The following is a 115343-nucleotide window of genomic DNA, read 5'->3' as shown; positions in this document are numbered from 1 at the left end:
GAAAGCACTAGCGTAACCTTCCCGGTAGATAAAATTGCCAAAGGCGGTAGCTATACATTCTTCTGCAGTTTCCCTGGTCACATTGCCCTTATGAAAGGCACAGTTACTCGCGAATAATTTTGGCTTACACCTGAATTTCACTAAAAAAAATCCGGCCTAAAGCCGGATTTTTTATTTTACTAATCGTTAAATTTCCGGCTTTTTAGGAAACCACCGCTGAGCCAATTGGAAGACAACCACGAAAAATACCGGCACAAAGAATATTGCCAAAATAGTTGCCGATAACATGCCACCAAACACGCCAGTACCGATTGCATTTTGACTGCCTGAACCTGCGCCCGTGCTTATTACTAAAGGCGTCACCCCCAGCATAAAGGCGAGTGAGGTCATGATGATGGGACGCAAACGCATGCGCACGGCGTCCATAGTGGCATCAAACAAACTCATGCCTTGTTCATGTAAAGACTTGGCAAACTCTACAATTAAAATTGCGTTTTTGGACGCAAGACCAATAGTTGTTAGCAATCCAACCTGGAAGTAAACGTCATTGGAAAGACCTCTACCAATCGCAAACAGAACAGCACCGAGTACACCGAGCGGAACCACCAGCATTACAGCAAAAGGTACCGACCAACTTTCATAAAGTGCTGCAAGACAGAGGAAGACAACCAGAATTGATAGCGCATAAAGTAGCGGCGCCTGATTGCCTGATTGACGTTCTTGAAACGACATACCCGTCCATTGATAACCCACACCCGCCGGTAATTTTTTAACGATTTCTTCCACTGCGAGCATTGCGTCACCTGAGCTCACACCCGGCGCGCCTTGGCCGTTCACGTTAATGGATGAAACACCGTTGTATCGCTCCAGCCTGGGTGAACCAAAAATCCAGCGACCGGTAGTGAATGCCGAGAGCGGCACCATCTCACCTTTGTTGTTACGTGCGTACCAATTGCTTACGTCTTCTGGAAGCATGCGGAATTGTGCATCACCTTGCACAAATACTTTTTTCACACGCCCCCTATCAATAAAATCATTTACGTAAGAAGCAGCCCAAGCCGCATTGAACACACTATTTACATCACTTAGCGCTACGCCAAGGGCAGCTGCTTTTTCTTGATTTACATCCAACTTGAATTGCGGCGTGTCGTCCTGACCGTTAGGGCGAACGTTAACCAGACGCGAATCTTTTGATGCCATGCCAAGAAATTGGTTGCGCGCTTCAATCATTGCATCGTGCCCAATTCCGCCCAAATCTTGCAGCTGCAAATTAAAACCCGTTGATGTACCTAACTGAGTGATTGCAGGTGGAACGAAAGGGAAGATCATAGCCTCTTTGATTTTTGAAAAAGTACCCAGGGCGCGCTTAGCGATGCTTTGTACATCTTGGCCAGAACCGGTGCGCTCGCTCCAATCTTTTAAACTGACGAACGCGATCCCATTGTTTTGACCACGACCGCTAAAACTAAAACCAATCACTGAAAACACTGAGCGGATGTTATCTTTTTCCGTTTCAAGATAATGTTTTTCAATTTGGTTCATCACCGCAATTGAACGCTCTTTGGTCGCGCCTACAGGCAAAGACATTTGCGTATACATAAAGCCTTGGTCTTCGTCGGGCAAAAATGATGTTGGCAAACGTGTGAACAACAAACCCAGGACAACCACAATCGCAACATAAATCGCCATATAACGACCTGTGCGACCGAGCATGCCGCGCACGCTGGATTGGTAGCGAGTTGTCGCTTTATTGAAGTTGCGATTAAACCAACCGAAGAAACCTTTTTTCTCGTAGTGATTCTGATCCACTGGCTTCAATAGTGTTGCGCAAAGTGCTGGAGTGAGGGTTAATGCCACTACAACAGACAGCACCATAGCCGACACAATAGTGATAGAAAACTGGCGATAAATAACGCCTGTCGATCCACCAAAAAATGCCATGGGCACAAACACCGCAGCCAGCACCAATGCGATACCAATTAGAGCGCTGGTAATTTGCCCCATGGATTTTCGCGTAGCTTCGCGCGGCGATAACCCCTCTTCTGCCATCACCCGCTCTACGTTTTCTACCACCACAATGGCATCGTCCACCAATAAACCAATGGCGAGCACCATGGCAAACATGGTGAGCGTGTTAATTGAAAATCCACAAACAGAAAGCACACCAAAAGTACCCAGCAACACTATAGGCACTGCAATAGTAGGAATTAAAGTTGCGCGGAAATTTTGCAGGAATAAATACATCACCAAAAACACGAGGATGATTGCTTCAACCAGGGTTTCAACTACAGCTTTGATGGAGAGGCGAACGAAAGGTGTGGTATCCATGGGATAAACCACTTCCATTCCCTGCGGAAAAAATGCCGAGAGATCTTTAATGCGCGCGCGCACTGCATCGGCTGTATCCAACGCATTTGCCCCTGCCGCCAGGGTAATTGCCATACCTGTTGCGGCGCGATTGTTGTACTCGGTTTCAAATTGATAATTTTCACCACCGAGTTCAACTCGCGCTACATCTCCTAAACGAATTTGCGAGCCGTCGTTATTTACACGCAACAAAATATTTTTAAATTGTTCGGGTGTAGAAAGGCGCGTTTGCACCACGATACTCGCGTTGATTTGCTGGCCCGGCAATGCAGGTGTGCCGCCCAATTCACCCGCTGCAATTTGCGCGTTTTGCGCTTTGATCGCTGCAGTAACATCGGTTGTAGTTAAATTAAAGGTAGCGAGCTTGTTTGCATCCAACCACACACGCATGGCGTATTGCGAACCAAACAATGTGATTTGCCCAACACCGTTTACGCGGCTGAGTTGATCTTGCACGTTGGCGGCAACGTAGTCGGCAATATCGTATTTATCCATACGGCCATCGGCAGACACGAAACCAATAATCAACAAAAAGCCTGCGGAAGATTTGGTCACGCGAATGCCTTGCTGCTGAACTTCTTGCGGCAACAAGGGCATAACGGTTTGCAATTTATTTTGCACTTGAACTTGTGCGATATCCGGATTGGTGCCTGCAAGGAAGGTCAGGGTTACACCACCCGATCCGGTCGACTCACTGGTGGATGACATGTATTGCACATTATCGATACCCGTTAAGCCCTGCTCGATAATTTGGATCACAGTATCTTGAACAGTTTGTGCAGAAGCACCCGGGTAGTTAGCGCTAATACTCACCGACGGCGGTGCAACTTCCGGGTACTGGGCGATGGGCAAACGAAAAATCGAAAGCGCACCGGCCAGCATAATTAAAATCGCGATTACCCAGGCGAATACCGGGCGATCAATAAAGAACTTCGCCATGCTAATTACTCCCCGGTTTTAGTCGCGATTTTTGCAGGCACTGCCTTCACAGTCGCACCCGGTTTTGCTTTCTGCAATCCTTCTACGATCACCTGCTCGCCAACGGCCAAACCTTCCTCCACTAGCCATTTATCGCCAAGTGTTGTGCTGGTTTTAATCGGGCGAAGCTCAACTTTGCTTTCTTTATTGACCACCAAGGTTGTTGCACCACCGGAACGATCACGCGTTACACCTTGCTGCGGAATCAGGATTGCTTTGGCGTGAACGCCATCTTGCAGCTCTGCACGCACAAACATGCCTGGCAGCAATAATTTATCGGGGTTGGGGAAAAGCGCGCGCAACACCACCGTACCTGTAGTTTCACTTACGCCAACTTCGGAGAATTGCAAACGCCCTTCTTGTACATAAGGCGAGCTATCACTTAAGAGTAATTTCACTTTAGCTTCGCCGGGCGCAGACAGCTTGCCATTTTTAATTTGGCGACGAAGCTTGAGCATTTCATCGACCGATTGGGAGACATCAACATAGATCGGATCAAGCTGCTGGATGGTTGCCAAGACTTGCGCTTGCCCGGCGCTGACCAAGGCACCCTCAGTGACGCTGGATTTGCCGATAACACCGCTTATGGGCGCCAGGACTTTCGTATATTTAAGGTTGATGCGCGCATTCTCTGCGGAGGCTTTGGCAATCTCCACACCCGACTGGGCTTGCGCTAGTGCAGCAACTGAATCGTCCAGATCTTGCTGGCTAATGACTTTGCTAGCACCAAGGCTTTGCACACGATTGTGGCGCGCCTTGGCGGTGGTGAAATTGGCTTGTGCGCGGCTCAGGTCGGCTTCCGCACTGGAAAGCGCCGCCTCATAACTGGCGGGGTCGATTTGGTACAGCTGGGTACCGGCTTTGACTTCAGCGCCTTCGGTAAACAGACGCTTCTGGATGATGCCGCTCACTTGCGGGCGCACTTCAGCTTTGCGATAGGCAGAGGTTCGTCCCGGCAACTCCGAGGTAATAGTGGCGGAAGATTCGCCGACAACCACCACGCCCACTTCTGCAGGCGGAGCATCACCCGCACCTGCGGGCGCCTTGGGGCCACAAGCCGACAAAAGCCCAATAGATCCTGCAACCAATAAGGTTAAATATTTGCTACGCGACATGGTACACCTCTTCCAAAAACGCAATCCCTATAAGTGTGCCGGCATGGCACTAACTATCGAGACTAGAATTTATACATACACTTGTGAATGTATTTGTATTACAGCGAAATACTGCACTGGTTTCAACTTAAACCGCCGACAAAATCACAACATTAACAATCTTTGCACATATTAACCCTGTTTATTCCTTTTCAATGGCAAAGCTTGCAAAACGGCATTGACGAATGAATATGCTATGAATATAAAATACATACACTCGTGAATGTTTATATCCAAATTATCTCCAATCGACATCAGGAAAATCCGTGGCACGCAAAACCAAAGAAGATGCTATTGAAACCCGCAACCAATTACTGGATGCGGCAGAGAAAGTATTTTTTGAAAAAGGCTTTGGCCAAACCAGCTTGATGGATATCGCCGAAGCTGCAGGCCTCTCACGCGGTGCCATTTATTGGCATTTCAAAAACAAAAGCGACTTGTTAGAAGCCATGGCAGACCGCGTACGCTTGCCCCTGGAAAACCTTACCGATGCCTGTGCGGACCAAAACGAACCCAATCCACTGGGTAAATTGCGCGACTTTTGGATACAAGTGCTCAGGGACACCACCCGCAACCCGCGCCGTAAACGCGTACTCAGCATTTTGTTGTTCAAGTGTGAACTCAATAGTGAAGCCAAACAACTGGAGATTCGCCGCCAAACTGCCAGCCTCGAGTATTTGCAAGACATTGAACAATGTTTAAAAAACGCTATCGATAAAGGCCAACTTCCCACCAATTTAAATGTGCATCAGGCAGCCATTGCTAATCACGCACTTATTACCGGCTTGATCAGCAACTGGTTATTCCTGCCCGGTAGTTTTGATTTAGATAACTACGCAGAAGTTATGATCGACAGCTATTTGTTTATGCTGAAAAACAATCCTGAATTGCGGGTAAAAGAGTAAGTGTTTTACCAAGCTAAAAGTCACTCCTTATCGAGAAGGACTATTTTTGATATACAAAAATATAAAACTCGAGCGCAGTACTACAAAGCAATTGGAATTGGATCTTGAGGATTATATAGTTGGTGCAGTTTAAGTTAGCCCCCACATACCTAGGATCTATAAATGACAAACTTAACTAAATATGTTATTGCTCTCATTGCATTTATTTTTTTATCGTTTTCTTGTGCAGCCGATACTACCCCTGAAGATAAAATTAATTCTATTGAAGGAGTTTATAAACGTAGATTTGAGAACATGCTTTATGATGGGTCAGGTGAGAAATTTACCTCAGAGGATGTTGTAGAGATAGTTCGATATTCATCTGACGCTGTTTATTTTAGAGCTGCACTAAAATTTGCAAATGGTCATGCATGTTCTATATGGGGCATAGCTAAATACGACAATGGTTCATATATCTATAAAAGTAACGAAAAACCTATAGTCAGCGAAATGCAACCTTGTACATTGAAAATCTCTTCCGACAATGAATATTTAACATTAACTGACACGTTAACCGAAGATTCCTCTGGAACCTGCCGGCAGCATTGCGGAGCAAGAGGCAGCTTATCAAATTATAAAATAGCTATATCCCAAAAACGTAAAATACGATACATGCCTATTATATTAAAATCAGTTCAATATTCTGAATCTGTAAGCGCTTATAACGAAGCCAGCACATTAAAATGAGCACTTAATTAACTGTGAGATTTTCGTTTTTATAAGAGGTAATCCTAGACTTATCCACGGGATTCAATATGCAATTCACACCAACTCATATGGTGTCAGGGCATTTTAATAAAAGCTATTTTACAAAGTAGATTAGAGAGCGCGGCTTATTTTTTGGTGCATGATTAATAATTCATTTGATCCACTCCCATTACTTAAGCCTTTAACTTACTCGCTCCTAAAGAAGCAAACGTGTCGTCAATATAAGTTTGAAAATTAGGAAATCTAAAATGCTTTTGTGGTTGATTGTTGGATGCGAAATAGGGTTTTGGATTATTCTATTTTTGGGTTTATTTATTCGATACGCTTTGAAATTTCCAAAAACAAGTAAAGCTGTTTTGCTTTGTGTTCCCCTGCTGGATCTTATCCTATTAGTTGCAACAGCAATTGATCTTCACCATGGTGCTACCGCTGAATTCGCCCACGGGCTTGCCGCTGTGTATCTCGGATTCACAGTCGTTTATGGTGGCCCACTAATAAAGTGGCTAGATCAATACGCGGCCTATAAATTTCAATCGGGTGAAAAAATTGAAGCAGAACAAAAATATGGTTGGAGCCATACCCTGGATGAATGGAAACAATGGCTAAAAGGCGTTGCAGCGGGAGCCATAGCAGCAGCTTTGCTATTTCTCGCTATCAGCTACGTAAACCAACCTGAAAAAACCAAATTACTTTACGACTGGTTTCAGTATATTTTTTGGGTTCTGCTCATATGGCTTGTGTGCTGGCCAGTTTGGTATAGCTTATTTCCAAAAAAAGCTACTTCGTAAAACCATCTCAAGCGCAAACTAAAACAAGTGTCCAGACTCGCTTGCTGGTGAAATTTAAGTATAAGTTGTCACTGTCATAAATCTAACATCAAATTCTTGTCAAATAGCGCTATTCAGGCGCAGGTGTTACGCCATGCGCCACCATTTGGCAAGAGTGTTCGCATGGGCTCGCTAAAAGTTATTCATTTTGTGACGGGCGGATTTTCCGGCTCCACGTCCGTGGCAATCGAATTGGTAAAAGCCAGTTTGGGTAATCCACAATTTGAAAGCTTATTAGTGTTGCGTCGCAAAAAAGCCAAACACGACAAAAAAATACAGCAATTGCGCGATCAGGAAATCCCGGTTGAGTGCGTAACCAGTTGGTCAAGCATTGCCACCATTTTTGCGTTGGTAAAAATTTGCCGACAATTCAAACCCGACATTATTGTGTGCCACGGTTTTAGTGAACATTTGTGGGGTCGATACGCAGGGCTAATTGCTGGCGTTCCGCATTTGATTCACGTTGAACATAATTCCCGCGAGCGCTACACACCCTGGCGCTTGTTTCAAGCACGATGGTTAGCACGGTACACCGATAAAATTGTGGGCTGTTCCGAGGGTGTGCGGCAAGAATTGTTACGATTGAAATTTCCCGCCGAAAAAACTATTACCATCAATAACGGCATTAATTTATTGCCCTACGATCCAAGCACATCTATTCCACTTAGAGAGCGCGAAAATGGCATTGTGATGGCGGCGCGTTTTGCAAAACAAAAAGATCACCTTACGTTGATTAAAGCGGTCGCGCTCTTACGTGAAAAAAATATGTTTCCTCCACTATATTTGGCTGGCGCAGGCAGCAAGAAACATATAAAGCGAGCCAAAAAACTGGTGAAGGAACTACAGCTTAAGGATCAGGTTAAGTTTTTAGGATTTAGTAAAAATGTACCCGAGTTATTAGCCAAAAATAAAGTTTGCGTATTGGCCACCCATTACGAGGGAATGCCTTTGTCTGTGTGCGAAGGCATGGCGTCCGGGTGCGTAGTTGTAGGCTCAGACGTGGTGGGTGTAGGCGAGCTTATCCAGCAAAGTGTTGACGGATTATTAGCAACACCAAACTCTCCCGAATCACTCGCCAACAGTTTACACATAGCTCTCGTCAATAGTTACTTTACCGATCAGCTCGCCAAAAACGCGCAGGCGCGTGCGATGCAATATTTTAGTCTGGACCGCATGGTGAGCAATTATGAAAACCTATTTTTATCGCTAATTCGCCAACCAGAAGCTGTATTTCGCGAATCGCTGTTTTACTAAATAAGAAGTATGAAAGCTAAATATTGGTTGAGCATTCTTATTCCGGTTTACAACGTTGAAGACTATTTACGCGAGTGCCTTGCTTCGGTCTTATCGCAAGTGGATAGCCGCATTGAAATTATCCTCCTTGATGATTGCTCCACCGATAATTCGCTTAAGGTGCTGACCGGGTTTATCGCACAAGTCTCCATTCCCATAAAAATAATGCAACACAACAAAAACAGCGGTTTGAGCGCAGCGCGCAATTCCATGTTGGAAGCAGCACAAGGCACTTACCTGTGGTTTTTGGATTCCGATGATCTTATGGAAGCAGGCGCAATCCAACAATTAAAAACTATTGTGGACGACCACTCGCCGGATTTGGTGATGTGTGATTTCCGCGTATTGCGCGAGCGCCAGCGTCTAAAACATAAATTACGCGGCGAAGATCACCGTGTGTCTTTCGTGGGTGAACCCAACACACTCTTGCGAGATCCCGTCGCCCTATTTTACGGTTTATATAAAAAAGGAGAATTGCACGCGTGGTCGAAAATTTCAAAACGTAGTCTCTGGGGCGAGGATTTACGCTTTCCACCCGGGCGTTACATGGAAGATATGGTTACCACACCGCGCTTGGCTTTGCGCGTAAGCAGCTATTTTTATTGCCCGCAAGTTTGGGTAGCTTACCGACAGCGACAAGGCAGCATACTTGCTACCACTAGCGAAAAAAAGATTGAAGATGCTGCACTAGGTTGCGCTGGAATTTTAGATTTATGGCTGCAAAAACATCCGCAACTTTCCAGCAAGATTCGCCTTGCATTCAGCCATTATTGCGCGCGTACGCACTATGTTGTCATGCGTGATTTACGGCGATTGAAACCGAACCTCTATGCGCAACAGAAAGAAAACTATCGCCAACAATTATTTAATAATATTCACTGGAACAAATTAGAACTCTGCTGGCAGTACAGCAAACGCGGTTTATTTTCACGGCTGTTAAGATTCCTGCTTAAGCATTAATAAACTTTAATTAGCCTTGAGGATATGAGGCCTTGATGAATTCGCAAAAAATTATTATTTGTATGAAATGGGGAAAAAAATTTGGCCCCGAATATGTAAACAGGCTTTACGCTATGGCGAAGCGTAATATTACCGGTGAGTTTCGCTTGGTATGTTTCACCGATAATCCTCTCGGCCTGCGGCCGGAAGTTGAAACGCGTCAGCTACCTGAGTTGGGTTGCGAACATCCTGAGCGCACTATTGGAAAATGGCCAAAGGTTGCACTCTGGGGCGCAGAGTTGGGTGGGCTTTCTGGCCCGGTGTTATTTGTAGATTTGGACTCGGTGATTATTAATAATATCGACGATTATTTTAGTTACGGTTCTCCAGATGATGTGATTCTAGCTCGCAATTGGGCCAAACCTTTTTCTGGCATGGGGCAAACATCAATCTTTAGATTTCCCGTTGGAAAAAATAGCCACATATTGAAAAATTTCCGCGCATCAGCCCAAAGCATTGCGGATAAATATAAATTTGAACAGCATTACATTACATCATCAGTGACGGGAGGAATTAAATTTTGGCCGGAGAATTGGACACGCCATTTTCGTTTGCACTGCTTGCCGATTTTTCCGCTGCGCTATTTTGTAAGGGCGAAATTTCCGAAGGCTGCAAAAGTAGTTACTTTTCCCGGCGGCCCTAATCCCAGCGATATTATTTTGGGGCGCTGGGATGAGGATTTCCACCCATTCCAAAGTGGAAAACAACATATTGCCAACGCGCTTGCGAATTCATTTTCGCCCAAAGAGCGTTGGCGCTACATTAAACGTTATGTATTGCCTTGCGATTGGATTAGGGAACATTGGCGGGAGTAACCCGCCTTGCCTGAAGGCCCAGCGATTGACATTACTGCAAACGTCTGTAGACTGGCCGGAGCTTGAAAGCACGCTTAATATTTATGCATCACTTCGAAGTTCCAATCTAGTACTCGTCCTGTAACATAAGTAATTCCCGAATTTTCAGCACAACGCCCTTCCGGGTAAAATCACTTTTGTATATAGGTAATATCATGTCTAAGACTACTACTGGCACCGTAAAATGGTTCAACGAAGCTAAAGGTTTCGGTTTCATTCAACAAGAATCTGGTGCAGACGTTTTTGCTCACTTCAGCGCTATTGCGGGTACAGGTTTCAAAACCTTGACTGAAGGCCAGAAAGTTAGCTTCACCGTAACTCAAGGCCAAAAAGGCCCACAAGCTGAAAATATTCAAGCTATCTAATTAGGTAGTTTATTGGCGATTCAGGTCGCTATATGACAGCTAAAAAGGCGAAATCTTCGGATTTCGCCTTTTTTATTGCCTAAATATGCTTGAGCTAAATTGTTTTGGCGAAAATTAATCCACCCCAGACCACATTCCGGTCACCATCCCCGTGCTTGATTTCCGAGGATTGCGCGCGTAACACATAGCTCACGCGATAACCTTGCCGAAAGGCATAGGTGTAGCCTGCCCATGCCTCAGCTATAACAGGGCGCAAACCAGAATAGGAGTAAGAAAAATCTGAATCGCGGAATTGTCCTTGTAAAAAAGCATTGTAGAACCGCGCTTTTAAGGCAAAACCCGCCCAGAAATAATGCTCATTGGTACTTGAGGTGTTATTGCTGTAAGTCGATTTTTCACCATAGCTGATTAAATCAGGGTTGAAACTCGCCCAGGGGCTAACAATTTTTCCCGCGCGAAGACTTAACCCCCAACTGGTTTCAGTCAAATAGCCAACTGACGCTTGCAACGTGCTTTTCAATTCAAGCGAATCTGACGAGATGTCCAGATAATCCTGTCGCGCAATCACATAGCGCCCGGTCAGCTCGCCACCATCGCTGATTTGATGGTTCCAGCCGCGCGCATCTTTGCTTTCGGTACTTTGGTGAGCTGCATTTTGTAAATCGCCCACAAAGCTAAGCCCTAATAACCCTATGGTTAAGGTCGTATTCCAGGCCACATTGTTGGCTGTGTCTATCTGCTCGTGGGAGCTGGAAAAATACACGAGGCTCGCGTAGGGGCGATCAGTCTCGTTAATGGTCGTACGCTCAAGTTCTTTTGGCGTAAATCCATATAACCCCACCTCAACACTGTAATTATTCACCGAGCCCAAATGATCAACCTTTAACAACCGATCAATAGCAGCCAGTGGAGTTTTGAGGGAGATGTCCGCATGGGCTGCACTTTCCCCTGAGTAAGTCAGGTTGGTGCCATAGGTATAATCGCGATCGCGATGGCCAGGTGCCAACAGGTCGTTGTCAAAGGCTAGCGCCCAACTGGTCTTGCTTTTTTTCGCATCAGCCGTGATTAGCGGACGCTTTTCATCATCCACCAAAGAAGCCAATTGCAGCCACTCTGTTTGCGGGCTCTTCACCAAATAATCGCTATTGTCTGCATGCGCAAAATGGCTAACAGCAATCAATAAAATAACCGCAAAGATTTGCAGCAACAAAGCACGAACGTAAAGTAAGTTTTGCAAGAACACCGTAGTTTGGGTGTGGGTGCATTGAGCCGAAGCGGGCGCTGCACTGTTAAAAGGTTGAATAACAGACGGGCCAAATTCAGGAAGCGACTGGGTATTTGCAACTGAAAATCCAGCGGGTGCGAGTGCATATTCCTTGGAATCGATCAAACCATTCATAAATTTCACCACTTAAATGACCAGTCGTCTTCTTTTTGATCCAGCGTTTATGCGGCTTTTGGCCACCGTTGATGGAGCATTAATAGGGCGAGGATATAGGTCGTTAGCAGATAATTAAGTGCGCTTAATTACCTAAGAATCAATTTGTAAGATGTTAATTGCCTAAAAGACTAGGCAGGGTCAATAAAAAAGCATCGAGAGGTTCGCGACACTTGGTTGCTTTCATACGCATCAAGGTGCCTTCCCAGGCATTAAACAAGAATTCAGCGAGCGCGCTTGCGGAAACAGAGCTTTTCAGGCTCCCATCCAGTCTCGCTTCTTCCAACAAGTCCTCCACCATTTGGGTCTTGTTGCGCATCATTTGCCGCACCTTGATCCGAATAGCTTCGTTAGAATCCGACATTTCCTGGCACATATTGCCAATAAAACAGCCGCCGTTGAGATTGGAATCACAGCCCGGCACACTGCTTTCAAAGAAATTCTTTAAGCGTTCAAGCGGCGGAACCTTGCGGTCGCCCACCAGACGCTTGCTGGCCTGAATGCGCTCTTCTGCAACCATTTCAATGGCAGCAAGGGCAAAGTCTTCCTTACTTTTAAAGTAAGTGTAGAAAGACCCTTTGGGCACATTGGCAGCGTCGACTATGTCTTGAATGCTGGTACCGTTATAGCCACGGGTAGCCATGACCTTGATTCCAGCCTCAAGTAAATAATCTTTTTTAAGTTCGCGTTTGCTCATGGGGGCAATAATATGACCAGTCGTCTTTTTTTTCAAGTAATGGCTTAGAATCTTTTTATTTAATTTCGACGACACAGCCTAAGGATCAGTTCTTGCGTCATGCTTTCACTTTCCTCCACACCCAACATGGCACCTCCCACTTTGGGTTTTTCCTTAAAGTAGGTGGTTCCCTACCCCCTCCAAATTGATACTCGTCCCTACCTGCTGTCAGCCAAGTGCCACTGAATCCAACAGCGAGGAAGAATAACAATAAGTCATCAAGACCTTCAGGCCCAAATGCTTACAGAGGCGATCCAACAGCCGACACCTCTAATCCTCCCGATTTCGGGTGTTGAAACTCCACAACAATAAAGATTTGAGAAACTCGATATGAATAGAATCCTTTCACAGTGGATGCGCTCGGCCGGGCGTTTATCTCACACCAAAACCCTAATCAGTGCAGCTTGCGGTATAGCCTTGGCTATGAGCGCCAACGCCGCAGTTGAACCTATCACGACCCAGGGCAACCAAGTGCTATTTGGCGGTAAGCCGGGAAGTGTTTCCGGGATGAGCCTGTTTTGGGACATTTGGGGCTTTGAAAAATATTACAACGGCAGCACCGTAGGCTGGCTTGCGACAGACTGGAACGCAAAATTAATTCGCGCAGCCATTGCGGTAGAAGAAGGCGGTGCGGATAGCGTTCTGGCCAACCCGGCCATGCACAAAGCTCGTGTTAAAGCCGTGGTTGATGCAGCAGTTGCCAACGATATGTACGTTATTATCGATTGGCACACTCACCATGTGGGCGGAAATATCACCAGTGCCGCTATCAGCTTTTTTACCGAAATGGCACAAACCTACAAAAACACTCCTAACGTAATTTTTGAGATTTTTAACGAGCCCTGGAGCGATGTTTATTGGGATTCGCAAATCAAGCCCTACGCCTTGCAAGTGATTCCAGCCATTCGCAATACGGGTGCAAAAAACCTAATCATTGTAGGCACCCGCTCATGGTCACAGCGCGTGGATGAAGCTGCAGCCAACCGAATTACCGGCTACGAAAACATTGCCTATACCCTTCACTTTTATGCCGGAACCCACGGCCAATGGCTGCGTGATACCGCGCAAGGCGCCTTAAATGCAGGCATTCCGCTATTCGTTACCGAATGGGGCTCTGTAAACGCTGACGGTAACGGCGGCGTGAACAGCGGTGAAACCTGGGCATGGGTGGACTTCATGAAGAAGAACAACATCAGCAATGCCAACTGGGCGGTAAGTGATAAAGCAGAAGGTGCATCTGCACTGACTCCAAACACTGGTGCCTCAGGTTGGGCGAACAATCAGCTCACTGCGTCTGGTGCTTTAGCGAAAGATATTATTTCCCATTGGCCACAAGCAGGTGGCGGTGGTGGTGGTGGATCTGGTTGCGCTGAAGTTGCACTGCCCGGCACTGTCCAGGCGGAAGCCTATTGCGATATGAGCGGCGTTAAAACCGAAACCACCAGCGATACTGGCGGTGGCTCAAACCTGGGTTACATAGATACGGGCGATTGGATGAAGTACGACGTGGACATTCCCACCGCCGGTACTTATACAGTTTCGTACCGTGTGGCTGCTGCCGCAGCGGGTGGCGTGATCCAGCTGGAAAAAGCGGGTGGAACTCCGGTCTATGGTACGGTCAATGTTCCTGCTACCGGTGGTTGGCAAACCTGGACTACTGTTTCCCACTCGGTGCAATTGCCTGCCGGCAAGCAAAGCCTTGGTATCGCAGCTAAAACTGGCGGCTTCAATCTTAACTGGATTAAGGTAGAAGGCTCCGGCTCAAGCTCCAGCGGTTCTTCCAGCTCATCCGGCTCTACACCACTCGCTACCATTCAGGCAGAAAGCTTCTCGCAAATGAGCGGCGTTCAAACTGAAGGCACCAGCGATGTCGGCGGAGGCTTGAACGTGGGCTACATAGATGCAGGCGATTGGCTGTCATACGCAACCACGGGTGTGAATATTCCCGAAACTGGCACTTATACGGTGGAATTCCGCGTGGCGAGCGCAACGGGCGGCGGTTCACTATCCTTTGAAGAAGCTGGCGGCGTACCTTCCTACACGACTTTGTATCTGCCTAACACCGGCGGCTGGCAAACCTGGACCACTGTGAAAAGCACCATCACGCTCACTGCAGGTGTTCATAAGTTTGGTATTAAAGCCAACAACGGTGGTTGGAATCTCAACTGGTTCAGCATTACCAAGGGCGTGAAATAAACGCACTCCCCGCACAACAATTTCACATCCTGCTTAGGCGCCCTCACAAGGCGCCTTTTTATTTTAGTGCTGATCACCACGCTGGCGTGCACGATACTGTGAAGGTGTCATACCTACAATGCGCTTAAAAAAACGATGGAATGCCGACTGACTGTTGAAGCCGGATTTATAAATAATATCCAGAATCGTATCTTCTTTACTTTCATCTGCAACCAACAAACGTTTGGCTTCCTCGATACGATAAGCATTCACAAATTCAAAAAAATTGGAGCCATAGTGGGCGTTAATAATCGTAGACACATCACGCGCACGCAGGCCAATTTGTTCAGAAAAACGTTCAAGGTTTAACTGGCTCTCCAGATACAATTTTTGTTCTTGCATCGCCCGGTCAATAAGAATAATTTTTTCGTCCAGGTGTGGAAGTTCAGCAACCTTAACGGGCACCTCTACCGCCACCTCGTGCAACAATTGGCGCGTGTTGACCAGACCAAACACAAAGAGCACATTGACTAAAACAACAGTGAAATAATTATTGAGCGTGCCTACCAAATCATTCATGTCACCACTGAGATAGCCACCGGCAAAATAGCCAACGAAAGACCATAACCAGTGAATAAAAAATCCTCCCAGTACAATCTCCGCCCAGCGCAATTCATTGCTGGCAATCATCGAATAGATTTGTTTTTGGCGTTGGCGCAAACGGTATTCAGCGTAAAAACACGCAAGCACGTAAACCAGTGGCAAACAACGCACTATCGCCCAAATAAATTTAATGACAGCGCGATCAATTGCTGCCAGGTTTGGCCAATTCCACGGAAGCCATGCAATAACATTGACCCTGAAAACAATAATTAATACAGATACCACCATTGCTGGAACAAGGTGAAGCAGATTGCGCCACTGAAAAATATCCAAAGGTTCAGATAAGGAGCGCAAATAAAAATATAAAGTCGGCCCCTGCAGCAATAAACAACAGGATAAAACCAGGGGAACTAAACTCCAGGTCGCTATCTCCACCGTCTGCATATAGCTATTCCACGTCACTGTAGTGGCAACAAGCGTACCGGCAACAAGGAAAAAGAATAGTGATAGTAAATTGCGCGACTGAACCTGCTTGCTGGGCATGAGCTTAAACAACGCACAAAGCAACAAGGTTTCTGCAAAGGTGAGAATTAAAATAACTTCGTGCAAATTCAGAAAAGTATTTTTCATTATTATTGCTCGTACTGCTGGAGAGGCCCTGCGAACTGAAACGAAAATTCCAGTCACATATACTTATATTTTAGCTAATCATAGCAGCTGCCCCAGTCCTCCGCCTGTCTTCGATAAGAACACCTTATAGATGAAACCGTTTACCTCAAATTAAATTTGGGCGTTTGGTTATATTCTTGAATAGTGTCGAAATGACATTAAGTATTTACTAATAGGTTTTCAAAATGATTTTCATCCACGCACTGGAATGCTTTTTGAATAATCATTTAAAAATGCAGTGCTTTGCGTAATCTTTAGCTTCATTTGCCGTCCAATCGCCTTTGGATTTCTTTTCCATTTTTTCACACCATTCAGGGCTCCCTACTTTAGGTGCACAAGCGTTAAGAATTAAACAGGCGAATACCGCTAACAGAATATTTTTCATATAAACAATCTCTTTATCGTTAATAAAATTATTGAGCTTTTTGGTCGTTGATTAGCGCAATTAAATGCTCAGCCAAATGATCATAGACTGCACGTATGCGCGGATTGCTACGTAACTCCAGCGGAGCGGTTAACCAAACCGGCGAATCGCCAATCCAATTCTCCGGCAGTACGCGCACGAGTTGTGGATGGCGCGCAGCCAATAATACAAAACCAAATCCTATCCCCATTCCATCCAGCATCGCCTGCCAACAAACAAGTTGATTATCGCAGCGCACAGCGAAAGATTCGCGTGTCAATTCAACGCCCAGGGCGCGAGTGTGTTTGATGATGGCCGGGTTTTTGTCGTAACCAATCCAGTCAAACTCGCCCATAGTGTCGGGCGAAAACGGAATATTTTTTTGCTCTAAATAAGCTTTGCTCGCGTAACCGCCCATTTTTAAATTACCCAGGTGACGTGCAACAAGCGTATCTTGTTCAGGCTTGGTCATGCGAATGGCGATATCAGCCTCACGCTCCAGCAAATTATCCAGCGAATTATTGGCCACAATTTCGAGTTGAATGTCGGGATACTTATGACGCAAGCTCGCCAGAATCGGTGGTAGCAAAAAAGTACTGGTCAATTCACTCGCCGTAATCCGCACCGTACCCTTAAGCGATTGGCTTTGGCCGGAGGCCGCGAGCTGTAGCGAATGGGCCGCCTGCTGCATTTGTTTTGCAGGGTATACCAGCGCTTCGCCCGCCGCCGTCAGCACACTGCCGCGCGCACCGCGCGTAAATAAAGCCGCACCAATCTCTGCCTCCAATGCTGCAATTTGCCGGCTCAGGGTTGGCTGGGTTGCACCTATAGCCTCGGCTGCACGCGCCACCGCGCCGTGCTCAACCACGGCCAAAAACGCCTGCACCAAGCTCCAATCAAAATTTAACCGATTCGAGTTATCCAATTCTGTATAGCTCCTATACCGCTATCGATATTGTTGCGGATACCAAATCCGCCCAAAATGAATCCAACAAGACAAACAATTTTTTGCAACACCGCATCAATCGCAAGGCACCCAAGGAGTATTCCATGAAAGCACTTTATCGTTATTTTTTACATTCACCCAAAACACTCACGCTGGTTTTGCTCACAGTAGCCTCATTAGTATTTAACCTCTGGGCATCGCGGATTTTGACCGAAAGCTATGTTGCATCCAAGTTTCCTGTTCCCTACTTTGTAGCGCAATTGTCGTTTAATCCAGAACAATTAAAAACCTGGTACGCATTTTTGATCGAGCATGGCACGCTCAACAAATACCTGCAAACCCAACATATAGATTCGCTATTTATTTTATCCACACTTTTGTTGCACAGTTTTGCGCTGGTTCTTATCTCGCGTTTATTCGTAGCAGAAAGTAAAGGGCGAAAAGTTATGGTGATATGTGCATTAATTTCCGCGATTGCACCTATTAGCGACCAATTGGAAAATCTGGTTTCCTATATTATGCTCGCCGACCCGCAAGGTTTCTTTAACGGCTTAGCCTACATCTACTCCAGCTTTGCGGCGACTAAATTTGCATTCTTTGTGTTCGCCTACCTGGCCGCACCACTGGGCATATTGGCAGCTGCAATCAGCTTCCTGTTAAGCCGTATTGCCTTAAATCGCCGCGCTGATGGCTATGCGAAATAACTGAATTTAGCTTTATCAATACATACACAAATCAATAAGGATACATCATGAACAAACCTAAACTGTTTATTGCTAGCGCCTCACTTATGGCTTTACTTGTCAGCACTAACCTTTCTGCTGCCGAACTGATAGTAGAGGTAGAAAATATTCAAGATATAAAAGGCACGCTGTATTTTTCGCTCTACAAGGACGAAAAAGGTTTTAACGCAAATGAAAATTTTGTCGCACGCCAAAGAGTGAGCGTAGATAAAAAAACCGTACAAGTAAATTTTGGTGATGTTCCCGCAGGCGAATACGCCGTAAAAGCTTATCAGGATGTAAATGACAACGGAAAAATGGATTTCAACGGCGCCATGCCAGCAGAACCTTATGGCACCAGCAGCAAGAGCAAAGAAATAGCACCACCAAGCTTCACAAGCGCTAAATTTACCTTGGATAAAAATCAGAAAGTTCAGGTTAATTTATTAAAGTGAGTTAAAAAAAAGAGCCACTTTTGTGGCTCTTTTTAGGTTACTCGTTAGTTTTTGCATACTCACTTTACTTGCTGCGTTGACGTACAGCCTCAAACAGCACCACACCTGTAGCAACAGAAACGTTCAAGCTACTTACGGTTCCCGCCATAGGAATATTAATCAGGTGATCACAGGTTTCTTGCGTTAAACGACGCAAGCCATCGCCTTCTGCCCCCATGAGTACGCCTATGTTGCCGGTTAAATTTGCCTGGTAAACCGAGCCATCTGCTTCACCGGCGGCGCCAAATAACCAGATACCTTTTTCCTGCAATTTTTTTAATGTACGCGCAAGATTGGTAACGGGCACGAGCGGCAATACCTCTGCAGCACCGCAAGCGACTTTACGTGCAACGGGTGTTAAACCTACCGATTTGTCTTTGGGGACAACAACTACATGCACACCTGCTGCTTCAGCAGTACGCATACAAGCACCGAGATTATGCGGATCTGTCACGCCATCTAAAATCAATACAAACGCGGGCTCGTTTAAATTATCGATAAGTTCGAACAGGAATTTTTCATCATGGACTTCACCGGGCGTGCATATAGCTACCACGCCCTGATGATTTTCATCGCCTACTAATTCATCCAGTTTTTTACGCTCAACAATTTTGCAGCTGATATCGTTGCTTTGTGCAAGATTTAAAATTTTTGTCAGGCGTTGGTCGTTACGACCTTGTACCATAAATACTTCAAGTACCCGCTGGGGTGCACTTTTTAATAAGGCTTGCACAGAATGCAGGCCAAAAATATGTTCGTTTTTCAAATGCTGTTATCCAAATAGTTTTTTAACGGTCAAACAAATCATCTTGGGTTTTAATGTCAGTATCCAGCTTAAGCCAGCGACTGAGTCTAGTCGTCAGATTTACCCAGCGCTTTTTTAACAATAGCTTTCGTCTTAGCAACGAATGACGAAGCTTTTGAGGACGCAGGTTGCTGGACTGTTGATGCCGCCTTCTTGCGCGAAGTTTTTTGAGTTTGCTCGCCATTAGTAGCCTCGCTGGATTTTTTTGCTTTCGTCGTTAACGACTTTGCAGCCACTGTTTCGCCACCTGCCGACTTGCTTTCAACCTTTTTTGCCGCAGCTGATTTTGCAACCGGAGCAATTAACTCAGCAGATTTCTTTGCTGCTGAAATTTTTTCAGCTTTGGTTTGTGCAGGTGTTTTTGCTGTCGGCTTTTTTGTCGCTGCTTTTTTTGTGACTAATGATTTGCCAGACGGCGTTTTAGTTGAAGGGCTTTTTCCAGCAGACTTTTTATTCGCCTTGGCAGTTTTGCCAGCTTTTGATGATTGGGCTGAAGCTGCTGATTTTTTACCGGATGATTTACCACTGGCAGCTTTTGTGCTTTCAGTCGTACGCGCCTTTTTCTTTTCAGCTTTTTTTACAACAATCGGAACTATAGATTTTTTGGGGCGGCGAATCGCATTATCTGATTCCAATTCAAAATCGATTTTACGGTTTTCCAAATCCACACGAACAACACGCACTACAAGCTCATCGCCCAAACCGAATACACGACGAGTACGATCACCCACCAAACGATGTTGTGCCGCTTCAAAACGATAGTAGTCGTGGGGCAATGCTGTGATGTGCACCAAGCCATCCACATACAAATCTTTTAATTCAACAAATAAACCAAAACCGGTAACTGCACTTACGTGACCAGCAAACACAGCGCCAACTTGATCGCGCAAATATTCGCATTTAAGCCAACTGACTACGTCGCGGGTAGCTTCATCTGCACGACGTTCAGTAAGTGAACATTGCTCACCAAAAACCACCATATCATTAGCGTCATAAGGATATATTTGACGAATAGGAATTGGTTTTGCACCCTCAGCACGACGCACATGTGTCGTCGGTAATTCACTGCGGACCACTGAGCGAATAGCACGATGTACGAGCAAATCCGGATAGCGACGAATCGGGGATGTGAAGTGCGTATAGGCATCGTAACCCAAACCAAAGTGACCGCGATTTTCAACCTGATACATCGCCTGACGCAAACTGCGCAGCATAACGGTTTGAATCATATTGGAATCGCTACGACCCTGGATTTGTTGCATGAGTTGCTGGTAATCGCCTGAGGTTGGCTCTGCACCGCCAGCTAAACCTAAACCAAGTTCCGAGAGGAATTCACGCAGATTAGTAAGCTTTTGCTCAGTTGGCCCTTCATGAACGCGATACAAACCAACAAAATTGTGTTTCTCTAAAAATTTTGCTGAACATACGTTGGCACACAACATACATTCTTCAATGAGTTTATGTGCATCGTTGCGTTTAACCGGAACTATACGTTCAATTTTTCGATCTTCGTTAAATTGAATTCGCGTTTCAACCGTATCAAAATCAATTGCACCGCGTTCGTCGCGCGCAACACGCAAGCATTTGTACAGGTTGTGCAACAATTCCAACTGCGGCAAAACATGCTTGTATTCTTCGCGCAAAGCTGCAGCTTCATCATCCGACTCGGTGAGAATTTTTCCAACTTTGGTGTAAGTTAAACGCGCATGCGAATGCATTACACCTTCGTAAAATTCGTAGCCGGTAATTTTGCCTGCGTCGGTAATGGTCATTTCGCAGACCATACACAAACGATCTACATGCGGGTTCAACGAACATAAACCGTTTGATAAAGCTTCCGGCAGCATGGGCACAACATAATCAGGGAAATACACAGAGTTGCCGCGACTACGCGCTTCCATATCCAGCGCGTTATTCACTTTCACATAGTGCGATACATCTGCAATCGCAACATATAAACGCCAACCTCCACGACGACGCTCACACAGAACCGCATCGTCAAAATCGCGCGCGTCTTCACCATCGATAGTTACAAAAGGCAAATGACGAACATCAATGCGATTTAATTTATCGGCCTCCGCAACTTCTGCGGGTAAAACAGCAGCCTCCGCAACAACATCTTGCGGCCACACATGGGGAATACCGTGCGCCTGAATTGCCAATTCAATTTCCATTCCTGGCGCCATATGATCGCCAAGCACCTGGATAACACGTCCCATAGGCAAACGGTTTTTATCCGGCTGCTGTGTAATTTCTGCAACCACAATTTGGCCGTGGGCAGCTCCACCGTAAGCGCCAAATGGAATCATAATATCTTGCGTGATACGCGCATTTTCCGGGCGCACAAATTGCACGCCATCCTCGTTAAAAAAACGTCCGGCTAACTGCGTGGTGTTGCGTGAAAGAACTTCGACAATTGCGCCTTCTTCCTTACCGCGATATTGCTCACCAGACATGCGCACCAAAACTTCGTCGCCATCGAACACACGGCGCATTTGACGATTGTGCAAATAAATATCTTCACCACCATTAGCCGGAATAACAAATCCGTAACCATCTTTATGGCCCTGCACACGGCCGCGAATGACGTCAATTTTATCGAGGCGAAGGTAAGCGTCTTTGCGGTTGCTGATGAGCTGGCCATCGCGCGCCATGGCGATTAGACGACGGCGCAAAGCTTCTACCTGGTCTTCATCAGTAAGATTGAGAATTTCGCACATTTGCGGGTGAGTGATAGGCTCGGCGGCGCTATCAAGCAGGTCCAAAATATACTCGCGGCTGGGAATGGGATTTTCGTATTTTTCGGCTTCGCGAGCAGCAAAAGCGTCCTGATGCGGGGTTTTACGTTTGGTCAAAGGATATATCCTGTAATGGAATACAGCAGCCAATTGGCTGCCTTTGTTGTATCTGACAAGTGAAACTCACTTTCGATCAATTATAAGGCAGACATTATGACAAACCTACAAATAGTTGAGTTTGCGCGTTGACAAGCTTTAGGCCGCTATTTATAGTTCGCGGCCTTGGCCTATGCCGAGTTGCCCAGGTGGTGAAATTGGTAGACACGCCAGCTTCAGGTGTTGGTGGCGCAAGCTGTGCCGGTTCGAGTCCGGCTCTGGGCACCAAACAATCAAAGCTCCTTGCGAGGAGCTTAATAAAAAGCCCCGATGCGAAAGCATCGGGGCTTTTTTGTGCTTGCGACGCCACTATCCTATTTGCGCTACATCCATGTGAAGAAATGCCATGAACCGTAAGAAAAAAATGAACGACGCCTACAATAAAAAGCTGAAAAAACGTAACGATAAATTACGCATCATTAATAAACCCAAGTACATTTCAAAAGCTGACCGTGAAAAAATTGCTTTAGAAGAACAGCAAACCCAGGATTAATGGGTCGCATAATTGAAGTGTAAAAATAATTATCGCGCCACCTTGTTCGCTACATAAACCTTCACTCTGGAGATGTAGCGGACCTACCCCAAAACAAAAAGCCCCAATGTTTTCACATCGAGGCTTCTTCTTTACGGCTTACAGCACCGGCTTAGTTAAAACTCTTTACGGGCATTCTCTGCTTTTTTTGCCTTTTTCAAATCGTGCTTTTCTTTTGCCGTTCTAGCGGCAGGCTTTTTGCCTTCTTTTTTGCTATCTTGGGCCTTGCTCATGATATTTCTCCTAGGTAAGAAATTGAGTACAGCAATAAAAGACTACTACCTAATTCAATAGAAAGATAGGACTCAGTTGGGTTTATTTGATACGGCTACACAAGCGTGGAAATGAACTTCCTGTGTTAAAACTCGTCCCAATATTAATTATGTATTAGCTTAAAATACCATTTACCAAATGGGCCTAAATCCCAAAAAGTACGGCAACCGAGGTGACTTATGACTCAATTCCGAACCGAGCACGACACCATGGGTGAAGTACAAGTACCCTCCTCTGCGTTCTACGGTGCGCAAACCCAACGCGCTATAGATAATTTTTCATTGAGCGATTTGCGTTTGCCGTTACATTTTATTTATGCCGTTGCACACATTAAAAAAGCTGCTGCGCAAACCAACCAGCAATTGGGATTATTAAACGCAGAAATTGCCCGCGGAATTATCAACGTAAGTGAAGCGATTATTGCTGGCGAACATGCAGATCAATTTCCCATAGATGTTTTCCAAACAGGTTCTGGCACCAGCACTAACATGAATGTTAACGAGGTGATTGCCCATATAGCGCACAAGGCAACAGGGGAAAAAGTACATGCAAACGATCATGTAAATATGGGCCAGAGCAGTAACGACACAATTCCCAGCGCAATTCATATAAGCGCGGCTATAGCATTTGAGCAAAAGCTTTTACCCGCATTGGAAAACTTGCACACGCATTTATTGGGCAAAGCTGAACAATTACAAGATGTTGTGAAAACTGGCCGCACCCATTTAATGGATGCAATGCCCCTCACCTTCGGCCAGGAAATTAGCGGTTGGGCAAGCCAGATCGAAAGCAATTATGTGCGTTTACAAAGCATATTTCCGCAGTTATTACAGCTCGCCCAAGGCGGAACTGCAGTGGGAACAGGTATTAATGCCCATCCACAATTTGCTCAGGCTTTTGCACAACATTTGAGTGAAAACACAGGGTTGCCTTTTACGCCGGCGAATAATTTTTTTGCATTGATGAGCGCACAAGATACTGCGGTAGCAGTTTCCGGCCAGCTGAAAACTCTCGCTGTAAGCTTAATGAAAATTGCCAATGATTTGCGCTGGATGAATTCAGGGCCCTTGGCTGGCCTTGCGGAAATAAATTTACACGCCTTGCAACCGGGTTCATCCATAATGCCAGGCAAAGTAAATCCGGTGATCCCGGAAGCCGTATGCATGGTATGCGCGCAGGTTATTGGTAATGACGCAAGCATTAGCCTTGCAGGACAATCGGGAAACTTTCAATTAAATGTAATGCTTCCGCTAATTGCCTACAATCTTTTGCAATCCATTGATTTGCTCAGCAATGCGTGCAATCAATTAGCGGAGAAAGCAATTGCAAATTTCACCGTCAACCATAAAAATATCGAGAATGCCTTAGCGCGCAATCCAATTTTAATTACGGCATTAAATTCTGTTATTGGCTATGAAAAAGCTGCTGCTATTGCTAAAAAAGCTTACAAGGAAGGAAGAGCTATTATTGATGTTGCTCAAGCAGAAACGGATATTGACCGAGCTGAACTTGAACGTTTACTAAACCCCAAATCTTTAACGGGTGAATAAACGCTTAAGTTAACTGCAGCAATGCATACACATAAATACTGATTAACAGTAAACAAAAAACGCCAAGAGCCATACCAGACACTTTATATACCGTCATTTTTGTTTCCTCTCGTTTCTATATCCGCATTTTCTCGCAGCAAAAACTAACCCGTCACTTTGTATTGGGAAGTGACGGGTTAATTGTTTAAGGATTGGGATAATTGATGATAATGCTTACACGACGGTTTTGCTGACGCCCGGTCTCGGTAGAGTTATATGCATAACGACGAGACAAACCAAAGCCTTCCGCCGTTAAGCGCGAGCGGTCAACACCTGCCTTTTCAACCAAATAATCCACTACTTTTTGCGCACGCAATTGCGAAACTTTCACGGCGGTGGCAGGCGATGTGTTGTCAGTATGACCTTCTACGGTTGCCGTAACATCAGGATTATCATTCAGGAATTTACCAACTCGATTTAATTCGCCGTAATATTCTTCGGCCACATCTGCATTATTTCGCGCATATTCCATTTTTAAAGCCATGGTCACGCGCGCTGTTAGCGGTTGCAAACCTGCAATATCATTAGCGCAGGAAATAACTGCTTTAATGCGACGATTATGACGCTTGCCATCTTCAGTTGCGTTATCTGCAATGGGTTGGCTTTCGCCGTAGCCCGTTGCTGTTAAACGATTTCTAGCGATATTGTAATTAGCTGCTAAATAATCAACCACGCTTTCAGCCCTGCGTTGTGATAGGCCCAAGTTCCTGTCGGTATCACCAACATCGTCAGTATGACCTTCGATTACCGCAGTAGTTGCAGGGTACTTGTTCAAAAAGTTTGCAACCACTGCCAGCTTTTCTTTTTCAGCCCGTTGGATGGCGGCGTTATCAATCTCAAACTCAATATCCAACGTGGTGCAATATTCCTGTTGTCTCACTACAGGAGCAGGAGCCGGTGCGGGAGCAACTACAGGTGCAGCTTTACGGCCGAATTTGTAAACCAACCCAAGGCTTAAAAAATTCGCATAACCTTTTTTGTCAATTGCATCGTTTAGACGGTAACGCTCTACCTCCAGGCGAGCAGCCCATGAAGGTGTGAATGCATATTCCAAACCCAAGCCAATTTTAGGGTTAAAGTTTTTGTCGTCCCGGTTTGGATTGGCTACAAAAATTGCTTCACTCGGTGCGAAGCTGTCATTACGCTTTGCATAGGTAACACCAATCAAACCAAAACCTGATAATTTTTCTGTAAACGGAACTCTGCCGATTAAATCCAAATTAATCCCTTTGAATTCGCTTTGCCCATATAAAGAGCCTGTGGGTGTTACTAGCGCGGTGAAATCGGTTTTGCCTAAATCAAAATAGCCGCCCTCCAAACTCACATGGGAATTAAATTGATAACCGGCAAATAATTTGTAGCCCTTGTCATTGGTATCACTTTCAATGGAATTAACGGTGAATTGATCAGTGGCAATTTCTTCTGCGATATTGCGATTATCCAAATCGTATTTCGTTTTTCCTAATGCACCACCTATGTACCAACCGCGATTTTCATCTGCACGGACAATACCTGCATTTAAAATACAGAGTATAAATAACAGCATTAACAGATAAGGTTTGAGGGTAGCGAAAGAGATGGTGAACTTTGTGTGGTTTAGTCTCATGGTCTTCTCCTTAGGTTTACTTCCTTGATAGCACTAGCACTGTCAAGGTACATAGCGATCTTAAAACTCTAACTAGGATAGAATTTTACGCGCCGCACCCGTTTATTCAGTGCGCTAACTAACCATGCCTAAGCTATATAAGTAAAAATCCCTGGCAAAAACACTGGCGCAATAAGACAAAATCCCTCACTGCCGAACAATGAGGGGTTTGCTTGATTCCAATTTCCAATGAAATCCTGTTCGTTATTTCACGTGCATGTCGTTAGTGACAGATTTAACTCCCTTCACTTCCTTGGCGAGTTTTACTGCTTGATATTGTGCTTCCACAGAACTAACAAAACCGCTCAGTTGCACGACACCCTTATAGGTTTCCACATTTACTTCAGTTGCCCGTAAAAGATCATCGCTGGCGATGGCCGCTTTAACACGAGTAGTAATAACAGTGTCATCTATGTATTCACCTGTGCTTTCCTGCTTTGGTGTTGAGGTACAGGCGACCATAAATATTAAACAGATGGTAATTAAAAAAAGTGGAATATTTTTTAATAGCGCTTTTGCAATGATTTGCCCTAAAGATAATTCGACAGGTGATGGATAAATGGATGATAAATCCAAATCATCTTCATGCGTTCGATCTGAATGGCTATGGATGTCAGTATTCATAGATAGACTCCTATCCTACTTATCCTCGCAAAAAACAATTAAAAGTTCGCAAGTTAATTAATTGCGCCAGATTAAATAAATTGAGCGGCGACATGCGCCGCTCACCTAACTACAATCGACCTGTTAACAAAAGTACTAACAGAATTATGATCACCAACCCCAAGCCCCCGCTTGGCCCATAACCCCAACTACGGCTGTGTGGCCAGCTTGGAATAGCGCCTATAAGAGCCAGAATTAAAATCACTAATAAAATTGTTCCTAAAGTCATAGGTTTTCCCTCGGTTATTGAACAGCAGATTTAGTGTTGGCAATGATCACCTCTACACGGCGATTCATTTGACGGCCAGATGATGTTTCATTGCTAGCAACCGGGAAGTTTTCACCCTTGCCCGTAGCACTTAAACGATTTGGCGCTATACCTTGTGAAACTAAAAATTGCTGTACAGCATTAGCACGACGTTGTGACAATCCGAGGTTGTAATCTTCGCTACCCACGCTATCAGTGTGGCCTTCAATGGTGACAGTGCGATCCGGGTATTGAGTCAAGAACGCAGACAGTTTGGATATATTTACAATTGACCCCTCTTTTAAATCTGACTTTCCTGTTTCAAACAATACATCGCCCAAGGTAACAACCAAACCGCGCTCGGTAGTTTTTGCATTCAACTCGGCGATTTGACGTTGCAACTCTTCTGCTTGTCTGCGCGCTTGCTCGGCGTCGGCGCGTGCTGCGTCAGCTTCCTGGGTGCGCGAGTCCAAACGTGCTTTTTCACGCGCTTCCGCCAATTCCTTACGCTGGTCTTCCAAATAGCGTGTTTGCGCTTGCGCGGCAGCTATATCAATTTTGTGATCAGCCACCCAGACCAAGTGATCCAGCAAAGCATCATCTTTAGGTACCTTTTCAGCAGCTTGCACAGCAGTTTCTGCTTCTTTGAAGGCTACTGGTGCACGGTTTGCTAATTGAGGGTCAGATTGTAAAGTGCTTAACTTACTGCGCACAGCCGCGACTTCCGGTGGAATTTTTGGTGTGCTTGAGCAAGATGAAAACAGAACCAAACTTAGTGCTACAGCACTAATAAATTTACCTGCATAAATTAATCTGTTCATTATTGAGCTCCTTGATTACGTTGCAATTCTTGTTTTATCACGCTATTGCCTTTTTGCAATTCATCATTCACTTCTTTTGCTTTTGCTGTGGCGGCTTGCGCCATAGCCAGATCGGCATTCAAGTGCGCCTTCTGCGCGAGACGCGCTGCAGTTGTCATATTTTTATCGGCAACTTCAGCTTTTGCAGCGGCAAGATGTTTACGCGCTTCTACCAATTCTGGTGACGAATAATCTGCTACTTGAGCTTGTTCAGCATGAGCAATAGCTGTCTCTGCTGCGGTAATTTGGCTATTCGGTGGCGGTGTTGATGCGCACGCGGCCAAAACAATTGCGGCAATTACTGCTGAACCGACTGTACGAATTTTGGAAAGAAATAAATGGTTAAATTCTCTCGCATGTAAATATTTGATATTCCGAATCATGGTGGTATTCCTCGCTTAATCTAGTTTTTACTGAATACTTCTGAATGCAACCAAACATAAGGTTCAGAAATTTTTGGGTTGAGGCAAGTTTATAGTGGCGCAACAATAGGAGTTTATCGGTGCGTTATCGCACCATTTTAAATGCATCGTTTAACGCCTGTTACAGCAGTTCAGCAACATCAAAATTCAATAAAAATGACGGCAAAATTTTTGTATTTTTTACTATCTTATTTTTGAAAAGAGCACAGATAATCTTGTGTGCGTTGACGTACAGATGCTTGGCGGTTTTACGCGGATTATTTAACGAACTCGGCAGCAGGGATTTAGTTTCACTGCCAGAGCCGTGGACATTAACTTTCAAAATCAGGAACCTATTATGAACAGCGATATTCAACCCGTGGAAAGTTTTGAACCAAAAGAAAAACCCGGTAGCATTTCGGTAGAATTCCAACGTTTTCTAACTGATATTGAAGATCTGGTCGCTCAAGCAACCTCCCTCACCGGCGAAGATCTGGCTAAATTAAAAAATACAATGAATGAACGCATTGTGGTTGCTAAAGCTTCATTGAATGAGCTGAGCAATAATCTTGTTCAGAAAGCGCGTAATGGTGCAGCAGCTACCAACAATTATGTCCATGAACAACCCTGGACGGCAGTAGGTGCAGGCGCAGCTATTGGCTTGCTGGTTGGATTATTAGTTTCTCGTCGCGACTAGTGCTATGTGGAAAATCATTCTGGAAATTGCCAAAAGTATGACGGCCGGTAAGGACACCGACTCCGTAAATCCCCTGCAACTAATTAACTTATTTAGTTCAGCTGGGAGCGCCTTATCTGCGCAAGCATCCTTACATGCGCAACTCGCTCAAGTTGAGTGGGAAGAGGAGAAACAGCGCCTATGCCAAATGGCAATTTTCAGCGTGATTGCTTTTGCGTTTTTCCTGTGTTTTTTATTAGTCCTTAGCGCCTTCGCAATTGCACTAAGTTGGGATACGCCCTATCGCATTCCAGTATTTATTGTTTTAATTCTGGCACATTTATGTGTAGTAATTTGGGCCGGTTTACGTGTTAAAGCGCTAGCTGCTTTAAGCAGTAATAGTTTTGCTGCAACTCGTGCCGAAATCGCAGCAGATATAGCCTTACTTAAGAGCGTACTATGAGCGAGTTAACTGGCACAAACGAATCATTCGAAGAGAATGTAACAGACACCACTGCAGTAAGCGAACCCAGAACACTGGCACAGCAGCGCATGGATTTATGTTTGCTTTTACAACACAATCGCCAGGTCATCGCCAATAAATTAACAGGACCTGAGCGTCAAAATATATTCCCGCGTAGCGCCGCCATGCGTTTTATATCTAACCACAGCACGCACGAATTAATTCACAAAGCTGCTAATGCAGCACTTGGTCTGCAAACATTCCGCGCTATACGCTGGGGCTTGTCTGCATTGAAATTCGCGCGTAACACCTTCAAGAAAGCTTGATACATCAATTTAAAGCCACCCTGATTTTTTAAACCGATAATACAAATAACCGCAGGTTGCACTCACCACTAGAATTGCGGCCGGATAACCAAATCTCCATTTTAGCTCTGGCATCACATCAAAATTCATTCCCCAAATGCCAAAAAAAGCGGTGGCCACACCGAAAATTGCAGCCCAGGCTGCGAGCCTTTTATTCACTTCACCTTCATCAATTGCCACCATCGACAAATTCACCTGGATCGCCGTACCTATGGTTTCACGAATCGAATCTACTGAAATATTTATTCGGTACAGATGATCGTGGATATCGCGAAAATAATCTTTGGTATCGGCAACAATCGGAGGTACGCGACCACCATCCAATTTTCCAACTGCCTCTAACAAAGGCGCAACTGCATGTTTAAGAATGGTTACTTTGCGTTTTAATTGATAGAGTTTTTGAATATTCGCGCGCTGCGAGCCCTTGATAAATATTTGCTCCTCCACTTTTTCCAATTCAGATTCAATTGCATCCATAACGGGAAAATAGCGATCGACTACAGCATCCATTAATGCGTACAAAACAAATGCTGACCCTTGCTGAAGATGATGGGGTTCACGTTCACAGCGAGCACGCACCCCCAAAAAACCTTGCTGACTGCGGTTGCGTGTAGATAGCACATAATTATTGCCGACAAACACGTCCACCTCACCAACGCATAGCTGGTCATCATGTATTTCAAGCGCGTGCATGACCGCAAATAATGAATCGCCGTACTCTTCAATTTTAGGGCGCTGGTGGCCCAACATTGCATCTTCAACAGCCAGCTCATGCAGACCAAATTCTTCCTGCATTTTTGTTAACTCAGCTGGTTCAGCATCTTTCAACGCAACCCATACAAAGCAATCCGGATGCTTCACATATTCACTGATATCTTCAATATCAATGTCGCACAGTTTTTTTCCTTCTTGATAGGCCACACAGTTAATTAGCATTTACATCCTCACACTTTGCGCTTTCAATTTTGATTTTCAAATAGCTTATATAAATCCAAAAATGACGTACATAGGAATTTGGTAATTAAGCTAGCTAGCGTACAGATTCATTTATTGGCGACCGACTATTCTCTAACTTCCTATTAATCTTAGGGAGTGATTTTATGAAATTATTAACAGTACTTATTTGCTTATGCAGCATGATGACTATGGTAGCTTGTAATAGCTACTCACCACGCGAAGAACGAGTTCGCAGCGTTCATTCTGCTCCCCGAATTTCATCTGAAAAATATGGCCGCGTTACTGATATTGAAGTCATGTCGCTTGAATCTCGTTCCTCTGGTGGCGGTGCCGTTCTCGGCGCTGTTATAGGCGGAGTATTAGGGCATCAAGTTGGTAAAGGCACTGGTCGCGATGTAGCTACAGGTGCAGGTGCGATTGGCGGTGCAATTGCGGGCAACAAAGTTGAAAAACGCAATGGCCGCGATACGGAGATTTATCGCGTTACCGTAAAATTTGAAAACGGTAGCCGACAACAATTTGACTACGAAGACATTGATGATTTGCGTGTGGGTGACCGGGTGAAAGTTGAAGACGGACAACTGGAACGCTTGTAAACCTTATTCACGGACTCAGATTTTTTAGAGCAAAAGGTATTTGCGATTAGGTGTGGCCGATGCTTGTGCATGTCAACTTTTAATTTTGCAATTGCAAATTGTTCGACCTGCACAAGCAAACACATTTTAATATTGAGGAAATACTCTGATGCAACTTAATATTTTTGATGCGAGTATTCTGATCGTTGATGATCAGGCTGCAAACGTACTTTTATTGGAGCAACTGCTAAGCGAAGCTGGCTACACCAATTTAAGTATGACGATGAATCCGCTCGACGTTTGTGCCTTACATCAGCAGCACGCCTATGATTTAATTCTGCTGGATATACAAATGCCTGGCATGGATGGATTCCAAGTCATGGAAGGTTTAAAGGCCGAACAGAAAGATAGCTATCTACCAGTCATTGTTTTAACCGCACAGCCCATGCATAAGCTAAAAGCTTTACAAGCGGGCGCTAAAGATTTTATTAGCAAGCCATTCGATCTAGTAGAAGTTAAAACTCGCATACACAATATGCTGGAAGTACGCCTACTTTATAAAAAGCTTGCCGAGTACAACCAACAACTTGAAGAGACAGTTAACAAACGCACGGCTGAATTGCGCGACAGCGAAAACCGTTTTCGTCGCCTGACCGAGCTGGCTTCAGACTGGAGCTGGGAGCAGGATACGGAAGGACATTTCATTAACATGCCTGACAACCTGTTAAATGCGTTAGGCATTAGTCGCCCAAATGATCCACATCAAGCGGACAATTTAGACGGCTGGAATGAAAATGACCGCGCAAAATTTAATGCGATACTCGCAAGCCGCCAACCATTTGTCGACTTCACTTTTTGCAGAACCAACGAAAGAGGCCAAGCCCAACATTTCCGCATTAGTGGAGAACCGGTATTGGATGCAAACGGACAATTTGTTGGCTATCGCGGCTTAGGGACTGACTACAAAGTGCTGATTAGCGTGGCTAGTTAAAAACTCAAACCTCAATATCAATACGATGATAAGTGGGGCGATAATTAGCTACCGCAAGAAAGGCACGGCTAGCCGGATCAGTATTCTGATTCGCCTTTTTACCGCTGGACTTAGTATCGGTCGTGGGCTCTGGTGGAGGGATAACCTGCGGCTTAGTAGTAACGCTATATTGGTGAGGCGTTTGCGGATCGCGCTCAGCATCGAGGGTAACTGCAGGCCGCACTTGAGCTTGTGGTTTCTGCGTATAAACAGACCCCTGCCCATAAGTGGAATAGCCAACAAAATCACCGATAACCATCGCGCGCAACCCAGATTAATAAGTGATCAGTATAGCCAAGAATTCCCCTCCACCGAATAACTTTACCAATTCACTTCACCTTCGGCGTCGCCGTTAGAACGATCCCCATGGCCCAGGAACCACGACTTCCGAAAGGCCAGGTTAACAACTTGATATGATTGTTGGTCTGGTCTGCCTGAAGCTCCCATTTGGCAATAAAATGACGATGAAAATTCCCTATACGCACGCTCTGGCAAGCAACGGGGCCGCCGTCCAAATTCAGGGCAACTTTAATATCCAAAGGCGAAGTCCGTAAAAACTCGCCTAATCGGTGGATTGAGAAAAAAGCATCGGCAGTCGTTCCTACAAGCACCCTCCCCTGACGATCCTGCGCGACAAAAGTTCGGTTCGCTAGCCAGCGGCTTGCCGTATGGACATGATTTTGCCCATCTTCACCTACCAATAAAGGAAAGGAAACCATCGCGTTTTGGGCATTTTTGAAAGCCGTCTCCCAATTCATTTGGCCCGATAAATCCACGATTGCAGCATTCTCTGAATCCGCAACAAAAGCTCCTGCTTTGGCGTCGTAAGGTTTGATACCAAGAAAACGTCCTTCACTTATAAATGGAGTGGACGGTAAACCATAACGGTCAAAATAACTACCGTTAACAATGAGTGTGGCGGTTGGTAAAGCGCTCTCCCATTCGGCTAGACCACGATTTCCCTTAGGCGCATTCAATACTGAAAAGCTGTAGAGCTTGGGATCAATACGGTTGAGCATAATTCTGTCGACCTCGAGGCCATTTGCCAGCACGCTCAGCTCAGCTGTTTCAAATCCCTCTGCCAATACCTGCCACTTCAATTCACCAGCAACGACAGGAAGGTCAGGCGAACGCAAAGCCAAACGCATGGACGCAGATAAACGGGGATCGTCAATTTTAACATCAGTCCAAAATGTTCCACCCCGCCTCAACAACACATTAAAACCGTACCAATGACTGTAGCTATACAACCCTATACAAAAAGCCGCCAATACACTCAGGACTACCCAATATCTCAATTTCATTCCCGGCTCAAACCTCCAGTGTATCTTTGCGTAATAAGATAGCGGGATGGCCTAACTCAACCGCGCCTTCGAAAAACTCTTGCCCGACCAGGCGAGGGGCGACTTTCTTCCAGCCGTAGGATTCCTGGCCGCACATAGATTGGATTTTACCCAGTACCAGGTCATCTTCTTTGATAATATCGCCATCGGCTACACGGTGGTAACCCTTTGGATAGGGATGCATCTAAACCTCTATGCAATAAATTTCATTGAGTATCGCTTATTTTTTTTTAACCTGTCGATTATTCGCTACAAGGTTCGACTATTTAGGTAACTTTCACCTATGGTAGCTTTCACCTATGGCAATTTTCATCTATAGGAAATTTTTCTACCTATAGCGACTTGTTTTATCAACTGGATTTACATAATGACTTCACCAGATTCAAACCAGAATTCAAAAATTTCTTCACTGGAATTCACCATACTTGTCGCACTGATGATGTCGATTGTGGCGATTTCAATTGATGCGCTTTTACCAGCATTGGGGATTATTCGCACCGAAATTCAAATGGCCTATGAGAACCAGGTACAGCTGGTGATTAGCGCGCTGTTTTTAGGCATGGCGCTGGGTCAATTAGTTTGCGGCCCGCTTTCCGATGCAACTGGCCGCAAAAAAGTTTTATACAGCGGCATACTTTTATTTTTAATTGGCAGCCTGATTTGTTTTTTTGCGCAGGATATTAATACGCTTTTGATTGGCAGATTCGTTCAAGGCTTGGGCGTTTCTGGCCCTTATGTATCGGCAATTTCTATTGTGCGCGATAAATATGCTGGCCGCGAAATGGCGAAAGTTATGTCGCTGGTGATGATGATTTTTATTATGGTGCCCGCCATTGCACCGAGTTTGGGGCAAGCAATTTTATTTTTCGCATCCTGGCGCTATGTGTTTGTGCTTTACATTGTTTACTCTGTGATTATCGGCTTATGGATTTTTTTACGACTGGAAGAAACCCTGCCCAAAGCGAATCGCATTCCCTTTAGTGTTACGGGTTTTGTCGATGGATTTAAGGAAGTTATTTGCAACCGTACAACCATGGGGTACACCCTGTGCATGGGTTTATTTTTTGGTAGCTTTGTGGGTTATCTCAATTCGTCGCAACAAATTTTCCAAGTGCAATTCGGTACAGGGAAAATGTTTACCGTTTATTTTGGTGTGCTTGCTTTAGTGTTTGGAGTGTCCTCGCTACTAAACTCACAGCTGGTCGAAAAATGGGGCATGCATTTTATTAGCAATCGCGCCGTGATGAGTATTATTGCAAGTTCAGCGGTATTTTTAGGGTTACATGCCGTAAGCGATATTCAGTTATGGATGTTTATGATTTATGCCGCCATTTTGTTTTTTGCATTTGGTTTAATTTTCGGCAATGTGAATGCTATGGCCATGGAACCTATGGGGCATGTTGCGGGGATCGCCTCCGCAATTATTGGTTCTGTATCGTCTATTATTTCGATGGTCATTGGCACCTTCATTGGCCAACTCTATAACAACACCTTAATTCCTGTAACAGTGGGATTTCTCATCATGACCAGCCTGGCCATCCTGCTCATGAAATTTGCCGATTCCAATAACCCCAATCCCGGCAGTTAATTTTCATATCACTGTTTAAAGCGCGGAAGGAAATCGCGCTTTGCTCGCCCCCCTCCCCCATCACCAACTCGCGCCAAAGAACCACCCACTTAAGATAACGCTTAAGGGAGAGTAACAGTCCAGTGTGCCGCTCCCTATAAATTGGGAACTTTTGAAACTAAACAATTCCCGAAAAGTCATAGTTGAGCTGTTACAGGCTAGACTGAACAAAAGATACAGACATTTGTAATGACTCGCCTATACAATGCCGAAAAATTTGGCGCCTGAATTTCTAGCCTACACAATAATCAATCAAATGCCTCAAAAGGCATAGCTGTCCGTGCTACAACGCGAAGGTGATGTTCATGAGAAACATTATTGTTCCTCAAGTTTTTAAGTGCTTGTCCTGGCTGCCGCTTTCGGCAGCGCGTGTTTTGGGCGCTGCTATAGGCCAATGCATGTGGCTCGCTAAAGGCCGCAGTCACCGCATAACCCTTAAAAATATCCGCACCTGCTTCCCGCAATTATCACCGCAAGAAACCCAAAAGCTTACTCACCAGAGCCTGATTGAAACGGCAAAAACAGCGGCAGAAGTAAGCCTTATCTGGCGCAACTCCTGGTCATGGCTGGAATCCAAAATTGTCGCTGTGGAAGGTGAAGACATTTTGCGGGCCGAACTGGCCAAGGGCCGCGGTTTGATTGCGCTGGCGCCACATCTTGGCAATTGGGAAGTTATTGCTCCTTATCTTGCCAGCGTCGCACCACTCACAGCTATGTATCAACCCGTTGCCATTCCCGCCATGGATAAGTTAATCCTCGCTGGCCGCAGTAAAAGTAATATCAATATGGCCCCCACCAATCGTAAAGGTGTGTTGATGCTGCTTAAAGCGTTGCAGCAGGGAAATATTGTTGGAATTCTGCCAGACCAATTACCCAAAAAAGATGCCGGAGCTGAACTCGCAAGCTTTTTCGGGCAAGAAACATTGACCATGAGCCTGGTCCACTCGCTCATTACCCGCACCCAAAGCCGCGCCATTGCCCTGTTTGCCAAACGAGTTCCCGGGGGGTTTAAAGTAATTGTTCTACCGGCTGATGAAGCGATTTACAGCGAAGATCCGCTTATTTCAATACGCGGATTAAACGCGAGTGTAGAGAACTGTGTTCACTTGGCACCTGCCCAGTACCAATGGGAGTACAACCGCTTTCGTTTCCCCAAATCCCACCAACTTGCGCGTGAACAAAAGCGCAACCTCTTCGCGTGCAAGCAGCACTGCGATACCAACCCTTAGGCGTCAGTAGCTTTTAGCGCTCTCGTTCCAATTCTGCAATGCCTCGCCCGCTTTCCATTCACTTATCCTGCTTTACACCTACCTGACTTAAATCTTCCCCTCATTCGCCCTAGCGACGCCGATTAATTTTTAATCGAAATCTATGGCGCATTTTTCGACCATGTGTTACATTATGTGACACAATTCACATTTAACGGGTGACGGATCACTTCTTTTAGGTAAGGTTCGCAACAATGTTAAACGTCGTTCCCTTTGCAGTTCCGCATAATTCTTCAGATTTGCCCGAAATAACAGAATCCCACCAGGATACTTACGCCGATCTTATCGTGGATTATCTTGCCCAAATGGGTATTGATACTGTATTTGGTGTACCGGGCGGCGCCATTGAACCCCTGTTAAATTCACTTGCACGCAGCGAACGTAGAGGCGGACCACGCTTGGTTGTAGCGCGTCATGAGTGCGGCGCAGCTTTTATGGCTGATGGCTACTACCGCGAAACTGGCAAAATGGGTGTGGTCTGCAGTACCACCGGCCCAGGAGCCACCAACCTTCTCACAGGTGTGGCGTCCGCAGCAGCCGACGAAATCCCCATGCTAGTGATTACCGCCCAAACACCGCTACCAAAATTTGGGAAGCGCGCCTTGCAAGAATCCAGCTGCACCGCGGTGGATACGGTAGGCATATTCCGTTACGTAACCCAATTCAATACCCTGGTTTCACACCACGAGCAGCTGGAAAGCAAACTAGTCTCTGCAATTATGGCAACACACCGTATGCCAAATGGACCTGCGCACATCAGCATTCCTTCAGATATTTTGCGCGCTCCTGCCAACATCAATGCTCATATCCACAGTGACCTATTGGTTCATGACTTCTCCATGTCAGATGAACTATCCATCGCGCGTCTGTGTGAAAAGCTGGCCCGTGTAGACAACATTGTTCTCTACATTGGCAGTGGTGTTGGTAAAGCCAGCAAACAAATTATGGAATTTATTAACCTCACCGGCGCTAACTTCGTTACTAGCCCTACGGGTAAAAGCTGGGTTGATGAAAATCATCCGCAATACTGCGGTGTTTATGGTTTTGCCAGCCATGAAAGCGCTAACGCGCTGCTACAAGACAAAAATGTAGATTTGATTCTCGCCGTAGGCACTGCGTTGGGAGAGCTAGGCACCAGCGGTTGGAAAGGTGATTTACTCAACACCAAGCTGGTTCATATTGACTCTTCCATTGAACACTTTACGCGTTCACCTATGGCCAACTTGCACGTCTTTGGCAACATAGATGTTATTTTTGAGCGCCTGCTCGTGAACGTACGCGATGCACGCAAATGGGGTAAAACGTGGGAAACGCTGCACACTGCACCTATGCAGAATATCAACGGTGGCTATATCACCCTGCGCGATCCCGAAAAATGTTTTTCCAATGAAAGCCCTGTAAAACCCCAGCGCTTGATGAATCACCTTTCACAGAAGTTGCCAGAAGAGACCCGCATTTTTGTTGACGCAGGCAATGGCTGGTCATGGGCAACGCATTACCTCACTCGCGCTAACAACGAAGGACTTTACCGCGTCGCAATGGGTTACGGCTCTATGGCATGGTCGATTGGTGCCGCTATTGGCTCTGCTATCGCCAACCGTGAAGCTCCCACCTTGTGTATTGTGGGCGACGGCTCTTATTTGATGAGCGCGCAGGAAATTACCGTTGCAGCTCAACATCAATTACCCGTTGTATTTATAGTGTTGAACGACGCAGCCATGGGCATGGTGATGCACGGCCAGCGCCTTGGTGGCCAGGAATCTATTGGCTGGGAATTAAATTCCATCAACTACGCTGCGCTGGCGCAAGCTATGGGCGTGGACGGTATAGTGATCGAATCTCCAGCAGAGCTGGACGCGCTGGATCTGGAAAGCCTTTTCTACAAAAGCGGTCCTACCCTTATTGATGTTCGCATCGACCGCAATGAAGTACCGCCCATGGGCGACCGCATTAAAGGGCTCGCCGTCAATGGCTCTGCCACCCCCGGTGGTTAAATCTTGCTGTGAGAATCTTAGCTAAGCCTGGGTCAGGTTTTTTTAAAAGCGACCCGATCCAGACTTTTTTGAGTTCAAGAAATGGCATCCATCTGCTTATTAAGCTAGCATGAGTTCTAAAGTGGAGAGCCATGCGTGTTACAAAATACCAACAAGACGAATTCAGCAGCATCCATCTGCATACTCATTGTTAATAATGACCCCGCAGCCCAGCAAAAAATCAAAGATTGCTTGCTGCCGTCTGGCTATTCCCAATTAACGATTGTTGATAATGCCAAAAAAGCCCTGCGCTACCTTCGCAACCAACCTGCTGACCTTATTATTGCCGATGTTGATATCCCCGATCTCGATGGCTGGCGACTATCGCGCCTGATTCGCTGTGGAATCCTCAACTGCCGTTCAGATCTCCCTATTGTTATAGTCGCCCGCACCTGGTGTGAACGTATTGCTGAAGTAACCGCGCGCGAATATGGTATTAACTATTTGCTGCCGCTAAATCACCTGGACAACCTGCCCGATATCATCCAGCAGCTCGCGCATCAAGCCAGTTACGAACTGCCAAAACCGCGTTTATTAGTAGTTGAAGATTCGCCCGATACTTCTGATTTAATCCAGCGCGTACTCGCCACTAATTTTGATATTGAAGTGGCCGATGACGGTGCGGAAGGCCTGAAAGCCTGGCAAGCAAGGCGTCATGATCTGGTGTTACTGGATGTTGCCTTGCCGACCATGAATGGCCACGACATTCTAATCGAGATTCAGCGTGCGGATCCGAACCAGCCAGTGGTGATTATGACTGCGCATGCGTCCATAGATCATGCGGAGGAATTGATGTTGCTGGGCGCAGTGGATTTCCTGCCCAAACCTTTCCGCGCTGACCAACTACGCAAGGTGTGTGACATTGCCATCCACCGCGAAGATTATCTTGTGAGTAATGCGCAATTTGCCGAGCGGGTAAAAACCCTGGAAGCGCGCGAACACGAATTCCGCAACCTTTACGAAAGCCATCACCAATTGCTGGACGATTTGCAATCAGTCGTCATGGAGCTGGATGAAGATTTAAAAATTTGTTTCCTAAACCGCACTTGGGAAAGTTTGATGGGTTATCCCATTGAAGACTCGGTGGGTCGCTCCATTGAAGATTTCACATCACCCGACGATGCACACCAATTTGCGGTGTTTAAAGAAAAGATCACCTCAGCGATTCACGAGAAAAAAACCAGTACTGAAATCGAACTCTGCCTGCGCGATGTCAATGATCAAAAAATTTGGACGCAATTAAAAATTAGCCGCTCTACGCGTAGCGAACAATTTTCAACACTCACCATTTGTCTGGATAACATTACTGAGCGCCGCAAATCGCAAGAGCAATTAAAATATCTGGCGATGCACGATTCCCTAACCGGTCTTCACAATCGCCATCACTTTGAATCCACGCTAGAACAATTATCCAAAGATGCATGGCGCAGCAAGCGCCAACACGGTTTGGTCTATTTGGATCTCGACCACTTTAAAGTCATTAACGATACTTTCGGCCACCAAAAAGGCGATGAAGTATTGCGCGAAATGTCCACCATGCTTGCCCGTCGCGTACGCAAGCCCGATATTTTATGTCGCCTGGGTGGTGATGAATTTGCGGTGCTCTTGCGCAACGTCACAGCGCAAGGCGCGCAAGATTTTGCGCGCGAAATTCAAAAAACTATTGGTGAGTTCAGCTTTCAATTGCAAGAGCAGCGCATCAATTTAGGTTGCAGTATTGGCGTAACCTTAATTGATGGTAGCGCCCACACCGCTGAAGAACATTTTATGCGCGCCGATATCGCGCTCTATGTTGCCAAGGGTCGCGGTCGCAATTTGATTCACCTTTATGATCCTAAAGATAATGAAAGTGACGAATTACGTTTACGCATTAATATTTCGCAAAAAATTCGCAAAGCTATTTCAGAAGATCGGATGGTGCTTTACTTCCAACCGATTTACGATGTAAATAAAGACAAGATTTCTTACTATGAATCCCTGGTTCGTTTGCGTGAACCAGACGGCACTATTGTCGGCCCTGCAGAGTTTATTCCCGCACTGGAAGCAGCCGGTGAAATGCATTTGCTCGACCGCTGGATTATTAAATTAGCGACGCGTACGCTGAAGGAATATCCTGAACTCAACCACATCGCCATCAATCTTTCTGCACAAGCCTTTAAAGATGAAACCCTCGTTCCGACGATTTTGGAAAGCTTAAAAAATACCGGCGTAAATCCTAACCGCATCACCTTTGAATTAACCGAAAGCGCGAGTTTGTTTAACTTAAATATTACCCAGCGCGTAATTGCTGAATTGCATCGCTTAGGCTGTAGTTTTTCCGTAGATGATTTCGGCTCTGGTTTTAGCAGTTTCGCCTATTTAAAAGATTTGCCAGCAGATTACATTAAGCTCGACGGTTCATTTATTCAAAACCTGCACAAAGACAGCATTGACCAAGCCCTGGTAAAAGCCATGATTCAAGTTATTCAGGCGCTGGGGAAAAAAGCCGTTGCAGAATACGTAGAGAACGAAGAGATTCTGAATATTTTGAAAAAAATGGGAATCGACTTCGTGCAGGGCTATCACATCGGCCACCCCGTACCTGTGGAAAAAATTGCCGCAAAAAAGACGTAGGGGTAGTTAGCTAAGCTAACTACCCAAAATAAAAAAGGCCGCTAGCGGCCTTTTTTATTTGCATCACGTTAATCAGGTACAGCTCGACGTGATGGACCTTGGTAATCAATATCATCGCAGCGTAAAGGTAAAAAAGTATCAGGTGGACGTTTGTAGGTGTCAACATAACAAGCAGTTACACCACTTGCCACCATACCGGCAAACAATTGGTACATCTCCTGTCCGGTAAAACCATAATCAGACAAAAATGCACACACATAGCCGTTGATATTCATACGTTCATCATATTTATCAATCAGCACTTGCTCAATTTTATAAGCAAGCTCCAAATGTTCACCTGCGGTTAAATTTAATTTCCTGCTGACTCTCTCCATGGCTTCTATGCGTTCATCACCTTTGGCAATAGGACGAATGTAACCAACGATATAGGGCTTTCCACGCGTTTTTTCCGCTGCAGCTGCAACAATCTCTTCAGGAGTTACCCCCTCCTTGTATTGTTTAAGTGCGCCCTGAATAAACTTTACGCCTTCCAAACGCGTGCGAGGACCATAAGTGCGTGAATCTGCTGCCATAGCACCAATAGTCGTTGCAGCAATAACCGATGTGCGGGCAGTACCTGCAAGCGCACCAATTTGATTACACCAGATACGCGGATCAGGCCAACTCATACAACCGTAAATTGCCTCAACCCAATCCGCCAAGGGGCGGTCAACCATTTTTCCTGTTGCATTTAAAATGAGTGTTTGAAAATAAGATTTTTCACCCACCAATTCTTCCAGCATGGAATAGCCATGACTAAAAACACCTTTACCTGGAAACCAACCGCCAGTGCCACTGAACACCTTACCTCTGCGCTGATCAAGATAATCAACAACAGCTGCATCGCTATTAGTTGCAACACCATTTTCTAAAACATTATCGTTCAAGGACATAATTATCGTCGCTCACATAAGGCATTGCAGTAATAGGTTTATTAGCTACTTCCATACCATGAGCCACCAAACCCGGCGCCCCCAGTAATTGAAATAATGCACCACCATATTTAGGCTGAAAACCGAGATCAGCAAAAACGGCAGCTGCAATTCCTGTGGTTAACCAACCTATGCCTTTTGGTGCTTGCAGTTGTGCAAATTGATTTCCCCATTTAAGCGCATCGCCTGCAGCATCCATAGTGACCAAATGATTTGCTATAGCCGCCGCGAGTAAATCCACACCACCGTGACGCTTACCAAAGCCGGGCATTAATTGCTCGTCACCAAGTGATAATTCGTTCAGCTCTGCAGGATTTGTTTGTTGGTATTTTCGAAAAAAACGCATCGCATTTTCTATTTCCCCACCACCCAAATACTCACCGCCCAAAACTGCCGATGCGATGGGCAAAATATGCAGGGGATTCGTTTTACCAACACCAACATTCATAGCTGCACGCGTAGCCGGATGACGTGGCCCCGGATTAATCAACGCGATCATCAAGGCTTGCAACAATTGAGCTTGTGCCGGCGAAGGAAGCTCTCCGCGAAACAACAGATAAAACACATCAACAAACGAACGCTTTTCCATAAGCTCAACTAAATCGTAGCCATGGCAAAGCGCAGCTTGCGCGATATACGGATTATCACTGCTGGGTTCTTCTGACCAGATGCGTGTGCTGGCACGCTTGCTGAAAGGTTCGTTGCGGCTTTGAACTTTTATACGTTTGGGCGGAGGGGATTCTAATGATTTATCAGATTGGAATTGCTCTGTCATGGAAAATCTCTTGCGATTGGTGACAACGGGCGCATGCGCCCGTTATTTAAATGAATACTTCAATTCCACCCATCCACTGCGTGATTCCAAAGGATAATCCTTCACAAGCCTACCACTGCTGGGTTCACGCGCATCTGCATCTGCGGCGTTACGAACCGCGAGCGATAAATCCAGGTCCGGCAATAAATCTTTTGCTCTTAATGTAAAATTAATCCAGTTGTAGTCATTAATTTCCGGACGCTTATCAGTCGTTGCACGAGCTCGATCTGCGACACGTTCTATTTGCGTATTGAAGAACCAGTTTTTAGTGAATTCCCAATCAGCATTTAACTTGAGCTGGCGACCAGGTGCATCAGGCACAGTTGCTCCCGTTTTAGCATCCGTAGGATCATCAAACGAATAGCTCGTACCAACACGAAATTGCGGAACAGGTTTCCAGCTAAACTCCAATTCATAACCATGGCCGTCTTGATCCCGCGCGTTTTGCGCCGTTTTGGTAACACCGTTCGCATCAGCCAAAAACTCAATCATGTCTTGTGCTTTATAGCGGAACAAGGTCAGCGTGGTTTGCAAATTGGGATTAAAGCGGTAGTTGAATGACCATTCCAGCGTATTAATAGTTTCTGGATTTAAATCCGGGTTGCCCAGGGAAACCGGGTTGTTCTTAAAATATAATTCGGAAATAGACGGTGCACGGAATGCACTACCATATAAAAGCTTGGTCGTTAGACTCTCATTTAGTGCCCAGACCAACGCCAAGCGAGGATTGGTAGTACCACCAAAATCTGAATATTTATCGTAACGCACACCAGAAGTCAGGGTTAAATCCTGATTTAACTTCCACTCATCCTGCACAGATAAAAAGCTTACTTTACGAGAGCCATCGTTTAAGTAAACGAAGGGTGTCCCTGTCACATCTGTAAGAGTCCCGCTGACGATGGGTTGAGTTCCATTTATTACACCAGGACCAAAATTTTTGGTCTCATTACCATCAAATGATTGTCGACGAGAACCTATAGAGAAGCGGATCCGATGAGATTCGAAACCGTTGTATATGGAGACAAATTCTAACTGGGTATCGTTAGTCGTCTGACCAGGATTGCCTTTCAAGCCGTCTGGAAAAGTCACCAGCCCTGCTGGTTTTGCAAAATTAATGTTGCCGTCGCTGCCAATGGGTACTTTCACGCCATCCGGCAATAAATTGAATTGAGTCGTATGATCGGAATAGAGGTGACTGAGTCGAATACTGTTATCCCAGCTACTATTGCCTGAGCCAAACTGATAAGTCGCATCACCCATGATTAGATGGTTATCATCATAACCATCCATATCCAGCGCTTGTGCAGCACCAGCTCCCACACCGGCGTCCGTGGACAGCCAATTCCACAAATTGACTTGCCAGTGCTCACTGCTCAAAGCCACATGCGTATCCCAAACGTGATAGCGAGTTGAAAGATGACCTGGAGCGAGCGAAGCTTTAGTGTTTAAACTGGCATCAAGACTCGACTGAAAATCAGCCTCCACATGACGACTGGAATCGCCATCCGTTTCCTGATACGACATATCCAGCGCTATACCCAATCCTTGCCAATCAGTTGCCGCTTGTAACGAAGCCTCGCGATAACCAAAGGAACCTGTGCGCACTCCGATTTGGGGAGAGTCTATAGCTGCTGAATCTTTAGTAATAACGTTGATAACGCCCGCATAGGCATCCGCACCGTAAACTGCGGAACCCGGCCCACGCATAACCTCAACACGTGCAATGCTTGATGCCGCCAAGCGGAACATGGTGGGGTGACCGCCCTGCAAAGTGGATTGCACCGGCACACCATTTAATAACAGTAAAACTTGCGAGTTAAACCCTGTATGTATGCCACGAATGGAATAGACCGAGTCAAGTCTGCTAAGAGCGGACAAACCTATATGCAAGCCAGGAACAGTTTCCAGTATTTCATCAAGATTGCGTGCACCCATAGCTTCAATTTCCGAAGCATAAATAACCGAAGCGGTTGCCGGGGCCTTATCCAGGGAGGTGCTATTACCTGTTGCGATTGAAATTTGGACTTGCCCTAATTCAGCAAGCGAGAGGTTGTACACATCGAGAGGAGCGCTAGGCTTATTTTGCGCAAAAGTGTTGGCGGAAATAGCGCAAACAAGTGCAGGCAGTAATGCTCGCGTAAATGGTATTTTCATAGCGGCAATCCTTATATTTAGTAAAACCCCATCCTGAATTTTTACTAAGGTGGCAATTGTTATTGCATCGGTTATTTGCGCATGACCATTGAACAGGTGCTGCATTGAATAAAGTTGTGTTCGACGAGAATTCAAGCCTCGCCGATTTTACGCGAAACGCTTATAAAGATAGCTTACCTTTATACGAAAGCAAACTAATAGATGGCGTTAGCTGTGCTTTTTTTTGTAAAAAAGAAATATCAGTAGGATTTACAGCCTAAAAACATAAATTAATGGTACCAAATGCGTAAAAAAGCATTCAGACATGTGCAAGAGCTATCCATTTAATTGGAATAATCCTGACGACACTTAGCTTTTATTATGTGGTGGAGCCAAACGTTGTACTGCCAACTTTAGGGTCTCACGGCGAATCGGCTTGGTGAGATATTCTTCAGCCTGGCGCTTACTGGTATTTTTGCGATCATCCATAATCGAAATAATAATTACCGGAATATCTTTTAACTCGGCTTCAGCTTTTATTTTTTCAAACAACAACCAACCGTGTTGATCGGGCAACAACAGATCCAGAGTGATAACTTGCGGTTTCACTTTTTGCAGTAATTTAAAGCCCGTCTCCGCATCATAGGCGGTGTGCACAACATAACCTTCGCGGCGCATGGTGCGCGCCATAATATCGAGGAACGCCGGGTCGTCATCAATCATCACAATATGATTACCCGTTGCATCAGGATTTTGTTCCGCCTCTGCAACATCCTGATCACTGCCAACGCCTGACTCGCCAAAACGCGTGTCCGCCTCAATAGGTAACGGAATATCAACAATGAAGGTTGCCCCCGCTCCTAATTGGCTTTGCACTTCAATGGTTCCGCCCATCATTTCGCACAGCTGGCGCGTAATCGAAAGACCCAAACCGCTGCCCTGGAATTTGCGAGTCGTACTGCTATCCGCCTGACGGAAAGGATCAAAAATATGTTGTTGCTGTTCCAGCGACATACCAATACCCGTATCAGCAACGCTAATAAAAATGCGATGACCTTCGTTATAAGCTTTAAGTGTTACCAAACCCTTGGGCGAAAATTTACTGGCGTTGCCCAATAAATTAATCATCATGTGCAATAATTTTTCAGGGTCAGCTACAGGTAAAAGCGAACCATCATCAACATCCGTTTTTAATTGGATGTCATTTTTTTCCAACAAAGGTTTGACGGTGCCAACTGCATCATCCACAAGACTTGAAAGTTTTACTTCAGTTAAATCCAGCTGCATACGACCAGATTCAATTTTGGCTAAATCCAACACACCGTTAATCAGTTTTAACAGGCGCTCGGAATTATTAATAACGCGAGTGAGATCTTTAATATGCACTTGATCATCATTAAGCTTTAAATCTTCAATAACCACTTCTGTATAACCAATAATCGCTTGCAGTGGCGTACGCAATTCGTGACTCATCAGCGACAGGAATTCTCCCTTAGCCTGGCTGGCATCTTCCGCTTTACGTTTCGCAATCGCGAGACGATCTTTAGCGAATTGCAAATCTTGTGCATGCGCTGCAAGACGTTGGTTATCGCGGCGTTTAACGTTATATGCGTACCAGACAGTTAGCACCAAGGCCAAGCCGAGTATTACCAGCCCCCAGGAATACATCAGCGCTTTTTTCTGGATGCCTACAGTTTCATCCAGGCTGGCGATAGCATCTTTTTGCTTTTTAAGCTCAACTTCTTGGGTTTTAATGGTTTTATCTAACTCAGCAACACGCTTTTCCCGCGCATTAATTTCACTAACGATAGTTTTCAATTCTGCCTGCTGAATGTTGAGCTCTTTGGTGCGCTGCTCAACTTCGCTGACTAATGCCAAGCGTTCCTGTTTACCTTTTTCAAGCTGTTCATTTTGGGCGGCAATCAACGCATCACTTTTTTGAATACTTTTGTTCAAATCGGTCATTTGCTTTTCAAGGCGAGAGTTTAAAGCTTCTTGACTTTGAATACTGGCCGTTAAATCTGCCAAGGTTTTTTCGCGTATTTGCATTTGCTTTTGCAAATTAACCAGCGAGGTTTGGCCTTCACGGAACAACTTTGCCACATCAATTTCAGTACCGCCGTTTAAAATTAATTCGGGCAAAGGTTTTAAACCCTGGTTAATAAGATTGGATTTATTAACCTCAAACCGCAATCTTTCATTATTAACAGGCACCAGGTTGATCATAACCAACTGTTTATTGGGAAAATCAAAAGTCACCAACAACACTGGTTTGCCTTCAACGGCGCTGTAAATATCCGTTATCGCCTGGCTATTGGGATTTTCAATATAAATCAGTTGATACTTAGCCAGCGTTTTTACAGCGCTTACCTGTGAAATTGTGATTGGAAGGTTTTTTAATTTTACTTTTTCTGCAAGCATTTCAAGTTCGCTGTAGACCGGCGTTTTTTCACCGCTAAATACAGCTATATCAAATGATGTCATGGCCGCTTCATTGGGCCACTCAATATTTTTAGCGAAGTTGTAAATATAGGAGGCGGTAATTCTTTGTTTATTGACGGATTGATTTTGCGCGAAGCTGTGGGCGCTCAACACAAATAGCGTTGCTAGAAACCAGGACGCGTATCGTCGAGTTCGCAATTGGTTTGCAGATAAACACACTGACGATTGTAGAGTTTCTTTTATACAAAGAAGGTAGCTGTGAATCATGTAACTAGGCCCTATTGACTGCCTTCCCTGACATAGTGTTTGGCATCAAAAGCATCTATTGCCCTTAGCATAACCTTAAAACTCAATTCTTGGTAGCGTAGGGATTGTAAGTGTAGATAGAGCAATATATAGCCAGAACATCAAGAATGATCCTGGCTTGTGAGACATAAACCGGTAAATATTTCCGCCGTTGGACTGGAAGACGAATCTTTTCCAATCGATTAGGTTATTTACCTGGGCAAAAATATTATTAACAGCACATTATTGTGGAATTTTGTAACGCTGCTCACGATACAACAAGGACGGCAATATTACGTGCGCCATAGCTTTATCAACCTGAGCTTGCGCAGGATTTTCTTTCCCCAGCATCAGCTCGCCTTTGGCGGCATCATAATGACCAAGCAGCGGGCTTTTGTTGGGTCTTAAAATTGTCGCCACATCACCTTCAAGCCATGCAAAATAATTATCGAATTGCATCAGTGCACGCCCGGGTGTTTCACTGTCTTTCGCAAAATCGCGACCAATCATTGGATGCTCACTTGTTACGCCCATCAGCGACAACAAAGTAGCACCGAGATCAATTTGGCTGGCCAAGGTGGTAATGCGCTTTGGTTGCACATCTGCACCTAAAATCAAACCAGGAATGTGGAATTTTTTAATAGGCACCAGGTTATCACCATAAACGCGGTTATCGTGGTCAGCAACAATAAGGAAAACCGTATCCTTCCAATAATCCTGCTTTTTAGCTTCGCTGATAAATTTGCCCAAGGCGTAATCCGCATATTTCACTGCATTGTTAACCGTTTGTTTGGTCGTGTCATGCAAATCGATTCGGCCATCCGGAAACTCAAAAGGTTCGTGATTAGATGAGCTAAAAATCAAACTAAAGAATGGCTTGTTCTTGGAATGAAGTTGTTTTAAACGCTCCAATGATTTGTTAAATAGATCTTCATCACTGGCGCCCCAGCTACCCACAAACACCGGGTCTTTAATATCGCCACGATCCACCACTTGCTGAAAGCCATTGCCGGTAAAAAAGCCGCGCATATTGTCGAAATGTGCCTCGCCGCCGTACACAAATTCTGTGTGATAACCTTGCTCGCCCAAGCCCAAAGCCAGCGTGTAAAAATTATGCTGCGCAAGTGAAAGTTTTACTACGCTGCGTGCAGGTGTAGGTGCATAACCGGAGACTACAGCTTCAATCCCACGAACTGAACGTGTTCCTGTTGCGTATAACTGCTCAAACCACCAACCTTCATGTTTTAATTTTTCAAGCTCGGGGGTGACAGGCAATCCGCCTAAAGACTCAACAAAGGTTGCACCCAAACTTTCTTCCAACACAATCACAAGGTTAAGCGGTTTGTCGCGCTGGACTGCTGGCGTTTGGCGATGCAAGGTTGGGAATTCTTTCGAGTTAAATTCGTATCCACTCAACCAGGGAGCCGCTTTAACTTGTTCAAATACTTTTTCGCGCGGAAAAGCGCCATATATTTCCGAAGAATTAGCCTCACGGCGCATGGAAGCCAGCGCATCAAACACTGACCAACCAGAATTTATAATCAAGGAATTCACCAAAGCATCACCGGATAGCGCGAACAGCGCAGGATTGGCCGGGCGATGATCTGTAGTGGAACGTACTTGTAAAAAAACCAAAACAAAAATAAATGGCCAGGTTAACAATAGTTTTTTTGTTGTCCACAATTGCGCATTGGCAGACGCCGTTTTCAGCAAGCTAAAAATTGTGAAGCCCAATAACACGGTAAACCCAACGCCTAATACGAGCGCAAGCCGAAAACCATTCCACAAAGTCGCAAATACTTCCTTTGGATAAGAGAGATATTCAATAAACAAACGATTAGGACGCAAATCAAACTGCATCATAAAAGGCGGAGTAGAAAGCTCCATAAAAATAACAAATACTAAAGCCAGGGTCGCCCAACAAAGATTAAATAACCACCAGGCGCGCGCAGAAATTTTATGTGCAAGAAACGGTGCGAGTAAAACCGCTATGGCGACAAAGTAACCTAATAAAATGAGATCAGCACGCACACCTTGCACGATCATTTCATCAAGAATTCCAGCCGCACTCACTCGATCCCATTGCCAAGCAATCAAACCCAAACGCGAAAGCGACAATACTACCAGCCCGATGATTAACATCTGCAACATGGTTGCGTAAGGCCCTGCCCATCGAGTTAATAACGCCAAGCTAGCAGCAAAACGTGAAAGCCGCTGTTTTATAGCATCGAAAATCTTTATCATTTTTAGTATTTCCTGAAGCGGTTTTATCAAAGAATGTACGCAGGGGACGAACTAGGCTAGTGAGCGATTAATCGTTATAATTCTGGCGATTGTCGTTTTGCCTTTCACAATCAATAAAAATTATACCCCACCTACCTAATTCCAGCATCAAGGGGCCTGAATTTGACGCATCTGACTTCCGATTGTATTAGCATTGGTTCCTATCAGGGAAATATTGCGCCCAAATTCGATAATGACATTCTACGAGCCCAATTAGTTCAGATTGCTGACTTACTTAGTAACCCTGAAGCCGTGCGCCTTTCCAAAGGTGTTGATTATGTAATCAAAGTTCCCCTGCAAACGGCTACCGGCGAAATCATGGTGGCACTCAAGGTGTTCAAACGCCAGAGCTGGTTAAAAGATCGCTTTGACCGTAAACATAAATCCAAAGCAGAACGTTCCTACAATGCTGCGCGCTATTTGGAAGCGAATCAAATAGGTACACCTTCACCTATAGCATGGCTGGATCGCTGGGAAAATAATCGACTGTTGGAAAGTTATTTTTTAAGCCTATTCCAACCAGCCGTTTGTTTTAGAGATGCACTTACGGAGATTTATACTGACTCACGCGATAATGAAAAGCTCATGGAATTATTATTGTTAGTTGCACCAGCAATAAGGCAAATGCATGATGCTAACTTTATGCATGGGGATTTAGGCAACCAGAATATTCTACTTCCAAAAAATACAGACGGCTCTTGGGCGCAACCGCAATTTATTGACTTAAATCGTTGCACTATCGCAACTCGGCCATTAACAGATAAAGAATGCGCATTTGATTTATCTCGCCCTATATTACCGGGCAACTATCTTAGCTTTTTTAAATATATTTATTGCAAAGATCAGATGCCATCTAAAACGCTCGATAAATATGAAAACACTTATCGTGAACGTTTTGCATTCCATCGTAAATCACGCAAGCTTCGCCACCCTATTCGATTTTTAAAAAATCGCCACAAAAAACCGGCGCACTCATACCCGGATTCAAAAGATTATTGGTTGTGGGATGAAAAAACCGCACAACCTATGATTGCGCTTTCTCGAAAAGAAAAAAACCAGCACCGATTCATTATTAATTCGCTAAAAATTGTGGGTAAAACTATTACTGCCTTACCCAGTATTATTGGACATTATTCAGCCGTTAAAAAGCAAAGTTTCAAACAAAAAGTTGTACTTAAGAGTCGCATTGGCGTTGCACTGCATCCGCATGAAAATTATATCGGAAATGAATTAAAGCTGTTGGGCGAGCTCGGCAATCCACCGGTTTTAATTCGTTTTTGTCATCATGAAAATGAAGTTATTTGGGATCAAACTATTGCACTCATTCATAAACTGTACGGACAAGGCATAGAAGTAATGGTTGCCTTATTGCAAGATCGCCAAGCGGTTCTGCAACCAGAACAATGGAATGCATTTTTGAAAAAAATAATTCCTGCAATTGCCAACTACACAAACCATATTGAAATCACCCATGCATTCAATCGCATCAAATGGGGCGTATGGAATTTACAAGAGTGGCAACAACTTGTTGCACCCGCATTTGCATTACAAAAAGAATATCCGCAGATTAAATTAACCGGCCCAGCCTGTATTGATTTTGAATACATGCCAGTGATTGCCGCACTAAAATCTTTACCGCCTGAACAAAAATTCTCTGCGCTTTCACACCTTCTTTATGTAGACAGACGCGGCGCTCCGGAGAATCCGCAAGGGCCATTTGCAACTTTGGAAAAATGTGCACTGCTCAAAGCATTAACATTGGCAACGCCACACTGCGACGATAAAGTTATTATTTCAGAAGTAAATTGGCCCATAGAAAATACCGACATCTGGTCGCCCATTGTTTGTCCTTATGTTACGCCTAAGTGGCAACACAAGCCGTCTGGTGAATCTGAAAATGATTACGCCAATTACATGTTGCGTTACATTGTGATTGCGATTTGTTCAGGTCACGTTGACCAATTATTTTGGTGGCGATTATCTGCCAAGGGTTATGGCTTGGTTGACGACCAAAATCAATTTAAGCCGCGCCTTGCTTATACAGCCTTGCAGTACTTTTTCGTGCGCTTGGGTGATGCGACTTTTATTAAGAAATGGCCGTCGGCAAAAAATACTTATGTAATGGAATTTCATAACGCGACGCAGCAAATTCTTATGCTATGGCGCACCAAAGGTGAATCCACTGACTTACCGAAGTTTGATGCGCAGAAAATCTATGACCGTGATGGCAACCCATTGAAAGCTGCCGTTATTTCCGAAGCCCCCATTTATTTGGTGCGCACATTCCCGACCTAGGTGCCCCATTTGGGGCAGCCAATCAAGAAAAACAATTACAAGCCCAACCAGATCCTCGCTTTAGTCCAGCGAGAAAATAGAATTTTTTCCAATAGAAAAATGACAATCAGGGACGCGCCTAATACCGGCAATAAAATTGCAGCTGCGAAAATAATTATCACAAAGCCCATTCCAATTTTAGCTTCCGGCATCGCAGGTGGCGCACCTAAGGCGCTTTGCGGCGCGCGTTTACGCCACATAATAAAACCGCTAATACTTAGCGCGATTAACCCCATCGCAGTCAGCAAGCCCAATAATTGATTCAACCAACCAAACAATTGGCCTTCATGAGCGGCAACACCAATGCCAACGGCACGATCAATCATGTGGCGTTGCGAAAAATGTTGCTGCCTGGTTAATTCACCTGAGGTTGCACTGAAGTAGGCATCCGCACGTAAAGGTCGGTTTTGTGCATTGGATTTCGCGGACCAATCGGGTGACTTTGCAGAAGGCGGTGAAATTAAAACGGGATACGCCAGTTGCAAATTTTGCGCGCCCGCTACAATTTTGTTTAATGAAGCTGCTTTTGTATTTACTCCATTCATATCTGCTTGATGCTCCGCATGGTCTTCATGTGCGGAATGATCATGGCTGTGCTGATCAGCCGTATTTTTTCGGCCAGCATTCACCCAGTCTTGCTGAACAGCAGATGTTCCCGTAAGTTCGCGCACCTCTTTAAATGCGCTCCCCCACACCAAAGTCCAAGGCAAGCCTGAGAGCAATAAAAACAATACAAAAAACGAAATCCAAATTCCAATTACCGAATGCAAGTCACGCCAAAACAAGCGGCCTTTGAACGAAAGCCGGGGATAAAGTACACCTGCAATGCCTTTTGCGTTTCTCGGCCACCATAAATAAATACCCGTGAGCACCAATACAATTGCCCAGCAGGCTGCCAGCTCAACTAATATCGAGCCCGTTTTACCCAGCAATAGTTCACCATGAATATCATGAACTATGCGAAGAAAACGTTTTTCTTCCTGTTCAACCAATAACACTTGCAAATTATTTGGATGAACATACGCACGAATTTTTTCACCATGTTGATTAAGCAAAATATTGACGGCATCACTCTGTTCACGCGGTAATTCGTATGCCACGAATTTGGAATTAGGCACCGCAGCAATTGCGGCTGCAACTTGCTGCTCCGGTGTGGAACGATCGCCATTTAACGCCAAATTTCTATAAGGTGCGTCGTGAATTGCATCTAGCTGTGGCTTAAACAAATACAGTGAACCCGTAATTGCCAAAATGATTACAAAAGGAATAGCAAAAACGCCGGCATAAAAATGCCAGCGCCATAAGGTTCGATAGAGCTGCTTTGACTTTTTATCAGATGCGCTTACTGCTTCCATTTCAATTCCATCAAGTAGGTTCGCTGATTGAATGGGTGAAACGCCCATGCTTTATCGTTGTTAATATTGTCGACACCAAAACTTAATTCAGTCGACTCATTGGCTTGCCACGAAAGCCGTACATCTGCAATCAGTTGTTCTGAAGCATAGCCGAATGTATCGCCGCGTTGGGTTGCCTCCAAATTATTATTGGGCCGGGAGTTATAACGCACACCGCCTGATAACCGCCATGCATCGGCCAATTGGTAACGCGCCTGACTATTGATTCGCCAATAAGGAATGCGCGGAAATTGTTTTCCTTCAGACTCCACCAAAAGCGGATTTTTCAAAATTTTATCGTCAATGTAGGCAATATTGAAATCCACACTCAAACCTTGTGCTAACCAATCATAAGTTTCTACAATTAATTCAACACCTGTTTGGCGAACTCGATCAATATTCATAAAGGATGTTCGTTTAACACCAGCATCCAAACGCTCAAATGAAAAGATAAAATCATCTACGTCTTGATAAAATACGCTGCCGGTGACTCTCGCCTTGGAAAATTCATGGCGTAAAATAAAATTGGCATCTTGCGATTTTTCAGGACGTAAATTCGGATCAAAACTTTTTGGGTCAAACACCCCCACAGAATCAAATTTTCCCTGGAACAATTCCCCTACGGTAGGGAAACGTGTTGCCGTTGCCAGACTTAATTGCGCTAACCATTTTTCTGCAAAGTTCCATTGCGATGACAGCGATAGATTGGTATCGGTTTCTTTACGTGAATCGTAATAATTGGGCGCTACTGCAGTGGCTTGGTTAATACTGCCATCAAACGCTTTCCATTGTTCAAGACGCACACCTGCGGTCACACTTATATGATCGCGCACATGAATTTCATCTTCGACAAAAAATCCCGATAAACTCGATTTCCCCGCAGGCTCAATGGAAAATTTTTGATTCGCCGCTTCACGCCATGCGCTGGTGCTGTAACTAATACTATCGGTTTCGTAGCGATTTGAACTCAACCCCAGGGTAATTTCATGGATGCCAAATTCGCGCGTGGCTTTTGCATCTAAAGTCCACCAACCTGATGGATCAACCTCGGTAAAGGTGCCTGCGCCATTGTTAATGCCATTGGTATATCCGTTAGAGGTAAATGTCTCTGCTTTAGCAAACCAGAAATGCGAAAGATTTGCGGAAACATTCCAACTGGCAAGCTCACCTTTTGCACTCAAACCTGCAAGAATTTCTGTACGCTCAGTGAACGATAAATTTAATGCGCTTGTATCCCAATATTTTCCATTGATGTTAACGGTACCACTGTAAATCGCATTGTCATTTGCATCACGTAAATAACTGGTAGGATTTGTAGTGTCTGAATCAGTTGTCCAATACACCAAGAGTGCTTGCAAATTCCAATTGTCAAAATCTAAATCGCCGCGTAAACGTAACTGATCTTGCCTATTATCATCTGAAGATGCTGCTGCAAAAATCGGGGTTTGCGTTATCAAATTTTTATCGTTAACTGCACCTGTCACCGCAACGCCCGTTGTTTTTTTGGAAGCCGTTAATTGGCTCCAACTCATGGGCTGACCTTTGTTTTCAAAATGGCGATAACTACCGCGCACAGATAAAGGGCCATCATCCTGCTTTAATGCGAAACCACCTTCAAAACTGTAACCTTTATAGGTTTCATCTGTACCGTACTGTTGGTAAGGCTGGGAGAAACCTTGTAGCGAAAGAAAAGCTTCATTTTTTTCTGGCGCCCGTGTCGTAATAGACACAACGCCGCCCATAGAATTTCCCGCGTAGCGCGCAGAATAAGGGCCGTAAACTATATCGAATTGTTGCACTTCGCCAGGGCCAACAATGCCCCACTTGGGAGGAAAACCAAATGAATTGCCTAAATAGTTTGAAACGACAAATCCATCAACTAATACTAATGAACGTGCGGATTGTGTTGAGTGTGTGCCGCGAAAACCGGGCACGGCATTAGCATCGCCAATGTAGCGTTTGCGCACAAAAAAGTTAGGCGCGTATTTCATTAAATCTTCTACATTTGCCGCATTAGTCGCCGCAAATTGTTCTTCACCCAATGAGACAGCCAACCCACGGGGCTCCAGGGTAATTGGCGCCTCTTTTTGGCCAACTACAATCATTTCTTCAATTGTAGAATTTATTGCTAGTTGTAAAAGTGGTTCGTCAGCAAGCGCGGATGACAGCGTAAAAAGTGAAAAGCTTATTAAGCCCAATTGCTTAAAGTAAATAGACGTTAACTGCATATCGATTCCATTTGCAAACTCCCAACTACTTTAATTATTTTGAGCAGTTGAGGGAATGTGACAAATTGTCGCAGGAGATGCGGATTACCTGCGACAAGCTTGGATTTTCGCCCAACGAATAAAAAAATAAAGGCTTACGCCGGCAAAACCCCGGTTTGATTACGAGCTTTGAGTGGACAAGGAAACTAGCAGAGGTGATGGAGCAATTAGGCTATAAGGTCTCTCGATTGGATTTTCCACAATTTAGCGGCCAAAGACCCCACTATTTGCGAATTCGATCTGTCATTGATACTCCAGTTTTATTAGCCGCAACCTAGGTCATCAGAAATCTATATTAAAAGTGGAAATAGCCGCCGGTTTAAGCTTACGCCCTGTGAATATAGCGACTAAGTCTACATACAGACACATTATTGCCAGCCAAATAGTTTAGTATTTCGACAGTGTATTATTAGAATGCTATATTTTTTAAATCAAAGGGCGCTTGGTGGCATGACGACGATGCAAGAAAACCATGAGCTGGCTAATGGTATAGGAAGCTATGAAGTCCGATATTCCTGCAGATTTTATTGAGCTTTACCGACGAGCCAAAGCACACATCGATAGTCAAATGGATTTTGACGACAGCATTACAGATCCGGCCGAATTAAAACTCCAGCGCGAAATCAAAATTTACCAAACAGCGTTGAAATTACAGCGTGACGAATTGCGTACACGCGAAATTGATTTGTATTTACAAAATCGCCTAATCGAAACATCTCAAGCTATTACTCACGTTGGCAGTGTTGAAATGGATGTCGCCACGCGCACCTTGCGTTGGAGCGCAGAAACCTACCGCATTCACGACACCACACCGGAAGAGTTCAACCCCAGCCTGCAAGACAATCTTGAATATTACACACCGGAATCCCGCCCGATTATTGCCGCAGCACTTAAAGCGGCGTTGGAGGAGGGAAAAGTATTTGATCTGGAAGTAGAAAAGTACACTCTCAAAGGCCGAAAAATAGCCATTCGCACTACCTGCATACCAACTTACGAAAACGGCAAAATCGTTAAATTCATGGGTATCTATCAAGATATTACTGAACGTAAGCTCAAAGAAAAGCTCATTCAAGAAAAGGAAAACCTGCTTTCAGAATCCCAACGGATTGCCCATATCGGCAGCTGGAGTTGGGATCTAATCAATCATTCGGTGATTTGGTCAGATGAAACCTATGGCATATACGGCCTAAATCCCAAACATTTCACACCCACCCGAAAGGCTTTTTTCAGTGTTATCCACCCGGAGGATCGCCCTGCTATCACCCAATGGTGGAATCAATGCCTTACTGGTGAGGCAGCGACTGAGCTGGAGTTTCGCATAGTTCGCCCCGATGGCAACGTGCGCTTTATCAATGGGCGCGGCAATCTTGAGCGCGATAAAAACGGCCACCCCCATCGCATGATGGGTACGGTGCAGGACATTACCGAGCGCAAACAAACTGAGCTCTACCAACAGCATCAAAGCCGAATTTTAGGGATGATGGCAGAGAAAATACCCCTCGATGTATTACTCGGAACCATGGCCCGGGATATTGAATACATAAACCCGAGCATGCGCTGTACGATTCTGTTACTGGATGAATATGGCCAGCACCTGAACCATTGTGCAGCACCGAGCATGCCCGACGCCTTCATCAAGACAATCGACGGTGAAACTATAGGCCTGGGGCGCGGCTCCTGTGGCACTGCCGCTTTCACAGGCGAACGAGTGATTGTCGAAAATATCAGCACCCATCCGTGGTGGTCGAGCTACAAAGAGGTTGCACTGGAAGCTGGGCTGGAGGCCTGCTGGTCACAGCCGATTTTGTCGTCTGGAGGCAAGGTTTTAGGGACCTTCGCTATTTATCATCACCGCCCGTGTGAACCTTCACCAGTCGATATTCGGTTAATCGAAACCGAAGCGCGACTAGCGGCACTTGCCATTGAAAAAAGTAAAGATCGAACCAGTTTGGAGTTGGCTGCCAGCGTGTTTGTGCACGCGCGTGAGGGCATCATGATCACGGATGCCCAGGCTAAAATCGTTGATGTTAACGAAACCTTTAGCCAGATCACCGGCTACACCCGCGCGGAAGTCATCGGCCAAAATCCACGCATTTTGCAATCAGGACGCCACTCCCCTGACTTTTACAAACAACTGTGGAGTGATCTGGCGCAAAACGGTTTTTGGTCAGGAGAAATTTGGAACAAGCGAAAGAACGGTGAAATATTTGCAGAAATGCAAACTATTAGCACAGTTACAGACAGCACCGGAAAACCTGCAAATTACGTTAGCCTCTTTACCGATATCACACCCATAAAAGAGCACCAGCAACAACTGGAATATATTGCGCATTACGATGCCCTGACGCGATTACCCAACCGGGTTTTACTGGGCGATCGCCTCAAGCAAGCTATAGCACATTCCCATCGCGTGCAGAGTTCGCTGGCCGTGCTTTACATTGATCTCGATGGCTTCAAAAGCATTAACGACAACCATGGCCACGATGTGGGCGACCAACTACTGGTAACCGTTGCCGCACGTTGGAGTGACGCTTTGCGCGAAGGCGATACTCTGGCGCGTATTGGCGGCGATGAATTTATCGTCATTTTGGTTGACCTGGAACACAACCGGGATTACGAACTCATATTGCAGCGTTTGCTTGCAGCTGCCGCCGAACCCATTGTGGTGAACAAAGATCCCCTTCGTGTTTCTGCCAGCATCGGCGTTACCATTTACCCGCAAGATGGTGCAGACGCAGATCAGTTAATGCGGCATGCTGACCAAGCTATGTATTTAGCTAAACAAGCCGGGAAAAATTGTTTTCATTTGTTTGATGTTGCAAAAGATGTAGCCGTTAAAACCCATCGCGAAAGTCTCGACCATATTCGCCAAGGGCTCGAGAAACGCGAATTCGTGCTGCATTACCAACCCAAGGTTAATATGAGAAGCGGCAAAGTCATCGGGCTTGAAGCGTTGATTCGCTGGCAGCATCCCGAACGCGGGTTGCTTCCACCTTCCACATTCCTGCCAATCATCGAAGAGCATAGCTTTAGCATTGATCTGGGTGATTGGGTTATCAATCAAGCGCTCTTTCAAATGAGCGAGTGGCGGAGCCAGGGGCTGAACTTACCAGTGAGTGTAAACGTGGGCGCATTCCAACTGCAGAAAGGTCATTTTGTTGACCGCTTGCGGCAACAGCTCGCTGCCCATTCAGATGTACCGCCCGAAAACCTGGAATTGGAAATACTGGAAACCAGTGCGCTTGAGGACATTACAGATATTGCTGATCTCATGCAGCAATGTCGTCAGCTGGGTGTGCATTTTGCGGTTGATGATTTTGGCACTGGCTACTCGTCATTAACCTATTTAAAACGATTGCCCGCCGAGCTTCTTAAAATCGACCAAAGTTTTGTACGGGATATGCTCGACGACCCCGATGACCTGGCCATTGTTAAAGGCGTTATCGGCTTGGCGAAAGCTTTCCACCGCCAAGTAATCGCCGAGGGTGTCGAAACCGTAGCTCACGGACACTTACTGCTCGCGCACGACTGCGAACTCGCCCAGGGTTACGGTATTGCTCGCCCCATGCCCGCCAGCGCAATTCCTGAATGGGTTGCAAATTGGCAACCAGATGCCGCTTGGACAAACAATCCTCCGCCAAATTAAGTTGTTAATCCGCAAAAACTCTCGTCCAAAATCGGCAAACAAAACACGAGCCAACCGCCAGCGTCCCTCCTCTCAATACGTACGATAACCAACAGATTTAACCATTCCTAGCGCGCATCATAATTTCAATCTCTCGTTTTGATTGAGGCATTGGTATGAAAAAGTTAAGGCTTATTTCAGTACTCATATTTTCTGTTGCTGCATTGTCGCTTGCAGGCTGCTTGGGTAAACCTGACAAGGTTGTGCCTATTACTAACTTTCAGGCAGAGAAATATTTAGGCACCTGGTATGAAATTGCACGCCTGGATTACTACCATGAAAAAGGTTTGAACCAGGTCACAGCAACCTACAGTTTGCGCGATGATGGAGGAATTAAAGTCCTGAATCGTGGCTATCTTTCTGCAAAAGGAAAATGGCGTGAGTCAGAAGGTAAAGCTTATTTTGTAGAGGACAAAAATACTGGCTATTTAAAAGTGTCTTTTTGGGGACCATTTTACAGCTCTTACATTATTTTTGATCTGGATGAGCAATATCAATACGCTTTGGTAACAAGCTCTAGCAAATCCAACCTCTGGTTACTTGCAAGAACACCTACCATTTCTGGCGAAGTTAAAGCTAGCATGCTGGCAAAGGCTGCGGCCTTGGGTTTTGATACCAATAAACTCATCTATGTAGAACAAACCGAAAAAAATCCCTAGTGTCGTAAAGCTACTCCTCTTCACTCAATACAACATTTTGTCGCATCTGTTCGCAAGCGAACCGATGCAGCTAGAGCATTTCTTTATTCTCAAATTAACAAAATCTACCGCCCACCCAAAATGCAAAGCGGTTCTCAGTTTTCCTTTTGTATTTCACTATTAAGGTTTTGTTAAGAAAAAAAGGCGTTAGATTAAGGCGTAAATAGTTTTTTGAGACAGAGGAGAAAATTTTATGAACAGATCAATGTTGATTGGTACTGTATTAGGTATAGGCATAGCGACAACAGGCGGAGCAATTGCAGGTTATAAAATTCTTAAAGAACCTGATCACGCCGATGTTATAAAAACTGTGCCCATCACCAAAAAAGTAAAAATCCCCCATGAAGAATGCCACGATAAAACCGTTGTGCACCAACGACCTGTAAAAGATCAAAATCGCGTTGCAGGTAAGGCCATCGGCGCAGTGTTGGGTGGGGTGCTGGGGAACCAGGTTGGCGGTGGCGATGGAAAAAAAGTCGCTACAGTTGCGGGTGCTGTCGCAGGTGGTTATGCGGGTGATCGCGTGCAAAACAATATGCAAAAAAGCGATACCTACACCACCGTGGAAAACGTGTGTTCAACAACTTATGAAACACGTGAAGACATCACTGGTTACGACGTAACCTTCCGCTTGAAAGATAAAGAGTCTGTAGTGAGAATGTCTTTTGATCCGGGCCAAAAAATTCCCGTGAAAGATGGTCAACTGGTATTGAACGCCCAAAACCAATAACCGCTTGGATTAGCGCAGGGAATGCGTAAAGTTCTATTAATACCAACCCACGTACAGCATTATCTGCCTATGATATACGCGCCCTCAAACTCCATTGAGGGCGTTTTGTTTTAAGGGATAAAAATCCAAACCCATGTAACGCCACAAGAATAAGAACATCATGAAACAATTAACGTTTTTGTTATACAGTTTATTATATTGCGATGTCGCGCTCGCCATCGAAACGCCGCCCCAATGGGCCTACGCGCAAAACCCTCCCAACTCAATTGTGCAACCCAATGACAACAGCATACGCCATGTTCCAAACAGCGACCTTAGCTATACGTTCGCACAAGTAAAAGATTTATTTTTTGCCCCTGATTGGCACCCGCAAGATCACGCACCCTTACCTGACGTGGTTGCGCAGGGACGCAAACCCGATGTTTATGCTTGCGGATTTTGCCACAGAGCCGATGGGCCTGGCGGACCTGAAAATGCATCTCTCGCCGGCTTGCCCAAAAATTATATTGTGCAGCAGATGGCAGACTTTAAAAGCGGTGCACGCAAAAGTTCAGTACCGGATCGAGCACCAGTTACGAATATGTTAATAGTTGCGAAGGCCATAAGTGATGCCGATATTGAAGCTGCTGCAGTTTATTTTTCGTCATTAAAACCGCGCAAAAATATTAGGGTCATTGAAACCAACCAAGTACCAAAAACCTTTGAACGCGGTTGGCATTTGGCAAAAACCGATACGGGGGAAACTGAACCCATAGGCAAACGCATTATTGAAGTGCCTGATGTGCTAGATGATTTTATCAGTCGCGATTCGCGCACTACCTTCACGGCCTACGTACCCAAAGGCAGCATTAAAAAAGGCCGCAAGCTTGTGCAAAACAATAACCAAAATCTGTCTTGCACCAGTTGTCACGGGAAGGAGTTACGCGGTGACAATAATATTCCGGCACTCGCCGGGCGCTCACCCAGTTACATCACTCGCCAAATCTACGATTTTAAATTGGGCCTGCGTAAAAATTCGGCCCGCCAAGCTATGCAGTTAGCAGTACAAAATTTAAATGCTGACGATATTATTGCTATTGCTTCTTACAGTGCATCCCTGGATCCATGAATCATTGAACCCTTGAATAAACAACACATTCAAATTTACCTCCGGCTTAAGTCGTTTGTGTTGAGCATCACACTTTTGTACAAAGGCACTCTTTTCGAATGGCGTTCAGATTCGCTTCATAAATAAATTGCTAATCTAAACTTGCTTCTCCTGTATTGGGCTTGCTACATCAATCGATGCAGCAAAAATAATCGAGAAAACCATCATGAAAAAATATCTGATTTCTTTCGCTGTAGCGGCAACCTTTATTTCTTCTTCATCTTTTGCTGCATTAAATAGTTACTTACAAATTAAAGGCAGTAAAGGTTCATCACAAATTGTTAGCTGCCCTAACGGTGCCTGCACAGTTCCCAGCCTGGTTGCAGATACCTACACAGTTGCTGTTGTTGATGCCCAAGGGAAAAGTACCGCTGTAGACGGAAAATATGAATGCAGTATTGTTTCTCCGCGAGATTCCGCATCTGGATTGGCAACAGGCAAGCGCATGCACAAGCCTTTCTATTTCTCCAAAGAAGTCAGTGTTTCCTCAGTAAGTGTCGCACAAGATGAAACCAACCTTTCAATCACTTGCACCGATAGCAACACAGCAAAACCTGCACCTGTTACAACTGAAGCAAGTGCAGCAAAAACGGCAACTTATGATTTAAAAGCGGCTAAAAAATAATTGGAACATTCAAACATCAGGACAGATTGCAAAGAACACTTCGGTTTTATTTGTAATGCCTGATTGATTGCTAAAGACCCAAATAAAAAGGCAGCCTTAAAGCTGCCTTTTTATTTAGATGGATATTATTACAATTATTTTTGCTGATGCGCTTTTACATACTTCATTTCGTTCACGAAAGTATCCACCCAATAAATATTTTTATTTTTGGCAAGATATTTGATGAGTTCCTCATGCGCTTCTGCAGATACACTTAAATGATCGCCACCCACACCGTGAAACGTAAAATTGGCCATAGTACCTTTTTCAGCAGCCTCTTTAACGATATCAATAAGTTGTTGCCCAGTCACATTAGCCGGAAACGCAACGCCTACGGCGTAAGGGTCAAGCTTATTCATATCAGGCGTAACGCCACCGCTTTCTAATTTAATAGCGACGAATTCAGATTTCACTGCATTAATATAATTCTGACCGCCAGCTTCTTTATCAACACATGGCGCAGTAAAAGTTCTATCGCGTTTACCATCAATTGCATAAAGCACTGTGTTAGCAAGAACAACTTGATCTTTCATTTGCGCAACTGTCAGCTTATCAAGATCGCGCCCAGCCTCTACCCAATCACGGCCCGGTTTCGATTTTGCGCACTGATGGAACAAACTGTGATTCCCCAGCTCGTGACCTTTCTTTGCTGCAGCTCGCCATTCGGGCAAACGTTTATCAATCGTAGGACTTGAAAGCTGCAAATAAAATGTACCTTTTAAACCGTATTTATTCAGCGTTGGAATCGCGTGATCTAATTGCGAATCCAGCGCGTCATCGTAAGACAAACTCACGGCCGCCTTTTGACCTTTTGGCCATTTAAATGCTGTACTTGCATCCGCCGCGTAAGTGCAAGATGCACCTAATATGCTACTTAATAAAACACTCAACACGATTTTATTTTTTTTCATCATATTTACCTGTCAGTTGTGTTTGACCTATTTTTAATTACTTTCTTAGTTTTTTTGTCGCCGCTTATTTCAACACACGACTTGCGCCCGCCGGATGCCATGGATCTGGAACATAAGTTGTACGCGCCAACATTTTATAATATTCCAAATCATGAGCAGGTTTTTCATAACCGTCTGGAATCGGCAATTTGGAAATACTTTGGAAATATACCACACAAGAATCACGCCAGCGGACTGCGTCGCGTTCTTGCACTGCCAACAATGCTTTCACGTGCGCAAATCGCTCCGCATCAATCTGGCCTTCCATTTTATTCCATTCGGTTTGCATAGTACGCACCTGTGTAACACCGGAATAATATTTATCAACCAACTCCGCCCACAGGGTTTTACCCGATTTCATTTTGTAATCCCAAGGCAAATGATGGAACCACAGCATTAAATCTTCTGGCACTGTATTGAGATCCGCATATTGCTTGGCAAGCTCGGCAGGATATTGTGCCAAAGCGTTTGAGCCTGTCGCGGTGCGGTTAAAACCAATACCATCTTCCGCCGCGCGGTGATAATAAACAGCATTCCAATCAGCACGCCCCATGTCTGCTGTCCAGGGCGCAGGGCCGTAATGATCACCTTGCGAATACAAATGCGTTAAGCCTAATGGCGAACGATAGTTCACTCCAGCTTCGCGCGAATCCATCATGATTTTCTTAATAGGTGCAATAAATTTTTCCTGATTCGAAAATGTCATACGTAACCATTCATCTGCAATTGCGTCAGATGTCAGCGAATAATCCCACGCCATACGGCCAAAAGCGTACCAGCTGGATTGCACAAAGGGATGCCCAGTCCAGTTACGATCTGTACCGGGATTAATAACCGCTGCCATACCTGTACGCGGATTTTTATTAGTCGCTTTATTTAATTGCCCGCTCAAAATATTCGCTAAAGTTGACCCCTTACCTTTTACCAGCAAATCTGTTTTCAAAGCCTCTTCAAACAAAGGGCCTTGATAAGCAAGATGCGTTGCAAAACCAAAATATTCCTGCGTAACTTGAACTTCCATCATCATGTTGGTTTTTTTCAAAGAACCAAAAAGCGGTGATACAGGTTCGCGCGGCTGAAAATCAATGGGACCATTTTTAATTTGCAGAATAACGTTTTCTTTAAACTTGCCATCCAGTGGTGTGAATTCATCGTAAGCACCGCGGAAGCGATCCCCAATATCGGGGTGATAAACAAATGCTCGCCAAAACACCACGCCTTTAAAAGGTTTTAAAGTATCAGCCAACATGTTGGCACCATCGGCGTGATTGCGGCCATAACCTTGCGGACCAGGTTGCCCTTCAGAATCGGCTTTAACTAAATAGCCACCGAAATCGGGAATGTAGGAATATATTTTTTCTGCACGCGCTTTCCACCAAGCCTGGACGCGTGGATCAAGTGGATCCGCCGTGTCTAAATCGCCGTAGGCACGCGGTGCGTTGTAATTAATCGATAAATATAATTTGATGCCGTATGGACGAAATACTTCTGCAAGCGTTGCAATTTTTTTCAGGAATTGATCGCTCATTAAACGCGGATCAGCATTCACGTTATTGATTACAGTGCCGTTAATACCAAGCGATGCATTGATGCGCGCATAATCTTCATAGCGTGGGCTTTTCAATTCGGGCAAGGTTCCCCAATCCCATAAAGATAAACCTGCATAACCACGTTCAACCAAACGATTTACATTGTCCCAATGGTTCACGACTCTGTATTGCAGTTTTGGTGAGCTAGCGATAGAAATATTATTTAGCGATTGTTCTGTTTGCAGCAAACGCAGCAAATGAAAACTACCGTAAAGCACACCTACATCTGTGTTAGCTGCGATGACAATTTGATCAGCATTGCCAATGCGACTTTTTTGGATCAGGTAACCTTCATCACCAACCGACGCCAAGCGTTTTTTAAGATTAAGTGATGCTATAAGTTTCGAATTCGCAGGAGTGCCTATAACAACGCCCATCGCATTAACATTAGATGTTTGTGCAACGGTTTTTTTCAACAATCCCGACAAGCCGCGCTGCAATTCGCTCGCGGCAATTTTAATGGTTTGGGAGTTTCCTTCCGCAATAACTTGCTGAAACTGTGACTGGTATTCTTGTCGCAAACTGTCATTGGCGACCGGCTGATAACGCAGCCACATATCGTAGCCATCTTCAGCGTAAGAGAGAGGGGCTAGCAAACAACTTATAAGGATGAACAGACTGAATTTACGCATAAGAATCCCACTGCATATTCAAAGGCTGGCGATGTAGCTCGCCATGAGTTGATTTAAATACTGATCATTTTTATCTCAGGCACTAACTATAGCACTTGCATACAAGTTGACGTAAATTAAGAAATGTTTTTTTAGCTTCAGGCGAAGGTTATTGGATCGGCTTTATTACCCGACAAGGATTACCAACAGCCACAACCCCCTCCGGGATATCACCCGTTACCACACTGCCAGCTCCTATAACGCTCCCCTTACCAATAGTCACACCTGCGAGGATAATGGCGCCCCCACCAATCCAGCAATCGTCGCCAATAACAATGGGGGCGCAGAATTCCTTACCACTGGCACGCTCAATCGGGTCCAATGGATGGGTTGTGCCGTAAATTTGTACATTTGGACCAAACAATACCCGATTCCCAATATGCACTTCGCCCACATCCAGAATCACGCAATTGTGGTTAGCGTAAAAACTTTCGCCCAGAAAAATGTTTTTCCCGTAGTCGCAAAAAAAATTGGGTTCAATGTACGCACTAGATACCTTGCCAAATAATTCTTTGTATATCGGCTTGCGCGCTTTGTGCTGATCAGCACGCAGGGCATTCAACTGCTGACACAACAGCTTCGCACGTTTGCGCGCAGCAACTAGCTCAGGATTGAATGGATCAATTTCGGTGAAGTTTTTCATAATCTAGCCTGAGATCACTATTTAGCTTTTTCTGCAGAATCGGCTTTTTCTGCTTCGGCTGATTTTTCAGGCGCAGGTGTAGACGTTTCTGGTACCGATGCTTTTTTACCGAAAGCCTCTTCTAAAGATTTTTTGTCAACAGAATTAGCTATTCCAGATATATATTTTGCAACTTCCGAATTTCCCATAAGCTCCTGCATCGCCACTTGGCCAAGAATTTGAAAGCTGGTTCTTATTGCACCTTCACCTTCGTTCTTCAAGGCCTCCTGGGTTTCAAATTTGCAACGCTGGGTCAGCAACTCTATCGTGAGCTCGCCAATATTCTTGTTAAATGCTTCACCTTGCTTATTGGAAACATTACTCAGTGATTTAACACTGGGGTGCGCTGACATAGCAGCGTATATCCATTTGATTAAATTTTCTTTGTCTTGTTGGGTAGTGTTTTTAACCAAACACTTTGCCATTCCATCGGTGTATGGACCCGCGTATACATAAGAGCTGCACATTAAAATAATGATAGAAAATATTTTTAAAAGCCTCATAGAATTTCCTTAAATAAATGAAAGATATTACTGAATAATGCCAAACTCTTGTTTTAATAATAGGGGGATATCTTGCAAAGCATAATCTTCCAATTTTGTTATGCCCTGCTCTATTGTTTTTAACCGCGTGCCCAATAAAATTTTTCGCCCGCGTGGATTATGCTTCACGACCAACAATTTTTGCACAAAAACGGTATCTGGATTTTTGGAATTAAAATAGTTGGCCGGGATAAAATCCAACAAGTCATGCGGATACAAATCAAATTCAAACTGGCTAACCCATTCGCCATCTACCAAGGCTTGCAAGATGTAGTTTTTGCCATCCTCACACAACAATTTAAAATAATCATCATCTTGCTGTACGATCTGATTTATCTTGCTCAACGGAAAAGGAATTCGCAGGCCAAAGCTACCAAATCCAACATCACACAGATAAGACTCACCTGCTAGTTTAGCAACTACAACCATATGGGTTTTCGGCCAGCGAGTTGGATAAAACATAGGGCGTGCACCGATCAAATCATAATCTATTTGCAATTCTGCCAATGCCATCGCGAACAAACTATTCACTTCATAGCAATAACCGCCCCGCGGGTGGTAAACAATTTTATTGACTATATTCTGTGGCTCAATGGATACCAATTTTCCGGCTTGAACATCCAAATTCTCGAACGGCACATTAAACAACTGGCCTCGCATCAAGGCTGTTAAGGTCGCAAGATCAGCTCGCGCGTCACCGAAAAACGCTATGCGCTTGCAATAATCCGCAAACTTAAAATTATCTGCTTGTATCATTATTTATCCTGTTAACACTCGCACGGGAACATTGGGGACAAACGTCACTACATCTTGTCTCTGGCTTAGCCCTATAATGACGGTCTTGTAGAATTTATACCAGTAGAGTAAACCAATGGAATTAAAATCAAGCCATATTTGGTTAATGGTTATTGCCAGCACTTTTTTTTGGGGCAGCAATTTCAACGCGGGGCATGCCGTTGCGGCTGACGTCACACCTTTAACCGCTGCGGCAGAGCGTTTTGCTATTGCACTGGTGCTTTTCTGGGCTATTCGCTTTTTTTTTGGCGCTGCCGAATCACAACTTTCAAAACGTGACGCTTTTATTTTAGTTCCACTCGGTGTGATAGGTGTCTTTGGATTTAATTACGCTTTTTTTACCGCGCTTCATACTACATCCGCACTCAACGCGGCCTTGATCATGGCATTATCGCCATTGGTTTCTACGCTTTTATCCGTCCTATTATTGAACGTAAAAATTCGTCTTTACCAATATATCGGTATGCTAATCGCATTTATTGGTGTGACTTTTGTTATTACCGGCGGGCACTTCAGCATGTTGCACACAGCGATAGGTGACTTATGGATGTTACTTGCCTGCGGAGTATGGAGCCTTTATAGCGTCGGCTCCAAAAAATTTGCGCCACATATTCCACCCTTACAATTTGCGCGCTGGACAGTGAGTATTGGAGCAATCGCACTTATCATTGCAGCAATCGTTATCGAGCAGCCGTTTAATGCAATTGGACAACTATCACTTCAGACTCACAGTATTTTAATGTACATGGGTGTGTGTGGTTCTGTGTTGGCATATATTTATTGGCTGCGCGGTGTATTTTTTCTTGGGCCAGAAAAATCTGCTATAGCGTTTAATTTGGTACCTGTTTTCACATTGCTCGTGAGCCTTGCATTCGGCTCGATTCCGAATGCGGTGCAGGTATTGGGAATGTTATTAGTGTTAGCTGGCGTATTAACCTCAAGTGGCTGGAAGCCAAAAGCGCTGACAAATGCTTAAATGAGCCCCAGAAAAAACCGCAGCTAAACTGCGGTTTTTTCATTTCAGAACTAGAACTGGAACTGGAACTGGAACTGGAACCACATATTATTTCTTCGCAACCTTAACGCCGCTGAAATAAACTTTTTGTTGGCTAATATCAGTAACGTCACCTGTCACATTAAATTCACCTTTGCCGTGAATATCCTGAGATGAAGAACCTACCATGACTTCGATCTTGCCTGGCTCTACAACATATTTCATATCAGTGTTGTAAAAACCCAATTGATTAACCGCAAGACTGAAAGTCACTACCGTTGATTCCTTTGGTTTTAAATTAATACGTTTAAAACCTTTCAGCTCTTTTACAGGGCGAGTCAAACTTGCGACTGCATCATGTGTATATAACTGAACAATTTCATCACCTGCGCGTGCGCCTGTGTTGGTTACTGTTACGCTTACATCAACCGAATCACCGGCTTTGGCTTCAGTTTTATTAATACTGAAATTTGAATAGCTAAATGTGGTGTAACTCAAACCATATCCAAACGGATAAAGCGGAGTCGTTTCAGTAAATTCATATCCACGTTTTGCTGCTGGTTTGTAATTGTAATAAACCGGCAAATGACCAACCGAACGCGCAATACTCACTGGTAATTTACCACCGGGGTTTACATCACCAAACAAAACTCGCGCAACCGCACGGCCGGTTTCCTGGCCAAGGTACCACCCTTCAAGAATCGCAGGTGCTGTTGCGGCAATTTTTGTGATGGATAAAGGGCGGCCGTTATTAAGTAAAACAATCGTTGGTTTTCCCGTTGCGAGCACCGCGTCTACCAATTCTTGCTGTTGCCCCACTAAATTTAAATCGGTGCGATCGCCCAAATGATTCTCAGCCCAAGCTTCACGCGAAGTCGCTTCGTTATCACCAACAACCACTAAGGCAACATCACTTTTTTGTGCAGCGGCGACTGCTTCTTCGATCATACCTTTGGTATCTGCAGGCGTCGCCAATTCTACTTTGTCAGTATTCCAGCGTTCTTTTGAGCGGCTATTAGCGGCAACTGAATCAGCACCTGGAGTCCATTTATCCAACGTAATTAACGTACCTTGCGCATAATTCACTTGTACCTTGGCACCCACATATTCTTTGATGCCTTGCAATATGCTTACGGTTTGCTTGGGAACATCGCTGTATCCACCAAGCAAGGTTTCATTAACATGTGGACCGATAACGGCTATGGATTTCAATTTCTTGATATCAAGCGGAAGAATATTTTTATCATTCTTCAACAACACAATTGTTTTTTCAGCCGCTTGTTGTGCGAGTGCACGATGCTTTGGATTGCCAACAAACTCATCAACACCTTTAGTTTTAACATAGGGATTTTCAAATAACCCCAAGGTAAATTTTTCACGCAGAACGCGTGCAACGGCTGTATCAAGTTGTTGATTAGTAATTTTTCCTTCTTTAACCCAATCAATTAAATAGGGGTAAGAATCTGCGTCAGGCGTCTCGATATCAACACCTGCATTAAACGCAATTAAAGCAGCATCTTTACGAGTTGCAGCCAGGTTGTGGCGATTAACCAATTCATTGATTGCGAAATAATCACTAACCAACAATCCATCAAAACCCCACTCGCCGCGTAAAATTCCATTCAACATTTTTCCGTTGGAATGTGAAGGAACACCATCTATTTCGTTGTACGAAGCCATCACGCTACGCGGATGAGATAACTTAACAACCGCTTCAAAAGGAAATAAGAAAATTTCACGCAAGCCACGCTCGCCAATTGGGGCAGGTGCGGTATTTAAACCTCCTGTTGGCTCACCGTGTCCGGCCAAATGTTTTAAGGTTGCTGCAACATGTGTTTTAGCAACACCACTCTCGCCACCTTGAAAACCTTTAACGGAGGATACACCCATAGCCGCAATCAGATATGGATCTTCGCCCATAGTTTCTTCAATTCGACCCCAGCGCGGGTCGCGCGCCACATCGAGAATTGGTGCAAGCACCTGCTGCGCTCCGCGCACACGAACTTCTTGGGCAATAGTTGAAGATATTTGTTGAACCAACTCTGGATCCCAGGTGCTCGCCAAACCTATGGCTTGCGGGAAACTGGTAGAGTTACGGCCAGCATGACCGTGAAGCGCTTCTTCGTGAAAAAGAACGGGAATTCCCAAGCGCGTATTTTCCAGCACCCATTTTTGAATCGCGTTGGTAAACAATGCGGTTTGCAATACAGATTTATTGGGCGCTTTTTTATTTTCTGCGGGACGTGCTACCTCTCCGATTCCAAGGCTTAAAAATTCTTTTGCATGCTCACTGGTAAATTCACCGCTATCGGTTTCCAGTTGCTTTCTTTTTTCCCACACAGTTTCAAGTTGCGCGACTTTTTCTTCCAACGTCATGCGCCCAAGCAAATCTTTAACGCGGGCATCAGTGGGTTGTTTTGAATCTTTATAAAGTGGAGTTTCTGCAAGTGCAATTAAACTCATGCTTGCACTAACTGCAGCAATCATGAGCGACATTAATATTTTTGTGTGTTGTTTTTTCATAGTGTTTGCCTGATAAATTTATACAGCTGGAAACTGAGATGGTTTTTACAGCTGAGAGTTATTATTAAAAAATTAAGGCCACAAATAAAAACTGCCAGTCGTTCGAGCTTTCGCCCGCCTGACTGGCAGCTATCTTACATCAATCGCCTAGCCAAATTTAGCATTGCTAAACCTGGCTAACATTTATTAACGAAAGTATTAACGAATGTAACGGTTGATGGTGTTTTCGTACAACTCTTGACGACCACTTTGCAGTACAACTTCACCGCCAGCGTTACCAATGTCAGCCAATTGTTGCAGAGTCAATTTACCTTGTTCGTAAGCAGCACCGTTACCTGAATCAAATGATGAGTAACGCTCTTTGCGCATTTTCTCTAATGGAGATTTTTGCAACAAATCGTCAGCAATCAACAATGCGCGTGCAAATGTATCCATACCGCCAATGTGGCCGTAGAACAAATCGATAAAGTCTGGAGAGTTACGACGAGCTTTCGCATCGAAGTTAACACCACCACCTTGCAAACCGCCGCTGCGCAACAACACCAACATCATTTCAACAGTTTCGTTGATGTTGTATGGGAACTGGTCGGTATCCCATGCGTTTTGGTAATCGCCGCGGTTAGCGTCCAATGAACCCAACATGCCAGCGTTTGCAGCTGCTTGCATATCGTGGCACATAGTGTGGCCAGCCAAAGTAGCGTGGTTAGTTTCCAAGTTGAGTTTGAAGTCTTTGTCCAAACCGTGGTGACGCAAGAAACCAATTACAGTTTCAGCATCGAAATCGTATTGGTGCTTTGAAGGCTCCATTGGTTTTGGTTCGATGAAGAACACACCTTTAAAGCCTTGGCCACGTGCGTAATCACGAGCCATAGTCAGGAAACGAGCCATGTGCTCTTGTTCGCGCTTCATGTCGGTGTTGAGCAAGCTCATGTAACCTTCACGACCGCCCCAGAATACATAGTTTTCGCCGTTCAATGCGATGGTTGCATCCAAGGCATCTTTCAATTGCGCACCAGCGTATGCCACTACGTTGAAATCAGGGTTAGTAGAAGCACCGTTCATGTAACGTGGGTTAGAGAACAGGTTTGCTGTGCCCCACAACAATTTCACGCCAGATGCTTTTTGTTTCTCTTTTGCGTATTCAACGATGGTTTGCAAACGCTTTGAAGTTTCTGCACGAGTTGCGCCTTCATCGATCAAGTCGATATCGTGGAAGCAGTAGTAAGGAGTGCCGATTTTGGTAATGAATTCAAATGCAGCATCCATTTTCTCACGCGCACGGCCTACCGCATCAGTAGTAGAAGACCATGGGAAAATTTTGGTGCCTGGACCGAATGGATCGTGACCAGCGCCGTTGAAAGTGTGCCAGTAGCAAGTAGCAAACTTGAAATGCTCTTTCATAGTCTTGCCAGCAACAACACGATTTTCATCGTAATATTTGAATGCTAATGGATTATCGGAATCAGCGCCTTCAAAAGCGATTTTACCGACACCAGGAAAATATTCTTTGCCACCAAGAACAATACTCATAATTTTAACCTCTTAATTTTCTTTAAAGATTTAAACAACTTTGATTTTCTAAAAACTATTTCTGAAACATTTAACCAATTTAATTTCTTAAATTTATTCCGTTATTTTGTAAGTACCCAACAATTACTCCGCAGGCAAAAGGGCCACCCAATGTTGATACGCATCTTGATACTGCGCCAGTAAATTACTATTGGGTTCAATCACACCTAAACGCGTCAAGCCACCAAAGGCTTCTTTTTGCGAAGCGTAAAAACCAACACCTAAAGCAGCTGCACGCGCAGCACCTTCGGCACCATCCGTTTCATATAATTCCACAGCGGCTTGTGTAGTATTGGCAAATGCTTGCGTGAAAACATCACTCAAAAACATATTGCCTTTACCCGCACGCACCACATCGCAACTGCCGCCTAAAGATTTCAACACGTCGAAACCTTGATTAAGCGAAAACACAATACCTTCTTGCGCCGCGCGCACCATGTGGCCTAAACCATGGCGATTGAAATCCAGATTGCGCAATTGCGCCCCCAGATTTTTATTTTGGAAAATTCGCTCTGCACCGTTGCCGAAAGGATGGAAAACCAAACCATCGCTACCTACCGCAACTTGTTCGGCCAAACCGTTTAATACCGGATAGGAAGGTGTAGCGCCAGCAGCACTAATGGTTTGACGCAACCACGAATACAAGCGACCACAACCATTTACACAAACCAATACACCATTGCGATTTTTTTCTGCCGTGCTGGTAACGTGTAAAAACGTATTCACACGAGATTCAACATCAGCCGCAGGTTTATCAGTCACACCGTAAATTACGCCAGAGGTTCCCGCCGTTGCTGCAACTTCACCTGGTTCCAAAACGTTTAAACTAAATGCATTGTTAGGTTGATCGCCACCGCGATAACAAACTTTTACGTTTGCGCCCAAACCTAAGGCCACTGCAATATCAGCGCGCACTGTGCCTTGCTCACCAAAACTTGGAACAATTGTAGGGATAACTGCCGGGTCAATTCCCCAATGGTTTAACAGTTCAGTAGCAACGCGTTGCTCTTTAAAATCCCACAAAGTACCTTCAGACAAACCTGAAGCGGTCGTGGTTATTTCGCCAGTTAATTTCATGGCGATGTAATCACCCGGCAACATAACCTTGTGAATTTTGCTAAAAATCTCTGGTTGGTTTTGTTGCACCCAACGCAGTTTTGCCGCGGTAAAGTTACCGGGCGAATTCAATAAATGACCAAAGCAATAATCCGTACCCATTTCTGCCAAGGCAGCATTTCCTAATGGAACGGCGCGGCTGTCGCACCAGATAATGGATGGACGCAATACTTTTTGTTCTGCATCAACAACGACCAAACCATGCATTTGGTAAGAGATACCAATCGCCTGGATTTGCTTGCTATCGAATTTACCGCTTGCGAATAATTTGGCAGCACCTTTTTGGATGCAATCCCACCAAACTTCCGGATCTTGTTCCGCAAAGCCTACTTCAGGGCTCGCAATCGCCAATTCGGTTTCGGGATAGGACAAAGCGCCTACACATTTCCCGGTTTTACCGTCGAGTACAGATAACTTGGTGGAGGAGCTTCCAACATCAATACCTAGAAACAACATAATGAATCTCTTTCAGTGGAGTATATAAGGAGCAACAAATTCCATTCGCTAGCAAAAACAACATAGCTTAGGATACTTATTATTTTTGATAGGCATATCATATCTTATTGTCTCATTGACCACAAGCCTGCAAATCGGGGTTTTGGCCTTATATTTTTTATGGACAATTAGATGATCATGGTTACAATGAGGCCGCGCGTCCAGTGCAATACTGAATCTCGCGCCATTTTTACAATAATATTACTCATTGCTCTTAGAATAGCCGTTTAACGCCAATTCGCTTAGGAACTCATTGTGTCAAATACTGCGACGCCACCCATTAGCCATGTCGAGCCTTTGCGCTCTCCAAATGACGTTATCAAGGCACTTTCTATCGACAACCTGATTTTCGGCCTTGATAACGACGAGCTGAAAATTCTGTTGGTGAAACAGACTGACCCTATGCACCAGGGCAAATGGGCACTTCCCGGTGGATGGATTCGTTATGACGAAAACCTGCGCGATGCAGCCTATCGTTTACTGGAAGAATTGACCGGCGTTAAACAGCTTTATCTTGAACAATTGAAAACTTTTGGCCGCGTTGACCGCTTCCCGACCGAGCGCGTTGTAACTATTGCTTACTACGCATTGGTCAGTGCTGAACACTATTCGCTGGTAGCCGGCCAAAGCGCTGCAGACGTGAGCTGGCAAAGTGTTAATGCCCTGCCCGAATTGATTTATGACCATGCCGAAATTATTGACTATGGCATGAAGTTTTTGCGTCATCAGGTTTGTCATCAGCCTATTGGCTTTAATCTGTTACCCGAAAAATTTACCTTACTCCAACTGCAAGCGCTTTATGAAGCAATCCTCAATACCAAATTGGATAAGCCTAATTTCCGCCGCAAAATCATGAAAATGGATTTGCTGACGCCGTGCAACGAAAAGCAACAGGGTGTACCTCATCGCGCAGCCAATCTTTACCGTTTTGATGCAGAAGCCTATAAACATTTGACCGAAAGCGGCTTCTCTTTCGAGATCTAAACTTTTCTTAACAGGAGCCTTCTGGCTCCCTGTATACAACCAACCAAATTCCCCCACCAAGCATATAGTCATTTAAACCATATTGGTTTACCATAATCTCGCGTCTATGAATCATTGTGCGCTAGCACAGCCAAAATAGCCGAAAACTACTAGAGAATAAGCAAGTTTTGCAACCTGAACCGTATGCTAAAAACCCGGCATTATGTTATGGTCGCGCATCCCTTTAACCAGCGCGTGCCTGGCAAGGGACTCCAACCAACGGCTTGTTAAACATAATTTCAATAAACCCATAATTTAAAAAAGCAGGTGTCACCATGCATTCATCATCCTCTACTAATGAGGTCGGCATTTCACTGGATTCCAGCGAAAGAAACATGACCTCTATCGTTATTATCAGCATCATCGCCACCATTGGCGGATTTTTGTTTGGTTTTGACAGCGGCGTAATCAACGGCACTGTTGATGGATTGAAAATAGCGTTCAATTCAGAATCTGCCGGTACAGGCTTTAACGTTGCCTCAATTCTCCTGGGCTGTGCAGTAGGTGCATTCTTCGCAGGCTCATGGGCTGATACCTATGGTCGTCGCGGCATTCTGATCCTTGCTGCTTCACTCTTTATCCTATCTGCCTGGGGTTCAGGCATCGCCAGCTCATCACTTGAGTTTGTTATTTATCGCTTGATTGGCGGCCTGGCGATTGGTGCTGCGAGTATCATCTGCCCTGCTTATATTAGTGAATTGGTACCTGCCGAATATCGCGGCAAACTCAGCTCTATTCAGCAAATTGCGATCATTTCCGGTTTAACCGCTGCATTCCTTAGCAACTACTACCTGGCTTCTACCGCCAGCCACGAAGTTTGTGCAACTGCGAATATTGCTGCTGATGCCTGTAAAGCTTACATCACAGAAAACAACGTAAAAGGTTCAACCATGCCATTGTGGATGGAATATGCCTCATGGCGCTGGATGTTCTGGGTAGGCATTATTCCCGCAGCTATCTTTTTGATTACTTTGTTGTTAATTCCTGAAAGCCCACGCTTCCTGGTTGCCAGCGGCAAGAAAGAAAAAGCTTTAGGTGTTTTGACCAAGCTCTATGGCGCTAAAGCTGCTGCACAAACCGTAGATGAAATTTACAAATCTATCGCTCATGACCACAAGCCAGCGTTTTCTGACTTAATTGATAAAACCAAAGGCCGTATCCGCCCAATCGTTTGGGTAGGTGTTGGCTTGGCTGTGCTGCAACAATTTGTGGGCATTAACGTAGTTTTCTACTACGGTGCAGTACTCTGGCAAGCAGCTGGCTTTTCTGAAAATGACTCCTTGTTTATCAACGTAGGCTCAGGCCTTGTTTCCATCGCCGCTTGCTTCATTACCTTTTTCTTCGTGGATAAGATTGGCCGCAAACCATTGCTGTTGGTAGGCTCAATCGGCATGACCGTAACCTTGGCGTTGGTTGCATTTGCATTTATGGGCGCACCTGTAGATGCCAAAGGCAACTTAATCCTGAGCAGCACCATGGGCGTTACCGCTCTGATTGCAGCTAACCTCTACGTAATTTTCTTCAACCTTTCCTGGGGTCCAGTTGTATGGATCATGTTGGGTGAAATGTTCCCTAACCAAATCCGTGGTACAGGTTTGGCAATTGCCGGTTTTGCACAATGGGCAGCGAACTTCCTGATCACCTGGACTTTCCCAATGCTGCTTGCATCAAGCCTCGGCTTGGTAGGCGCCTACAGTATTTATGCTGCTTTCTCACTCTTCTCAGTATTCTTTGTAATCTGGTGGGTGAAAGAAACCAAAGGCGTGAAACTGGAAGAAATGGAAGGCTAATTTTCCTCCATTTCCACCGCATAAAAACCGCCCTTGCTGCGATAGAGGGGCGGTTTTTTTATGGGCGAAATAAAAATCTACTCGGTAAAAACGCCTCTGGAATTTGTAAATAAATCCTTACACTTTTGCCAAATCCAAACCTATACAAGCCTCGCATACTTATGGTGTAATTGACTAGAACCACAACTTATACATAAAAATAATGGAGTTAGCATGCGTACAATCAACCTCGTTCCTTTACTAGCATTTAGCCTAATTGTGTCTGCCTGCGGCGGCGGTGGAGGCGGGTCCAGCGGCCCCGATACACCACCCGCTACCAGCAGCTCAGCAGCAACAAGTAGTAGTTCAGTGAGTTCCAGTTCTTCATCGAGCTCATCAAGCTCGGTCAGTTCGTCCAGCTCAAGCTCATCCAGCAGTTCGGTTGCAGCGACTAGCAGCTCCAGCTCGTCAAGCTCTGCCGCTTCTGGCAATACGCTTACAATCGATATGACAACTGGCTGGCGCGGCAACTCAACCGGCGCCAATACAAACTCAGGCGTAACCTACGACAAAGGTGTTGTTTTCACCGCAAGTGGCGATGGTGTAGGCGCAGTGTTTGATGTTGCCAAACCCACCCAGCTTGAAAAAGCAACGGTGGAGATGATGGTAAACGTAAGCAGCGAATTCAAAGCCAGTGGCGCCAATTTGCAAATCTATGCCCAGGTTAAAAATACCTGGGCGGGAGAATGGGATTGCTGGAGCGGTAACGGCGAGCTTACCGCCGGCACTGATAGCAAAGTGACTTGTACAATCAGCGAAACCGATAATCGCTTCAACCAAACGGCAAACGATGTACAAGTGGGTATTCAAGCAAAGGGAACTCCAACAGGCACCGTAACCATCAAGAGCGCGAAAATAACCTTGGCGCCCGCTACATCAAGCTCCAGCTCTACAGCTACAAGTTCAGCGAGCACATCGTCTTATGCTGCCAATGTGGCGCACCTGAAAGATTTGGCGACCTTCCCGATTGGCGTTTCCGTATCCAATACAGATGCTCCGGCCTATAACATACTCACCAACACCGCTGAGCAAACTGTGGTGGAAAAGCACTTCAACCAAATGACTGCGGGCAACATCATGAAGGTGAGTTACTTGCATCCAAACAATACTGGCAACGCAAGCGATTTCACTTTCACCAATGCGGATGCATTTGTGGATTACGCGAAATCAAAAGACATCAAGATTCACGGTCACGCATTGATCTGGCATTCGAGCTATCAAGTCCCCAACTTTATGAAAAACTGGGCGGGCACCTCGGATGAGTTTTTGACCATGTTGGATACTCACGTAAACACCATTGTCACCCACTACAAAGCCAAGGGTAATGTAACCAGCTGGGACGTGGTAAACGAAGCGCTTACTGACGGTTCACCATCCACTTTCCGTTCAACCGACTCTACTTTTTACATGAAGAGTGGCAACAGCGCAGTCTATATAGAGCGCGCATTTAAAGCGGCGAGATTGGCCGATGCGAATGTAGATCTCTACTACAATGATTACAACATCGACCAAAACAATGCTAAAACCACCAAGCTCGTTGAAATGGTTACGGACTTCCAGGCGCGCAGCATTCCAATCACCGGCGTGGGTTTCCAAATGCACGTGTTTATGGACTACCCCAGCATCGAGAACATTAAAGCGGCTATGAAAAAAATCGCTGATAAAGGTTTGAAGGTAAAAATTACCGAGTTGGATGTTGCCATTAACAATCCCTATAGCAGCGGTTGGTCTGTCAGTACTGCAACCCAATACACCAGCACGTCGGCTCTCGCTCAAAAGAAACGTTATTGCGACATAGTTGCGGGCTACAAAGAAGTGGTTCCGGAAGCACAGCGTGGCGGTATTACCGTGTGGGGAACTACCGACGCTAACACCTGGTTAACCAGTGCAACTTCACAATATAACGGTCAAGCACTTGCGTGGCCCTTGTTGTTCGACAACAACTACAACGACAAACCTGCACTGCGCGGTTTTGCGGATGGTTTAACCGGTACAGCCTGTACCAATCTTTAATTTTTAAAGGCTGTACCTGAATCGCTGGCCTCTTTAGTTTTTAAAAGAGCCAGCGATTTTTATTTAATAAAAAAACTTCAGGACAAGCCTATGAAATTATCACCCTTATCCTCACTCGCTGGCGGATTTTTATTAACGCTCAGCGGCTTTTGCGCCGCCGAAAAATCAGCCACTTTTTATGACTTTACCTACGAGGGTAAGGACGCTATTTTTTCCCAGCCTTTAGCGAAAGGTGAATACCAAAACCCGATTCTCGCAGGCTTCTTTCCCGATCCAAGTATTACGCGCGCAGGCGATGATTATTACCTCGTTAATTCATCATTTTCCTATTCGCCCGGCGTGCCTATTTTCCACAGTAAAGACCTTGTGCATTGGGAATCCCTTGGCCACGTATTGGTCACCCCAAAACAATTACCCTTAAAAAACCAACGTGTATCGCGCGGTATATACGCACCTACAATACGCTTTCACGATGGTGTGTTTTACATGATTACCACCTTGGTGGATGTGCGTGGAAATTTTTTAGTGACCGCAACCAATCCCGCAGGCCCCTGGTCAGATCCAATTGAATTACCTGAAATAGGTGGTATTGACCCCGACATCTTTTTTGATGACGATGGTCGTGTTTACATCACCCACAATGAAAACCCCATTGGCGAACCGCTTTATCAGGGGCATCGCGCCATTTGGCAGTGGGAATTTGATTTAAAAACCAAAACCGTCGTTAAAAACTCTGGCCGTCTTATTGTTAACGGTGGCACCGATATTTCTAAAAAACCTGTATGGATTGAAGGGCCGCACATTTACAAAATTAACGGCTGGTATTATTTGTTGTGCGCAGAAGGCGGCACCTCATTTGATCACTCGGCAGTAATTTTCCGCGCGCGCAGCTTGAAAGATAAATTTGTTCCTTACGAAAATAACCCAATCCTTACACAACGCGGACTTGATGATGGCCGCGACAATCCAATTACTACGGTTGGCCACGCTGATTTTGTGCAAACCAAAGAAGGCGAATGGTGGGCGGTGTTTTTAGGTACACGTTCATACGATAAAAAATTCTTCAACACCGGCCGCGAAACATTCTTGCTACCAGTAACCTGGAAAAATGAATGGCCAAGCATTTTGGAAAACGGCAAAGAAGTTCCTTACCGCTTAGCTGCACCACGCACAGAAAAGTCCACAGCTGCCTCGCAGGCAACCACAGGCAATTTTGTGTGGAAAGATAAATTCACTACCAACAAATTATTAACGGACTGGAATACTTTAGGCACCGTTGAAACTGATTGGTATAAATTAAATCCAGAAAAGAAAAACATCACCATCAATGCCGTGGACAATCGTCTTTCCGGTTTAGCGCAACCTGCGTTTATTGGCCGCCGCCAACAGCACATGCATTTTGATGCACAAACCACATTAAAATTGCCCGACGAAGATGGTATCTCTGCTGGCATTGCCGCATTCCAAAGTCATCAAGCCAATTACTATTTTGGCGTTCAACGCAAGGCAGACCAGTACACGTTATTTGTTGAGCAAACAACCAAGGAAAACTCTTCAAAAATTATCGCTAGCACAAGTCTCACTAAAAAAGACCTGGATAAAAATATTGTTCTGGGTACCGAAGGCGATGCAGGCAAAATAGATTTTTATTATCACAACAAAGCTGGGAAACGCATCAATATATTACAAGGAGCGGACGCCAAATTGCTAAGCACAGAGATCGCTGGTGGGTTTACAGGAACTTATTTGGGAATGCATGTGCGTACTGAAACCAAATAACCGGGAACCGCTGGTGCCACCGCAGTTAATAGAAGGCAATAAATCATGAACTCTTATAAATCTTTGTGCGCGCGCTTGGGGCTCGGCGTGCTGCTTTTGTGCACCGCTTCTTCAAGCTTCGCATTGGGTGAAAAATCCTATATCAGCACATCTGCCAAGACGGGTGACTTAACACTCGCCACGCCAACGAGCACGGCAAGTCTCTATGTCGATAGCCGGGACTACCCCGGGGTGCAGCGAGCAGTAAAAAATCTGCAAGTTGATATTGAAAAAGTGAGCGCGCAAAAACCATCACTGATTCAAACTGCAAATGATTTGAAAAATCAGGCAGTCATCATAGGCACGCTTGGTCACAGCCAATTGATTGATGATTTAGTTGCGCAGAAAAAAATTAATGTTAGCGGAATCAAAGATCAGTGGGATGCCTACCAAATCTCGGTTGTTCAAAATCCATCAGCAAATATTAAACAAGCTTTAGTGATTGTCGGTAGTAATAAACGCGGTACGACTTTTGGCGTTTATGATCTGGCGGAACAAATCGGCGTTTCACCCTGGTATTGGTGGGCAGATGTTCCTGTTAAAAAGAAAAGCGCTATTTATGTCGCTAAAAATACCTTCGTGCAAGAAATGCCGAAAGTGAAATATCGCGGCATTTTCCTCAACGACGAGGCCCCCGCCCTCACCAATTGGGTGAAGAAAAATCACGGCAATTACAACCACGAGTTCTACGAGAAAGTGTTTGAATTGCTGCTGCGTTTAAAGGCGAATTTTTTATGGCCCGCCATGTGGAACAACGCCTTTGCCGATGATGATATTCAAAACATGATTCTTGCCGACGAATACGGCATTGTGATGAGCACTTCTCATCATGAGCCCATGATGCGCGCCGACAAAGAATGGAACCGACACGGTAGCGGCCCGTGGGAATATTCTAAAAACCCAAAAAATCTTTACGACTTTTGGACTGCTGGCGTTAAGCGCAATAAAGATTACGAAAGTATTTACACCGTTGGTATGCGCGGCCAGCAAGACGAACCCATGAGCGAAGGTGAAAATATTCAATTGCTCGAACGTATTGTCCACGATCAACGTGAAATTTTAGGCAATGTTTTCGGCAAAGAAAAAGTTGCTGAAGTTCCGCAAGTGTGGGCGCTTTACAAAGAAGTTCAAGGATTTTACGAGCGCGGCATGCGAGTGCCCGACGATATAACCTTGCTGTGGTGCGATGACAATTGGGGGAATATTCGCAGGCTTCCCACCCAGGAAGAACGCAAACGCGCTGGTGGTGCCGGAGTTTATTATCACTTTGATTATGTCGGCGGCCCACGCTCTTACCGTTGGATAAATACAATTTCTATCTCCAAAATTTGGGAGCAAATGAATCTCGCCTACCACTATGATGCAAAAAAAATCTGGATCGTAAATGTGGGCGATTTAAAACCCATGGAATATCCCATCGAATATTTCCTGCGGTTAGCATGGAACCCAGAACAATGGCCCAAAGAGCGTATTCCGGAATTTGGAAAGCTATGGGCTGAGCGTGAATTTGGTAAACAATACGCACCAGAAATTGCAGAAATTATGACCGGCTATACGCGCCACAATTTACGCAGAAAACCGGAGCTGCAAGATGAGAAGGTATATAGCCAATTAAATTACAACGAAGCCGACCGCGTTACAGCGAATATCACTAACCTGCGTGCAAAAGCAGAAAATCTCTACACCAAAATACCAGCGGAATCGAAGGATGCATTCTTTCAATTAGTGTTGCATCCGACCAAAGCCAGCGCCATAGTGACAGAGCTTTATGACATGGTTGGCAAGAATCATTTGTACGCGGAGCAAGGTCGAGCCAACGCTAACGATTACGCCACCAAAGCCCGCGAATTATTTAAAGCTGACGCCGCATTACAAAAACAATTTGATACTGAACTGAGCAAGGGCAAATGGGAACACTTTATGGATCAAACCCATATTGGTTACACCCATTGGAATAATCCACCCGCCAACACCATGCCATTACTCTACGATGCACAACCTCACAATGCGGCGGATATGGGTGTCGCTATTGAGGGTTACTCCGCAGCCTGGCCTCAGCAATCTTCATCCGCTTGGCCCCATAAAAGCGCCTATGAATTGCCAACCTTTGACCGCTACGGCCAACAAACTCGTACCATCGAGGTTTTTAACAAAGGTACGGAATCTTTTAAATTTTCTACCAAAATTAGCGACCCATGGATAAAAGTTGGATATACTAGTATACAAGTAGATGCAACCCAAAAAATCCAGGTGAGCATTGATTGGAGCAAAGCTCCCAAAGGTTTAGCAACGGGGAAAGTAACTATCAGTGGTACCGGTTGGGGTGGAGCATCAATTAAAGTCAGCGCCATCAACAATGAACCTGTTCCTAAAGGCTTCAAGGGGTTTGTCGAGGCAGATGGCTATGTCGCCGTGGAAGCCGAGCACTACAGCAAAGCGCAATCGGTAGCAGGCTATGGGTGGGAAAAAATTCCGGAACATGGGCGCAATTTGTCTTCCATGTCGGTATTTCCGATTTCGGATAAATCATTTACCGACCTTAACGCGGCACCGTTTTTGGAATACAAGGTCTATTTGTTTACCCCTGGTAAGCTGAGCGTGGATAGTATTTTTGCGCCTTCCTGGCCGTTTACACCAGGGCGCGGCTTGCGCTACGCCATTGCGATTGACGACGAAGAACCTCAAATCATTAACATCGTAAATGATATGAGTGACGCAGCTTGGGAAGAGTCAGTTCGCAGTGATATGCGTAAGATTACGAGCCAGCACTCGGTCGCCAAAGCGGGTGAACATAGTGTGCGTATTTACGCGGTTGATCCGGGTGTTACGCTTGAGAGAATTGTCCTGAATACTGGTGGCTTGTTGCCAAGCTATTTAGGACCTGTGGAAAGTCCTCGCGTGCATTAATATAGGCGCAGCAGTTTAGAAAACTCCTATGGGTAGTGATTCTGCTACCCTTTTTTATACCAATTAGTCGTAGGTTATTGAGTAGTATCGATGAAAATTATTGAAGCGAAAGTCATTGTATCCTGCCCCGGCAGAAATTTTGTAACCCTGAAAATTGTAACCGACCAAGGTATCTACGGAATTGGTGATGCAACACTTAATGGTCGCGAAAAAGCCGTTGTGTCCTACCTGGAAGATTATTTAGTTCCTGCGCTTATCGGACGCGACCCGCAACAAATCGAAGATATTTGGCAATTTTTTTATCGCGGTGCTTACTGGCGTCGCGGCCCGGTCGGTATGACTGCACTCGCTGCGATTGATGTCGCGCTCTGGGACATTAAAGCCAAAGCGGCCAACATGCCGCTCTATCAATTATTGGGTGGCCGCAGTCGCGATCGTATTCTCGCCTACACCCACGCCAACGGAAAGGACTTGGAATCTACGCTGGAAGCCGTCGCAAAAGCTAAAGCCAAAGGCTACAAAGCGATTCGTGTGCAATCCGGTATTCCCGGCATTGCAAAAACCTACGGTGTATCTACTTCGCAAAAAAATTACGAACCAGCTGATTCTGATTTGCCTTCAACCGAAGTGTGGTCAACAGAAAAATATTTAAATTTTGTGCCTGAGTTATTTGCCGCTGTACGCAAAGAATTTGGCAATGAAATTCATTTATTGCATGACGTACATCACCGCTTAACGCCGATTGAAGCAGCGCGCCTCGGTAAAGATCTGGAGCCCTATCGCTTGTTCTGGATGGAAGATGCCGTACCGGCAGAAAATCAGGAATCCTTCAAATTAATTCGCCATCACACCACCACGCCAATTGCCGTTGGCGAAGTGTTTAACAGCATTCACGATTGTCGCGAATTAATTCAAAACCAGTTGATTGACTATATACGTACTACAATTGTGCATGCGGGTGGTATCAGCCACGTGCGTCGCATCGCTGATTTTGCCAGCTTGTTTAATGTGCGTACGGGTTTCCACGGTGCAACAGATTTGTCACCGGTATGTATGGGCGCCGCTTTGCATTTTGATTACTGGGTGCCTAACTTTGGTATTCAGGAACACATGGCACACAACGAATTAACCGAACAAGTTTTTTCACATGCTTACGAATTTAAAGATGGATTTTTCACGCCAGGCGAAGCCCCAGGCCATGGTGTTGATATTGATGAAGCACTCGCTGCAAAGTATCCCTACCAACGTGCCTGCTTACCGGTGAATCGTTTGGAAGATGGCACTCTGTGGCACTGGTAAAAATTAATAATTCCAACAATTTAAAAACAACGAAAGAGGTCAAACATGAAGAATTTCCACAAACTTACCTTGGCGAGCGTGATTGCCAGTTCAATTCTTTTTGGCTGTCAAAAGAAAGAAGCTGAAGCCCCCGTTGCTGCCACTGAGCCTGCACCCGCTAGCGCAGCTCCTGCGCCTGCTGAGAAAAAACCAGAATTAGTTTCAGAACCACTGGTTACCAATATTTATACTGCAGACCCATCTGCTCATGTTTTTAATGGGAAAATTTACGTTTATCCATCACACGATATCGAATCCGGCGTTCCGCAAAATGACAATGGCGACCACTTCGACATGAAAGATTTCCATGTTCTTTCAATGGATAGCGTTGGCGGCGAAGTAAAAGATAACGGCGAAGCCATCAACATCAAAGATATTCCATGGGCTGGCCGCCAACTTTGGGCACCTGATGCTGCAGAAAAAAATGGCAAATACTATTTGTATTTCCCGGTTAAAGATAAGCAGGATATTTTCCACATTGGCGTAGGCGTGAGCGATTCACCCGTGGGCCCATTCAAAGCAGAACCTACTCCCATTGAAGGCAGCTTCAGTATCGACCCAGCTGTATTCAAAGATTCAGATGGCAGCCACTACATGTATTTTGGGGGTATCTGGGGCGGCCAATTGCAACGCTGGGCAACAGGCACTTACAATCCCGCAGATACTTATCCAGAAAATGATAAGCCCGCACTTTCTCCAAAAGTTGCCAAGCTGAAAGACAACATGCTGAGCTTCTCTGAAAAGCCGCGCGACCTACAAATTGTCGATAAAGATGGCAAGCCTTTGACTAATGGCGATAACAGCCGTCGTTTCTTTGAAGCATCATGGATGCACAAATACAACGGCAAATATTATTTCTCTTACTCTACGGGCGACACCCACAACATCGCTTATGCGATTGGCGATAATCCTTACGGCCCATTCACTTACCAAGGTGTAGTGTTAGAACCAGTGTTAGGCTGGACCAACCACCATTCCATTGTTGAATTCCAAGGCAAATGGTATTTGTTCTACCACGACAGCTCACTCTCAGGCGGCCAAACTCATTTGCGCAGCGTGAAGGTTGCTGAACTTCACTACAATCCAGACGGCACCATCCAAACGCTCAGCGCCTTCAAAAAATAATTCTTTTTGAAAGCAAAAAAACAAAAAGCCCGGCCAAAAGCCGGGCTTTTACATTTATTAACTCTCACAAACAGCCTAAGAACTTTCAGGCATTTGACAATTGTCACCCTCTTTGCAAATATGATAAATGATTTACATATAAATCTTACTAATAATTAATAACAAAGAGGTAAAAGTTATGTCTGCAGCCAAACCTTGCATCGTGAAAGGCTTTCTTTTCATCGCAGCAATTTTTTTCTGTAATGTTTCTTTAGTTCACGCACAAAATACAACGCCCGCCATTAACCCCAAAATTATGTATATCCACGAAGGCAAAGCCGTAAGTGGCTGGGGCTTTCAGCTAGGCGATCCTGAAAACTGGTCTACACCGGTTGATGCAACACGCAAGGCCACGTCTGCGAGCGGGAAAATTTCTGTAGAACCCACGGACAAAGCCGGCCAGGGAGATGCAATAAAGATTTCCTGGTCCCCACGCAAAGAAGTAAAAGGGGTTATTGCACTTTATGGTTCCGCAATTGATCTCAGCAATTTCAAAAATGAAGGTGCGCTCGCGCTTGATATTCGCCTGGACATGAAACCCAATAAAGATGTTACCTTCGGAATGGATTGTGGTTGGCCCTGCCGTAGCGAAATACACTTGGGGAAAACATTAAAAGATCTTCCAAAAGATCAATGGACGACAGTCCCTATTCCATTGAACTGTTTACTTAAAGATGGCTTTGATATCTCTAAAGTAAACGGTCCTTTTGTTATCAGCACCGACGGAAAATTGGGTATTAGTATTGCAGAGGTTCGCTTACTACGATTGCCAGATGGCGAAAAAGGTTGTGCTACGGAAGCAAAATAGTTTTATCCTCCGCAACCCAAAGGCCAATCAACCTGAATATTGATTGGCCTTTTTTATTAGTCTTTTTATTAACCTATGTCACTCAGCTTATCCAAATAACTCCACTCCCGTAGTAGACTGAGTATAATTCGGTTAACTGTTCCTCTCTAAGCTGTCAGAAAATTATGTATAAAAAAATTGAAGAAGTTAGCAGCATCAGTTTTGATAAATTTCACAATGAAATTTTGCCTGCTGGCAAACCACTCGTTATGCGCGGTCTGGTAAATGATTGGCCCATGGTTAAGGCGGGCAAAGCGGGCGCACAGGAATTTTGCAATTATTTAAAACGTTTTGATCGCGGCTATGACATCAATACCGCTTACGGACCACCGTCGATTAAGGGCCGTTTTTTTTATAACGCGGATATGAGTGGCCTTAACTTCAGAGCAGGACAAGCAAAGCTTTCCACATCACTGGATTATTTATTGGAGCATGCAGACGACAATCCTCCCCCTGCATTGGCAATACAGTCGGTAAAAATCCCGCATTACATACCAGGTGTAGAAATTGAAAACCGTCTGTCATTACTCGGCGAGGTTGAACCACGAATTTGGATTGGTGGCCGAGGAATTGTTGCGGCACATTATGACCCATCAGAAAATATTGCCTGCTGTCTCGCAGGCCGCAGACGATTTACCTTGTTTCCTCCAGAACAAGTTGCGAATTTGTATGTCGGGCCATTTGAATCTACGCCCGCAGGCGCAGCAATTAGCATGGTAAATTTCGACCAGCCAGACTACGAAAAATATCCAAAATTTAAACAGGCAGAAGAAGCCGCATTATTCACCGAACTGGAACCGGGCGACGCAATTTTTATTCCTTACCTATGGTGGCACCACGTACGTTCGCTAGAAAGCGTGAATGCACTAATGAATTATTGGTGGGGAGGAATAGACAATCAGCCAGTTGACCCGCGCAATGCTTTATTCCACGCAATGCTAGCTGTTAAAAATATGCCGCAACACCATCGCGATGCTTGGCACACTATGTTTGAACATTATGTGTTTGAAGCCAACGGTGACATAGGTGAACATTTGCCGGAGAAAAGACGTGGCATCCTTGGCACTATGCTGCCGGATGCCATTAAAACCTTCGGCAATAATTTAGCGAAGATGTTAACCAAACCCTAAAGCTTGCTCATTACCGATCTACAATTTTCGCGAATATAATCAGCATGGTTCGGCATGCTATTAACTCTATTTTGCACACCAGTGCGAATTTTTGTTAAACGCAAACGCAATTCATCTTCTGAGATAGAATCCGCAATAGGATGGTATCCCTCTGGCATTAAGCCCTGGCCAGCCAATACTGCAAACCAGCTCGTCTCTTTAAACAACTCTGACTGCCGCGCCATAACTTCACCGCGCGTTTTAAAAATTTCGAGCTTTTCTGCCAGAGAATCCGGTATCGACATATTTTTTACGTAACGCCAGAACGGAGTATCTTCGCGCTCAGTAACTTTGTAATGCGCAATCAAAAAGTCTTTGATGTTGTCATATTCGAATTCCATTTCCTTGTTATAGCGGTTAATCAAAACATCGCTAAAGCCGTCTTTTGGAAACATGGTTAACAATTTTGAAATTGAAACTTGTACCAAATGGATACTGGTTGATTCCAGTGGCTCAAGAAAACCGCTTGCCAAACCCATGGCGATGCAATTTTTTTCCCAGCATTTTTTACGCATACCCGTAACGAAACGCAGCGGTTTTGGCTCTGCCTGAGGCTTACCATCCAATCGCTCCAAAAGCTTGGTTCTAGCGTCTTCATCACTAATAAATTCGCTGGAATAAACATAACCATTACCCGTTCTATGCTGCAAGGGTATACGCCATTGCCAGCCCGCCTCTTGTGCGGTGGCACGCGTGTAAGGAAGTAATTCACCAGCGCTTTCACAAGGGACAGCAAGAGCACGATTCACTGGCAACCAATGACTCCAGTCCTCATAACCGGCCTTAAGTGTTTGCTCAATCAGCAAACCTCTAAAGCCCGAGCAATCAATAAAAAGATCACCCTGGATTTGTTCGCCATTTTCAAGAACGACAGCCTGGATAAATCCCGATGTCGGATCTTGTTTTACTTCGTTAATTTTTCCTTCAATACGTTTTACGCCATTCATTGCAGCATGCTTACGCAAATAAACTGCATAAAGGCTCGCGTCAAATTGGTAAGCGTAATTGATATCGGGCATTAACTTAGCGCCCATTTGCGGCGGGGTGTGCATAAATTTAAATGCACGAGCGGCTTCAGTTTCAGCATTGAACTTTGAATAATCCAAAGTGCCGCCGGCCTTTTGCCAACGCAGCCAATAATGCATGAAGCTAATGCCATCCATGTCTACGCCCAACAAACCGAAGGGATGGAAATAACTGTGTCCCTGTTTGCGCCAATTTACAAACTCAATACCTAACTTAAAAGTTGCATTGGTTTCGCGCACAAATTCGTGCTCGTCAAATCCCATTACATTGTTGTTGAACAAGGTAATCATAGGAATAGTTGCCTCACCTACTCCTACAGTTCCAATTTGTTCAGATTCAACCAAAGTAATATTGTAATTCTGACAACCAACCGTTTTTGAAAGTGCTGCTGCGGTCATCCAGCCAGCAGTACCGCCACCAACAACAACAATATTTTTTATAGTTTGATTATTCATAATTTTTCAGGCTGGTGATTAATTGTAATTATACAAAGTGATTACATATTCATTTCAACATGCGCCTGCAAGGAGGGCATTTTTTCGACTTCAGCGGAAATAAACTTTAGTATGCGTTGAAACTGCTCTATTTGCTCTGCCTCTGGAGCTTGCTCCACCAAAGGATCGTAGCTTTTTGGAATTAGACCGTGACCTATAAACAAGGAAGTCCAATTTTCCTCTTGAAAGGTTTCATCTTCGCGCATGGCGACAAGGCCACGACGCTCAAACAGTTTTATTTTGTTTTCCAGCGTTTCTGGAACTTCGGCGTGACGCGCCTTATCCCAAAAGGGTTCATCAAAACGTTTATTCAACTTGTAATGCGCAATTTGGAAATCACGAACATTAATAATATTTGAATTCATTTTTTCATTGAAGGCATCCGCCTCCAACATATCTTCAGCATCAACAGGGAAAAACGCTCGCAACTGCGACAAACCTAGATGCAATACGTGTAACTGGGTTGCATCAAGCGGTTCTAAATTTGCAGCCGCGGAACCTAAAGCAATACAGTTTCCAATCCAATGCTTTTTTCTGCCTCCAGCACTAAATGGTGACTCAACAGCATCGCTCAGTTTCATACCGGATATAGCAGAAATTTTTTGCAATACTTCCTGACCGGAAGCATATTGCGATGAATAAGCTGCAGTAACTGCCGTACGATCAAGCAATGGGAAAAGTCCAAGCCAGCCCTCTTTAAATGCAGAAATTTGGCAAAATGCCGGAACAGGGTCCAAACGCGGTGCTGATGCAACCATAATTCGATCGCATGGCAGCCAGTGCGACCAACTTTCGTAATTATCTTTTTCAAGCTTACTGATTAAGAGCGCCTCGCTACCCGAAGCATCAATAAACAAATCAGCCTCAACACGCGAGTCATCCTGAAGTGTTATAGATTGAATTCGGCCGTCATTAACATCAACAGATTTGATAGTTCCCACTTGATGTTTTAGACCAGATTTAAGTGCCGCGGCACCCGCAGCGCGCAAATAACTGATCGCATTGAATGTAAACCCGTGCGAAGCCTTGGAAAACGTACGAGCATCGTCATCCAGCAAAATGAAACGACCCTGCTTGGCCGCTACTGCGCCTAAGGAAAACTCCTCCAAGGGAACATTCAAGCCTTTGCTGCGTGCTTTGATCCAATACTGTAAAAAATCCACGCCAGCAAGATCTACCCCCTGGGTATCGTAGGCATGCATAAATGGAGCTGCTGCTCCCGACCAGTTAGAAAATCGCTGCGCCACACAATATAGCCCGGAGCTAGAACGCATCAATGCATTTTCGTTCGCGCCCAAAATAGTGTGTAAAGTTTTATGGCTGGGCAATACATTAAAAAAATCTTGTTGACGCAAATGCGCAGGCAGTTCAATGAGCTGAACCTCTACCTCATTTTCGGATGACGCAAAACTAAGTTGCAGCATTAACCCAGTCAGCCATGCATCTGCGTCGCGGCCAACAATTACTATTTTTTTTATTGGTCTTTTCAATTTGCTAACCCAACTTGGATGGACAATAATCTGCAAGAAATTCATCGTGCATTGGCATAATTTCCACACGCTCTTTTATAGATGTGGAGAGATCGTTCAATTTCTTTTTTATTTGATCGAGAGAAAGATTATGCGCATAAGGATCAACATTTTCCTGCTGAAGCCCTTGCCCTAAAAATACAGAAATCCAACTTGGCGGAGCGAATAGGCCATAGCGATAAAGATCAATATGCCCACGATGTTTAAACACATTAATTTTATGCTGGAGCGATTCAGGTACAGGCATATTTCTACAATAACGCCACAACTCAGAATCATCGCGGGAATTTAAATGATAGTGCAAAATTAAGAAATCCCGCACACGATCGTATTCCAGATCAACCAAACGGTTGAACTCATCACTCAAAGCTTGATCCGGATTCTTATTGGGGAACAGGTTCATTAAATTGATAATGGCTACCTGAATCAAATAAATACTTGTCGATTCAAGGGGCTCTAAAAATCCGCTCGCCAAGCCCATGGCAATACAGTTTTTGTGCCACGATTTTTTGTAACGGCCCGCTTTAAATTTAAGCATTTTGGGTTCAGCCAAGGCCGGCGCATCCAAATCTTTTAACACACTGTGAGCGGCTTCATCGTCACTGATAAATTGACTACTATAAACGTAGCCATTGCCCGTACGATGTTGCAAAGGAATACGCCATTGCCAACCCGCTGCTTTTGCGGTTGAACGAGTATAGGGCGTAAGAATCTCAACCCGCTCACTAGGGACAGCAAATGCACGATCACACACCAACCACTGTGACCAATCTTCAAAAGGCATTTGCATGGTTTTGCCCATGAGCAGAGAACGGAACCCTGAACAATCGATAAAATAATCACCCACTATTTTATGCCCAGACTCCAAAGTCACCGACGTAATATTGCCGGAATCTGGATGCAAATTTACATCTGTGATTATTCCTTCAACACGCTTTAAGCCTTTGGCTTCGGCAAACTGACGCAAGAATTTTGCGTACAGGCCCGCATCGAAATGGTAAGCGTAAGAATAGGTGGAATTTATTTCGGAGTGATTATCGACGGGAAATTCAAAACGGTTTTTACGGCAGGCTTGAATGGCATAGGAGAAGGCTTCTATAGGTTCGACATCGCCGGCCTGTTTAACTCTAGCCCATTGCTGATGAAAATCAGCGCCCCCAATTTTTTCGCCAAAAGTTCCGAAGGGATGAATATAGGAGGAGCCTAAAAATCCCCAATTTACAAACTCAATGCCCAACTTAATAGTGGCATTGGTCTTTTGCATCATATCGACTTCATTAATGCCAATATAATCATTGAATTCTTTCATGTGTGGCAAAGTTGCTTCGCCTACACCAACGCTGGCAATTGATTCTGATTCAATTAATGTAACGCGACAGATATTTGCTTTTACAAGGCTTGCAAGCCCGGACGCACACATCCAGCCGGCAGTTCCACCGCCGACAATAACTATTTCTATTGGCTCTGACATTTTGAGTATCCAAAAATAAAAAATGCGCCGCTATTATGTAATAGCGGCGCAATTTTTACGAACGACTTAGTACTTCAAGCGCAAGCCAAAAGTAAGACGACGATCCTGTTGAGAGGAAGCGTTAGGTAAACGCAAACCACCTGAATCTGCGTCACTTACTTGCTGCTCAAGAACAGTTTGTTCATTAAGCAAGTTGCTGCCAGATAACAATACTTCAACGTTGTCGTTAAACTTATAACGGATCGAAGCATCCAATTGACCTGTTGCACTATTCCAGATTGGATAGGACACACAGCAGTCAATCGCAGTAACCATGTACTCCGAACGCCAGCTATAAGCGGCACGCAAAGCCCAGTCACCTTTTTCGAACATAGCAACAAGGTTATAAGAATGGTCAGACAAACCTTCCAATCTATCAACACCGATTGAGTCAGGAGCTTGGCCAGTAATAGTACCTGACGTATCCGTACCCACATTAGACAAGTTGGTGTTACCAATGCCTTTGTTGTTGATGTGCGTGTAGTTAGCTTGGATACCTAAACCATCGAATGGCTCTGGCAAGAAGGTGAAGAAGGTTTGGAAGGCAACTTCAAAACCGTTCAGACTTGCGCCATCACCGTTAAATGGACCACGAATCTCAGCTGTACGGGTTACACCGTTGTTGGTGAAATTGCGGTTGTAGGTACCAAATTGGATGTAATCGTTGAAGCGTTTTTCGAATGCGGTGAAAGTGAATGAACCCACCTTCGCGAAATAGTATTCGAATGACACGTCTAATTGATCAGCAGTAATTGGCTTCAAGAATGGGTTTTGAGCGCTGCCTTTGTAGAGAACATTAGCACCGGTAATCTTGCCCGAACCGTCTTTAATCCAAAGTGGGTCAGATGCGTTATTACCATCAGGTAATGTACTGGTAACACCTACGTAGTTTTTCAGGTTACCAATATCAGGTCTTGCCATAGCTCTCGCCAAAGCAACACGCACCAGGAACTCATCAGTCACGTCAAACTTGATGTTGAAGCTTGGCAACAAATCACGTGACTTAGACTTGGAGGTTCCGGTGAAGTTTGCACCATCCATAAACGCAATGTCTTGTGCCGACAAGTAGCAACCTACAGTGTTAGGTACTTGTGGTGCAGGCTGACCAGGTTCAGATGTTTTAGGCTTACATTCCAACTGAGTTGCATCAAGCTTCTTAGGCATCACCAAACCGCCACTACTTTCAATCGTAGTCTCGATGTAACGTGCACCTATGTTACCTGAGAATGGAACACCAAAGAGTGTTGTCTCTGGGCCACCAAAATGTATTTGCGCATAAATTGCAGAAGTTTCTTCAGATACATCAGCCATCTCTGACGGCGTGAAGCAAGTACCTGCAACTTCTAGAGCACGGTCACCAGTATTGGAACAAATTGGATCCCAACCTGTACCATTCTTCAGACCAAGTGCATTAGCAGACATTGCGTTGGCAAAGCCCACACGGTCTTGCAACAACTTCATGTCAGCGAACACGTAATCGTTTGGAGATACGCTACCGTAACCAGTATCGAAACTCTTGTTGACGTAATAACCTTTTGGATAACCTTTAAAGCCAGTTCCAGCATCTGCGCTGTGCTTATCAAGGTTGAAGTAGGCAGATTGATAACCATTACCTACAGTGCTAGTCCAGGTGTTAGCAACGTTTTGCCAGTTATAGGTACTCCAATTTACGCTTTGGTCACGATCAGCATAACGAGCACCCACTTTCACAGCACTAATCCAATCCGAATCTATATCGAATTTGAAATCAGCTTTAGCGGCAAACTCATTACCTTTACTGTCTTCCAAGTGGTCCATGATGTCGTTAATGTAGTAGTTGTTGGGGTTAGCTAAGCCACCCGGAGACTGATTAACATTTAACGGAGCAGAGAATTGAACCACGGGCAAACGACCTGAGTTATCAACATAGGTATTTGCGAAGGAGTTGAAGTCAGTGGAAATGTCATAGTTATCCACTTTAGAGTCAACATACTGAATATCAAACACACCATGAATGGTATCTGTAGGATTCCACTTCAAGTTAAACCCGAAATCTTGGGTCATGTTTTCGTTGTTGTTTGAACGTGTAGAGGTAGCCATACCACGACCACGGCGACTAGGAGAGCAACCATTCCAACCGTAACATGGAGTAACCATTGGTTGACCTGCCGCGTTAGCAGCATACTGAGCAGAACCAGCTGCATCAGAACCCCACCAACCGATGTCAGAAGTCATAGCACCAGTTTGGAACAGACCTTTATCATTAAAGGTGAATGCTGGGGTGCCAGCCAAAGGCATAGGTACGTCAGCAGGTGTTGAGCCATCTGCATTCAATGTATGAATGTATTTGGTACTTTTGCTGTAGTCGTCTGCACCGATACTTGCCGTTACAACATACTCTTCCCAAGCATTTTTATAGGAAGAACGGTTGTATTGAGCGGTTGCTTCAAAGATACCGTCGTTATCTTTCCATTGTGCAGCCAGCGCCAAGCCATCACGCTCACGCTCATACACGTTGTCACGGAATACAACAGAGGTTGGCATGTACAACAAACTATTAGGAGCGTAAATATTTTCAAAACGACCTATACGACCGAACTGGATACCTTCGGTTGCAGTGGTAACTTCAGAATGCGCAACGTTAATTAAGAAGCCAACTTCACCAGAGCTTACTTCCCAACGGTTGCTGTAAAGTGCCGCGAGTTCAGGTGTTAACTTTTGGGAAATATCACCATAGTTAGCATCCAGAGACAGCGCCATCATTTGGCCAGCTTGATCGAATGGCACACGGGTACGCATATTTACCGTACCGGCAAGACCACCTTCAATCAATTCTGCTGTTTGGTTTTTGTATGTGTCTACGCCTGACATCAAGTCAGGAGATACGTCACCCCAGCTCAAACCACGAGAAGAGTTTGCACTGAATGAGTCACGACCGTTGAACTCGGTACGAACCTGGTTCAAACCACGCACGATTACACCTGATGGTTCAGCTGAGAAGTGCGCTGTATCGCCTGATGCAGCGAAACGGTTTACGGTAATACCCGCAACACGTTGCAATGCTTCAGCTACTGATTTGTCCGGGAATGCACCCAGATCTTTTGAAGTGATAGATTCGACAACTGTATCGGCGTTACGCTTGATTTCCTGCGCACTTCCGAGAGCTTCTTTCATACCGGTAATAACAACTTCTTCAACACCGTCGTCTTTCTTAGGTGCAGTTGAAGTTGCGTTTTGGGCAAATGATGGAGCGCTCAGCGCCATCACGCACATTGCCAGCATTGATCGTTTGAATCTCACGCTTTTGAATGCTTCGCCCTGATTACTTTTTTTGTAACCCATAGCCAACCCCTTTTTTAACATTATGATTAGGTAATTTTCTGTTGCTCTTTAGTAGCTTAAACGACTATTTAACGTTTTTTTGTAAAAGCTACAGCCACAAGTTTAGACAATACTTGCAACTTTTCCATGCTATAGGTGTCGCTTGCGGGGTTCAACTTAACCTTAAGTAAAGAAATGATTAGTCTTCCGAAACCAAAGTAAAGTTTTGTTAATTTTTTCATACATGAAAAAATGTTTATATATAGAAAATATTGTCGCTTTTTTCTTCATTTTTTGTGTCAAATTCAAAACTACACCGGTTACATTTCGCATGATGTATCGACATATCGATATTAGCGCTATAGTTGAGAATCAAAAGCCACCTATTGAGTTCCTCATATGAGCCTGAAGTGCACCTTATCCATTACTTTTATATATATGCTTGCTTGGAACTCAAGCTTTGCTGCTACAGAGAAAGTTTATAAATGGACTGACGGGAAAGGACAGGTCCATTACAGTCAACGCCCTCCCTTAAACACTCAGACTGAAGTCGTTAAGCCCCAGACGGGACATAGTGATCCGGTAGAATATAAAACTGCGCCGCCGCCCTCTACTAATAATGAGGTAAAACCCGAAATCCAAGCTCCATCACTAAAAGATAAAGATAGATGCGAAGGTGCAAGAAAAGCCTCAGATACACTTAAGACATTTGCGCGTGTTCGGATTAAGGGGGAGAACGGAGAATATCGATACTTAACTCCAGACGAGCAACAACAAAAGATAGTTGAAGCTAACAAAGCCATCGAAGAAAGCTGCGAGTAGCGAAATTAGAAAAAGCAAAAGGCCGTCAAATGACGGCCTTTTTTGTTTAGGGCATATCTTTACTGCAGTCGTTTTGGTTCAAAAACCAATTTGTCACCCTGAAGGGTGCCGTGGATAATTGAACCGGGCATAAACTTGCCCGACAAAATATCGTTTGCCAAGGTATTCTCAACCAACTGTTGAATCGCGCGTTTTAGCGGGCGAGCGCCGTACACTGGATCGAACCCAACCGCCGCTAGTTTATTCATTACAGCGTCATCCAATTCCAGACTCAAATCCCGCTCAGCCAGACGTTTCCGCAGCAGCTCCAACTGAATGTCGGCGATACCACGAATCTGTTCGCGTCCCAACGGATGGAATACCACCACTTCATCAATACGGTTGATAAATTCGGGACGGAAATGCCCACCAACCACCTCCATCACCGCATCTTTCATGGCGTTGTAGCGATTTTCGTTGTTGAGCGAATTATTCATATCGCCGGTAACGAATGAATCGAAGCTCACCGTATCAAACGACTTGTCCTCAGCTAACTCTTGAATACGATCTGAACCCAGGTTTGATGTCATTACAATAACTGTGTTGCGGAAATCTACCGTACGACCTTGCCCATCAGTCAGGCGACCATCTTCTAGCACTTGCAACAGAATATTGAATACATCGGGATGTGCTTTTTCAACTTCGTCGAGCAACAATACCGAATAGGGTTTGCGCCGAACAGCCTCTGTTAAATAACCGCCTTCTTCATAACCTACATAACCAGGTGGAGCACCAATCAAACGTGCGACTGAATGTTTTTCCATGAATTCAGACATATCAATGCGAACCATCGCATCGCTCGAATCAAATAAAAATTCCGCGAGCGATTTACACAATTCTGTTTTACCAACACCTGTTGGACCTAAAAATAAAAACGAACCGTTGGGGCGATTAGCGTCACTTAAGCCTGCTCGCGAGCGGCGGACTGCGTTAGCAACTGCAACCACTGCCTCGTGCTGGCCGATAACACGCTTATGCAGCGCATCTTCCATACGCAATAATTTTTCGCGCTCGCCTTCCAGCATTTTTGATACAGGAATCCCTGTCCACTTGGAAACCACTTCTGCAATTTCTTCGTCTGTGACTTTGTTGCGCAGCAATTTCATTTCCATCATTTCTGCCTGGCTTGCCATATCCAGTTGCTTTTCAAGTTGCGGAATAATGCCGTATTGCAATTCACTCATGCGCGCCAAATCGCCTTTGCGACGTTTATCTTCCAATTCCAAGCGCGCTTGTTCCAACTGAGTTTTAATTTCTTGCGAACCTTGCAGCGCAGCTTTTTCTGCACGCCAGATCTCTTCAAGATCATTGAGCTCACGTTCAAATTTATCTATATCCTGGTCGATCTTTGCGAGGCGTTTTCGGCTGCCTTCGTCTTCATCTTTTTTAACCGCTTCACGTTCAATTTTCAATTGAATTAAACGGCGTTCAAGGCGATCCATTTCTTCTGGCTTGGAATCAATTTCCATACGGATACGACTTGCTGCTTCGTCAATCAAATCAATTGCTTTATCTGGCAGCTGACGATCAGTGATATAGCGTTGCGATAATTTTGCAGCAGCAATAATAGCGGAGTCTGTGATATCCACACCGTGGTGAATTTCATAGCGTTCTTTTAAGCCGCGCAAAATAGCAATAGTGTCTGATTCATTGGGCTCGTCCACTTGCACTTTTTGGAAACGACGCTCAAGCGCGGCATCTTTTTCGATGTACTTACGATATTCATCAAGCGTGGTAGCACCTACGCAATGTAACTCACCACGAGCTAATGCAGGCTTCAACATATTGCCCGCGTCCATGGAACCTTCTGCTTTACCGGCGCCAACCATGGTGTGAATTTCATCGATAAATAAAATGACGCGGCCTTCTTGTTTGCCCAGTTCATTGATAACAGATTTTAAACGCTCCTCAAAATCACCGCGAAATTTTGCACCCGCGAGAAGCGCGCCGAGATCCAGTGACAACAAGCGTTTATTTTTTAAACCTTCGGGCACTTCACCATTAACAATACGTTGCGCCAAGCCTTCAACGATGGCCGTTTTACCAACACCGGGCTCACCAATTAATACAGGATTATTTTTAGTGCGACGTTGCAATACTTGAATAGTGCGACGAATTTCATCATCGCGCCCAATCACCGGATCGAGCTTGCCGGATTCTGCGCGCGCTGTTAAATCGACGGTATATTTTTCCAACGCCTGACGATTACCTTCCGAATCTGCATCGTCGACCGATTCACCGCCGCGTATTTTGTCAATGGCTTGTTGTAAGCGCTGCTCATTGCCAAATTGTTTTAACAATTCATTGATGCTGCTTTGCGAATCTTTCATCGCGACTATTAATACGGTGTCGCTGGAGACAAATTTGTCGCCAATTTTTTGCGCGTAGCGATCCGCTAAATTTAACAAGCGCCCCATCTCTGGTGACATACCTACTTCGCCCGTCGGATTTTTAATGCTAGGCAAATCATTCAATTTTTTGCTCAGGGCTTCGCGCAAGCCGGCAACATCAAAACCTGCCTGGCTTAATAGCAAACGCACACCGCCAGCGCCTTTTTGTTCGATCATGGCCCAGAGCATATGGATGGGTTCCAACTGGCTGTGGTCGCGCCCAACGGCAAGCGATTGGGCATCGGATAGCACCAGCTGCAATTGATTGGTTAAACGGTCGATACGCATGGAAAACCTCGAGTTACAAACGGCTAATATGACCAGGGAATCGTTAAATTCCTCACTGAAACAGACGTGGGGGCGTAAGCGCACAATTCAAGCGTGGCTACTTAATGTGAAGGAAGGAATAGTGCAAATATTGCGATAAATCAATTTTAGCCACATAGGCCTGGCAATATGTCTGGTTTATTTGATGCTAGACTCTTATTAATTCCTGTGGATGTCATCTGCCATGCGTATTAAGCATCTCATTTTTAGCGTGCTGTCCTATTCACTGAGCGTGTTGCTCTACGCATCTATTGCAGGCAGCTGTTATGCCCAGCAATCGGGCTCAACCGCAAACGCTAGCTATTCAAAAGCATCCCAAAAGCTATACGTCACCACACCACAGCCTGAGAAATCTTCGCTTGCACACGGCCAGTATTTTTCAAAGCTACTTGAACTGGCGTTGCAGAAAACCCAGGCGACAGATGGCGATTTTGAGCTTAGGCATTCTAATGATAGCTACACCAGCAACCGGCTTCTGGCGGAGCTAGTCCGCGGCGAAAATGCAATTAATATCATTTGGACATCTACCAGCAAAGAGCGGGAGCAACTATTACTCCCCATTAAAATATCCATTGTGCGCGGGCTGAATAGTTACCGGGTGTTTTTAATTCGCAAAGAAGATCAGGAAAAATTCCATAGTGTCCACAACCTAAACGATTTGCGTAAACTACAGGCCGGGCAAGGTGCCCAGTGGCCAGACACTGCAGTTATGATGAGCAATAACTTACCACTCGTTACCGCGGCACAATCTGATCTCTTGTTCGATATGCTTGCAGGCAGGCGTTTTGATTATTTCCCTCGCGGGCTCTACGAAGTTTGGGGAGAACAGGAACTTAATGCAGAAAAAGGTTTAATTATCGAAGATTCGTTAATGCTGCATTACCCTGCGCCCATTTATTTTTTTGTTAACAAAAAGAATACTGCTTTAGCAGACCGCATTGAACGTGGATTGCGCATCGCCATGCAAGATGGCAGTTTTGAACTGCTATTTTTTAGCGTTCCCGGCTTCAAACGTGGCTACGAGGAGCTGCTACACTCCTCGCGTCAGACACTCGAATTAAAGACAGATTTCCCCACTCAGGATTAATAGAGCGCGCAATACATTTCCAGGTTGCGCATGCAAAATGATCCTGCCTCACTGCTAATTACCCCATAACTTGATTACAGGTTATATAGGGTTGAATTCACAAAAGCCTACCCAATAATAAATTTATTACACAATATTTATAATTAATGGGGTAGGACATGCAGATAAGCCTTTATGAATATTTTTTGATTGGAACCGTGTTTGGCTTTTTTATTCTGGTTTGGCTAGCTATAAAACTTATCACCTATTTGCGCAGCAAAAGGCATAACAGGGAATTATGGGGCACGATTTTTGAGGGTGCTACTCATAAGCTCATAGATTTAGATGCGATCAAAGAGCCTGAGGTTTTTATTGAAAAGAAAGCCAAACAAAGTGGCCAAGCTGACGATAAAAATAAAAATCAGAAAGACGAAGAAATTTCCCAACCAAAATAACGCGCCCAACTCTCATGCGAATTGGGCGCATATTTTTAGTTTGTGAAGATTCCCTGCGAACGCAAATATTCTTCGTAGGTTCCACTGAAATCTACCAGACCTGTTGGTTGCATATCGATAATTCGCGTAGCAAGTGAAGATACAAATTCGCGGTCATGGCTAACAAAAATCAAAGTGCCGGGATAGTTTTCCAACGCAAGGTTGAGCGCCTCAATCGATTCCATATCCAAATGGTTAGTCGGTTCGTCCATCAACATGACATTGGGATTGATCAAACTTAATTTGCCGAACAGCATGCGGCCTTGCTCACCACCGGAAATGACTTTCACCGATTTTTTCACTTCATCGTTAGAAAACAACATTCTGCCCAAAGCGCCGCGAACCAATTGTTCATCGCCTTTGGTCCATTGTTTCATCCAATCAAAAAGATTATCGTCAACAGCGAAATCATCGGCGTGATCCTGCGCGAAATAACCAATTTCAGCCTGCTCCGCCCACTTCACGGTTCCGCTATCGGGCGCTAAGTCGCCGTACAAACAACGCAAGAGCGTAGTTTTACCGGCGCCGTTTGGACCGATAATGGCAATGCGCTCGCCCGCTTCCACTTGCAAGCTAAGGTCTTTAAACAGTGGACGATCAAATGTCTTGCTAATCGCCTCAACCGTTACCGCCTGGCGATGCAATTTTTTGTTTTGCACAAAACGAATGTAAGGACTAACGCGACTCGACGGTTTAATGTCATCTAACTGAATTTTATCGATTTGACGCGCGCGCGATGTTGCTTGCTTGGCTTTAGAGGCGTTAGCAGAGAAACGGCTAACGAAGGTTTGCAGCTCGGCAATTTGGGCTTTCTTCTTGGCGTTCTCTGAGAGCAACTTTTCCCGCACCTGTGTAGAAGCGGTCATGTAGTCGTCGTAATTACCGGGGTAAACGCGCAGCTCGCCGTAGTCCAAATCTGCCATGTGGGTGCACACCGCATTAAGGAAGTGACGGTCGTGCGAGATGATAACGATGGTGCTATTGCGCTGGTTAAGTACGTTTTCCAGCCAGCGGATGGTATTGATGTCGAGGTTGTTTGTCGGCTCGTCGAGCAAGAGCACATCAGGATCGGCAAACAAGGCCTGCGCCAATAGAACACGCAGTTTCCAGCCCGGCGCTACGGCGCTCATCAAACCTGTGTGTTGTTCAATGGGGATTTCCAACCCCAGCAACAACTCGCCAGCGCGGGCTTCAGCGGTGTAACCGTCCATCTCCGCAAATTGCACTTCCAACTCGGCCACGGCCATACCGTCGGCTTCGCTCATTTCCGGCAAACTGTAAATGCGGTCGCGTTCGGCCTTCACCTTCCATAAATCCGTGTGCCCCATAATCACGGTATCCAGCACCGTGTATTCCTCGTAGGCGAACTGATCTTGCTTCAACTTCCCCAAACGTACATTTGGCTCCAGCATTACCTGGCCAGCGCTAGGGACCAAATCACCGCCCATAATCTTCATAAAGGTGGATTTGCCGCAGCCGTTGGCGCCGATCAAACCGTAGCGATTGCCATTGTTAAATTTGACCGAAACGTTTTCGAACAGCGGCTTGGCGCCGAATTGCATGGTGATGTTAGCGGTGGAGATCACAAGAAATACCTGACAGATAGAGAGAAAAACCGGGGAAACAACTAAGGGCGTGCATTCTACTCAAATCGGGCTGCGATTGCCCCTAAAGTCGCAAATTAATCTGGCCTCGACACATGAGGCGGATCATTTGCTGGCGGTCGCGACAGATTGTCTCACGGGTCAAGCAAAGCCGACTAGACTCAAGCTATACACCCCAACCTGCCAGACATCATCCATGCGCCTACTTGCTTTCAGCGTGACTCGATTCGGTAAATTGGCAATTTTTTGCACCGGCTTATTCATAGCGAAGCAGAGCCTGGCAGATGTACTCACTATCACCATCCCGCCGCTGGAACAAAGTGCGCAAACTTCAATTTATTACCCAAAATTATTGCAGCTGGCGCTAAGCAAAACAGAAGCGACTGATGGCCCTTTCAAAATTGTCCAATACCCCACGCTACTCACCAAGGCGCGCTTTGAAGCGGAGCTGAAACGTCAGGGCAAAGGCATTATTGATGTCATGTGGGCAACTACCAACAGCGAATTGGAATCCACACTTTTGCCCATTCGTATTTCGCTTTTAAAAGACTTAACGAGTTACCGTATTTTTTTGATCCGCAAAGAAGATCAGGAAAAATTCAACAAAGTAAAAACATTAGATGATTTGCGAAAATTAAAAGCAGGCCAAGGCATGCGCTGGACAGATACCAACGTGCTGAAAGTAAATGATTTGCCAGTGGTGACATCACCTATGTTTGAGCCACTGTTTAATATGTTACTGGGAAAACGTTTTGATTATTTTCCACGTGGATTAGATGAGATTTGGAACGAAGAAAAACTATTTAGTGACAAAGGCATTGCCATTGAGCAACACATTATGTTGAGCTACGTCACGTTAAAATATTTTTTCGTCAGCCCCAATAATCCCAAACTGGCAGACCGAATAGAAAGAGGTTTAAAAATAGCGATTGCTGATGGCAGTTTCAACCAACTGTTTTATAGCATCCCCGGCTATAAACGTGGTTACGAAGAAATAGCCAATAAAGACCGACTGGTGTTAAAGCTAAAACCTTTAAAATAAATGTTGTAACAAATAAAAAGGGGCGCCCTACTGGACGCCCCTTTTTATTACCAGAGTTCAATTACTGCAACTTAAACACACGATAAGAATGTGGTTTAACAGTTACACTGAACACACTTTTTTCACTACCCACTGCTTTACCCCAATGCATGTCAGGTTTTCTAACCTCAGCTTTCAAGACTTCATTAGTAAGTATATCTTTCATCTGGGTAAACTCTTTTACCGCAGATACTTTCACGTCAACTGGCGCATCGCGATAGCTCTGAACGATCAGGGTGTTGTTGTCGTACAAAAATAAACTCATCTGACCCGGGCCTTCCAATACGGTTTTATCATCGCTCAATTCGCGTTTGAGTTTAGTTAAAACCTCAGCAGGTAGCTGGGATAAGTCCGCAAAATTTTCCGGTACCGCCAATACTAACAAGCGACCTTTGGAATAATCAGCCCCATGCAACAGCGGCCAACCATTAGGGCCATCATAACTGGAGATAACTTCCCAGGAGTCATTAGTTAAGTATTGAATTTGCGGAATTAGAATCGCTTTGTCACCGTGATAAGACTTTCCATTAAAGAAGAAATCTTTTACCAAGGCTTTTCTGTCGGTGTATTGCAATTCGACTATATCACTCAATTTATCTTGAATAGCTTTAAGCAATCCAGACGTAATGACAACTTTTTTACCCGCTGTTAATTGCGCTTTAATTTGTGGCACCAGCTGTTGATCAAACTTGGCAGACTCGGTTAACAAAATAACATTTTCATCTTTAGGGAAATAAGGAACCATCTCAATGGGGATACCTGCATTACCTAAAAAGTTCTGCAAGAAATCCTCGCCCGTGGAATGAAAAGGCTTATAGCTCTTTAACCCTACGGGATTTCCTAACTCACCCAAAAACTTGTCCACTTTTTCAAAAGTAATACCAGCCACCCTGGCAATCGTCGTTGGTTTTATCGACTTACCATCCACCTGAACTGGCTTCATCATTTCAGCATAATCAAAGCTGGTACCCGTGCCCTGCCAGGACGCTTTTAATTTTTCAGTGAGGGGTGCTTGAATATTTTTTAAGTCAAACAAAGCAACTTGCGGAGCTTTTGCAAAAAGCGTCAACCACAGTTGTTCACCGTAACGGTCGTAGGTTTTAATGCCGAAAGGATCAACCCATCCGCCGCCATTGCGGCCGGGCGCAATATTTTCAAAATAACGAATGACTTCATAACCCAGGTATTCTTGTAAATGCTGTGCGCTTAGCGTGGCATCACGGGTTTCTGTACCTGTATAAATACCATCAAACAATTTGGGTTCAGTTTCAAGGTTAAAACCCAAGCCCTGAAAGTGTTCATACCAGTTAGGGTACTTCACAATAACCTTAACATTAGGATTCACCTTCTTGGCAGATGCGAGCATGATGTTTTTGGTAACTTCCGTCATCAAATCCAAACGGTACTGAGTCCAGCTCTTGTTCCCCTTGGCTTTAATTTCAATATCGGATTTACAACTGGTAAAAAAGAAATCGTCGAAAATCACTTCATCAAAATTCTTTGCAGTAAATTCAATAATCTCTTGCACTTTTTTACGGTGCTCAGGATTGCTGTAGCAAAAGGTTTCAAAATTGTTGCTTTCGTCAATCGTCCAGGTAATACCACCAGCCATCTCAACGCCTTTTTTCTTAAAATAGGCTTTGGCAGTGTCTAATGTTTTCTGGTCAACCATGACAAGGTCGCGATGGGTTTCTAAATAGATCTTGTCGACCTTAAGTTGGTTAGTGACTTCCGTCCAGGTCCTATCCAACCATTGTTCGTCTGCCATCAACTTGGTTTCGTAGGATCTGGAATAAACTGCTACTTTAAAATTTTTATAATTTTTCTGTGCCTGGGCAGGAACTACAATAACCGCAAGCATAAAAGCCAACATCAAGTGATTTATTTTTAACATGATGATTATCTTATGAAGAGTTTTAGGGACTGAAGGCCGACGCCAAGATGCAACATTGATCCTTCACTGCATTAAAAAAGCGGGAGAGATTATAAGCAGCCATGCCACAAGACGTAGCTGCTATTGGTTATCTTTATTAATACTCACAAAACTTGATGTAAGTGAACAGATGTTAACCTAATGCGTTTTTAATCATCTTATAAATGATTTAATTATTTCGCACCCGTAATGGCGCGCTCCAATCCACTTGGCCCCGCCGGCTTTTTGGTTTTCCACACCCACATCAAACCGCGCACATAACCATCACCTTTTACACTGGTGTGATCAAGCCCTTCCATAGAATAATTTAGTAATTCCAGACCTTGGTATTGGCGCGCCTCAATTTGTTTTTGGAATTGAATAATCGGATCGCGAAAGGATGGGTATTCAGTAGTACCGTATGAAATAAACATACGGCCATTTAAAGATTTGTTTTGATTAGCGTAGCTTTCATCCAGCTTAAACAAAGCGCCATTATCCCAACTTGCGGCAGGACTTATAGCAATGAACCCTGAAAAGAAATTTGGTGCTTGATAAGCGGCAGTAATGGTAAAAAGCCCGCCCAAAGAGTTACCGGATAACACCCTATCCTTTTTATCGCCACGGAATTTTGCCTCAATTAAAGGCGCAGCTTCTTTTTGAATAAAATCTAAAAACAAATTCGCTTTGCCAGACTGCTCACCCGCAACAGTAAACGTGTAATCAAGGCGTCGCTCTTTGTCATAGCTGGCAGACGACGGATAAGACAAACCCACCATAATAAATTCGGGCACCACATTGTCATAGGTTAAATTGCCGTAGGTAGATACCAGCAAAGGCGTATCCCAATAAGCATCAAGATAATAAAGCACCGGATATTTTTTATTAGGGTTAGTAGCGTAGCTCGACGGAAGCACCACAACCAGTTCGTGATCACGCCCGGTAAACTTCGAATGTATGGGGACTATTTGGGTGTTGTTTAGTACAAAAGGTTTATAGGTTTCTGACCAAGCAGAAGTCGCTCCGACAAAAAACATCAGAAAAACCAGAAAAAATTTCTTGCACATAAAACCTCCTATCAGAAATAAGCTAGTTTAAAGCTCCCCAGTGTAGATTTGTGTGGAGGGAATTTGGTGGGAACTTACGAAAATTTACGATGGATGGGCTTTAGATGCGTAATGTGGATTAGTGGCAAAGCCAGGTAGGTGCATGTGATTAGTTAAACAATATGAACAGACAGATACCTGATATTTAAAAGATAACTTATGCCAGAGTCCATATATTGGTGTGAATTAATAAGAAACGTTATTCGAGTAACTCATACTACTGCATTTGCCAAAGGTTTAAATCTAACGCCTCGAATTCCACTATCAACAATTGCTCGATATAGCGCTGCGGAAACTATAACTGCTTGCCACGCACTACCCCCACTTCCAAACCATTGTTCTGTTTTAAAAATAGGCGTATCAGTTTCTAAATCAACAGGAGGAAAAAAGCCTCGACTATGAGGAAGATATTTCTTTGCCCCGCATTTTAAACAAACTTCATATTTATTTTCCTCCGTCATTCTCACAGCCACTCTATTAGATATTTCTAGCTGAAGAATATCAGTTAATGCATTCAAGGTTTTATTCGAAACGACTTCAATTCTATTAATGCCAAAAGGACTAAACACTGAGTGCCATACATCCGGCTGTACAAAATAATCACCGAAAATCCAATTGAGCTGAAGGATAGATCGCTGCCCCCACCCAGGATTTTTTCTCATTCGAAATGGATTATTTTGCACATACCCAGTATTACATAATTGACAGCAATTACTCATGTCATATGTTTTATCCTTGTAACTAGCATCATCTGATGGTTCAGGATATCCATGGTGCCAATCAGGAATCATTTCTAAATAATGTGCACTATTAAGCTCTTCTTTCTCAAAACTAGATGCAACAATATCCACTCCCTTAAACGACTCAATTAAAACCGAGACAGCAGGCCAACGTTCATCTTGCTCGTCAATATCGAAAGTTGTAAATCCTACATTTAGAACAAGTCCTATTTTAAAAAAAGCATTTGCAATGCGTTCATCTACTGACAAAGTAACCCTATGGTTGATCTTCATTAAACACCCACCCAAATTTCTAATAATAGTCTTGCGTGAATTGTAAACAGCCTTAAATTAAGCATTAATAGTTCCAATGATGGCTTACTTATTCTTAGCCTCAATCCACTGCGACATATACTGTGTGCTTTTTAGCGAATGATGGCGCAGCATGGAGCCGATAAAATTTTGCTGACGCTCCAGTTCATAATTTTCTTCCAAGGATTCAAAACGGTCTTTAAGTTCCTGCGCGTAATCTTTATTTAAAAAATAGTTTTCCAGATTATTCAATCCACAGTCTTGGGCTTTTTGCCATTCAGATTGATCCGTGTAGAGCTTTATTGCCGCAACTGCAAGATTCTCCAAATCATTTTGAATTGCACCACCCCACGGCGTTCCATCATGCATAGCTTCTGCGCCTATGGCTGTTGTTAGGCTGGGTGTTCCGCATTGCATTGCATCCATTAGTTTGCCTTTTATGCCAGCACCAAACCGTAAAGGTGCCAAGCATACCCGGGCGTTTTTCATTACATCAAAGGCATCATCAGCCCAGCCTTTTATATGAAAGCCCTGTTTTGGATTATGTAACTGCGTCGCTTTCGGTGGAGGGTATGAGCCGTATACATGCAGTTCAGCTTGCGGAAGTTGCGCGCGAATTAACGGCCATATTGCATGTTTTAAATAAAGCACAGCATCCCAATTGGGTTCGTGGCGAAAATTCCCAATGCTAATAAAATGCTGGCGCTCATTAAAATCTGGCAAAGCCTGTGCTTTACGAACAGTCAAAAATGGGCAGTAATGTAATAACTGTGGAGGTACTGAAAAATAATTAATTAATAATTCGATTTCAAATGTAGATATCATCAAGCTTAGATCGCAGCGAAAAATGGCAGCAACTTCACGCTGCGCCATATCATCATTCGCCATCGTCTCATAAAGCTCAGCTGCATTTGCCAAGACAGGATTCACACTTTGGCGAGCTACTTCACTGTCGATATTTTTTTGTGATTGTTTTAATAACTGATGTCGAGCATGACGAAGGCTATGTAAGTCCTCCGTATCAAGTAAACGTAAAGCAGTTGGGCACACCTGTTCGACTCGCCAACCAAATTGCTCCTCTGTAAAAAAACGGTCAAACAGTACGGCATGCGGCTTTAAATCTGCGATGAAGTCATTAAAGCTTGAATCGTTAAGTGCAATAGATTTTTCTTGTATGCCCAGGCAAGCTAAATCTGCCCTATGATCTGAAAGTGCAGCAGCAGAGGCAAAAATTATTTTCCATTGCTGCGCCAGAAAAAAATGAATTAATTCCATCATCCTGCTGCCAGCAGCTGATGATTTAGGTTCGGGCCATACATAACCAATAATTAATAATGTTTTCACGCATCTAGATCCTTCAAGTAACTCACGACTCCGAGGCCCGCAGCGCGGCCCGTTGCAAAACATGCCGTCAACAAGTAGCCCCCCGTAGGAGCTTCCCAATCCAGCATTTCACCGGCGCAAAATACGCCGGACAACTTAGTCAGCATTAGGTTGGAATCAAGTTCGGAAAATTTAATTCCGCCAGCAGAACTTATGGCCTCATCAATGGGGCGAAAAGCAGTGAGGGACAAAGATAGATTTTTTAGCGCCTGTGCAATTGCTCGGTTATCTTGCCAGATAGAAACAGGCGTTAATTCACGTAACATTGCAAGCTTTATTGGTGGAAGATGTAATTGCTTTCGCAAAAAATTGCTGACCGAGTTTTTACCGCGCGGCTTATTTAATTGCGCAATAATTTTTTCTTCGCTGAAATCAGGTAAAAGATCTATGAGAAGTTCGGCAGAGCCATTAGCTAAAATCTGTTCGCGCAATATCGCTGAAAGCGCGTAAATGCTAGTGCCCTCAACACCTGTTTTGGCAAGCATGGCTTCACCGCGAATCGAATGCACAACGCCGTTCAGATCCTTTGTACGCAAGCCTACGGTTTGCAAGGGTGCGCCAGCGAAAGCATCTTTAAACGGCTCACTCCAAGCGCATTCAAATCCGCAATTGCTGGGCAATAGTTCGGTGATTTGAATAGCTTTATCACGCAATAAATTTACCCAAGCACCATCGGAACCTAAACGTTGCCAACTGGCACCACCAAGCGCTAGCACTACTGCATCTGCAGAAAAAATTTTCTCAACTAATTCATTACTGTTGTGCTCTGTGATTTTAAGAGCACCCGCACTATTCCAACCATTCCAGCGATGACGCGGATAAATTTGCACACCCATTTCACGCAATCTATGCAGCCATGCGCGTAGTAAGGGAGCTGCTTTCATATCCGTTGGAAACACCCGACCTGATGAACCCACGAAGGTTTCCACACCTAAGCCATGAATCCATTTACACAAATCTTCTGAGGAAAATTTTTCGATAAACGGTTTTATATGGGACGAGGATTGACCGTAGCGAGACAGGAATTTTTCTTGCGGCTCAGAGTGAGTAATATTCATGCCGCCAACACCCGCTAACAAAAACTTACGGCCAACTGAGGGCATTGCATCAAAAAGAGAAACATGAAAACCGGCGCTGGCGATAACTTCCGCAGCCATTAAACCCGCAGGCCCACCACCAATAATGGCGACCTGCGGAAGGGAGACTTGAGTATTTTGTAAATGTAGCAAGGGCATTACCTTTGTACTGTTAATGCCCGGCCCGGAGATTATTGCAGAGATAACTCGAACGGCGATGCAGGCAAACCAGCTTTATTATACAGATTTGCGCCCTCTGGGTTATCTGCCCACGCATAACGCACGCTAACAGGCTCGGCAACATCATCACTCCACACGACTAATTTATTGCCTTGAAGCTTTGCTTTAGCCCACACGTATTTTTTGTCGGCACCGGCAATGGCGATATGATGTAAAACGCCGTCTTTAGTGATTTCCAAATCGCCACCCGCTTTATCAAAGCCAACAATCAAACTCTTTTTATCGCGCTTAATGTTGATTGCGTTGGGGCTTGTAACTATTTTCTTATTGCCATAAGCGATGCGTTGCGCAGCCAATGCTAAACGCTCACCAACAGCTTGCTTGTTTAACGGATGAATATCGTTCCATTCACCCACATCACTTGCCACCACCATAGCTGTATTTTTTACGCTCAAGGTTTTGCGTTGTGCTTCACGGGTTGCCGCCCAGTCGCTTTCGCGCGGCTCAGGATAAGCATCCATGAAGTTTGCGAGTTGTACGAAAATAAAGGGGAAATCACCTTGCTTGAATTGTCCGCGCCAATCAGAAATTAAATCTGGCATAAGCGTTTCATATTCTTTAGCGCGAGTGGTATTAGATTCACCTTGATACCAAATTACGCCTTTTATCGCCAAGCCCAAAGTTGGTGCCAGCTTGGCATTAAACAGTGAGGCTGGTTGATATTGCAGTGTGGTTGTTTTCGGCATATCGCCAGTGCGTGCTGCAATTTTATATTGCCAATCACCGGCTAACGGAATTGCCTCACTACCTAAATCTAATTCATAGCGTTTTTCTTTTACAAAACCTGCGTTGGCTGTGTAACTGGTGACGCGGATACTAATCGTATTTTTACCGGCTTTTAGCAGCCCCGAAGGAACAGAATAAATACGCGGCGGATATTTATAACCGGTTTGACCAATTTCTTTTCCATTTAAAAACACTTGGTCACCGTCAACAATTACTCCCATCCACAGCGTTGCGGCTTTACTTGCCTGCTCTGCCGTTAAGTTAAAGGATTTACGGAACCACACGGCGCCCTGAATAAAATCGCTACCCTGTTCTTTTAAATATCCCGGAACGGTAAAATTTTTCCAATCTTTGGTATCAAGATTTTCATTCGACCAATTGCCTTTTAAGCCTTCGTCTTTCGCTGCCAAATCAGCATACCAACCTGCACTTGCAGCTTTGTCGGTTGCAATAGTTTTGGCTACAAACTCATCGCTTTTAAATGGTTGCAGCTGCGCCAGGTAATGTGGATATTTTGCCAAACCCGCTTCACTCACCCATGCCTCTGCCGGTGAACCTCCAACAGGAATTGTGATCAAGCCAATTGGGGCTTTAAGTTTTTCGTGCAATGCACGCGAAAAGAAAAAACCGACGGCAGAAAAACCAGAAAGATTTGCTGGCTCTGCAGCTTTCCACTCGCCTTGCGGGTAATCATCTACAGGGCCTTTAAAGTTATAAATAACCGGAACATTGAATTCACGCACTCGGGGAAGATGAGTTGATTCAATAAGGTTCAGATATTGGTACTTAACACGCCTTAGGGGTAATTCCATATTGGACTGCCCTGATGCAATCCATACATCGCCAAACAAGACATCTTTTACCTGGAGGTGATTTTTACCCTGAATATCTAAAACATAAGGACCGCCAGCGGCCAGGGGTTTAAAAGTTAACTGCCAACGGCCTGCTTGCGCTTTAGTACTGAGTGTTTGTTTGCCTAAGGTGACCGTCACCTCCTCACCTTCATCTGCCCAACCCCATATATGTACCGGTTTATCGCGTTGTAAAACCATGCCATCGCTCACCAGACGCGGTAACTTCACGTCGGCAGCAGCACCAAATGCAACAACGGTCAGGTAGATACATACAAAACGCAGTAGTATTTTCATTGTTAGCTCTCTTTATTATTGACTCGGATTTTGTGACCAAGCAGATTTTGCAATACGCCCAAACTCTTGTATACAAGAAATGCAAATTTTTACATTCACCATTCATTCTTCAAAAATAGCAGATATAAAAAAACCAGCACATGGCTGGTTTTATTTTAAGGCGCCTCTTCGTCATCAGGACGAATGTAGACTTTATAGTTATCGCGATAGTCATCTAAATTGTCGCGAACTAATTCCGCATAGCGGCCTGTAAGATATTTTTGCGCACTTTCTATTTCATCGATATATTCTTTGCGATCAATAGAAGAACTAGCCACTACAAAAGCATTGAAACGTGCAGCAGCATTTAAGAGCGCAGCACTCACTATTCCAGGATCGGCCTCGTCGCACGCATCATTCGCTTTTTCGATGAAAGCATCCACCAAATCCCAAAATTGACCTTCTTCAGCCTTGCTCATAATTTACCTATCGATGTGAGAAAAAAGCACTGCAACTAACGCAGTGCTTAATTATAGCGATAAAACTGCTCAAGTTAAGGTGTTGTGGCTACAAAAGGTGAATCTTTAAAATTGGTGCCACGAGTTTGCAACAAAATACCGGAACTTTTATCATTCATGAGCATATCTTCGTAGATTTTAATTAAATCCTCTTTGGTCACCATCTTAAGCGCCGTTAAATGACGGTCACGCGCATCAAATGCATATTTAGCGTGCCAGAACTCGCCCACGTACAGGCCCGCCTCTTTATAAAAATCGGTGGGCTTTTGCATGATATTCTCGATAGTGGCTTTTTTGGTAGCCTCAATCGCCGCTGGGTCAATTGCTTTTAATTCAGCCAAATAGTCCTGGCGGAATTTATCAATGCGCGCTTTAATTTTAACAAGATCTGTATTTGAACTTTGCACCATCATCACATAGCCCGGCACTTCATCAACGGCGTAAGGCATGCTTTGTACTACATAGCCTAATTGATCCTGCGTACGTAACTGTGCAAAAAAAGCTTTATCCAAAAATGCATTAAGAATAACTAATTGAGCCTGCTCATCATCGGACTTTTTATCGCGGAACCAACCTAGCATAAGGCCGTTATCAGCTAAATTTACCGACTCCTTCAACTCAATAACTTTACCACTAGAGGGCGTTGTGTATTGCGAAATTATGCGATCCTTCGGCAAACGTTTACCGGGCAAAATTTTAGTGGCCGAAGCAGCCATTTGCTTGACTGCTTCCTCGCTGTAGTTGCCTACAGCTAAAATACGAATTAAAGGATCACGCTTAACGCCGTTATAATAGGCAATTACATCCTTCAAGGTTATTTTTTCTGCCGCAGCTAAATATTCACTGTCACGCCATTGCACTTTGTTGGTAAGCCGCCCTAAATGCCCGAACAACTGGCGATATACATGATCTTTGTCTTTGTTAGCCAAGCCTTGCTTATAACTCACCAAAGCCTCATCAAATTCTGACTGAACAAACTCAAGCTTCGCAAAATTCTTTAACAACTCTTCAATCAGTACGCTGTGCTTGGTGGTGTAACCAGACACGTAAATAGATTGTGAACCAGGCCCACCGGTGGAAAGAAAAATTCCGAGAGAGGCATTATGCGCGCGATCCATTAAAGACGT

89 protein-coding genes and 1 tRNA gene (2 of these 90 running past the window's edge) are annotated in these 115343 nt (G+C 44.7%); 43 read left to right on the top strand and 47 right to left on the bottom strand.

From position 1 onward, the window contains the following. Positions 1 to 117 carry the end of an azurin gene (azu, locus tag IE104_RS11760; RefSeq protein WP_189418785.1) on the top strand. The gene continues 333 nt to the left of window position 1, outside the view, so the window shows 117 of its 450 coding nt (coding positions 334-450); its start codon lies beyond the left edge, outside the window; its stop codon occupies positions 115 to 117. A 69-nt stretch (positions 118 to 186) separates the two neighbouring features. On the opposite strand, the gene IE104_RS11755 is transcribed toward azu, so the two are convergent. Next, positions 187 to 3306: an efflux RND transporter permease subunit gene (locus IE104_RS11755; RefSeq protein ID WP_189418783.1), complete on the bottom strand. Its 3120-nt coding sequence runs from the start codon at positions 3304 to 3306 to the stop codon at positions 187 to 189. A gap of 5 nt (positions 3307 to 3311) precedes the next feature. Further along, a complete protein-coding gene (locus IE104_RS11750) occupies positions 3312 to 4460 on the bottom strand; it encodes an efflux RND transporter periplasmic adaptor subunit (RefSeq protein ID WP_189418781.1) in 1149 nt (382 codons plus the stop codon). Between the two features lie 305 nt (positions 4461 to 4765). On the opposite strand from IE104_RS11750, the gene IE104_RS11745 reads away from it, so the two are divergent. The 7 genes from IE104_RS11745 to IE104_RS11715 all read left to right on the top strand — a co-directional run bounded on the left by IE104_RS11745 (position 4766) and on the right by IE104_RS11715 (position 10489). Beyond that, the gene (locus tag IE104_RS11745) at positions 4766 to 5404 is read left to right on the top strand and encodes a TetR family transcriptional regulator (RefSeq protein WP_189418779.1); all 639 of its coding nucleotides are present in this window, start codon (positions 4766 to 4768) and stop codon (positions 5402 to 5404) included. Between the two features lie 162 nt (positions 5405 to 5566). Next, the gene (locus IE104_RS11740) at positions 5567 to 6130 is read left to right on the top strand and encodes a hypothetical protein (protein ID WP_189418778.1); all 564 of its coding nucleotides are present in this window, start codon (positions 5567 to 5569) and stop codon (positions 6128 to 6130) included. Positions 6131 to 6477: 347 nt separating this feature from the next. Beyond that, positions 6478 to 6939, top strand: coding sequence for a hypothetical protein (locus IE104_RS11735; protein ID WP_229837873.1), 462 nt, complete (start codon positions 6478 to 6480; stop codon positions 6937 to 6939). A 162-nt stretch (positions 6940 to 7101) separates the two neighbouring features. Further along, entirely contained in the window at positions 7102 to 8232 is a 1131-nt protein-coding gene (locus IE104_RS11730; RefSeq protein ID WP_189418774.1) for a glycosyltransferase, read from the top strand. Between the two features lie 9 nt (positions 8233 to 8241). Further along, a complete protein-coding gene (locus IE104_RS11725; protein ID WP_189418773.1) occupies positions 8242 to 9231 on the top strand; it encodes a glycosyltransferase family 2 protein in 990 nt (329 codons plus the stop codon). A 113-nt stretch (positions 9232 to 9344) separates the two neighbouring features. Further along, positions 9345 to 10085, top strand: a complete 741-nt coding sequence (locus IE104_RS11720) for a hypothetical protein (protein ID WP_229837871.1) — start codon at positions 9345 to 9347, stop codon at positions 10083 to 10085. 194 nt (positions 10086 to 10279) lie between these two features. Continuing rightward, entirely contained in the window at positions 10280 to 10489 is a 210-nt protein-coding gene (locus IE104_RS11715; protein WP_189418769.1) for a cold-shock protein, read from the top strand. Between the two features lie 94 nt (positions 10490 to 10583). Here IE104_RS11715 and IE104_RS11710 read toward each other — a convergent pair whose 3' ends face one another. Then, positions 10584 to 11888 carry a lipid A deacylase LpxR family protein gene (locus IE104_RS11710; RefSeq protein ID WP_189418768.1) on the bottom strand — a complete coding sequence of 435 codons (1305 nt, stop codon included), beginning with the start codon at positions 11886 to 11888 and terminating at the stop codon, positions 10584 to 10586. A 154-nt stretch (positions 11889 to 12042) separates the two neighbouring features. After that, a complete protein-coding gene (locus tag IE104_RS11705) occupies positions 12043 to 12660 on the bottom strand; it encodes a TetR/AcrR family transcriptional regulator (RefSeq protein ID WP_229837869.1) in 618 nt (205 codons plus the stop codon). A 333-nt stretch (positions 12661 to 12993) separates the two neighbouring features. On the opposite strand from IE104_RS11705, the gene IE104_RS11700 reads away from it, so the two are divergent. After that, positions 12994 to 14859 (top strand): carbohydrate-binding protein, encoded by a 1866-nt coding sequence (locus tag IE104_RS11700; RefSeq protein WP_189418766.1) that lies wholly within the window; start codon positions 12994 to 12996, stop codon positions 14857 to 14859. Between the two features lie 63 nt (positions 14860 to 14922). Here IE104_RS11700 and IE104_RS11695 read toward each other — a convergent pair whose 3' ends face one another. The 3 genes from IE104_RS11695 to IE104_RS11685 all read right to left on the bottom strand — a co-directional run bounded on the left by IE104_RS11695 (position 14923) and on the right by IE104_RS11685 (position 17438). Next, positions 14923 to 16071 (bottom strand): helix-turn-helix domain-containing protein, encoded by a 1149-nt coding sequence (locus IE104_RS11695; protein ID WP_189418764.1) that lies wholly within the window; start codon positions 16069 to 16071, stop codon positions 14923 to 14925. 262 nt (positions 16072 to 16333) lie between these two features. Next, entirely contained in the window at positions 16334 to 16495 is a 162-nt protein-coding gene (locus IE104_RS11690; RefSeq protein ID WP_189418762.1) for a DUF3012 domain-containing protein, read from the bottom strand. Between the two features lie 28 nt (positions 16496 to 16523). Next, positions 16524 to 17438 carry a LysR family transcriptional regulator gene (locus tag IE104_RS11685; protein ID WP_189418761.1) on the bottom strand — a complete coding sequence of 305 codons (915 nt, stop codon included), beginning with the start codon at positions 17436 to 17438 and terminating at the stop codon, positions 16524 to 16526. Positions 17439 to 17563: 125 nt separating this feature from the next. Here IE104_RS11685 and IE104_RS11680 point away from each other — a divergent pair, with 125 nt between their 5' ends. Beyond that, positions 17564 to 18163: a hypothetical protein gene (locus IE104_RS11680; RefSeq protein WP_189418759.1), complete on the top strand. Its 600-nt coding sequence runs from the start codon at positions 17564 to 17566 to the stop codon at positions 18161 to 18163. A gap of 47 nt (positions 18164 to 18210) precedes the next feature. Then, a complete protein-coding gene (locus IE104_RS11675; protein WP_189418757.1) occupies positions 18211 to 18636 on the top strand; it encodes a DUF2141 domain-containing protein in 426 nt (141 codons plus the stop codon). 64 nt (positions 18637 to 18700) lie between these two features. On the opposite strand, the gene rlmB is transcribed toward IE104_RS11675, so the two are convergent. Both rlmB and rnr read right to left on the bottom strand, forming a co-directional pair. Then, the gene (gene rlmB / locus IE104_RS11670) at positions 18701 to 19441 is read right to left on the bottom strand and encodes a 23S rRNA (guanosine(2251)-2'-O)-methyltransferase RlmB (protein ID WP_189418755.1); all 741 of its coding nucleotides are present in this window, start codon (positions 19439 to 19441) and stop codon (positions 18701 to 18703) included. Between the two features lie 86 nt (positions 19442 to 19527). Beyond that, entirely contained in the window at positions 19528 to 22335 is a 2808-nt protein-coding gene (rnr, locus tag IE104_RS11665) for a ribonuclease R (protein WP_189418753.1), read from the bottom strand. Between the two features lie 182 nt (positions 22336 to 22517). Between rnr and IE104_RS11660 the strand changes: the two genes are divergently transcribed. The 3 genes from IE104_RS11660 (at position 22518) to IE104_RS11650 (ending at position 24729) form a co-directional block, all read left to right on the top strand. Beyond that, positions 22518 to 22602: transfer RNA gene (locus IE104_RS11660), tRNA-Leu, on the top strand. Positions 22603 to 22720: 118 nt separating this feature from the next. Beyond that, positions 22721 to 22867 carry a DUF2986 domain-containing protein gene (locus tag IE104_RS11655; protein ID WP_189418752.1) on the top strand — a complete coding sequence of 49 codons (147 nt, stop codon included), beginning with the start codon at positions 22721 to 22723 and terminating at the stop codon, positions 22865 to 22867. 491 nt (positions 22868 to 23358) lie between these two features. Continuing rightward, a complete protein-coding gene (locus IE104_RS11650) occupies positions 23359 to 24729 on the top strand; it encodes a class II fumarate hydratase (RefSeq protein WP_189418750.1) in 1371 nt (456 codons plus the stop codon). 184 nt (positions 24730 to 24913) lie between these two features. On the opposite strand, the gene IE104_RS11645 is transcribed toward IE104_RS11650, so the two are convergent. The 5 genes from IE104_RS11645 to IE104_RS11625 all read right to left on the bottom strand — a co-directional run bounded on the left by IE104_RS11645 (position 24914) and on the right by IE104_RS11625 (position 28566). Beyond that, positions 24914 to 26374 (bottom strand): OmpA family protein, encoded by a 1461-nt coding sequence (locus IE104_RS11645; protein WP_189418748.1) that lies wholly within the window; start codon positions 26372 to 26374, stop codon positions 24914 to 24916. A gap of 243 nt (positions 26375 to 26617) precedes the next feature. Beyond that, positions 26618 to 27037 (bottom strand): BON domain-containing protein, encoded by a 420-nt coding sequence (locus IE104_RS11640; RefSeq protein ID WP_189418746.1) that lies wholly within the window; start codon positions 27035 to 27037, stop codon positions 26618 to 26620. A gap of 109 nt (positions 27038 to 27146) precedes the next feature. Further along, positions 27147 to 27305: a DUF3309 family protein gene (locus tag IE104_RS11635; RefSeq protein WP_189418744.1), complete on the bottom strand. Its 159-nt coding sequence runs from the start codon at positions 27303 to 27305 to the stop codon at positions 27147 to 27149. Between the two features lie 14 nt (positions 27306 to 27319). After that, complete coding sequence (locus IE104_RS11630) at positions 27320 to 28144, bottom strand: OmpA family protein (RefSeq protein ID WP_189418742.1); 825 nt, start codon at positions 28142 to 28144, stop codon at positions 27320 to 27322. Further along, the gene (locus IE104_RS11625; RefSeq protein WP_189418740.1) at positions 28144 to 28566 is read right to left on the bottom strand and encodes a DUF4398 domain-containing protein; all 423 of its coding nucleotides are present in this window, start codon (positions 28564 to 28566) and stop codon (positions 28144 to 28146) included. The genes IE104_RS11630 and IE104_RS11625 overlap by 1 nt, the downstream gene beginning before the upstream one ends. 376 nt (positions 28567 to 28942) lie before the next feature. Here IE104_RS11625 and IE104_RS11620 point away from each other — a divergent pair, with 376 nt between their 5' ends. The 3 genes from IE104_RS11620 to IE104_RS11610 are packed head-to-tail and all read left to right on the top strand — an operon-like array spanning position 28943 to position 30049. Continuing rightward, on the top strand, positions 28943 to 29281 hold the full coding sequence (locus IE104_RS11620; protein WP_189418738.1) for an ElaB/YgaM/YqjD family protein: 339 nt from the start codon (positions 28943 to 28945) through the stop codon (positions 29279 to 29281). 4 nt (positions 29282 to 29285) lie between these two features. After that, a complete protein-coding gene (locus IE104_RS11615) occupies positions 29286 to 29723 on the top strand; it encodes a phage holin family protein (RefSeq protein ID WP_189418736.1) in 438 nt (145 codons plus the stop codon). Continuing rightward, positions 29720 to 30049 (top strand): hypothetical protein, encoded by a 330-nt coding sequence (locus tag IE104_RS11610; RefSeq protein ID WP_189418734.1) that lies wholly within the window; start codon positions 29720 to 29722, stop codon positions 30047 to 30049. The genes IE104_RS11615 and IE104_RS11610 overlap by 4 nt, the downstream gene beginning before the upstream one ends. A 9-nt stretch (positions 30050 to 30058) precedes the next feature. On the opposite strand, the gene corA is transcribed toward IE104_RS11610, so the two are convergent. After that, positions 30059 to 31024 (bottom strand): magnesium/cobalt transporter CorA, encoded by a 966-nt coding sequence (gene corA / locus IE104_RS11605; protein ID WP_189418732.1) that lies wholly within the window; start codon positions 31022 to 31024, stop codon positions 30059 to 30061. A 164-nt stretch (positions 31025 to 31188) separates the two neighbouring features. Here corA and IE104_RS11600 point away from each other — a divergent pair, with 164 nt between their 5' ends. Together IE104_RS11600 and IE104_RS11595 are read left to right on the top strand one after the other, a co-directional pair. Next, positions 31189 to 31641, top strand: a complete 453-nt coding sequence (locus tag IE104_RS11600; protein WP_189418730.1) for an outer membrane lipoprotein — start codon at positions 31189 to 31191, stop codon at positions 31639 to 31641. Between the two features lie 148 nt (positions 31642 to 31789). Next, on the top strand, positions 31790 to 32611 hold the full coding sequence (locus tag IE104_RS11595) for a response regulator (RefSeq protein WP_189418728.1): 822 nt from the start codon (positions 31790 to 31792) through the stop codon (positions 32609 to 32611). 4 nt (positions 32612 to 32615) lie between these two features. Here IE104_RS11595 and IE104_RS11590 read toward each other — a convergent pair whose 3' ends face one another. The 3 genes from IE104_RS11590 to IE104_RS11580 form a co-directional block, all read right to left on the bottom strand. Then, complete coding sequence (locus IE104_RS11590; RefSeq protein ID WP_189418726.1) at positions 32616 to 32909, bottom strand: hypothetical protein; 294 nt, start codon at positions 32907 to 32909, stop codon at positions 32616 to 32618. A 70-nt stretch (positions 32910 to 32979) separates the two neighbouring features. Continuing rightward, on the bottom strand, positions 32980 to 33954 hold the full coding sequence (locus IE104_RS11585) for a phosphodiester glycosidase family protein (RefSeq protein ID WP_189418724.1): 975 nt from the start codon (positions 33952 to 33954) through the stop codon (positions 32980 to 32982). 7 nt (positions 33955 to 33961) lie between these two features. Then, a complete protein-coding gene (locus tag IE104_RS11580) occupies positions 33962 to 34177 on the bottom strand; it encodes a hypothetical protein (RefSeq protein ID WP_189418722.1) in 216 nt (71 codons plus the stop codon). 183 nt (positions 34178 to 34360) lie between these two features. On the opposite strand from IE104_RS11580, the gene IE104_RS11575 reads away from it, so the two are divergent. From IE104_RS11575 to IE104_RS11560, 4 genes are all read left to right on the top strand, one after another. Continuing rightward, complete coding sequence (locus IE104_RS11575) at positions 34361 to 35581, top strand: multidrug effflux MFS transporter (RefSeq protein WP_189418721.1); 1221 nt, start codon at positions 34361 to 34363, stop codon at positions 35579 to 35581. 344 nt (positions 35582 to 35925) lie between these two features. Beyond that, positions 35926 to 36849, top strand: a complete 924-nt coding sequence (locus IE104_RS11570) for a lysophospholipid acyltransferase family protein (protein ID WP_189418719.1) — start codon at positions 35926 to 35928, stop codon at positions 36847 to 36849. 233 nt (positions 36850 to 37082) lie between these two features. Beyond that, the gene (locus tag IE104_RS11565) at positions 37083 to 38882 is read left to right on the top strand and encodes a thiamine pyrophosphate-binding protein (RefSeq protein ID WP_189418717.1); all 1800 of its coding nucleotides are present in this window, start codon (positions 37083 to 37085) and stop codon (positions 38880 to 38882) included. Between the two features lie 135 nt (positions 38883 to 39017). Continuing rightward, the gene (locus tag IE104_RS11560) at positions 39018 to 41534 is read left to right on the top strand and encodes a GGDEF/EAL domain-containing response regulator (protein WP_189418715.1); all 2517 of its coding nucleotides are present in this window, start codon (positions 39018 to 39020) and stop codon (positions 41532 to 41534) included. 68 nt (positions 41535 to 41602) lie between these two features. Here the strand turns inward: IE104_RS11560 and IE104_RS11555 are convergent, their stop codons facing one another. From IE104_RS11555 to IE104_RS11535, 5 genes are all read right to left on the bottom strand, one after another. Next, entirely contained in the window at positions 41603 to 42466 is an 864-nt protein-coding gene (locus tag IE104_RS11555) for a citrate synthase family protein (RefSeq protein ID WP_189418713.1), read from the bottom strand. Next, a complete protein-coding gene (locus IE104_RS11550; RefSeq protein WP_189418712.1) occupies positions 42450 to 43280 on the bottom strand; it encodes a citrate synthase family protein in 831 nt (276 codons plus the stop codon). The genes IE104_RS11555 and IE104_RS11550 overlap by 17 nt, the downstream gene beginning before the upstream one ends. Positions 43281 to 43322: 42 nt before the next feature. After that, the gene (locus IE104_RS11545) at positions 43323 to 45473 is read right to left on the bottom strand and encodes a TonB-dependent receptor plug domain-containing protein (protein ID WP_189418710.1); all 2151 of its coding nucleotides are present in this window, start codon (positions 45471 to 45473) and stop codon (positions 43323 to 43325) included. Between the two features lie 348 nt (positions 45474 to 45821). After that, positions 45822 to 48047 (bottom strand): YfiR/HmsC family protein, encoded by a 2226-nt coding sequence (locus IE104_RS11540; RefSeq protein ID WP_189418708.1) that lies wholly within the window; start codon positions 48045 to 48047, stop codon positions 45822 to 45824. 375 nt (positions 48048 to 48422) lie between these two features. After that, on the bottom strand, positions 48423 to 50423 hold the full coding sequence (locus IE104_RS11535; protein WP_229837867.1) for an LTA synthase family protein: 2001 nt from the start codon (positions 50421 to 50423) through the stop codon (positions 48423 to 48425). A 162-nt stretch (positions 50424 to 50585) separates the two neighbouring features. On the opposite strand from IE104_RS11535, the gene IE104_RS11530 reads away from it, so the two are divergent. After that, positions 50586 to 52757, top strand: a complete 2172-nt coding sequence (locus IE104_RS11530) for a lipopolysaccharide kinase InaA family protein (RefSeq protein ID WP_229837865.1) — start codon at positions 50586 to 50588, stop codon at positions 52755 to 52757. Between the two features lie 35 nt (positions 52758 to 52792). Here IE104_RS11530 and IE104_RS11525 read toward each other — a convergent pair whose 3' ends face one another. Beyond that, on the bottom strand, positions 52793 to 54151 hold the full coding sequence (locus IE104_RS11525; protein WP_189418701.1) for a PepSY-associated TM helix domain-containing protein: 1359 nt from the start codon (positions 54149 to 54151) through the stop codon (positions 52793 to 52795). Beyond that, positions 54139 to 56418 (bottom strand): TonB-dependent receptor, encoded by a 2280-nt coding sequence (locus tag IE104_RS11520; protein ID WP_189418699.1) that lies wholly within the window; start codon positions 56416 to 56418, stop codon positions 54139 to 54141. The genes IE104_RS11525 and IE104_RS11520 overlap by 13 nt, the downstream gene beginning before the upstream one ends. Before the next feature lie 538 nt (positions 56419 to 56956). Here IE104_RS11520 and IE104_RS11515 point away from each other — a divergent pair. From IE104_RS11515 to IE104_RS11495, 5 genes are all read left to right on the top strand, one after another. Then, entirely contained in the window at positions 56957 to 60103 is a 3147-nt protein-coding gene (locus IE104_RS11515; RefSeq protein WP_189418697.1) for a bifunctional diguanylate cyclase/phosphodiesterase, read from the top strand. 155 nt (positions 60104 to 60258) lie between these two features. Next, a complete protein-coding gene (locus tag IE104_RS11510) occupies positions 60259 to 60801 on the top strand; it encodes a lipocalin family protein (RefSeq protein WP_189418696.1) in 543 nt (180 codons plus the stop codon). 232 nt (positions 60802 to 61033) lie between these two features. Continuing rightward, positions 61034 to 61570, top strand: coding sequence for a glycine zipper 2TM domain-containing protein (locus IE104_RS11505; RefSeq protein WP_189418694.1), 537 nt, complete (start codon positions 61034 to 61036; stop codon positions 61568 to 61570). Between the two features lie 160 nt (positions 61571 to 61730). After that, on the top strand, positions 61731 to 62678 hold the full coding sequence (locus IE104_RS11500; protein WP_189418693.1) for a c-type cytochrome: 948 nt from the start codon (positions 61731 to 61733) through the stop codon (positions 62676 to 62678). 205 nt (positions 62679 to 62883) lie between these two features. Continuing rightward, positions 62884 to 63342, top strand: coding sequence for a hypothetical protein (locus tag IE104_RS11495; protein ID WP_189418691.1), 459 nt, complete (start codon positions 62884 to 62886; stop codon positions 63340 to 63342). 134 nt (positions 63343 to 63476) lie between these two features. On the opposite strand, the gene IE104_RS11490 is transcribed toward IE104_RS11495, so the two are convergent. The 5 genes from IE104_RS11490 to IE104_RS11470 form a co-directional block, all read right to left on the bottom strand. Continuing rightward, positions 63477 to 64292: a polysaccharide deacetylase family protein gene (locus IE104_RS11490; RefSeq protein WP_189418689.1), complete on the bottom strand. Its 816-nt coding sequence runs from the start codon at positions 64290 to 64292 to the stop codon at positions 63477 to 63479. 64 nt (positions 64293 to 64356) lie between these two features. After that, entirely contained in the window at positions 64357 to 66552 is a 2196-nt protein-coding gene (locus IE104_RS11485) for an alpha-glucuronidase family glycosyl hydrolase (RefSeq protein WP_189418687.1), read from the bottom strand. A gap of 148 nt (positions 66553 to 66700) precedes the next feature. Beyond that, positions 66701 to 67234 carry a sugar O-acetyltransferase gene (locus IE104_RS11480; RefSeq protein WP_189418685.1) on the bottom strand — a complete coding sequence of 178 codons (534 nt, stop codon included), beginning with the start codon at positions 67232 to 67234 and terminating at the stop codon, positions 66701 to 66703. Positions 67235 to 67251: 17 nt separating this feature from the next. After that, positions 67252 to 67776 carry a hypothetical protein gene (locus IE104_RS11475; RefSeq protein WP_189418683.1) on the bottom strand — a complete coding sequence of 175 codons (525 nt, stop codon included), beginning with the start codon at positions 67774 to 67776 and terminating at the stop codon, positions 67252 to 67254. A 27-nt stretch (positions 67777 to 67803) separates the two neighbouring features. After that, on the bottom strand, positions 67804 to 68571 hold the full coding sequence (locus IE104_RS11470) for an arylamine N-acetyltransferase family protein (RefSeq protein ID WP_229837860.1): 768 nt from the start codon (positions 68569 to 68571) through the stop codon (positions 67804 to 67806). Between the two features lie 115 nt (positions 68572 to 68686). Here IE104_RS11470 and IE104_RS11465 point away from each other — a divergent pair, with 115 nt between their 5' ends. Next, positions 68687 to 69586, top strand: a complete 900-nt coding sequence (locus IE104_RS11465) for a DMT family transporter (RefSeq protein ID WP_189418681.1) — start codon at positions 68687 to 68689, stop codon at positions 69584 to 69586. An 87-nt stretch (positions 69587 to 69673) separates the two neighbouring features. On the opposite strand, the gene IE104_RS11460 is transcribed toward IE104_RS11465, so the two are convergent. The 3 genes from IE104_RS11460 to IE104_RS11450 form a co-directional block, all read right to left on the bottom strand. Beyond that, positions 69674 to 72127 (bottom strand): glycoside hydrolase family 3 N-terminal domain-containing protein, encoded by a 2454-nt coding sequence (locus tag IE104_RS11460; protein ID WP_189418679.1) that lies wholly within the window; start codon positions 72125 to 72127, stop codon positions 69674 to 69676. 198 nt (positions 72128 to 72325) lie between these two features. Further along, a complete protein-coding gene (gene xylA, locus IE104_RS11455) occupies positions 72326 to 73657 on the bottom strand; it encodes a xylose isomerase (protein ID WP_189418677.1) in 1332 nt (443 codons plus the stop codon). A gap of 123 nt (positions 73658 to 73780) precedes the next feature. Continuing rightward, positions 73781 to 75268, bottom strand: coding sequence for a xylulokinase (locus IE104_RS11450; RefSeq protein ID WP_189418675.1), 1488 nt, complete (start codon positions 75266 to 75268; stop codon positions 73781 to 73783). Between the two features lie 294 nt (positions 75269 to 75562). On the opposite strand from IE104_RS11450, the gene IE104_RS11445 reads away from it, so the two are divergent. The 9 genes from IE104_RS11445 (at position 75563) to IE104_RS11405 (ending at position 89376) form a co-directional block, all read left to right on the top strand. Next, positions 75563 to 76291, top strand: a complete 729-nt coding sequence (locus IE104_RS11445) for an NUDIX hydrolase (protein WP_189418673.1) — start codon at positions 75563 to 75565, stop codon at positions 76289 to 76291. Between the two features lie 314 nt (positions 76292 to 76605). Next, positions 76606 to 78120 carry a sugar porter family MFS transporter gene (locus IE104_RS11440; protein WP_373298489.1) on the top strand — a complete coding sequence of 505 codons (1515 nt, stop codon included), beginning with the start codon at positions 76606 to 76608 and terminating at the stop codon, positions 78118 to 78120. 213 nt (positions 78121 to 78333) lie between these two features. Beyond that, positions 78334 to 80172 (top strand): endo-1,4-beta-xylanase, encoded by a 1839-nt coding sequence (locus IE104_RS11435; protein ID WP_189418671.1) that lies wholly within the window; start codon positions 78334 to 78336, stop codon positions 80170 to 80172. Between the two features lie 90 nt (positions 80173 to 80262). Then, a complete protein-coding gene (locus tag IE104_RS11430) occupies positions 80263 to 81951 on the top strand; it encodes a glycoside hydrolase family 43 protein (RefSeq protein ID WP_189418669.1) in 1689 nt (562 codons plus the stop codon). Positions 81952 to 81996: 45 nt separating this feature from the next. Continuing rightward, a complete protein-coding gene (locus tag IE104_RS11425; RefSeq protein ID WP_189418667.1) occupies positions 81997 to 84897 on the top strand; it encodes a glycosyl hydrolase 115 family protein in 2901 nt (966 codons plus the stop codon). Between the two features lie 90 nt (positions 84898 to 84987). After that, the gene (gene manD, locus IE104_RS11420; RefSeq protein ID WP_189418665.1) at positions 84988 to 86196 is read left to right on the top strand and encodes a D-mannonate dehydratase ManD; all 1209 of its coding nucleotides are present in this window, start codon (positions 84988 to 84990) and stop codon (positions 86194 to 86196) included. 45 nt (positions 86197 to 86241) lie between these two features. Further along, complete coding sequence (locus IE104_RS11415) at positions 86242 to 87360, top strand: glycoside hydrolase family 43 protein (protein WP_189418663.1); 1119 nt, start codon at positions 86242 to 86244, stop codon at positions 87358 to 87360. Between the two features lie 178 nt (positions 87361 to 87538). After that, the gene (locus tag IE104_RS11410) at positions 87539 to 88207 is read left to right on the top strand and encodes a putative glycoside hydrolase (RefSeq protein WP_189418661.1); all 669 of its coding nucleotides are present in this window, start codon (positions 87539 to 87541) and stop codon (positions 88205 to 88207) included. Positions 88208 to 88371: 164 nt separating this feature from the next. Then, a complete protein-coding gene (locus tag IE104_RS11405; protein WP_189418660.1) occupies positions 88372 to 89376 on the top strand; it encodes a cupin-like domain-containing protein in 1005 nt (334 codons plus the stop codon). Here IE104_RS11405 and IE104_RS11400 read toward each other — a convergent pair. From IE104_RS11400 to IE104_RS11385, 4 genes are all read right to left on the bottom strand, one after another. Next, positions 89373 to 90896 carry a tryptophan halogenase family protein gene (locus tag IE104_RS11400; RefSeq protein WP_189418658.1) on the bottom strand — a complete coding sequence of 508 codons (1524 nt, stop codon included), beginning with the start codon at positions 90894 to 90896 and terminating at the stop codon, positions 89373 to 89375. The genes IE104_RS11405 and IE104_RS11400 overlap by 4 nt on opposite strands. A gap of 41 nt (positions 90897 to 90937) precedes the next feature. Further along, entirely contained in the window at positions 90938 to 92425 is a 1488-nt protein-coding gene (locus IE104_RS11395) for a tryptophan halogenase family protein (RefSeq protein ID WP_189418656.1), read from the bottom strand. Positions 92426 to 92429: 4 nt separating this feature from the next. Beyond that, positions 92430 to 93935, bottom strand: coding sequence for a tryptophan halogenase family protein (locus IE104_RS11390; protein WP_189418655.1), 1506 nt, complete (start codon positions 93933 to 93935; stop codon positions 92430 to 92432). A 66-nt stretch (positions 93936 to 94001) separates the two neighbouring features. Continuing rightward, positions 94002 to 97295 (bottom strand): TonB-dependent receptor, encoded by a 3294-nt coding sequence (locus tag IE104_RS11385; protein WP_189418652.1) that lies wholly within the window; start codon positions 97293 to 97295, stop codon positions 94002 to 94004. 378 nt (positions 97296 to 97673) lie between these two features. On the opposite strand from IE104_RS11385, the gene IE104_RS11380 reads away from it, so the two are divergent. After that, positions 97674 to 98096 carry a DUF4124 domain-containing protein gene (locus IE104_RS11380; protein ID WP_189418650.1) on the top strand — a complete coding sequence of 141 codons (423 nt, stop codon included), beginning with the start codon at positions 97674 to 97676 and terminating at the stop codon, positions 98094 to 98096. 59 nt (positions 98097 to 98155) lie between these two features. Here the strand turns inward: IE104_RS11380 and clpB are convergent, their stop codons facing one another. Then, positions 98156 to 100813: an ATP-dependent chaperone ClpB gene (gene clpB, locus IE104_RS11375; protein WP_189418648.1), complete on the bottom strand. Its 2658-nt coding sequence runs from the start codon at positions 100811 to 100813 to the stop codon at positions 98156 to 98158. A gap of 223 nt (positions 100814 to 101036) precedes the next feature. Between clpB and IE104_RS11370 the strand changes: the two genes are divergently transcribed. Next, the gene (locus tag IE104_RS11370) at positions 101037 to 101939 is read left to right on the top strand and encodes a transporter substrate-binding domain-containing protein (RefSeq protein ID WP_189418646.1); all 903 of its coding nucleotides are present in this window, start codon (positions 101037 to 101039) and stop codon (positions 101937 to 101939) included. A 158-nt stretch (positions 101940 to 102097) separates the two neighbouring features. Then, positions 102098 to 102373 carry a hypothetical protein gene (locus IE104_RS11365; protein WP_189418644.1) on the top strand — a complete coding sequence of 92 codons (276 nt, stop codon included), beginning with the start codon at positions 102098 to 102100 and terminating at the stop codon, positions 102371 to 102373. 35 nt (positions 102374 to 102408) lie between these two features. On the opposite strand, the gene IE104_RS11360 is transcribed toward IE104_RS11365, so the two are convergent. Continuing rightward, positions 102409 to 103998, bottom strand: coding sequence for an ABC-F family ATPase (locus IE104_RS11360; protein WP_189418642.1), 1590 nt, complete (start codon positions 103996 to 103998; stop codon positions 102409 to 102411). 214 nt (positions 103999 to 104212) lie between these two features. Between IE104_RS11360 and IE104_RS11355 the strand changes: the two genes are divergently transcribed. After that, complete coding sequence (locus IE104_RS11355; protein WP_189418640.1) at positions 104213 to 105058, top strand: transporter substrate-binding domain-containing protein; 846 nt, start codon at positions 104213 to 104215, stop codon at positions 105056 to 105058. A 61-nt stretch (positions 105059 to 105119) separates the two neighbouring features. Here IE104_RS11355 and IE104_RS11350 read toward each other — a convergent pair whose 3' ends face one another. From IE104_RS11350 to IE104_RS11315, 8 genes are all read right to left on the bottom strand, one after another. After that, positions 105120 to 106991: a putative glycosyl hydrolase gene (locus IE104_RS11350; protein WP_229837858.1), complete on the bottom strand. Its 1872-nt coding sequence runs from the start codon at positions 106989 to 106991 to the stop codon at positions 105120 to 105122. A gap of 212 nt (positions 106992 to 107203) precedes the next feature. Then, complete coding sequence (locus tag IE104_RS11345) at positions 107204 to 108076, bottom strand: alpha/beta hydrolase (protein ID WP_189418638.1); 873 nt, start codon at positions 108074 to 108076, stop codon at positions 107204 to 107206. 251 nt (positions 108077 to 108327) lie between these two features. Beyond that, positions 108328 to 109128 (bottom strand): hypothetical protein, encoded by an 801-nt coding sequence (locus tag IE104_RS11340; RefSeq protein ID WP_189418636.1) that lies wholly within the window; start codon positions 109126 to 109128, stop codon positions 108328 to 108330. A gap of 84 nt (positions 109129 to 109212) precedes the next feature. Further along, the gene (locus IE104_RS11335; RefSeq protein WP_229837856.1) at positions 109213 to 110490 is read right to left on the bottom strand and encodes a glycosyltransferase; all 1278 of its coding nucleotides are present in this window, start codon (positions 110488 to 110490) and stop codon (positions 109213 to 109215) included. Then, positions 110487 to 111764, bottom strand: a complete 1278-nt coding sequence (locus IE104_RS11330) for a TIGR03862 family flavoprotein (RefSeq protein WP_189418632.1) — start codon at positions 111762 to 111764, stop codon at positions 110487 to 110489. The genes IE104_RS11335 and IE104_RS11330 overlap by 4 nt, the downstream gene beginning before the upstream one ends. 32 nt (positions 111765 to 111796) lie before the next feature. After that, positions 111797 to 113719 carry a sialate O-acetylesterase gene (locus IE104_RS11325; protein WP_189418630.1) on the bottom strand — a complete coding sequence of 641 codons (1923 nt, stop codon included), beginning with the start codon at positions 113717 to 113719 and terminating at the stop codon, positions 111797 to 111799. Positions 113720 to 113874: 155 nt separating this feature from the next. After that, complete coding sequence (locus IE104_RS11320; protein ID WP_189418628.1) at positions 113875 to 114177, bottom strand: DUF3144 domain-containing protein; 303 nt, start codon at positions 114175 to 114177, stop codon at positions 113875 to 113877. Between the two features lie 74 nt (positions 114178 to 114251). After that, positions 114252 to 115343, bottom strand: partial view of an insulinase family protein gene (locus IE104_RS11315; protein WP_189418626.1) — the end only. Its footprint extends 1770 nt past the window's final position; only the last 1092 of its 2862 coding nucleotides appear in the window; its start codon lies beyond the right edge, outside the window — the gene reads right to left on this strand; the stop codon is at positions 114252 to 114254.

Origin of the sequence: Cellvibrio zantedeschiae (assembly GCF_014652535.1) — a bacterium.
Lineage (GTDB): Bacteria > Pseudomonadota > Gammaproteobacteria > Pseudomonadales > Cellvibrionaceae > Cellvibrio > Cellvibrio zantedeschiae.
The sequence above is the reverse complement of the archived record's forward strand: the minus strand, read 5'-3'. Positions and strand labels throughout refer to the sequence as shown.

Bases quoted from the DNA above. Each gene is read 5' to 3' on its own strand.
- IE104_RS11740 (WP_189418778.1), top strand. From the start codon at position 5,567: ATGACAAACTTAACTAAATATGTTATTGCTCTCATTGCATTTATTTTT.
- IE104_RS11340 (WP_189418636.1), bottom strand. From the start codon at position 109,128: ATGAAGATCAACCATAGGGTTACTTTGTCAGTAGATGAACGCATTGCA.
- IE104_RS11590 (WP_189418726.1), bottom strand. From the start codon at position 32,909: ATGGTTATCGGTGATTTTGTTGGCTATTCCACTTATGGGCAGGGGTCT.
- IE104_RS11680 (WP_189418759.1), top strand. From the start codon at position 17,564: ATGAAAGCACTTTATCGTTATTTTTTACATTCACCCAAAACACTCACG.
- IE104_RS11355 (WP_189418640.1), top strand. From the start codon at position 104,213: ATGCGCCTACTTGCTTTCAGCGTGACTCGATTCGGTAAATTGGCAATT.
- IE104_RS11615 (WP_189418736.1), top strand. From the start codon at position 29,286: ATGTGGAAAATCATTCTGGAAATTGCCAAAAGTATGACGGCCGGTAAG.
- IE104_RS11610 (WP_189418734.1), top strand. From the start codon at position 29,720: ATGAGCGAGTTAACTGGCACAAACGAATCATTCGAAGAGAATGTAACA.
- IE104_RS11635 (WP_189418744.1), bottom strand. From the start codon at position 27,305: ATGACTTTAGGAACAATTTTATTAGTGATTTTAATTCTGGCTCTTATA.
- IE104_RS11435 (WP_189418671.1), top strand. From the start codon at position 78,334: ATGCGTACAATCAACCTCGTTCCTTTACTAGCATTTAGCCTAATTGTG.
- IE104_RS11515 (WP_189418697.1), top strand. From the start codon at position 56,957: ATGAAGTCCGATATTCCTGCAGATTTTATTGAGCTTTACCGACGAGCC.
- IE104_RS11440 (WP_373298489.1), top strand. From the start codon at position 76,606: ATGCATTCATCATCCTCTACTAATGAGGTCGGCATTTCACTGGATTCC.
- IE104_RS11655 (WP_189418752.1), top strand. From the start codon at position 22,721: ATGAACCGTAAGAAAAAAATGAACGACGCCTACAATAAAAAGCTGAAA.
- IE104_RS11415 (WP_189418663.1), top strand. From the start codon at position 86,242: ATGAAGAATTTCCACAAACTTACCTTGGCGAGCGTGATTGCCAGTTCA.
- IE104_RS11640 (WP_189418746.1), bottom strand. From the start codon at position 27,037: ATGAATACTGACATCCATAGCCATTCAGATCGAACGCATGAAGATGAT.
- IE104_RS11700 (WP_189418766.1), top strand. From the start codon at position 12,994: ATGAATAGAATCCTTTCACAGTGGATGCGCTCGGCCGGGCGTTTATCT.
- IE104_RS11695 (WP_189418764.1), bottom strand. From the start codon at position 16,071: ATGAAAAATACTTTTCTGAATTTGCACGAAGTTATTTTAATTCTCACC.
- IE104_RS11320 (WP_189418628.1), bottom strand. From the start codon at position 114,177: ATGAGCAAGGCTGAAGAAGGTCAATTTTGGGATTTGGTGGATGCTTTC.
- IE104_RS11510 (WP_189418696.1), top strand. From the start codon at position 60,259: ATGAAAAAGTTAAGGCTTATTTCAGTACTCATATTTTCTGTTGCTGCA.
- IE104_RS11675 (WP_189418757.1), top strand. From the start codon at position 18,211: ATGAACAAACCTAAACTGTTTATTGCTAGCGCCTCACTTATGGCTTTA.
- IE104_RS11475 (WP_189418683.1), bottom strand. From the start codon at position 67,776: ATGAGGCTTTTAAAAATATTTTCTATCATTATTTTAATGTGCAGCTCT.
- IE104_RS11645 (WP_189418748.1), bottom strand. From the start codon at position 26,374: ATGAGACTAAACCACACAAAGTTCACCATCTCTTTCGCTACCCTCAAA.
- IE104_RS11750 (WP_189418781.1), bottom strand. From the start codon at position 4,460: ATGTCGCGTAGCAAATATTTAACCTTATTGGTTGCAGGATCTATTGGG.
- IE104_RS11580 (WP_189418722.1), bottom strand. From the start codon at position 34,177: ATGCATCCCTATCCAAAGGGTTACCACCGTGTAGCCGATGGCGATATT.
- IE104_RS11690 (WP_189418762.1), bottom strand. From the start codon at position 16,495: ATGAAAAATATTCTGTTAGCGGTATTCGCCTGTTTAATTCTTAACGCT.
- IE104_RS11725 (WP_189418773.1), top strand. From the start codon at position 8,242: ATGAAAGCTAAATATTGGTTGAGCATTCTTATTCCGGTTTACAACGTT.
- IE104_RS11380 (WP_189418650.1), top strand. From the start codon at position 97,674: ATGAGCCTGAAGTGCACCTTATCCATTACTTTTATATATATGCTTGCT.
- IE104_RS11430 (WP_189418669.1), top strand. From the start codon at position 80,263: ATGAAATTATCACCCTTATCCTCACTCGCTGGCGGATTTTTATTAACG.
- IE104_RS11585 (WP_189418724.1), bottom strand. From the start codon at position 33,954: ATGAAATTGAGATATTGGGTAGTCCTGAGTGTATTGGCGGCTTTTTGT.
- IE104_RS11505 (WP_189418694.1), top strand. From the start codon at position 61,034: ATGAACAGATCAATGTTGATTGGTACTGTATTAGGTATAGGCATAGCG.
- IE104_RS11345 (WP_189418638.1), bottom strand. From the start codon at position 108,076: ATGTGCAAGAAATTTTTTCTGGTTTTTCTGATGTTTTTTGTCGGAGCG.
- IE104_RS11545 (WP_189418710.1), bottom strand. From the start codon at position 45,473: ATGAAAATACCATTTACGCGAGCATTACTGCCTGCACTTGTTTGCGCT.
- IE104_RS11470 (WP_229837860.1), bottom strand. From the start codon at position 68,571: ATGATACAAGCAGATAATTTTAAGTTTGCGGATTATTGCAAGCGCATA.
- IE104_RS11625 (WP_189418740.1), bottom strand. From the start codon at position 28,566: ATGATTCGGAATATCAAATATTTACATGCGAGAGAATTTAACCATTTA.
- IE104_RS11495 (WP_189418691.1), top strand. From the start codon at position 62,884: ATGAAAAAATATCTGATTTCTTTCGCTGTAGCGGCAACCTTTATTTCT.
- IE104_RS11755 (WP_189418783.1), bottom strand. From the start codon at position 3,306: ATGGCGAAGTTCTTTATTGATCGCCCGGTATTCGCCTGGGTAATCGCG.
- IE104_RS11500 (WP_189418693.1), top strand. From the start codon at position 61,731: ATGAAACAATTAACGTTTTTGTTATACAGTTTATTATATTGCGATGTC.
- manD (WP_189418665.1), top strand. From the start codon at position 84,988: ATGAAAATTATTGAAGCGAAAGTCATTGTATCCTGCCCCGGCAGAAAT.
- IE104_RS11325 (WP_189418630.1), bottom strand. From the start codon at position 113,719: ATGAAAATACTACTGCGTTTTGTATGTATCTACCTGACCGTTGTTGCA.
- IE104_RS11520 (WP_189418699.1), bottom strand. From the start codon at position 56,418: ATGCAGTTAACGTCTATTTACTTTAAGCAATTGGGCTTAATAAGCTTT.
- IE104_RS11425 (WP_189418667.1), top strand. From the start codon at position 81,997: ATGAACTCTTATAAATCTTTGTGCGCGCGCTTGGGGCTCGGCGTGCTG.
- IE104_RS11630 (WP_189418742.1), bottom strand. From the start codon at position 28,144: ATGAACAGATTAATTTATGCAGGTAAATTTATTAGTGCTGTAGCACTA.
- IE104_RS11720 (WP_229837871.1), top strand. From the start codon at position 9,345: ATGGCGAAGCGTAATATTACCGGTGAGTTTCGCTTGGTATGTTTCACC.
- IE104_RS11480 (WP_189418685.1), bottom strand. From the start codon at position 67,234: ATGAAAAACTTCACCGAAATTGATCCATTCAATCCTGAGCTAGTTGCT.
- IE104_RS11350 (WP_229837858.1), bottom strand. From the start codon at position 106,991: ATGTTAAAAATAAATCACTTGATGTTGGCTTTTATGCTTGCGGTTATT.
- IE104_RS11400 (WP_189418658.1), bottom strand. From the start codon at position 90,896: ATGAATAATCAAACTATAAAAAATATTGTTGTTGTTGGTGGCGGTACT.
- IE104_RS11620 (WP_189418738.1), top strand. From the start codon at position 28,943: ATGAACAGCGATATTCAACCCGTGGAAAGTTTTGAACCAAAAGAAAAA.
- IE104_RS11365 (WP_189418644.1), top strand. From the start codon at position 102,098: ATGCAGATAAGCCTTTATGAATATTTTTTGATTGGAACCGTGTTTGGC.
- IE104_RS11565 (WP_189418717.1), top strand. From the start codon at position 37,083: ATGTTAAACGTCGTTCCCTTTGCAGTTCCGCATAATTCTTCAGATTTG.
- IE104_RS11330 (WP_189418632.1), bottom strand. From the start codon at position 111,764: ATGCCCTTGCTACATTTACAAAATACTCAAGTCTCCCTTCCGCAGGTC.
- clpB (WP_189418648.1), bottom strand. From the start codon at position 100,813: ATGCGTATCGACCGTTTAACCAATCAATTGCAGCTGGTGCTATCCGAT.
- corA (WP_189418732.1), bottom strand. From the start codon at position 31,024: ATGCTAATTAACTGTGTGGCCTATCAAGAAGGAAAAAAACTGTGCGAC.
- IE104_RS11485 (WP_189418687.1), bottom strand. From the start codon at position 66,552: ATGCGTAAATTCAGTCTGTTCATCCTTATAAGTTGTTTGCTAGCCCCT.
- IE104_RS11460 (WP_189418679.1), bottom strand. From the start codon at position 72,127: ATGAAAAAACAACACACAAAAATATTAATGTCGCTCATGATTGCTGCA.
- IE104_RS11405 (WP_189418660.1), top strand. From the start codon at position 88,372: ATGTATAAAAAAATTGAAGAAGTTAGCAGCATCAGTTTTGATAAATTT.
- IE104_RS11535 (WP_229837867.1), bottom strand. From the start codon at position 50,423: ATGATAAAGATTTTCGATGCTATAAAACAGCGGCTTTCACGTTTTGCT.
- IE104_RS11600 (WP_189418730.1), top strand. From the start codon at position 31,189: ATGAAATTATTAACAGTACTTATTTGCTTATGCAGCATGATGACTATG.
- IE104_RS11550 (WP_189418712.1), bottom strand. From the start codon at position 43,280: ATGACAGAGCAATTCCAATCTGATAAATCATTAGAATCCCCTCCGCCC.
- IE104_RS11730 (WP_189418774.1), top strand. From the start codon at position 7,102: ATGGGCTCGCTAAAAGTTATTCATTTTGTGACGGGCGGATTTTCCGGC.
- IE104_RS11450 (WP_189418675.1), bottom strand. From the start codon at position 75,268: ATGTTGTTTCTAGGTATTGATGTTGGAAGCTCCTCCACCAAGTTATCT.
- xylA (WP_189418677.1), bottom strand. From the start codon at position 73,657: ATGAGTATTGTTCTTGGTGGCAAAGAATATTTTCCTGGTGTCGGTAAA.
- IE104_RS11390 (WP_189418655.1), bottom strand. From the start codon at position 93,935: ATGTCAGAGCCAATAGAAATAGTTATTGTCGGCGGTGGAACTGCCGGC.
- IE104_RS11555 (WP_189418713.1), bottom strand. From the start codon at position 42,466: ATGTCCTTGAACGATAATGTTTTAGAAAATGGTGTTGCAACTAATAGC.
- IE104_RS11465 (WP_189418681.1), top strand. From the start codon at position 68,687: ATGGAATTAAAATCAAGCCATATTTGGTTAATGGTTATTGCCAGCACT.
- IE104_RS11385 (WP_189418652.1), bottom strand. From the start codon at position 97,295: ATGGGTTACAAAAAAAGTAATCAGGGCGAAGCATTCAAAAGCGTGAGA.
- IE104_RS11595 (WP_189418728.1), top strand. From the start codon at position 31,790: ATGCAACTTAATATTTTTGATGCGAGTATTCTGATCGTTGATGATCAG.
- IE104_RS11525 (WP_189418701.1), bottom strand. From the start codon at position 54,151: ATGGAAGCAGTAAGCGCATCTGATAAAAAGTCAAAGCAGCTCTATCGA.
- IE104_RS11650 (WP_189418750.1), top strand. From the start codon at position 23,359: ATGACTCAATTCCGAACCGAGCACGACACCATGGGTGAAGTACAAGTA.
- IE104_RS11575 (WP_189418721.1), top strand. From the start codon at position 34,361: ATGACTTCACCAGATTCAAACCAGAATTCAAAAATTTCTTCACTGGAA.
- IE104_RS11710 (WP_189418768.1), bottom strand. From the start codon at position 11,888: ATGAATGGTTTGATCGATTCCAAGGAATATGCACTCGCACCCGCTGGA.
- IE104_RS11410 (WP_189418661.1), top strand. From the start codon at position 87,539: ATGTCTGCAGCCAAACCTTGCATCGTGAAAGGCTTTCTTTTCATCGCA.
- IE104_RS11570 (WP_189418719.1), top strand. From the start codon at position 35,926: ATGAGAAACATTATTGTTCCTCAAGTTTTTAAGTGCTTGTCCTGGCTG.
- IE104_RS11490 (WP_189418689.1), bottom strand. From the start codon at position 64,292: ATGAAAAAAAATAAAATCGTGTTGAGTGTTTTATTAAGTAGCATATTA.
- IE104_RS11370 (WP_189418646.1), top strand. From the start codon at position 101,037: ATGCGTATTAAGCATCTCATTTTTAGCGTGCTGTCCTATTCACTGAGC.
- IE104_RS11715 (WP_189418769.1), top strand. From the start codon at position 10,280: ATGTCTAAGACTACTACTGGCACCGTAAAATGGTTCAACGAAGCTAAA.